General features: G+C 64.4%; 98 protein-coding genes, 3 pseudogenes and 1 riboswitch (2 of these 102 running past the window's edge). Of the genes and pseudogenes, 43 read left to right on the forward strand and 58 right to left on the reverse strand.

Annotation, left to right across the window (positions count from 1 at the left end; translation table 11 throughout):
- Positions 1–338: the 5' end (the start) of a porin gene (locus P5W98_RS28690; RefSeq protein ID WP_421027183.1), read on the reverse strand. 805 nt of this gene lie to the left of the window's left edge; the window shows 338 of its 1,143 coding nt (coding positions 1–338); its start codon is at positions 336–338; its stop codon lies off the left edge, out of view.
- Positions 339–577: 239 nt separating this feature from the next.
- On the opposite strand from P5W98_RS28690, the gene betI reads away from it, so the two are divergent.
- Genes betI through betA form a run of 3 tightly spaced genes read left to right on the forward strand, consistent with a single transcriptional unit; the run spans position 578 to position 4,477 of the window.
- Positions 578–1,189 (forward strand): transcriptional regulator BetI, encoded by a 612-nt coding sequence (gene betI, locus P5W98_RS28695; RefSeq protein WP_421027184.1) that lies wholly within the window; start codon positions 578–580, stop codon positions 1,187–1,189.
- Positions 1,190–1,224: 35 nt separating this feature from the next.
- Positions 1,225–2,694 carry a betaine-aldehyde dehydrogenase gene (gene betB / locus P5W98_RS28700; protein WP_421027185.1) on the forward strand — a complete coding sequence of 490 codons (1,470 nt, stop codon included), beginning with the start codon at positions 1,225–1,227 and terminating at the stop codon, positions 2,692–2,694.
- Positions 2,695–2,725: 31 nt separating this feature from the next.
- Positions 2,726–4,477 carry a choline dehydrogenase gene (gene betA / locus P5W98_RS28705; protein ID WP_421027186.1) on the forward strand — a complete coding sequence of 584 codons (1,752 nt, stop codon included), beginning with the start codon at positions 2,726–2,728 and terminating at the stop codon, positions 4,475–4,477.
- Between the two features lie 90 nt (positions 4,478–4,567).
- Here the strand turns inward: betA and P5W98_RS28710 are convergent, their stop codons facing one another.
- The 4 genes from P5W98_RS28710 to P5W98_RS28725 form a co-directional block, all read right to left on the reverse strand.
- On the reverse strand, positions 4,568–5,122 hold the full coding sequence (locus P5W98_RS28710) for a type II toxin-antitoxin system RelE/ParE family toxin (protein ID WP_421027187.1): 555 nt from the start codon (positions 5,120–5,122) through the stop codon (positions 4,568–4,570).
- 231 nt (positions 5,123–5,353) lie between these two features.
- On the reverse strand, positions 5,354–7,000 hold the full coding sequence (locus tag P5W98_RS28715; RefSeq protein WP_421027188.1) for an APC family permease: 1,647 nt from the start codon (positions 6,998–7,000) through the stop codon (positions 5,354–5,356).
- Positions 7,001–7,164: 164 nt separating this feature from the next.
- Positions 7,165–8,115, reverse strand: a complete 951-nt coding sequence (locus P5W98_RS28720) for a choline ABC transporter substrate-binding protein (protein ID WP_421027189.1) — start codon at positions 8,113–8,115, stop codon at positions 7,165–7,167.
- A 524-nt stretch (positions 8,116–8,639) separates the two neighbouring features.
- Positions 8,640–9,080 (reverse strand): Lrp/AsnC family transcriptional regulator, encoded by a 441-nt coding sequence (locus tag P5W98_RS28725; protein WP_213306635.1) that lies wholly within the window; start codon positions 9,078–9,080, stop codon positions 8,640–8,642.
- Between the two features lie 307 nt (positions 9,081–9,387).
- Between P5W98_RS28725 and P5W98_RS28730 the strand changes: the two genes are divergently transcribed.
- The 7 genes from P5W98_RS28730 (at position 9,388) to P5W98_RS28760 (ending at position 17,683) form a co-directional block, all read left to right on the forward strand.
- Complete coding sequence (locus tag P5W98_RS28730; RefSeq protein ID WP_421027190.1) at positions 9,388–12,435, forward strand: aminotransferase class III-fold pyridoxal phosphate-dependent enzyme; 3,048 nt, start codon at positions 9,388–9,390, stop codon at positions 12,433–12,435.
- Positions 12,436–12,616: 181 nt separating this feature from the next.
- Positions 12,617–13,405 carry an ABC transporter substrate-binding protein gene (locus P5W98_RS28735; protein WP_421027191.1) on the forward strand — a complete coding sequence of 263 codons (789 nt, stop codon included), beginning with the start codon at positions 12,617–12,619 and terminating at the stop codon, positions 13,403–13,405.
- Positions 13,406–13,448: 43 nt separating this feature from the next.
- On the forward strand, positions 13,449–14,102 hold the full coding sequence (locus tag P5W98_RS28740; RefSeq protein ID WP_421027192.1) for an amino acid ABC transporter permease: 654 nt from the start codon (positions 13,449–13,451) through the stop codon (positions 14,100–14,102).
- Positions 14,103–14,112: 10 nt separating this feature from the next.
- Positions 14,113–14,772 carry an amino acid ABC transporter permease gene (locus P5W98_RS28745; protein ID WP_421027193.1) on the forward strand — a complete coding sequence of 220 codons (660 nt, stop codon included), beginning with the start codon at positions 14,113–14,115 and terminating at the stop codon, positions 14,770–14,772.
- Between the two features lie 14 nt (positions 14,773–14,786).
- Positions 14,787–15,545, forward strand: coding sequence for an amino acid ABC transporter ATP-binding protein (locus P5W98_RS28750; RefSeq protein ID WP_421027999.1), 759 nt, complete (start codon positions 14,787–14,789; stop codon positions 15,543–15,545).
- 559 nt (positions 15,546–16,104) lie between these two features.
- Positions 16,105–17,337, forward strand: a complete 1,233-nt coding sequence (locus P5W98_RS28755) for a molybdopterin-dependent oxidoreductase (RefSeq protein ID WP_421027194.1) — start codon at positions 16,105–16,107, stop codon at positions 17,335–17,337.
- Between the two features lie 10 nt (positions 17,338–17,347).
- Positions 17,348–17,683: a c-type cytochrome gene (locus tag P5W98_RS28760; protein ID WP_421027195.1), complete on the forward strand. Its 336-nt coding sequence runs from the start codon at positions 17,348–17,350 to the stop codon at positions 17,681–17,683.
- A gap of 172 nt (positions 17,684–17,855) precedes the next feature.
- Here P5W98_RS28760 and P5W98_RS28765 read toward each other — a convergent pair whose 3' ends face one another.
- The 10 genes from P5W98_RS28765 to P5W98_RS28810 form a co-directional block, all read right to left on the reverse strand.
- A complete protein-coding gene (locus P5W98_RS28765) occupies positions 17,856–18,809 on the reverse strand; it encodes a dimethyl sulfoxide reductase anchor subunit family protein (RefSeq protein WP_421027196.1) in 954 nt (317 codons plus the stop codon).
- A 21-nt stretch (positions 18,810–18,830) separates the two neighbouring features.
- Positions 18,831–19,577 carry a 4Fe-4S dicluster domain-containing protein gene (locus P5W98_RS28770; protein ID WP_421027197.1) on the reverse strand — a complete coding sequence of 249 codons (747 nt, stop codon included), beginning with the start codon at positions 19,575–19,577 and terminating at the stop codon, positions 18,831–18,833.
- 15 nt (positions 19,578–19,592) lie between these two features.
- Positions 19,593–22,538: a molybdopterin oxidoreductase family protein gene (locus P5W98_RS28775; RefSeq protein WP_421027198.1), complete on the reverse strand. Its 2,946-nt coding sequence runs from the start codon at positions 22,536–22,538 to the stop codon at positions 19,593–19,595.
- A gap of 174 nt (positions 22,539–22,712) precedes the next feature.
- The gene (locus P5W98_RS28780; protein WP_421027199.1) at positions 22,713–23,156 is read right to left on the reverse strand and encodes a BON domain-containing protein; all 444 of its coding nucleotides are present in this window, start codon (positions 23,154–23,156) and stop codon (positions 22,713–22,715) included.
- 30 nt (positions 23,157–23,186) lie between these two features.
- Complete coding sequence (locus P5W98_RS28785; RefSeq protein WP_421027200.1) at positions 23,187–24,311, reverse strand: porin; 1,125 nt, start codon at positions 24,309–24,311, stop codon at positions 23,187–23,189.
- Positions 24,312–24,457: 146 nt separating this feature from the next.
- Complete coding sequence (locus tag P5W98_RS28790; protein ID WP_421027201.1) at positions 24,458–25,747, reverse strand: MFS transporter; 1,290 nt, start codon at positions 25,745–25,747, stop codon at positions 24,458–24,460.
- A 181-nt stretch (positions 25,748–25,928) separates the two neighbouring features.
- A complete protein-coding gene (locus P5W98_RS28795) occupies positions 25,929–26,519 on the reverse strand; it encodes an RBBP9/YdeN family alpha/beta hydrolase (RefSeq protein ID WP_421027202.1) in 591 nt (196 codons plus the stop codon).
- Between the two features lie 2 nt (positions 26,520–26,521).
- Positions 26,522–27,577, reverse strand: a complete 1,056-nt coding sequence (locus P5W98_RS28800) for a 3-keto-5-aminohexanoate cleavage protein (protein ID WP_421027203.1) — start codon at positions 27,575–27,577, stop codon at positions 26,522–26,524.
- A gap of 53 nt (positions 27,578–27,630) precedes the next feature.
- Complete coding sequence (locus tag P5W98_RS28805; protein WP_421027204.1) at positions 27,631–28,479, reverse strand: TauD/TfdA dioxygenase family protein; 849 nt, start codon at positions 28,477–28,479, stop codon at positions 27,631–27,633.
- 11 nt (positions 28,480–28,490) lie between these two features.
- Entirely contained in the window at positions 28,491–29,471 is a 981-nt protein-coding gene (locus P5W98_RS28810) for a quinone oxidoreductase family protein (protein WP_421027205.1), read from the reverse strand.
- Between the two features lie 316 nt (positions 29,472–29,787).
- Between P5W98_RS28810 and P5W98_RS28815 the strand changes: the two genes are divergently transcribed.
- The gene (locus P5W98_RS28815) at positions 29,788–32,523 is read left to right on the forward strand and encodes a helix-turn-helix transcriptional regulator (RefSeq protein WP_421027206.1); all 2,736 of its coding nucleotides are present in this window, start codon (positions 29,788–29,790) and stop codon (positions 32,521–32,523) included.
- Between the two features lie 201 nt (positions 32,524–32,724).
- Positions 32,725–33,771, forward strand: a complete 1,047-nt coding sequence (locus tag P5W98_RS28820) for an AraC family transcriptional regulator (RefSeq protein ID WP_421027207.1) — start codon at positions 32,725–32,727, stop codon at positions 33,769–33,771.
- A gap of 37 nt (positions 33,772–33,808) precedes the next feature.
- Here the strand turns inward: P5W98_RS28820 and P5W98_RS28825 are convergent, their stop codons facing one another.
- The 4 genes from P5W98_RS28825 to P5W98_RS28840 are packed head-to-tail and all read right to left on the reverse strand — an operon-like array spanning position 33,809 to position 37,066.
- A complete protein-coding gene (locus tag P5W98_RS28825; protein WP_421027208.1) occupies positions 33,809–34,123 on the reverse strand; it encodes a Rieske (2Fe-2S) protein in 315 nt (104 codons plus the stop codon).
- Complete coding sequence (locus tag P5W98_RS28830; RefSeq protein WP_421027209.1) at positions 34,113–34,796, reverse strand: DsbA family oxidoreductase; 684 nt, start codon at positions 34,794–34,796, stop codon at positions 34,113–34,115. The genes P5W98_RS28825 and P5W98_RS28830 overlap by 11 nt, the downstream gene beginning before the upstream one ends.
- 22 nt (positions 34,797–34,818) lie before the next feature.
- Positions 34,819–36,156: an MFS transporter gene (locus P5W98_RS28835; protein ID WP_421027210.1), complete on the reverse strand. Its 1,338-nt coding sequence runs from the start codon at positions 36,154–36,156 to the stop codon at positions 34,819–34,821.
- Positions 36,157–36,196: 40 nt separating this feature from the next.
- Positions 36,197–37,066 carry a universal stress protein gene (locus P5W98_RS28840; protein WP_421027211.1) on the reverse strand — a complete coding sequence of 290 codons (870 nt, stop codon included), beginning with the start codon at positions 37,064–37,066 and terminating at the stop codon, positions 36,197–36,199.
- Between the two features lie 287 nt (positions 37,067–37,353).
- On the opposite strand from P5W98_RS28840, the gene P5W98_RS28845 reads away from it, so the two are divergent.
- The 5 genes from P5W98_RS28845 to P5W98_RS28865 all read left to right on the forward strand — a co-directional run bounded on the left by P5W98_RS28845 (position 37,354) and on the right by P5W98_RS28865 (position 43,212).
- Entirely contained in the window at positions 37,354–40,098 is a 2,745-nt protein-coding gene (locus P5W98_RS28845; RefSeq protein WP_421027212.1) for a LuxR C-terminal-related transcriptional regulator, read from the forward strand.
- 75 nt (positions 40,099–40,173) lie between these two features.
- Complete coding sequence (locus tag P5W98_RS28850) at positions 40,174–40,572, forward strand: DUF2946 domain-containing protein (RefSeq protein WP_421027213.1); 399 nt, start codon at positions 40,174–40,176, stop codon at positions 40,570–40,572.
- A 152-nt stretch (positions 40,573–40,724) separates the two neighbouring features.
- Positions 40,725–41,102 carry a copper resistance protein CopC gene (locus tag P5W98_RS28855; protein ID WP_421027214.1) on the forward strand — a complete coding sequence of 126 codons (378 nt, stop codon included), beginning with the start codon at positions 40,725–40,727 and terminating at the stop codon, positions 41,100–41,102.
- A 139-nt stretch (positions 41,103–41,241) separates the two neighbouring features.
- On the forward strand, positions 41,242–41,625 hold the full coding sequence (locus tag P5W98_RS28860) for a DUF1801 domain-containing protein (RefSeq protein ID WP_421027215.1): 384 nt from the start codon (positions 41,242–41,244) through the stop codon (positions 41,623–41,625).
- Positions 41,626–41,691: 66 nt separating this feature from the next.
- Positions 41,692–43,212, forward strand: a complete 1,521-nt coding sequence (locus P5W98_RS28865) for a peptide MFS transporter (RefSeq protein WP_421027216.1) — start codon at positions 41,692–41,694, stop codon at positions 43,210–43,212.
- Here the strand turns inward: P5W98_RS28865 and P5W98_RS28870 are convergent.
- The 4 genes from P5W98_RS28870 to P5W98_RS28885 form a co-directional block, all read right to left on the reverse strand.
- Entirely contained in the window at positions 43,140–44,408 is a 1,269-nt protein-coding gene (locus tag P5W98_RS28870; RefSeq protein ID WP_421027217.1) for an aromatic ring-hydroxylating oxygenase subunit alpha, read from the reverse strand. The genes P5W98_RS28865 and P5W98_RS28870 overlap by 73 nt on opposite strands.
- A gap of 16 nt (positions 44,409–44,424) precedes the next feature.
- Positions 44,425–45,429 carry a LysR substrate-binding domain-containing protein gene (locus P5W98_RS28875; protein ID WP_421027218.1) on the reverse strand — a complete coding sequence of 335 codons (1,005 nt, stop codon included), beginning with the start codon at positions 45,427–45,429 and terminating at the stop codon, positions 44,425–44,427.
- Between the two features lie 79 nt (positions 45,430–45,508).
- Positions 45,509–46,654 carry a porin gene (locus P5W98_RS28880; protein WP_421027219.1) on the reverse strand — a complete coding sequence of 382 codons (1,146 nt, stop codon included), beginning with the start codon at positions 46,652–46,654 and terminating at the stop codon, positions 45,509–45,511.
- Positions 46,655–46,694: 40 nt separating this feature from the next.
- A complete protein-coding gene (locus tag P5W98_RS28885; RefSeq protein ID WP_421027220.1) occupies positions 46,695–48,143 on the reverse strand; it encodes a purine-cytosine permease family protein in 1,449 nt (482 codons plus the stop codon).
- A 398-nt stretch (positions 48,144–48,541) separates the two neighbouring features.
- On the opposite strand from P5W98_RS28885, the gene P5W98_RS28890 reads away from it, so the two are divergent.
- The 4 genes from P5W98_RS28890 (at position 48,542) to P5W98_RS28905 (ending at position 53,657) form a co-directional block, all read left to right on the forward strand.
- Positions 48,542–49,690, forward strand: coding sequence for an aromatic ring-hydroxylating oxygenase subunit alpha (locus P5W98_RS28890; protein ID WP_421027221.1), 1,149 nt, complete (start codon positions 48,542–48,544; stop codon positions 49,688–49,690).
- A gap of 1 nt (position 49,691) precedes the next feature.
- Entirely contained in the window at positions 49,692–51,152 is a 1,461-nt protein-coding gene (locus P5W98_RS28895; protein ID WP_421027222.1) for an NAD-dependent succinate-semialdehyde dehydrogenase, read from the forward strand.
- 171 nt (positions 51,153–51,323) lie between these two features.
- Positions 51,324–52,292, forward strand: a complete 969-nt coding sequence (locus P5W98_RS28900; protein ID WP_421027223.1) for a PDR/VanB family oxidoreductase — start codon at positions 51,324–51,326, stop codon at positions 52,290–52,292.
- A 291-nt stretch (positions 52,293–52,583) separates the two neighbouring features.
- Positions 52,584–53,657 (forward strand): PAS domain-containing protein, encoded by a 1,074-nt coding sequence (locus P5W98_RS28905; protein WP_421027224.1) that lies wholly within the window; start codon positions 52,584–52,586, stop codon positions 53,655–53,657.
- 209 nt (positions 53,658–53,866) lie between these two features.
- Here P5W98_RS28905 and P5W98_RS28910 read toward each other — a convergent pair whose 3' ends face one another.
- The 5 genes from P5W98_RS28910 to P5W98_RS28930 all read right to left on the reverse strand — a co-directional run bounded on the left by P5W98_RS28910 (position 53,867) and on the right by P5W98_RS28930 (position 57,034).
- Complete coding sequence (locus P5W98_RS28910; RefSeq protein WP_421027225.1) at positions 53,867–54,946, reverse strand: tartrate dehydrogenase; 1,080 nt, start codon at positions 54,944–54,946, stop codon at positions 53,867–53,869.
- A gap of 62 nt (positions 54,947–55,008) precedes the next feature.
- Positions 55,009–55,230: a hypothetical protein gene (locus P5W98_RS28915; protein WP_421073388.1), complete on the reverse strand. Its 222-nt coding sequence runs from the start codon at positions 55,228–55,230 to the stop codon at positions 55,009–55,011.
- Complete coding sequence (locus tag P5W98_RS28920) at positions 55,227–55,901, reverse strand: HAD family hydrolase (protein WP_421028000.1); 675 nt, start codon at positions 55,899–55,901, stop codon at positions 55,227–55,229. Before P5W98_RS28920 ends, P5W98_RS28915 begins: the two co-directional genes overlap by 4 nt.
- Positions 55,902–56,300: 399 nt before the next feature.
- Positions 56,301–56,660: a hypothetical protein gene (locus tag P5W98_RS28925; RefSeq protein ID WP_421027226.1), complete on the reverse strand. Its 360-nt coding sequence runs from the start codon at positions 56,658–56,660 to the stop codon at positions 56,301–56,303.
- A gap of 203 nt (positions 56,661–56,863) precedes the next feature.
- Positions 56,864–57,034, reverse strand: coding sequence for a hypothetical protein (locus tag P5W98_RS28930; protein WP_434718539.1), 171 nt, complete (start codon positions 57,032–57,034; stop codon positions 56,864–56,866).
- Between the two features lie 428 nt (positions 57,035–57,462).
- Here P5W98_RS28930 and ubiM point away from each other — a divergent pair, with 428 nt between their 5' ends.
- From ubiM to P5W98_RS28945, 3 genes are all read left to right on the forward strand, one after another.
- On the forward strand, positions 57,463–58,665 hold the full coding sequence (gene ubiM / locus P5W98_RS28935) for a 5-demethoxyubiquinol-8 5-hydroxylase UbiM (RefSeq protein ID WP_421027228.1): 1,203 nt from the start codon (positions 57,463–57,465) through the stop codon (positions 58,663–58,665).
- A 3-nt stretch (positions 58,666–58,668) separates the two neighbouring features.
- Positions 58,669–59,703 carry a ribonucleotide-diphosphate reductase subunit beta gene (locus tag P5W98_RS28940; protein WP_421027229.1) on the forward strand — a complete coding sequence of 345 codons (1,035 nt, stop codon included), beginning with the start codon at positions 58,669–58,671 and terminating at the stop codon, positions 59,701–59,703.
- 96 nt (positions 59,704–59,799) lie between these two features.
- A riboswitch (cobalamin riboswitch) is annotated at positions 59,800–59,994 on the forward strand.
- A gap of 309 nt (positions 59,995–60,303) precedes the next feature.
- On the forward strand, positions 60,304–62,205 hold the full coding sequence (locus P5W98_RS28945; RefSeq protein WP_421028001.1) for a TonB-dependent receptor domain-containing protein: 1,902 nt from the start codon (positions 60,304–60,306) through the stop codon (positions 62,203–62,205).
- 257 nt (positions 62,206–62,462) lie between these two features.
- On the opposite strand, the gene P5W98_RS28950 is transcribed toward P5W98_RS28945, so the two are convergent.
- From P5W98_RS28950 to P5W98_RS28975, 6 genes and pseudogenes are all read right to left on the reverse strand, one after another.
- Positions 62,463–63,041, reverse strand: a complete 579-nt coding sequence (locus tag P5W98_RS28950) for an H-NS histone family protein (protein WP_421027230.1) — start codon at positions 63,039–63,041, stop codon at positions 62,463–62,465.
- 726 nt (positions 63,042–63,767) lie between these two features.
- Positions 63,768–64,511 (reverse strand): acetoacetyl-CoA reductase, encoded by a 744-nt coding sequence (gene phbB, locus P5W98_RS28955; RefSeq protein ID WP_421027231.1) that lies wholly within the window; start codon positions 64,509–64,511, stop codon positions 63,768–63,770.
- Positions 64,512–64,782: 271 nt separating this feature from the next.
- Entirely contained in the window at positions 64,783–65,964 is a 1,182-nt protein-coding gene (locus P5W98_RS28960; protein WP_421024050.1) for an acetyl-CoA C-acetyltransferase, read from the reverse strand.
- Positions 65,965–66,217: 253 nt separating this feature from the next.
- Positions 66,218–66,778, reverse strand: a complete 561-nt coding sequence (phaP, locus tag P5W98_RS28965) for a TIGR01841 family phasin (protein ID WP_421027232.1) — start codon at positions 66,776–66,778, stop codon at positions 66,218–66,220.
- Positions 66,779–67,374: 596 nt separating this feature from the next.
- Entirely contained in the window at positions 67,375–68,613 is a 1,239-nt protein-coding gene (locus tag P5W98_RS28970; protein WP_421028002.1) for a c-type cytochrome, read from the reverse strand.
- Positions 68,602–68,961: pseudogene (locus tag P5W98_RS28975) on the reverse strand (c-type cytochrome); the annotation flags it as partial. The pseudogene P5W98_RS28975 and the gene P5W98_RS28970, both read right to left, overlap by 12 nt.
- Between P5W98_RS28975 and P5W98_RS28980 the strand changes: the two are divergent.
- From P5W98_RS28980 to P5W98_RS28990, 3 genes are all read left to right on the forward strand, one after another.
- On the forward strand, positions 68,951–69,139 hold the full coding sequence (locus P5W98_RS28980) for a hypothetical protein (protein WP_421027233.1): 189 nt from the start codon (positions 68,951–68,953) through the stop codon (positions 69,137–69,139). The pseudogene P5W98_RS28975 and the gene P5W98_RS28980 overlap by 11 nt on opposite strands.
- A gap of 327 nt (positions 69,140–69,466) precedes the next feature.
- Entirely contained in the window at positions 69,467–71,131 is a 1,665-nt protein-coding gene (locus P5W98_RS28985) for an alkaline phosphatase family protein (protein ID WP_421027234.1), read from the forward strand.
- A 117-nt stretch (positions 71,132–71,248) separates the two neighbouring features.
- Entirely contained in the window at positions 71,249–73,651 is a 2,403-nt protein-coding gene (locus P5W98_RS28990; protein ID WP_421027235.1) for a DNA polymerase II, read from the forward strand.
- 40 nt (positions 73,652–73,691) lie between these two features.
- Here P5W98_RS28990 and P5W98_RS28995 read toward each other — a convergent pair whose 3' ends face one another.
- From P5W98_RS28995 to P5W98_RS29040, 10 genes are all read right to left on the reverse strand, one after another.
- Positions 73,692–74,123, reverse strand: a complete 432-nt coding sequence (locus P5W98_RS28995; RefSeq protein ID WP_421027236.1) for a MarR family winged helix-turn-helix transcriptional regulator — start codon at positions 74,121–74,123, stop codon at positions 73,692–73,694.
- A 19-nt stretch (positions 74,124–74,142) separates the two neighbouring features.
- Positions 74,143–76,038, reverse strand: a complete 1,896-nt coding sequence (locus tag P5W98_RS29000) for an FAD-binding monooxygenase (RefSeq protein WP_421027237.1) — start codon at positions 76,036–76,038, stop codon at positions 74,143–74,145.
- A 111-nt stretch (positions 76,039–76,149) separates the two neighbouring features.
- Positions 76,150–77,181: an MBL fold metallo-hydrolase gene (locus P5W98_RS29005; protein WP_421027238.1), complete on the reverse strand. Its 1,032-nt coding sequence runs from the start codon at positions 77,179–77,181 to the stop codon at positions 76,150–76,152.
- A gap of 69 nt (positions 77,182–77,250) precedes the next feature.
- Positions 77,251–78,342 carry a porin gene (locus P5W98_RS29010; RefSeq protein ID WP_421027239.1) on the reverse strand — a complete coding sequence of 364 codons (1,092 nt, stop codon included), beginning with the start codon at positions 78,340–78,342 and terminating at the stop codon, positions 77,251–77,253.
- 79 nt (positions 78,343–78,421) lie between these two features.
- Positions 78,422–79,450, reverse strand: coding sequence for a 4-hydroxy-2-oxovalerate aldolase (gene dmpG / locus P5W98_RS29015; RefSeq protein ID WP_421027240.1), 1,029 nt, complete (start codon positions 79,448–79,450; stop codon positions 78,422–78,424).
- 4 nt (positions 79,451–79,454) lie between these two features.
- Positions 79,455–80,405 (reverse strand): acetaldehyde dehydrogenase (acetylating), encoded by a 951-nt coding sequence (locus P5W98_RS29020; protein WP_421027241.1) that lies wholly within the window; start codon positions 80,403–80,405, stop codon positions 79,455–79,457.
- A gap of 15 nt (positions 80,406–80,420) precedes the next feature.
- Positions 80,421–81,209, reverse strand: a complete 789-nt coding sequence (gene mhpD / locus P5W98_RS29025) for a 2-keto-4-pentenoate hydratase (protein ID WP_421027242.1) — start codon at positions 81,207–81,209, stop codon at positions 80,421–80,423.
- Positions 81,199–82,773, reverse strand: coding sequence for a bifunctional 3-(3-hydroxy-phenyl)propionate/3-hydroxycinnamic acid hydroxylase (locus P5W98_RS29030; protein ID WP_421027243.1), 1,575 nt, complete (start codon positions 82,771–82,773; stop codon positions 81,199–81,201). Before P5W98_RS29030 ends, mhpD begins: the two co-directional genes overlap by 11 nt.
- Before the next feature lie 31 nt (positions 82,774–82,804).
- Positions 82,805–83,659 (reverse strand): 2-hydroxy-6-oxo-6-phenylhexa-2,4-dienoate hydrolase, encoded by an 855-nt coding sequence (bphD, locus tag P5W98_RS29035; RefSeq protein WP_421027244.1) that lies wholly within the window; start codon positions 83,657–83,659, stop codon positions 82,805–82,807.
- Positions 83,660–83,744: 85 nt separating this feature from the next.
- Complete coding sequence (locus P5W98_RS29040) at positions 83,745–84,668, reverse strand: VOC family protein (protein WP_421027245.1); 924 nt, start codon at positions 84,666–84,668, stop codon at positions 83,745–83,747.
- Positions 84,669–84,983: 315 nt separating this feature from the next.
- On the opposite strand from P5W98_RS29040, the gene P5W98_RS29045 reads away from it, so the two are divergent.
- A complete protein-coding gene (locus P5W98_RS29045) occupies positions 84,984–85,988 on the forward strand; it encodes a LysR family transcriptional regulator (protein WP_421027246.1) in 1,005 nt (334 codons plus the stop codon).
- Positions 85,989–86,231: 243 nt separating this feature from the next.
- Positions 86,232–87,641 (forward strand): sensor domain-containing diguanylate cyclase, encoded by a 1,410-nt coding sequence (locus tag P5W98_RS29050; protein ID WP_421027247.1) that lies wholly within the window; start codon positions 86,232–86,234, stop codon positions 87,639–87,641.
- A gap of 46 nt (positions 87,642–87,687) precedes the next feature.
- Here P5W98_RS29050 and P5W98_RS29055 read toward each other — a convergent pair whose 3' ends face one another.
- Both P5W98_RS29055 and P5W98_RS29060 read right to left on the reverse strand, forming a co-directional pair.
- Positions 87,688–88,452, reverse strand: coding sequence for a peptidoglycan DD-metalloendopeptidase family protein (locus P5W98_RS29055; RefSeq protein WP_421027248.1), 765 nt, complete (start codon positions 88,450–88,452; stop codon positions 87,688–87,690).
- A 164-nt stretch (positions 88,453–88,616) separates the two neighbouring features.
- Entirely contained in the window at positions 88,617–89,108 is a 492-nt protein-coding gene (locus P5W98_RS29060; RefSeq protein WP_421027249.1) for a flavodoxin family protein, read from the reverse strand.
- A gap of 107 nt (positions 89,109–89,215) precedes the next feature.
- Between P5W98_RS29060 and P5W98_RS29065 the strand changes: the two genes are divergently transcribed.
- Together P5W98_RS29065 and P5W98_RS29070 are read left to right on the forward strand one after the other, a co-directional pair.
- A complete protein-coding gene (locus tag P5W98_RS29065) occupies positions 89,216–89,728 on the forward strand; it encodes a DUF1697 domain-containing protein (RefSeq protein WP_421027250.1) in 513 nt (170 codons plus the stop codon).
- Positions 89,729–89,800: 72 nt separating this feature from the next.
- Entirely contained in the window at positions 89,801–90,466 is a 666-nt protein-coding gene (locus P5W98_RS29070; RefSeq protein WP_421027251.1) for a DUF2278 family protein, read from the forward strand.
- A gap of 179 nt (positions 90,467–90,645) precedes the next feature.
- Here P5W98_RS29070 and P5W98_RS29075 read toward each other — a convergent pair.
- Positions 90,646–91,797 (reverse strand): annotated as a pseudogene (locus P5W98_RS29075) (cysteine desulfurase family protein); the annotation flags it as partial.
- 517 nt (positions 91,798–92,314) lie between these two features.
- Here P5W98_RS29075 and P5W98_RS29080 point away from each other — a divergent pair.
- Positions 92,315–93,370, forward strand: a complete 1,056-nt coding sequence (locus tag P5W98_RS29080; RefSeq protein ID WP_421027252.1) for a glycosyltransferase family 2 protein — start codon at positions 92,315–92,317, stop codon at positions 93,368–93,370.
- A 57-nt stretch (positions 93,371–93,427) separates the two neighbouring features.
- On the opposite strand, the gene P5W98_RS29085 is transcribed toward P5W98_RS29080, so the two are convergent.
- Genes P5W98_RS29085 through P5W98_RS29110 form a run of 6 tightly spaced genes read right to left on the reverse strand, consistent with a single transcriptional unit; the run spans position 93,428 to position 100,573 of the window.
- A complete protein-coding gene (locus tag P5W98_RS29085) occupies positions 93,428–93,736 on the reverse strand; it encodes a putative quinol monooxygenase (RefSeq protein WP_421027253.1) in 309 nt (102 codons plus the stop codon).
- A complete protein-coding gene (locus P5W98_RS29090) occupies positions 93,729–94,337 on the reverse strand; it encodes a glycerol-3-phosphate responsive antiterminator (protein WP_421027254.1) in 609 nt (202 codons plus the stop codon). The genes P5W98_RS29085 and P5W98_RS29090 overlap by 8 nt, the downstream gene beginning before the upstream one ends.
- A gap of 8 nt (positions 94,338–94,345) precedes the next feature.
- Positions 94,346–95,896, reverse strand: a complete 1,551-nt coding sequence (locus P5W98_RS29095; protein ID WP_421027255.1) for an FAD-binding oxidoreductase — start codon at positions 95,894–95,896, stop codon at positions 94,346–94,348.
- Positions 95,893–97,572: a glycerol-3-phosphate dehydrogenase/oxidase gene (locus tag P5W98_RS29100; protein ID WP_421027256.1), complete on the reverse strand. Its 1,680-nt coding sequence runs from the start codon at positions 97,570–97,572 to the stop codon at positions 95,893–95,895. Before P5W98_RS29100 ends, P5W98_RS29095 begins: the two co-directional genes overlap by 4 nt.
- A 17-nt stretch (positions 97,573–97,589) precedes the next feature.
- Entirely contained in the window at positions 97,590–99,113 is a 1,524-nt protein-coding gene (locus tag P5W98_RS29105; protein WP_421027257.1) for an FGGY family carbohydrate kinase, read from the reverse strand.
- A complete protein-coding gene (locus P5W98_RS29110; RefSeq protein ID WP_421027258.1) occupies positions 99,110–100,573 on the reverse strand; it encodes an MFS transporter in 1,464 nt (487 codons plus the stop codon). Before P5W98_RS29110 ends, P5W98_RS29105 begins: the two co-directional genes overlap by 4 nt.
- Before the next feature lie 316 nt (positions 100,574–100,889).
- On the opposite strand from P5W98_RS29110, the gene P5W98_RS29115 reads away from it, so the two are divergent.
- Complete coding sequence (locus P5W98_RS29115) at positions 100,890–101,315, forward strand: PRC-barrel domain-containing protein (protein WP_421028003.1); 426 nt, start codon at positions 100,890–100,892, stop codon at positions 101,313–101,315.
- Between the two features lie 62 nt (positions 101,316–101,377).
- On the opposite strand, the gene P5W98_RS29120 is transcribed toward P5W98_RS29115, so the two are convergent.
- On the reverse strand, positions 101,378–102,325 hold the full coding sequence (locus P5W98_RS29120; RefSeq protein WP_421028004.1) for a LysR substrate-binding domain-containing protein: 948 nt from the start codon (positions 102,323–102,325) through the stop codon (positions 101,378–101,380).
- A gap of 490 nt (positions 102,326–102,815) precedes the next feature.
- Here P5W98_RS29120 and P5W98_RS29125 point away from each other — a divergent pair, with 490 nt between their 5' ends.
- The 3 genes from P5W98_RS29125 (at position 102,816) to P5W98_RS29135 (ending at position 106,717) form a co-directional block, all read left to right on the forward strand.
- Complete coding sequence (locus P5W98_RS29125) at positions 102,816–103,976, forward strand: acyl-CoA dehydrogenase family protein (protein WP_421027259.1); 1,161 nt, start codon at positions 102,816–102,818, stop codon at positions 103,974–103,976.
- A gap of 29 nt (positions 103,977–104,005) precedes the next feature.
- On the forward strand, positions 104,006–105,184 hold the full coding sequence (locus P5W98_RS29130) for a CaiB/BaiF CoA transferase family protein (RefSeq protein WP_421027260.1): 1,179 nt from the start codon (positions 104,006–104,008) through the stop codon (positions 105,182–105,184).
- Between the two features lie 132 nt (positions 105,185–105,316).
- Entirely contained in the window at positions 105,317–106,717 is a 1,401-nt protein-coding gene (locus tag P5W98_RS29135; RefSeq protein ID WP_421027261.1) for an MFS transporter, read from the forward strand.
- 73 nt (positions 106,718–106,790) lie between these two features.
- Here P5W98_RS29135 and P5W98_RS29140 read toward each other — a convergent pair whose 3' ends face one another.
- Both P5W98_RS29140 and P5W98_RS29145 read right to left on the reverse strand, forming a co-directional pair.
- Complete coding sequence (locus P5W98_RS29140) at positions 106,791–107,432, reverse strand: DUF1109 domain-containing protein (protein WP_421027262.1); 642 nt, start codon at positions 107,430–107,432, stop codon at positions 106,791–106,793.
- Positions 107,429–107,974: a sigma-70 family RNA polymerase sigma factor gene (locus P5W98_RS29145; RefSeq protein WP_035533777.1), complete on the reverse strand. Its 546-nt coding sequence runs from the start codon at positions 107,972–107,974 to the stop codon at positions 107,429–107,431. Before P5W98_RS29145 ends, P5W98_RS29140 begins: the two co-directional genes overlap by 4 nt.
- 515 nt (positions 107,975–108,489) lie before the next feature.
- On the opposite strand from P5W98_RS29145, the pseudogene P5W98_RS29150 reads away from it, so the two are divergent.
- Both P5W98_RS29150 and P5W98_RS29155 read left to right on the forward strand, forming a co-directional pair.
- Positions 108,490–109,203 (forward strand): annotated as a pseudogene (locus P5W98_RS29150) (GNAT family N-acetyltransferase); the annotation flags it as partial.
- Between the two features lie 192 nt (positions 109,204–109,395).
- Entirely contained in the window at positions 109,396–109,707 is a 312-nt protein-coding gene (locus P5W98_RS29155) for a high-potential iron-sulfur protein (RefSeq protein WP_421027263.1), read from the forward strand.
- 153 nt (positions 109,708–109,860) lie between these two features.
- Here P5W98_RS29155 and P5W98_RS29160 read toward each other — a convergent pair whose 3' ends face one another.
- Positions 109,861–110,118 carry a hypothetical protein gene (locus P5W98_RS29160; protein ID WP_421027264.1) on the reverse strand — a complete coding sequence of 86 codons (258 nt, stop codon included), beginning with the start codon at positions 110,116–110,118 and terminating at the stop codon, positions 109,861–109,863.
- A gap of 186 nt (positions 110,119–110,304) precedes the next feature.
- Here P5W98_RS29160 and P5W98_RS29165 point away from each other — a divergent pair, with 186 nt between their 5' ends.
- Positions 110,305–111,159: an alpha/beta fold hydrolase gene (locus tag P5W98_RS29165; protein ID WP_421027265.1), complete on the forward strand. Its 855-nt coding sequence runs from the start codon at positions 110,305–110,307 to the stop codon at positions 111,157–111,159.
- A gap of 29 nt (positions 111,160–111,188) precedes the next feature.
- Here the strand turns inward: P5W98_RS29165 and P5W98_RS29170 are convergent, their stop codons facing one another.
- Positions 111,189–111,614, reverse strand: a complete 426-nt coding sequence (locus P5W98_RS29170) for a VOC family protein (RefSeq protein ID WP_035533721.1) — start codon at positions 111,612–111,614, stop codon at positions 111,189–111,191.
- Positions 111,615–111,731: 117 nt separating this feature from the next.
- Here P5W98_RS29170 and P5W98_RS29175 point away from each other — a divergent pair, with 117 nt between their 5' ends.
- The 4 genes from P5W98_RS29175 to P5W98_RS29190 all read left to right on the forward strand — a co-directional run.
- Positions 111,732–112,607, forward strand: a complete 876-nt coding sequence (locus P5W98_RS29175; RefSeq protein WP_421027266.1) for a LysR family transcriptional regulator — start codon at positions 111,732–111,734, stop codon at positions 112,605–112,607.
- 120 nt (positions 112,608–112,727) lie between these two features.
- Positions 112,728–113,411 carry a 6-hydroxyaminopurine reductase gene (yiiM, locus tag P5W98_RS29180; protein ID WP_421027267.1) on the forward strand — a complete coding sequence of 228 codons (684 nt, stop codon included), beginning with the start codon at positions 112,728–112,730 and terminating at the stop codon, positions 113,409–113,411.
- A 322-nt stretch (positions 113,412–113,733) separates the two neighbouring features.
- Entirely contained in the window at positions 113,734–114,822 is a 1,089-nt protein-coding gene (zapE, locus tag P5W98_RS29185; protein ID WP_421027268.1) for a cell division protein ZapE, read from the forward strand.
- A gap of 97 nt (positions 114,823–114,919) precedes the next feature.
- Positions 114,920–115,343, forward strand: partial view of a flavin reductase family protein gene (locus P5W98_RS29190; protein WP_421027269.1) — the 5' portion only. Its footprint extends 167 nt past the window's final position; only the first 424 of its 591 coding nucleotides appear in the window; the start codon lies at positions 114,920–114,922; its stop codon lies beyond the right edge, outside the window.

Raw genomic sequence — 115,343 nt, forward strand, 5'->3', positions numbered from 1 at the left:
GTGCCCCAATCGCTTTGCAGACCTACGTAGGCCTGGCGCCCGAACAGCGAGCCGCCGTTGGTGAGTTGGCCATTGCCCACGTGAAAGGCACTTTCCAGCGTGAAGATGGCTTTGAGGCCGCCACCCAGGTCTTCGGTACCCTTGATGCCCCAGCGATTCGCATACGAAATGCCGTCGTCGAACTTCACCTGGTGCGAGCCGCCCGCGTTGCTCACATAAGTCACGCCAGCATCGATGATCCCGTACATCGTCACGCTGCTCTGCGCATTGCTCTCGGTGGAGAGCGAGGCCACCGCGAGTGCGATGCCAGTCAATGCCGCCGCTTTTACTTTCTTCATGGTGTAGGTCTCTCTTGCCTTGCGATACGGTTGAAAGGCCGCACAAAGAAACGTGTCCAATGGCACGCCTTATGCGGATTGAGAGAACGTACAAATCCAAATCTCGCGCGACTTTCGTAGACACGACGCGTACTTGGGGAAATGCGCCGCCCCGCTATGAAGCCGTTTTTATTGATTGATCGTTCAATAAAAAACGACTAGAGTGAGAATCTTCCCAGGACCCGCCCTGAAGAATCGCCATGCCCAAGATCGGAATGCGCGACGTGCGTCGCGCGCAACTCATTGATGCGACCCTGCAATCGATCGACCAGTCCGGACTGTCGGGCACGACGCTTGCCACGGTCGCGCAGCACGCGAATATTTCCACCGGGATCGTCAGTCACTATTTCGGCGGCAAGGACGGCCTGCTCGAGGCCACCATGCGCCATATCCTGCGCGATCTCTGGGAAGCCACCATGCGGCGCCGCACGGCGGCGAAAGACGAGCCGCGCGCGCGTTTGCGCGCCATCGTCGCCGCCAATTTCGACGTCTCGCAGGTGAACACACCGGTCATGAAGACCTGGCTCGCATTCTGGGCCGAGAGCATGCACCAGCCCGCGCTGCGCCGCCTGCAGCGCGTGAACACGCGGCGGCTCTATTCAAACCTGTGTGCAGAGTTCGAGAGGGTTCTGCCACGCGCGGCGTCGCGGCGCGCGGCCACCGGTCTGGCCGCCATGATCGACGGCCTGTGGCTGCGCGGCACCCTCACCGGCGAGCCGTTCGATACCAGGGCCGCCCTGCGGGTCGCCAACGAATACATCGATTTGATGCTCGAAAAGCGCGCCAAGGCGCGCTCGGGCAAGTCCGCCTGATCGCGCAAGCACTGGAAGTCACGGAGTTATCCATCATGTCTGTTTATCCGCTCGAACGCCTCTTCATCGACGGCGCATTCACCGACGCCACCAGTGGCGAGACCTTCGAAACGCGCGACCCCGCCACCGGCGAAACGCTCGCGACGGTGCAGCAAGCCAGCCCCGCCGATATCGACCGCGCCGTACAATCGGCGCGCGCCGGTCAGCGCGTTTGGGCCGCCATGACGGCCATGGAGCGCTCGCGCATCCTGCGCCGCGCGGTCGAGCTGCTGCGGGCGCGCAACAACGAACTCGCCGCGCTGGAAACGCGCGACACGGGCAAGCCAATCGCCGAAACGAGCGCCGTGGACATCGTCACGGGCGCCGATGTGATCGAGTATTATGCCGGGCTTGCCACCGCCATCGAAGGCCAGCAGATTCCGCTGCGCACCGATTCCTTCGTCTACACGCGCCGCGAGCCGCTGGGCGTCACAGCCGGCATTGGCGCATGGAATTACCCGATTCAGATCGCGTGCTGGAAGTCGGCCCCCGCGCTGGCCGCCGGCAATGCGATGATCTTCAAGCCGAGCGAAGTCACGCCGCTGTCTGCCTCGAAGCTCGCCGAAATCTATCTCGAAGCGGGCGTGCCGCCGGGCGTATTCAACGTCGTGCAAGGCGACTCGCGCGTGGGCGCGATGCTCAGCACGCATCCCGACATCGAGAAAATCTCGTTCACGGGTGGCGTGGAAACGGGCAAGAAAGTCATGGCAGCGGCGGGCGGATCGTCACTCAAGGAAGTGACGATGGAGCTCGGCGGCAAGTCGCCGTTGATCGTGTTCGAAGACGCCGATATCGATCGCGCCGCCGATATCGCGGTCACCGCCAACTTCTTCAGCTCAGGCCAGGTCTGCACCAATGGCACGCGCGTGTTCGTACATGCGTCCGTGCTGCCCGAATTCGAAAAGCGCGTGCTGGAGCGCGTGGCGCGCATTCGCGTGGGCCACCCCGGCGACCCCGCCACCAACTTCGGCCCGCTCGCGAGCGCCGGGCAGCTCGACAAGGTGCTCGGCTTTATCGAAAGCGGCAAGCGCGAAGGCGCACGGCTGCTCGCAGGCGGCGCGCGCCTCGTGGAAGGCGAATTCGCACGCGGCCAGTATGTGCAGCCGACCGTGTTCTCCGCCTGCCGCGACGACATGAAGATCGTGCGCGAGGAAATCTTCGGCCCGGTCATGAGCATTCTCTCGTTCACTGAGGAATCCGAAGTCATCGCACGCGCGAACGACACGATTTACGGTCTCGCCGCCGGTGTGGTCACCGAAAATCTGTCGCGCGCGCATCGCGTGATTCACCGCCTCGAAGCGGGCATCTGCTGGATCAACACCTGGGGCGAATCGCCCGCCGAAATGCCGGTGGGCGGCTACAAGCAATCGGGCGTGGGACGCGAGAACGGCATCACGACACTCGAACACTACACGCGCATCAAATCCGTTCAAGTCGAGCTGGGAACGTATCGTCCCGCTTTCTGAGCGAATTCGAGGGAATTGGAGGAGGCACGGCATGGCAGCGCAAGAGTACGACTACATCATCATCGGCGCGGGATCGGCGGGCAACGTACTCGCCACCCGCCTTACCGAGGACCGCGACGTCACGGTCCTGCTGCTGGAGGCGGGCGGCCCGGACTACCGCTTCGACTTCCGCACGCAGATGCCGGCCGCGCTCGCGTATCCGTTGCAGGGCCGCCGCTACAACTGGGCCTACGAGACCGACCCGGAGCCGTTCATGGATAACCGGCGCATGGAATGCGGGCGCGGCAAGGGGCTCGGTGGATCGTCGCTCATCAACGGCATGTGCTACATCCGCGGCAACGCGCTCGATTACGACGGCTGGGCCGAGCGCAAAGGGCTGGAAAACTGGAGCTATCTGGATTGCCTGCCCTACTTCCGCAAGGCGGAAACGCGCGACGTGGGCGCGAACGACTACCACGGCGGTGAAGGCCCCGTGCATGTGACGACCAGCAAGCCGGGCGTGAACCCGCTGTTCGAGGCGATGGTGGAAGCCGGCGTGCAGGCCGGCTACCCGCGCACCGACGACCTCAACGGCTACCGCCAGGAAGGCTTCGGGCCGATGGACCGCACCGTGACCGCCAAGGGCCGGCGCGCGAGCACCGCGCGCGGCTACCTGGACCAGGCCAAGCAGCGGCCCAACATCGACATCGTCACGCACGCGATCACCGACCGGATCCTGTTCAGCGGCAAGCGCGCGAACGGTGTGGTGTTTCTCGACGGCGGCGCACAAGTGACGCGCTACGCGCGCCGCGAGGTGCTGGTGTGCTCGGGCGCGATCGGCTCGCCGCAACTCTTGCAGCGCTCGGGGGTGGGCCCCGGCGCATGGCTGCGCGAACTCGGCATTCCCATCGTGCTCGATCTGCCCGGCGTGGGACAGAATCTTCAGGATCACCTGGAAATGTACATGCAGTACGAGTGCAAGGAGCCCGTCTCGCTCTACCCCGCACTGCTCAAGCGCAATCAGCCCGCTATCGGGCTCGAATGGCTGCTGCGCGGCACCGGCATGGGCGCGAGCAACCATTTCGAGGCAGGCGGCTTCATCCGCACGCGCGACGACGACCCGTGGCCCAACATCCAGTATCACTTCCTGCCCGTTGCGATCAATTACAACGGCAGCAATGCGATCAAGATGCACGGCTTTCAGGCGCACGTCGGCTCGATGCGCTCGCCGAGCCGTGGCCGCGTGAAACTGCGCTCGCGCGACCCGAACGAGCATCCGTCGATTCTCTTTAACTACATGTCCGAAGCGCTCGACTGGCGCGAGTTCCGCGACGCGATTCGCATCACGCGCGAGATCATCGCGCAGCCCGCGCTCGATCGCTACCGTGGCCGCGAGTTGAACCCCGGCGCGGAGCTCAAGACCGACGCGCAGATCGACGCCTTCGTGCGCAACCGCGCCGAGACGGCGTTTCACCCGTCGTGCTCGTGCGCGATGGGCTATGACGACATGGCGGTGGTCGATGCGGAAGGCCGCGTGCACGGCATCGATGGGCTGCGCGTGGTGGATGCGTCAATCATGCCGCGCATTACCACCGGCAATTTGAACGCTCCGACGATCATGCTTGCCGAAAAGATTGCTGATCGGATTCGCGGTCGTAATCCGCTGGCGCGGTCGACGGCACCGTATTACGTGGCCAATGGCGCGCCGGCACGCGGCGGGGATTTGCCGCTGCGTCCGGCGGGCGGAACGGGAATGAAAACGGCGCCGGGCGGGAACAAGCGGAAGACGCACGCGGTATCGTAAGTTGTTCAGTCCATCGGATACCTGAATAACCAGGTATGCGTTGCGGGCCGGAATCGAAGCGCGAAGCGCGGAGATTCTGGCCCGCTAGCTTTATACGAGTGAGATCCGCAGGATCTTTCCGCATGCCGCTGCGTACTTGCGCAGCGTCGCCAGCGACGGCGAATGCTTTTCGCTCGCGAGGGACGACTCGAGACGGGATACCGCCGATGTCGTCGTACCCATGCGCTCGGCAACCTGCGCCTGCATAAGACCCGCCTCCTTGCGGGCCGTGAGCAGCGCGTCAAGCGCCGTGAATTCTTTTGCCAATGCCTCGTACGCAGCCTTGAACCCGGGGTCGCGCATCATCCGGTCAGTGTCGGCTTTTGTGTGCGGTACAGGGTTGTATTTATCTTCGAGTTCGCGCTGCACCCTCGCCTTAGCCAATTCAGCAGCGGGTGTTTCCTGTGTCTTCTTGACGAATGAATGCAGGATGACGATGCACTCGCCCACTTGTGTGCAATAGAAAACGCGCCCGATGCCTTCATGACCGCGTGGACGAAGTTCAAACAGTCCACTTCCCATGGCACGTGCATGCGGCATCCGCAGGTCGGCGCCAAATTTCTCCATGACGCCGAGCAGCCGCACGTAGCCAGCGCGAATACACATGCCGGTGCCCGGGTATTAGCAAATTTGTGAAATTAGAGCAAATTTGCCCGAAGCCAGCATTCGGGGCCATGAGGACGCGCAAGAGAACGGTAGATGCCAGATCGCAGGAGAAGGGTTAGCCACCTGATGGTTGCGGCAGCACACAAAAACAAAACAGCGCCACGCGGCACCGAAACTCCCGATGCCCACGTGACGCCGCAAAACCAGCCACTGGAGATTAAAACCGCCCTGCTAAACCTTCGACGCGAAATAATGTGAAACCGCAATCGTCAACGCTGCGCCAATCAACGCGGCATAAGGCAACATATCGCGCCACTTGCTGCGTGCCGGAATCTGCACCTCCATATCGAGCGCGCTGCCCACCGGAAAATGGCCGCGATCCTGCCAGTAATGGCGATACGCAAACACCGGCACGATCAGCAGCATCGCAATCAAGCCATCGCGCAGGGTATTCTCGCCTTGCAGATTCGCACCCGCGCCAACGAACACGAGATTCGCGTAGCCGCAAAGCGCGCCCAGCGCCAAGAGCCACGTCGGGCAGCGGAACGGACGGTCCCATGCTGGACGATCCATGCGATGAATCCAGCCCGATTGCAGGTTAAGAAACACAAACAGCATGTAGCAGACGTTCGAGATGGACAGTACCGTCATGTAGTCGGACATCGCCAGCAGCACGAGGTTGAAGCCCAGATCCGTCCACATCGCAGCAGTCGGCGCGCCGTGCTCGTTCACGCGCGAGAGGTAGCGCGGCAGCCAGCCGTCCACCGATGCCTGATAAAGCGTGCGCGAGGATCCCATCATCGAAGTCATCACGATCAGCAGGATCGAGAGCATCAGCATCACGACCACCGCGTTGCCGACCCATGCGCCGCCGCCCACGATGGACGCCATCGCCATGCCCACGCCGGTGCCGTCACCAATGCGCGGATCGAGCATGGCCTGCATGCCCAGCGAGCCCTGAAAAGCGAGCGGCACGAGCGTCATCACCACGAGGCACAGTGCGCCCGACCAGAAAATCGCACGCGCGGTGTCGCGGCGCGGATCGCGGAATTCACGCGTGTAGCACACGGCGGTCTCGAAGCCGTACGAGGCCCAGCCGGCCATGAACATGGCGCCCAGCGCCATCACCACGCCCTGGCCATTCCATGCGCCAAACACCGAGGCGGTCAGATTGCCGTGCGCGTCGTGGCCGAGCGGCAGCAGCGGAAAGAGATGCGTGGCGGGCACGTCGCCGGTCACGAACGGCACGAGGCCCACGATCAGCAGCGGTGTAAGTGAGGCAATGCCCAGAATCTTCTGCGTTTTTGCGGCTTTCGACGCGCCGCTATGCTGAAGCCGGAACGTGATGAGCAGGAACGCCGCCGCAATCAGAAAAGTCGCGTTGATGCGCAGCGTGAGGCCGGGCTTGATGAAGTCCAGGTTCGCGAGCGTCCAGCGCCATTGCAGAATGGCCGCGTCGGGAGCGAACAGCGTGGATAGCGCGTAATTCGCGGCGAGGCCGCAGCCGAGTGCGAGCATGGGCGACCAGGCGAGCCAGTTGCACCACACCGAAACCGGCGCAATCATCTTGCTGTAGCGTACCCAGCCAATCGCGCCGTACACCGACGCGCCGCCCGATTTATGCGGGAACAGGCCGGAAATCTCGGCATACGTGGCGCTTTGCACGAGGCCCATCGTGATCGATGCGATCCAGATGGCCCAGGCCGGCTGGCCTATCGTCGCGCATACGCCGCCGATCGTGAAAAGCACTCCGGCCGGTACGCCGCTCGTGACCCAAAATGCGTCTTTCCAGGTGAGGCCGCGCTGCAACGCGTGGCTGTGTTCGCTCCGTGCGCCAACTTCGTCGGCACTCCGCGCACGTATTCCCGCTTGCTCCATCCAATTCCTCCTGAGGTCTTACGCTAACTAAACAAAATTGCCGCGCCAATTGGGGCGTTCAGGGATCGTCAAAGGCGCGCAATTGCACCGCGCGCCCTTGACGCCCTGCGTCCCGGCCGTCCGCAAGCGGGTGCGAACGGCGGCGGCGTGCCTGAAAAGGCAGGTCAGTGCGCGCCCAGATACGCGCGCACCGCGGGCAGGCCCGGCTTGCCGTCGAGGGTCGTCACCCCGGCGAGCCACTTGTCGAGCATCTGCGGATTGGTCTTGAGCCAGTCGGCAGCGGCCTTGTTCGGGTCTTCCTTGGCCGCAATAGGCACCATCAGGTGGTTCTCGATGGCGGTCGTGAACTGCAGGTTGGAGACGAACTTCGCGACGTTCGGGCAGCGCGTGCTGTAATCGGGCGGTTCCGCGGTCAGGACCTTAGCCTCGCCGTAATTAGGCCCGAAGACGTCGTCGCCGCCCGAGAGGTAATCGATCTTCATCTGCACGTTCATCGGATGCGGCTCCCAGCCGAGGAACACCACCCATTGCTTGTCGCGCACGGCCCGGTTCACCTGCACCAGCATGCCCGCCTCGCTCGACTCCACGAGCTTGAACTTGCCGAGGCCGTACTGGTTCGAGGTGATCATTTTCTGGATCAACTGGTTGCCGTCGTTGCCCGGCTCGATGCCGTATATCCGGCCCTGCAATTTATCGGCGAACTTCGCGATGTCCTGGAACGAATGCAGGCCGCCCTGATACACATAGTCGGGCACGGCGAGCGTGTATTTGGCGCCGGTGAGGTTCGGCGTCGGCAGCACCTTGATCGAGCCCGCTTTCGTGAACGGCGCGATCATCGGGTCCATGGTCGGCGACCAGTAACCGAGGAACACGTCGATCTGCTTGCTCTTCAGACCCGCGAACGTGATAGGCACCGACGCGATGGTCTTGGTGGGCTCATAGCCGAGCCCGGCCAGTATGGTGGACGCGACACCGGTGGTCGCCGCGATGTCGGTCCAGCCGACGTCGGCGAAGCGCACCGCCTTGCATTCGGCGGGATCCGCCGCATAGGTGCTGGAACAGGCAGCCGCGGCAAACAACAGCGCGCAGGCCTGCAGGGTCTGGAATCGGCTCATCTTCGTCTCCTCGAGATTGGCACAGCGTCGATCGGTTCCGCATGGAAGGGATGGCGGCAAGCTCGCGGACGGACTGCGTGTGGCCCGGCGCAAGCTGCGTGCCCGCCCCGCTTCCCCGGTCCGTCACTCGCTGTGGTGGGGCTTACGGGAAGAAAGCAAGCGAAGGCGTGCATCCCACGGTCAATAGTCGTTTGGCAAAAAGCGGACAAACGTAGCAATTACGACGAGGTCTTGCGCAGATGCGACAAAACGGGGCTGCAAGCACCGCAGGATGGGGCTTTAAGTTGATTGAACGATCAATCGAAATACGGCGGAGGGCGATTGATCCGGAATGCATGAGCGAAATCTCCGGGTTGCTTTCAGCATCACTTCATTTTCATGACGGGATATTTCGGCTGCTTTCGATTTATTTACATTGCAGGCGAATAACCGGCTGCGGGGCTGGAAACGCTCCCATTCATGGCCGGCGCGGCACGGTTTATTTATTCAGGATTCCGATTGATACGCCGATGGATCGCATGAGATCAGCGCATCTCCCGATCGATATCGCGCCGCAAGACAATCGACGTCGTCAGGTCATCAACCGTCTCGTAGTTCGCGACCCAGTCGCGGACACGATTGAGGCCATCGATATTGCCTGCCTCGATCTCAACGATCAGATCCAGTTCCCCGCTGACCGATGAAACGCGCCGCACTTCGGGCTGCTCCGCCAGCAAGTCGAGCAGTTGATTCGCGGGCGTGCGCTTGAGGCTCACCATCAGGATCGCGCGAATCACATTGGGGTTGATCTCGCCGATGTCCGCGCGATAGCCCCGTATCACGCCGCTCCTCTCGAGATTGGCAACGCGCTCGCTCGTCGCGCTGCGCGACAACCCGATGCGGGCCGCCAGGGCCTTCAACGCAATGCGGGCGTCCTTGGAGAGGACAGTCAGAATTTCACGGTCAGTTGCATCAAGCTCTCGCATCAGTCACCTTTCCTGTCCACCGAATACATGCCGGTCCATTCCGACATTTTGCCGGGCAATCCGGCAACATACATGATGTCGTAAATCCCATCGCATGCCAACATATGGTCAGGATGCGCATTCAACGAAACGCCGGTCCGGCTAAGGACTTTCCCGGCAAGCCGCGGGCCCTGGCCCGACTCACCGTTTGGTCCGGATTGCTCTGCGTCTTCTCACGATTTTCGAGTCCACGCATGGCCGTCAATATGGATTCCTTATCGTCAACGCTTTGAGCAGGCCTTTAGTCAATCCACGCTGGAAGCACGAAATGACCGATCTCTCCCGTCCCGCACCTCACTACACTGTCGCCGATGCCGAAAAACTCGGTGAAGAGACTTTTGGCGTGACAGCCACGGCCTCCTTGCTCGAAGGCGAGCGGGACCGGAACTTCCGTCTGAAAACGCAGACCGGTGCGGACTGGATTCTGAAGATCGTGAACGCCAGCGAACCCAGGGTCGAGAGCGAACTCCAGACGGCGCTGCTGCACCACCTCAACGAAGCCGGCTCGGGCATGCCCGTCCCGTATCTGAAGCCGAGCCTGTCCGGCGAACTGCTGGCGTCGACGGTATCGTCTACCGGAGAGGAGCACGCCGTGCGGCTCGCGAAATGGATTCCGGGCACGCCGCTCGCCACGGTCGAGCGCAGCTTCGATTTGCTGCGCAATCTTGGCCGCGCGATGGGCGATCTCGATCGCGCCTTGCAAGGGTTCATGCATCCCGGCGCGTTGCGCAATCTGGATTGGGACGTCCGGCACGCGGCCCGCGCCCGCACCCGCTTGCATTTCGTGCGCGACGAAGACAGGCGATCGATGCTCGAACGCTTTATCGCGCGCTTCGAGAATCACGTCGCGCCGAAGCTGCCGCGCCTGCGCGCCCAGGTCGTCCATAACGACGCCAACGACTGGAACGTGCTGGTCGACGAAGCCGATCACAGCCGCATCGCGGGATTGATCGACTTCGGCGACGCCGTCCATACGGTGCTGATCGCGGACGTTGCGATCGCGTGCGCCTATTCGATCCTCGACACCGAAGATCCGATCGGCGCTGCGGGCGCGCTGGTCGCCGGCTTTCACGACCAGTACCCGCTCCTGCCGGAAGAGCTCGACGTGCTGTTCAATCTCATCGCCATGCGCCTCGTCATCAGCGTGACTTTCTCGGCTTCGCGCCACGACCGCACGCGAGACAACCCCTATCTCTCGATCAGCGAGGCACCCGCGTGGCGGCTGCTGCATCGGCTCGACGCGATGAATCCGCGCTTTGCCACGGCCATTCTGCGCAAGGCTTGCGGATTCGATGCGGTGGAAGGCGCGGGCGCGACGCGCCGCTGGATTGCCGCCAACACGAAACACTTCGCCCCGATCGTGCGGCCGCATCCGGCCACCTTGACGAAGGCCCTCGTGCCCTATGGCGACGCCTCGCATGAGATGACGATCGACTCGGCCGCGCAGCGTCCCGACAAATCCACCGCGTGGTGGAACGACTTCTGCGAACGCCATCATATTCAGCTCGGCGTGGGGCCGTGGGGCGAGCAGCGCACGGTCTACAGCAATGCCGCGTTCGAATCGCGATTCATCAGCGGCCAGCATCGCATTCATCATCTCGGCGTCGATCTGTTCATGCCGGCCGGCACCGCGGTCTACACGCCGCTCGATGCCACGGTCCGCAGCGTCCAGATCGAGCCCGAGCCACAGGACTACGGCGGGCTGATCACGCTCTTGCACGAGCCACAAGGCTGCCCACCGTTCGTGACGCTCTGGGGGCACATGGGACACGAAGCGCTCGCGCGCCTGAAGCCGGGGCAGAAGCTGGCCGCAGGCGACCTCGTCGGGTATATGGGCCGCAGCGGCGAGAACGGCGGCTGGACCCCGCACCTGCATTTCCAGGTGTCGACGGACGTGAGCTTGTCGGCAACCGAAATACTGGGCGTGGGCGAGACCGCTTACCTCGACGTATGGGCCGATCTGTTTCCGGACGTCGCGGCGCTCGCCGGCATTCCGCCCGAGGCATTCAAGCAGACCGGACGCACGCGCGCCGAACTCGTCGAGCGCCGCAAGGCCGTCCTGCTGCCCAATCTGTCGATTTCCTATGCGGAGCCGATCAAGTTCGTGCGCGGCGACGGCGTCTGGCTGATCGACCATCGCGGCCGCGCCTACCTCGACTGCTTCAACAATGTCTGCCATCTCGGCCATGCGCATCCCGACGTGGTGGAAGCGATCACGCGGCAAGCCGCGATCCTCAATACCAACACGCGCTATCTGCACGACACTATCGTCACGTACGCCGAGCGCCTGACCGCCACGTTGCCCGCAGGGCTATCGGTGGCCTCGTTCGCGTGCTCGGGCAGTGAGGCGAATAGCCTGATGCTGCGCATGGCGCGCAACCACACCGGCAACCGCGACGCGCTGGTGCTCGACTGGGCCTATCACGGCAACACCCATGAGCTGATCGATCTCAGCCCCTACAAATACAAGAGCAAGGGCGGCAAGGGCAAACCGGACCACGTATTCCAGGCCGATATTCCCGACAGCTACCGCGCGCCAGCGGACTGGCCGCTCGAAGAGCATGGCAAGCGTTTCGCGCAGAGCGTCGCCGAGCAGATCGATGCCATGAGCAAGCTGGGCCGCAAGCCCGCGCTGTTCCTGGCCGAATCCATTCCCAGCGTGGCGGGGCAGATCTTCTTGCCCGAGGGCTATCTGCAAGCGGTCTACGCGATGGTGCGCGCAGCCGGTGGCCTGTGCGTAGCCGACGAAGTGCAGGTGGGCTTCGGCCGGGTCGGAAGCCACTGGTGGGCGTTCGAAATGCAGGGCGTGGTGCCCGATATCGTCACCATGGGCAAGCCTATCGGCAACGGTCATCCGATGGCCGCGCTGGTGACCACACGCGAGGTGGCCGACAGCTTCAACAACGGCATGGAATACTTCAACACCTTCGCCGGCAACCCGGTGTCGTGCGCCGCGGGTCTCGCCGTGCTCGACGTGATTGAACGCGACGGCCTGCAGCGCAACGCGCTCGAAGTCGGCCACTACCTGCTCGATGGTTTCCGCGCGATGCAAAAGCGCTACGAGGTCATCGGCGACGTGCGCGGGCGAGGCTTGTTCCTCGGCATCGAACTGGTACTGGAGCGCAAGAGCCGCGAGCCCGCCACGGCCCTCGCGAAGAAGATCTGCGACGGCGCACGCGAGCGCGGCGTGCTGATGGGCACGGAAGGCCCCTTCGACAACGTGCTGAAAATGCGTCCGTCGATGATCTTCAGCCGCGCCAATGCGGATCATTTGCTCAGCGTGCTCGGCGACAGCATCGAGGCCGCGCTGCGCTAACGAATGCGATGTGCGGTTGCCGCCGGGCGGCAACCCAACCGGCAAAATGCCGGTCAATTCCGACGCAAATTCCGATTCGCGGACACATTGCCGGGTGTCCGCCCACTGGAACTATGTCAAGATTTTCACGACGCATCGTCTTGGCATAGACATACGATCAAAATAGCAGGAGACAACTTCCATGATTCTCAATCTGAAGCGCCTGATCTCGATGGCCACCGCTGCTATCGCGCTGTCGCTTATCGTTCACTCCGCCGCCACGGCCGACGAACTTCAGACGCTGCAGAGCAGCGGCGAGCTTCGCATCGCGATGAGCGGCCAATACCCACCCTTCAGCTTCGCCAACGACAAGAACCAGATCGTCGGCTTCGACGCCTCGATCGGTTCAGAGTTAGCCAGGCGATTGAAGCTCAAGCCCGTGATTGTGACGGCGCCTTTCGACGGCATCATCGGCGGCCTGCTGGCGAAGAAATACGACATCGTCGTCGCCTCGATGACGATCACGCCGGCGCGCGAAAAAGCCGTGGACTTCGTCGGCCCGTATTACCACGTCGAACGGGTTGCCGTGGTCTCGGCGAATTCTCCGATTCAGAAAATCGATCAACTCAAGGGCAAGACCGTCGGCGTGGTCCTCGGCGACACCAACGACAAGTGGGCGCAAGCCCAGGACGGCTGGAACGTGCGCACCTACAAGGGGCTGCCCGAGATGCTGCTGGAGCTTCAAAGCGGCCGCATCGACGCAATCATCATGGATAGCGTGCCGGTCATGGTCGCGGTGAAGGAAACGGGCCAGAAGGTCCGGATGCTCACGATCACGAATGCGCAAGCGGCGCCGGATAGCATCGGCATCGCGGTCCGCAAGGGCAATCCGGAACTGAAGGTGGCGTTGCAAAAGGCGCTCGACGACATGAAGGCCGACGGCACCTACGAGAAAATCTCCAAACAGTGGATCGGCAGCGATATTCGCTGAACGTCCCGCATGACCGGCCCGGTCTCGCGCCCCTGGAGATTTCATGGATCTTGCAATGACCTTGATGCTACGAACCCTGCCGTTTTTTCTGGAGGCGGCATGGGTGACCGTGCAGATTTCGACGCTTGCCCTGCTAATCGGACTGGTCGTCGCCGTCGTCCTGGTGGCCGGACGGCTTTCCGATAACCGCGTCCTGCGTACGCTCTGCACGGCATACGTCAGCCTCTTTCGCGGCACGCCCAATCTGGTTCAGCTATTCCTTCTCTACTTCGGCGGCTCGCAGATCGGGCTGAACCTCGATCCCTTCACCGCCGGATACATCGCGCTGGGGTTGAACATTGCCGCTTACATGTCGGAGTCCATTCGCGGCGCGATCGTGAATGTCGAGCGCGGGCACATCGAAGCCGCGCGTTCGGTCGGGCTTTCACGCGCACAGACGATGCGGCTCATCGTCTTGCCTCAGGCGGCGCGGCTGATGATACGTCCGCTCGGCGTGAACACGATCGGGCTCGTCAAGGGATCGGCACTGGTTTCGACCGTGTCCGTGGTCGAGCTGACCTATACCGCGCAACGCTATATCGGCTCCACCTACAAGCCATTCGAAATCTTCGCGATCGCGGCCGTCCTATACATGATCATCATTTACGTCGTCGCGAAGGCCGTCGATCTGCTGGACAGGCGCTTCGCGCCCCGCTGAGGAAGCACGGATGTCACCACTCGATTTCAGCATCGTTTTTCCCTACACCGGACTGCTGCTCAAAGGCCTGCTGTGGACGGTGATTCTCACGGTCACGGCATCGTTCCTGAGCCTGGTGTTCGGCATCGTGTTCGCGCTTGCCGTGCTCTACGCGCCCAGGTTCGTCTGCTATCCGGTGCGCCTTTTCATCTGGCTGTTCATGGGCACGCCACTGCTGTTGCAGCTCTTTCTGATTTACTTCGGGCTCGCGCAAATCGGCATCGACATACCCGCTTTCGGCGCCGGCATCATCGGTCTCAGCCTGCATTTTGCCGCGTACAACGCGGACGTCATTCGCGCGGGCATCGTGTCGGTCGACCATGGCCAGACGGAGGCGGCGCGCTCCATCGGTTTTGGCCGTTGGCGGACGCTGCTCCATATCGTGATTCCGCAGGCGGTGAGGAAAACCATACCGCCCATCGGCAACAACATGATTGTCCTGTTGAAGGACTCGTCTCTGGTGTCGGTGCTCGGCATTGCGGAACTCGTCAATAGCGCGCAGCACGCCATCAGCGACACGTTCAGTCCGTTTGAATTTTATTTATGCGTGGCCGTGCTTTATTACGTGTGCAATCTGGCAATGGAATCGGGCTTGCGGCGTGTCGAAAAAAATATCGAGGTGACGCGATGAGCGCATTGCAACCCATGGTTGAAGTGAAGGACGCCCGCAAAGCTTATGGCGCGGTGGAGGTCCTGAAGGGCATCGATCTGTCCGTTTCGCGTGGCCAGATCGTTGCGATCATCGGGCCGAGCGGGTCGGGAAAAAGCACGCTGCTTCGCTCGATCAACCATCTGGAGACCCTGAATCAGGGCGAGGTGTGGCTCGACGGCATGCAGGTGAATCAGCCGCTGAAGGGGCGCGCGTTCGAGAAGCACATCAACGCCGTGCGGCAGCAGATGGGCATGGTGTTTCAGCACTTCAATCTGTTTCCGCATTTGACCGTGCTGGAAAATATCATTCTGGGTCCGGTCAAACTCAAGGGCATGAACAAGGATGCCGCTCGCGAACTCGCGCTGAAGTTGCTCTCGAAGGTGGGGCTCGCCAACAAAATCGATGCTTACCCGTCGCAATTGTCGGGCGGGCAGAAGCAGCGCGTCGCTATTACGCGATCGTTGGCCATGCAGCCCAAGGTCATGCTGTTCGACGAAGCCACATCGGCACTGGATCCGGAACTGGTCGACGAGGTGAATGCGGTTATGAAGCAATTGGCCGCCGAAAACATGACCATGCTGATCGTCACCCACGAAATGCGCTTTGCCGGCGAGGTGTCCGACAAGATCGTGTTCATGGACCGCGGGGTGGTGGTCGAAGAAGGACCGCCGGATCAGCTGCTTTGCGATCCGCAGCAGGACCGCACACGTGCGTTCTTGAAGAATCATCTTTCGGCTTCGGCGCGGCGATGAGGCGATGAGGTTCGGCTCGCCGATACAAGATCCACTGGGCGAGCAGCATGCCATGGTTACGCCCGCGTATCTCCCATGCGACTATCTTGACGCAAGTCAATTACCAAATTCGGCTGCAACCTAGGCTGGTTTCAACCGTTTGCAACCGCTGTTAGCCGTTTTCAAACGTTAGCCAGCGCCGCAGGCCTTGCAAGAGGCTAGTTCCCGCGTTGCACAACTGCAGCGCCATGACGGCGCCAGCCGTTTCCGTGCGTTACCCCGCCTGTAGAGCAGGCTCCAAAAACGTAAAGCTCTACTTTGGGTCGTAGAACGAGTGATCGCGTGACCCCTCCCTTCTCATGGAGCAGGGGCTGCCATACGAGGAGCAACCGGCTGCTCGATGAGATGCCGGGTCATTCGCAAACCCGTTTTCGACGCATATCGAGTGGAACGAGCCGATAAACCTCTCGGGTAACTCCGCGTAGAGTCCCGCTTTCGAAGTGCATATATTCATTCGGATACAGGCTGAATCTCCCGGCGCGACCAAAGCGCCAACCTGTTCGCAGACTCGGAGAAAGCGATGATCGACGGATACAACATCAGGCGTCGTCAGTTGCTGCAGTCCTTCATGGCAGCCGGCGCTGGTTGCCTTACGTGGGGGCTGTCGGACGTTGCGAGAGCAGCAAATGCAATCACCCTGCCCTTTGAAAACGGGCTGCGGGAATTGACTACGGCGTTTCCACAAAAAGGCGAAATGCTGTTGGTCCGCAGCCGTCCGCCGCTGCTGGAGACACCATTCTCTGTTTTCGATCAGGGTGTTTTCACACCCAACGATCAGTTCTTTGTGCGCTGGCACCTGGCCGGCATACCGACGAGCATCGACGCACGCAGCTTCCGGGTCAAGGTTCATGGCGCAGTGCGGCGCGAAGTCGTGCTCGGACTTGCAGAGCTGTCCAGGGAGTTCGAGCGAGTCGAGGTCACCGCCGTCAACCAGTGCGCGGGGAACTCGCGAGGCTTCTTCAAGCCGCGCGTTGCGGGCGGAGAGTGGGGCAATGGCGCGATGGGTAACGCGCGCTGGACCGGCGTGCGCCTCAAGGACATTCTGGACCGCGCGGGCGTGAAGGCGGGCGCGGTTCAGGTGCGCTTCAATGGCGCCGATGCGGGCGCGATTCCGGCTACGCCCGACTTCGTCAAGGCGCTGAGCGTCGATCACGCCCGCGATGGCGAAGTGATGGTGGCATTCGCAATGAACGGCAAGCCGCTGCCCTTTCTGAACGGGTTTCCGCTGCGGTTGGTCGTCCCCGGGTGGTATTCGACTTACTGGGTGAAGATGCTCGATGACATCGAGGTCATCGACACGCCGGATACCAACTTCTGGATGGCCAAGGCCTATCAGATTCCGGACACGCCTCATGCGGACGTGTCACCGGGTCAGAGCGGAATCAAGACCGTCCCGATCACCCGGATGGTGCCACGCTCATTCATCACGAACCTGAGCGACGGCGCTGTCGTGGATGTCGGCAGGTCGCAGCCGGTACGCGGTATTGCGTTCGGGGGCGATGCCGGCGTCCGGGAGGTCCATTTCTCGGCCGACAACGGGATGACATGGACGCCCGCAAAGCTTGGGCCGGACCACGGAAAATATAGCTTTCGTCGCTGGGAAGCGTCGTTCCTTCCGCGGCATGCGGGCCAATTCGCGCTAAAGGTGAAGGCTGTCAACAATGACGGTGTCCAGCAGCCGGACAAGCCAAACTGGAATCCAGGCGGCTACATGCGTAATGTGATTGAGTCGATGACCGTCGTTGCGGCTTGAGGAGCGAATCATGAGGGCTTGGGTTGCATGGGTCACCATCTGTTTCGCAGGCACCGTCGCAACGGGTGTAGCCGCCGCCAAATCACCGGGCAGCGTGGCGGAGAACACCGCGCAGGTTACGCTGCCCACAGGCGACCCTTTCCCGCAGGGAGCGGGATCGGATCTCGCAAACGCGCATTGCCTGATATGTCACTCCGCGGGTATGGTGATGCGGCAACCACCGCTGACGTTTGACGACTGGAAAGCCGAAGTGACCAAGATGCGTGCAGTCTACGGCGCGCCGCTTCCACCCGAAAGTATCGAAGAGATCGCCCGGTATCTGGTGACGATCAACGGGAAGCCCTGACCCGCAATTGCGGCAGGGTTCAAGGCGAACGCGTTCTGGTCTGCGAAGGCAGGTCGGTCGCACGAACGGCGACGCGCTTACTCGGGCACCTGTGGCACGGCTACACGTGACTCGTCGATTTTCAACGCGCACGGTCGCGCCGACTCAGGTGCCCCACTCCGAAGCCGGCAAATCAGGCCTGCCGATAATAAACATTCTGCGGATGCCGCGCTTCCGCGAAGAAGAACCACCGCTCGGCCACGAGCCCCGCATACTGAATCACCACAGCGGCGCACAGCAGCGTCAATGAAGCGCCCACCGGCCGCACGTTCGCGCCGAATGCGACGAGCACGAACGGCACGGCAAACGCGGCCACGAGGAAGGTCCATTTGATCCGCTTGAGCGTGGCCGGCGTCTTGCCGTGGAAGAACTCGCGCAGGTTGAACGCGCCCGCCGTGAAGCCGCGCGACTTCTGCTCGACGCGTGCGCTGCGGATGCCGGTCGCGCTCTGTACCGTCGATTTGGGCCGCAGCCGCGCATTGCGCACGAGCGAGGCGACGCGCGAAGCACAGCCGCCGAGCGTCAGCACGCAGGCCAGCACCGCGAGCGGCCCGACCAGCGCGGGTGCGAGCCACGCCGCGCATGCCGTTGCCAGCGTGAAGCCCGAGGCGCAGCCGAGCAGCGCGAAGTTGACGAGCGTGAGCGGCGTCGCCCATTCCTGGAGGAAGCGCAGGCACGCGTAGATCATGCCCGTGCAGACGAACAGCAACCCGCTCGTCAGCACGGCAACTGCGCCAATTGCGAGCGCATGCGGCCAGCCGAATACATGCGCCATGCCATAGGCGAAGGAGCAGGCGAGAAACAGCGGCAGGCACAGGCATTCGCGCGAGAGCCACGAGGTGCGCCACATCGCGATGGCGCGCCACGCGCGCTCGGGATGCCCGAGGTGGAAGAACGACGCCAGCAGCCCCGCCGCGCCGAGCACGCACGACAGCGCCGCGCCCACCACATAGAAGAGTTGCGGCACGGCCGCTCCATCGACGAGGCCAAGCTGCCCCGCTGCCTCCACGCCCACGAGCGCAATCACGAGCCCCTGCGCCGCGCCGATCAAGGTGGTAAGAAACACCACGGAAAATGCCGGATTCATATTGGTTCCTTTCTGGCGTAATTAATGCGCCGGCGAGCGGGTCGCGATCGACGCGAGATTCAGCGCCCCGCGTTCGACCTGCGATTCGATCGAGGCCGGTACGCTATCGGCGGCTTCGCCCTTGCACGAGCACGATCCGCTGCCGCACGACGACATCGTCTGGCGCGGCAAATAGTGATTGGCGGGCCGCGTGCCCCACTCGGGCATCAGCTGATAGCCGCCGCGCTCGCGAATCGCCTTCGACACCACGGAATCCGGGTCGTGGATGTCGCCGAACAAACGCGCCGAGGTCGGGCATGCGAGCACGCAGGCAGGCTTGCGGTCGCGCTCGGGCAGCGCCTCGTTATGGATGCGGTCCGAGCACAGCGTGCACTTGGTCATCTCCTTGCGCTCTTCGTCCAGCTCGCGCGCGCCATACGGGCAGGCCCATGAGCAGTACTTGCAGCCGATGCAGCGGTCGTAGTCGACCAGCACGAGGCCGTCTTCCTTGCGCTTGTAGCTGGCGCCGGTCGGACAGACCGGCACGCAGGGCGGATCTTCGCAGTGCAGGCACGACTTCGGGAAATGAATCGTGTCGGCCAACGGGAATGTGCCGGCCTCGAAGGTCTGCACGCGATTGAAGAACGTGCCGGAAGGATCGGCGTCGTAGGGGCGGCTATCCGATAGACTGCCCGCCTCCCCCGAGGTGTTCCACTCCTTGCAGCTCGTCACGCATGCGTGGCAGCCCACGCACACGTTCAGGTCGATTACGAGCGCCATCTGTGTCATAGCCGTTTCCTCGGTTCAATGGTCTTGCGGGGCTTTGCGCAGCCGCCGGGCGAATTCGCCGCGTCCCGCGAAATAGGTCTGCACGACGCGCTTGAGCACGCCTCCCGGTCCCGTGCCGGTCACGCCTGGCAGCGCCTGCATCGGCGCGAACTGCGGCAGCGTGTGATCGGCGTCGGGCTCGGCGGGATAGATGCGCACGCGCACGTCGTACCACGCCGCCTGCCCCGTGATGGGATCGGAGTTGGAGACGCGCCCCGGGCGCTGGGCCGGTTGTGACGCATCAGGAATTTCGTCCGAGATCAGGTGATTGAGCAGGAAGCCGCGCTGCGATTCGTTCGCGTCCGGGCCCAGATTCCATGCGCCCGCCGCCTTGCCGATCGCATTCCACGTCCACACCGTGCCGGGCTCCACCGCTTCGCTATAGCGCGCCATGCAGCGCACCTTGCCCCACTGCGATTCCACGTAGATCCACCCGCCGTCCGCGATGCCCTGCGCGGCGGCCGTGCCCGGATTCATGTACAGATAGTTCTCTCCATGAATCTGGCGCAGCCACGCGTTTTGCGAATCCCACGAGTGATACATCGCCATCGGCCGCTGCGTGAGCGCCGCGAGCGGATACTTCGCGTGATCGGTGGAGGCGTGCTCAAGCGGCGCGTAATACGACGGCAGCGGATCAAAATACTGCGCCACGCGTGCGCGCAGATGATCGGGCGGCTGGCGTCCTTTGGTCTTGCCCTGGGCCGCGAGGCGAAACTTCTGCATCACGTCCGAATAAAGCGCAATGACAATAGGCTCGTTGAATTTGCGGAAGCCCTTTTCGACCGCGAAGTCCAGATACGGCCCATTGCAGTTGCGCATGTACTGAATCGACTCGGGCAGCGTGTAGTGATAGACGCAATTGTTCTTGGCGTATTCCTCCCACTGGCGCGGATTGGGCTCGCCCACCAGGGCGTCCTTGCCATCCTTGCCGCGCCAGCCGATCAGGAATCCCACGCCCGAACCCGGCGCCGTCTGGTGATTGACGATGAAGTCGGGATAGTCGCGATACTTGCGCGTGCCTTCCGGCGTCATGAAAGCGGGCAGCTTCAGACGGCTCGCGAGCTCGACCAGCACTTCCTGGAACGGCTTGCATTCGCCCGTGGGCGGCACCACCGGCACGCGCACGGAATCCACGGGACCGTCGAACTCCGAGATCGGGCGGTCGAGCATCGACATCGCGTCATGGCGTTCGAGGTAAGTCGTGTCGGGCAGGATCAGGTCGGCAAACGCTGTCATCTCCGACTGGAACGCGTCGCATACGACGAGGAACGGAATCTTGTACTCGCCGTTTTCGTGCTTGTCCGCGAGCATCTTGCGCACTTCCACGGTATTCATCGACGAATTCCACGCCATGTTCGCCATGAAGATCAGCAGCGTGTCGATGGGGTACGGGTCGCCGCGCCAGGCGTTCGTGATCACGCTGTGCATCAGGCCGTGCACGGCGAGCGGATACTCCCACGAGAACGCCTTGTCGATACGCACCGGGCCGCCGTGCTCGTCGATGAACAGGTCCTCGGGCGCGGCGGGCCAGCCGAGCGGGCCGTTGGCGAGCGGCGTGTTCGGCTTGACGTCCTCGGGCTTGTTAGGCGGTTTCGCCGAGGGCGGCACCGCGCGCGGATACGGCGACTTGTGGCGGAAGCCGCCCGGCCGGTCGATCGTGCCCATCAGCGACATCAGCACCGCCAGCCCGCGGATCGACTGAAAACCGTTCGAATGCGCCGCGAGGCCGCGCATCGCGTGAAACGCGATCGGCACACCGGTCACGGTTTCGTGCGTTTCGCCCCAAGCGTCGGTCCAGCGGATCGGCAGCGTGATCTTGTGGTCGCGCGCCACCTCGGCCATTTCGCGCGCGAGCCGGCGGATCGTTTCGGCGGGAATACCGGTGATTTCTGCGGCCCATTCGGGTGTGCACTCGGCCATGCGCTCGCGCAGCAACCCGAACGACGGCGCGACGGGCGTGCCGTCTTCGAGCGTATAGCGGCCTTCCAGCGCGGGCCGCGCGCCGGGCGTGTGATGCGGCACGGCGCGCTGCGTGTTCAGGTCCCACCACATGTGGTTTTGCGGAAACAGCGCGTTGCGCTCTTCTACTGCGGGGTCGCGCACGAACAGGCCGAACGTGTCGCTTTCCGTGCGCATGTCGAGCAGTTCCGCGCCGTTCGTGTAGCGCTCGACGAACTCGTGATCGTAAGCACCGCTCTCGATCAGCTCGTGCATCAGCGCCATGAAGAGCGCGCCGTCCGTGCCGGGGCGAATCGGCACCCATTCGTCGGCAATCGCTGCGTAGCCCGTGCGCACCGGATTGATGGCGATAAAGCGGCCGCCCGCGCGCTTGAACTTCGAGAGCGCAATCTTCAGCGGATTCGAGTGATGGTCCTCGGCGGTGCCGATCATGAAGAACAGCTTCGCGTTGTCGAGGTCGGGACCGCCGAACTCCCAGAACGAGCCGCCCATCGTATAGATCATGCCGGCCGCCATGTTCGCCGAGCAGAAGCCGCCGTGCGCCGCGTAGTTAGGCGTGCCGAACTGTTTGGCGAACAGGCCGGTGAGCGCCTGCATCTGGTCGCGGCCCGTGAAGAGCGCGAATTGCTTGGGGTCGGTGGCGCGCAGGTGGGCGAGGCGCTTTTCGAGCATGTCGAACGCCACGTCCCACGAGACCGGCTCGAACTGCGCTGTGCCGCGCTCGGCGCCGCGCTTGCGCACGAGCGGCTGCGTGAGCCGCGCGGGCGAATACTGCTTCATGATGCCGGACGAGCCTTTCGCGCAGATCACGCCCTGGTTGAGCGGGTGCTCGGGGTTGCCGTCGATATAGCGCACCTCGCCGTCGCGCAAATGAACGCGGATGCCGCAACGGCAAGCGCACATGTAGCAGGTCGTCGTTTTCACTTCGAGCTGCTCGTTCTGGGTGCGGGCCTTGTGCTCCATCGTTCCTCCGGGTCCTGTGGGGCGGCTTTTGTGTGAATGCCCTCTTATCGTATAAACCCGGCGAACATAATAAAAGTCGCGATTGGCGATCTGTTCTATCGGCTAGTCTTATGGTTGTCGCGCAGGCGGGCAGAATGAGGGCCCCATTGGCCCAACTTTGCCCGCCCCTGACGCTTACTGCCCGAGAGGCCGCTGCACCGTGAGCTTGTTGGTCACCGACTTCACGCCCGGCACGGCCTTCGCCACAGCTGCCACGGTGTCGATCTGCGACTGTTCCTCGACCGTGCCATTGAGCGTCACAGCGCCGTCACGCGCCACGATGCTGATATTCCCCGCATCGATTTCCTTGTGCTTGCCAAGCGCGGCGTACACCTTGCGGCTGAGCGCACGGTTGGCCTTCCGCACCTCTCGGGCTGTGGAGGCAGCCGGCGCGGCTGTCGCCCCCTGAGCCCCCTGAGCCCCCTGAGCCCCCTGAGCCCCCTGAGCCCCCTGAGCCGCCGATGAAGCCGATGCCCCCGCCGTCTCGCCGCCCTGTGCGCGCACACCCACCGCCCCGCCCGCCAGCAAGGCCGCCATCGAGGCGGCCACACTCATGCGCAGGATTCCTTTTTTATTCATGGCAACGCTCCCGTTAGCCGAACTGCGAAATCAGAAAGTGTGGCGAATGCCGAGCATCGCCGCCGTGGTCGAGACGCCAGGCGCAACCGGCGCGCCATAGGTGATCGCCTGGTTCATCGTTCCATGGTTGTCCACGTAGCCCACCTGCGCGTAGAGCAGGGTGCGCTTGGACACGCCGTATTCGGCGCCGACTGCATATTCGCTCGAATGGTTTGCCGAGACGTTGCGGTCCTTCAGATAATAGAACCCCGACGTGACCTTGAAGTACGGCGTGAACTGGTAGCCAAGGCCGCCTGAAATCATTTCATAGTCGCCGTGCTGCGTGTTCGCCGGATTCTTGCCGATGCCGTACGAAGCCGACACCGAAAGCGCGTGGAACGTGTACTTGGCGCCCAGGTAGTAGAGCCGGTTGTTGTTGAGCCCGGTGGCCGGGGCGTTGGCCGGCAGGTTCGTATCGTGGCCGTTGTAATAGACGGCGGCCAGATTCAGGCCGTAGTTCGAATACTTGAGCACGGCCGACTCGCGCGTGCCGCCCTGGATTTGCCCCGGCACGCCGCCCGGCGCATATTCGAGCGCCGCTGAAACACCGTAGAACTTCGGCGATTGATAGACGATGGCGTTGCTGTCGTACAGCGCGCCATACGGCACGTTGGTGCTCGTGCCGGGCCACCCCGACGCCTGGCTCAGCCCAAGCCAGGCGCTCAGGATACTGCCGAAGTACTGCGCGTTGCGCACATCGGTGTCCGCCATCGCGTAGATCATCGGGGTGTATTGCCGCCCCGCGTCGATCGAGCCGAACGGCCCTGAAATGCCAATGGTCGTCTGCTGATTGAACATGGCCGTGGCGCCCGCGGTGTCCGCGAGGCCGAGCTTGCCCGTGGAGCTGTTGAACACGCCTTGCAGCCGGAAATTGACCTTGTAGCCGCCGCCGAGGTCCTCGGTCCCCTTGATGCCCCAGAAGCTGGCATAGATGCCCGCGTCCTTCAACGCGAACACGTGGCCCAGATTCTTCGCGTTCGGCGCGAACGAGGCCGCCGAAGTGCTCTGATACAGCAACCCCGTATCGATGGCGCCGAACAGCGTCACCGACGATTGCGCGTGTGCCGCGCCGGCCGTGACCGCGAGTACGGCCAAGACGCTCAACTTCCGTTTCATGCTCTCTCCTCCAAACTATTGTCAAGGCCGTGCGGTGCTGCCCTTTGCGTGCGGCCCGCTGTCTTCCTCTTTGTCAACGGCTGTTCTTCTTGTTGTCCTGCTGCTTTGCTGACTACCTGCCGTGGCTTGTCCAGCCACGGCATTATTCATACCTCGCGCTGCCGCGCGAGATCACCCGCGTAGCGGCGCTTGCCGAGCACGAACAGCAGCGCCGACACGAGCGCCGCGAACGGAATCCATTGCAACGCCATGTGCAGGCCCATGCGATCGGCGATCAGGCCCACGATGACCGGGCCGGCGGCCAGGCCGAGCAGGTTGTTGGCGAGCGACCAGAGCGCCATGGCCGTGGCGTGAATCGAAGGCGCCGTGAGTTCGGCCACCAGTGCGCCGGTCGGCCCGCACACGCCCGAGGCCATAAACATGCCGACGCCGATCAGCACGAGTTGCAGCGGCCCCGGCGGCACGTGAAATGCGCTCGCGAACGCCGCAAACACCAGCACGCAATACGTGATGGCCATGGTCCATTTGCGTGTCCCGTTGAGACGGCTGACGCGGTCGGTCAGCACCCCGCACACGATCATGCCGATGCCTGAGATCAGCACGAAGCCGGCGGCCAGCACGCTCGCGCGGTCGAGCCGCATCGCATAGGTGCGCACGAGATAGCTCGGCAGCCACGCGAACATCGCGCCCGGCAGGATCAGCTGGACGCCGCAGGCCACATACGCAAAGCCGACCGATTTCGAGGTGAACAGCGCCTGCGCGAGACCGCGCGGCGTGAAGCGGGGCCGCGCCGCGCTGGCAGCAACGCGTGCGCGCTCGGGCGCGAGCCGCCGTTCGGTCACGACGATGCGATAGATCACCGAGAGCACGAGGCCGACCACCGCCATAGTCGCGAACGACCAGCGCCAGCCGAAATGCGCGGCCACGATGCCGCTCAACGCCATCCCGAGCATGGAGCCGAATGCGCCGCCCGCGAGAAACGAACCCGAGAGCGTGGCGCGCAGATGCGCCGGAAACACGCTGAGCACGACCGCGAGGCCGACGCTGCCGTAGGCCGCCTCGCCCACGCCCACGAAGAAGCGCGCCGCGAACATCTGCCCGTAGCTGGCCGATACGGCGCAGCCAAGCGTGGCGATGCTCCACAGCACGGCCATCAGAATCAGGCTGCGCACGCGTCCCCAGCGGTCCGCGAGCAGCGAGAACGGAAAGGTCAGCAGACCCACCATCACCGAGACGATGCTGCTCAGCGATCCTAACTGCGTGTCGGTGAGCATCCACTCGGCTTTGAGCAGCGGAAAAACGGCGTTGAGGACCTGGCGCGACATGTAATCGGCGAGCAGCAGGCCGAAAGTCAGCGCGAAAACACTCCAGGCATAGGCCCGGGATACGGTTGGTGCGCCCGCAGGGGCGTCTCCCAGTGCGGCAGTCGCTTGCATTCCCACTTTTGTCTCCATGAATCATTATCACGGTGTCCGGGCGCGGAAACGCGCCTCGGATATACCCATCTGGCGTGTTTTTTTATTTGGTGCTGCAGCGAGAGCGGTGTCGGCCCGCCTTGTATCGCTTTGACCGCGCGCGCCTTACAGCGTAGCGCGCGTGAGCCCATCGATGAATCGGTTACGACACGGGTACGGCACGCCGCGCGAGCGCGGCGATCAGGTCGTCCGCGCCGGGCCATTCGCCAAACCCGCTGGCTGGGTTCAGGTGACCGACGTTGCCGAGATCGACCACCTCGCTGCGCCACGCGCGCGCAAGTTCGAGCACGCGTTCGTAGCGGGCGAGCGGGTCGTCGTGGCTCGCCGCCACGATGGACGGGAACGGCAGCGGCGCGCGCGGCACCGGCAGCCATCCGCTCGCGTCGAGCGCTTCGAGCGTCGGATAGCCTTCGGGCATCGGCGCCTCGAAGTCGGGCGGCGCCGCCAGCAGCGCCCCTGCGATCGCACGCGGATAGCGCCTCGCCCAATGCGCGACCATCACGCAGCCGCCGCTATGCGCAACGATGATCACGGGCGCGTCGATGCCCGCGACCACGGCTTCGATGGCCTCGACGCGCGCGGCGCAATCGAGGTCGTCGCGGCCCATCGGCGGCACGGCGGCCACCGGGCGGTTCTGCGCGCGCAGGCGCGCTTCGAGCAGGGTCTGCCAGTGCTGCGCGACGTGGTCGCGCAACCCCGGGACGATGACGATGACAGGTTCGGGGCGCGCCATGATCAAGCCGCCGATTTCACGAGGCCCAGACCCGCGGGCTTGTGGTTCGGCAGATAGCCGTTGGCGGCCAGCGTCTCATCGGCGTCCTTGTAGAAGGTGCCGATGCGGTAGATCTCGCGCGCTTCCTTGCCCGACGCGATCTCGCGGCCCAGTTCGTGCGCCACGCGCACGCACTGCTCGATCTGCTCGACCGAGGTCATGCGCTGGCCATGCTGGCCGATGATCGTATCCTCGATGCCGCAGCGCGGGTGCAGGCCCATCGCCATCGCCATCATGTTGAACGGCAGCACGTTCTTGAGCAGCGACTCCGCCGTGAACGTGCAGCCCTGCGGGGCGCGGTGCACGAAGTTGAAGAAGTTGAACGGGTTCGGGCCGTCGAAGCCGCCGCCGATGCCGATCCACGTCAGGTTAACCGGCCCGAGATAGGCGCCCTTGCGGATCAGGCGTTCGAGCGTTTCCAGCGCATGGATGCCGGTCAGCTGGAAATGCGCCTGGATGCCCGACGCATGCAGGCGGCGCAGATGCTCCTCGAGCCACTGCGGGCCGGCCGGCACCGTCATTTCGCTATACGCCGCCTGGAGCGCCGGATTCGCCAGCGAGGTGCCCGCCAGATACTCGGGGTAGAGCAGCTCCATGATGTTCATCTGCGTGGTGTTGATCGCCACGGTCACCTGGTCGGGCTTCGGCTCGAGTTCCGCGAGCATGTGGCGCGTGTCGTCCGAGAGCCACTTCGCGGCCTGGCCGTCGTCTTCCGGCGCGAACGAGATCGAGCCGCCCACCTGGATGATCATGTCCGGCACCGCCGCGCGCACGCCGGCAATCAGCTCGTTGAACTTGGACAGGCGCTTGGAGCCCTTGCCGTCCAGTTCGCGCACGTGCAGGTGCAGCACCGTTGCGCCTGCGTTGTAGCAATCCACGGCCTTCTGGATCTGCTCTTCCATGGTGACGGGAATGTCCTCGGGAAAGTCTTCGGGCATCCATTCGGGGCCATACGGCGCAACCGTGATGACGACCTTGTCCATGTTCTCGGGGTGCAGCGAATTGTCGAGAAATTGCATGTCTTCCTCCAGTATTGTGTTTTGCTGTCGTGCGCAGGTCAGGCAGTGGCCAATCAGTACGGCACGTCGCCGATGATCCCCGCGCGCTCCATCTTGCGGTGGCAAGGCGGGTAGTCCATGACCGCGTAATGCTGCGTGCTGCGGTTGTCCCAGATCGCCACGCTGCCCGGCTGCCAGCGCCAGCGCACCTGGTACTCGGGGATATACGCCTGGCTGATGAGGTACTGGAGCAGGTGTCCTGCGCCCGGGTTGCCGTCCTGGCCGTAGCGCACGCGCGCGGGCGTGTGGTAGTTCACGAAGTGCGTGGTGAAGGCGTTCACGAACAGCACCTTCTCGCCCGTTTCCGGGTGCGTGCGCACGACCGGATGTTCGGCGTCCGGATACTGCGCCTTCAGCGCGAGGCGCTTTTCGATCGGCATCGCCGCGCCGAAGCTTGCCTGGATGCTGTGGCTTGCGCGCAGGTCCGCGATTTGTTCCTTGACGTGCTGCGGCAGGTTCTCGTAGGCGAGCACCATGTTGGCCCACATGGTGTCGCCGCCCACCGGCGGGCATTCCACGCAGTGCAGCACCGCGCCCATCGGCGGCGCGGCGCGCCAGGTGGCGTCGGTGTGCCACGAGTTTTCGTAGCGGTCGTTGGGCTGGTCAGGCGTCTTGTAGATCTGCACGAGACCCGGATGATCGGGGTGGCTGCCCGCCACCGGATGACCCTCGAGCTCTCCGAATCGTCTGGCGAAATCCACATGGTCGGCGCGCGTGAGTTGCTGGTCGCGCAGGAACAGTACCTTGTGCCTGAGCAGCGCCGCCTTGATTTCCCCGAACAGCGCGTCGTCGCGCACCGCATCGCCCAGACGCACGCCCACCAGTTCCGCGCCGATCGCGCAGGTCAGTTGCTCGATTCTCATGATGGGCGGCCTCAGATCGTGAAGACGGAAGAACCCGTCGTCTTGCGGGCTTCGATATCGCGGTGCGCCTGCACGGCGTCCTGCAATGCGTAGCGCTGGTTGATCTCGATCTTGATGCGCCCCGCCGCGACGTGGCCGAAGATTTCATCGGCCAGCGCGGTCTTCTCGGCGGGGTCGGCGATGTAGTCGGCCAGCGCGGGGCGCGTGACGTAGAGCGAGCCCTTCATCGCGAGCACCTGCGGTTCGAACGCGGGCGCCTTGCCCGAGGCCGTGCCCACGCAGACCAGCAAGCCACGGCGCTTGAGCGAGTCGAGTGACGCCGCGAAGGTGTCCTGGCCGACGCTGTCGTAGACCACGGAAACGCCCACGCCATCGGTCAGCTCGCGCACGCGCTTCGCAACGTCTTCGCTGCGATAGAGGATCACGTGATCGCAGCCGTGCGCGCGGGCCACCGCGGCCTTCTCCTCGTTCGACACCGTGCCGATCACCGTCAGCCCCAGCAGCTTCGCCCACTGGCACAGGATCAGGCCCACGCCGCCCGCCGCCGCGTGCACGAGAATCGTCTCGCCCGCTTGCAGCGGCCAGATGCGGCGCATGAGGTACGCCGACGTGAGGCCGCGCATGGTCATGGCCGCCGCCGTTTCGCAGGCGATGGCGTCGGGCAGCTTGATGAGCGGCGCGGCCGGAATCAGCCGTTCCGTGCTGTATGCGCCCAGCGTGTTGATAAAGCCGGTGTAGGTGACGCGGTCGCCGGGCGCGACGTTGGTCACGCCCGCGCCCACCGCCTCCACCACGCCCGCGGCTTCCACGCCCATGCCCGCCGGCAGCGGGACGGGATAGAGGCCGCTGCGGAAATACGTATCCGCGAAATTCAGGCCGACCGCTTCGTGCCGCAGCCGCACTTCGCCCGGACCGGGCGCGCCCACGTCGACTTCTTCCCAGCGCATCACTTCCGGTGCGCCGGTCTCGTGGAACCTGATCGCATGTGCCATCTTCTGTCTCCTGGTTGTTCCTGCTTGCTGCTCGTTCCGATCGATAGGCCGCCGCGGCGCTCGTGGTGCAGGCGCACGCACGCGGCTATCGTGACTGAATCCATCGTAGGACGCCGTGGTGCGCCGCGCGCCCTCCTTCCAGGAGGGGGAGCCCGCCTACCCCTGCGAATTTCGCCCGTTTACCGGGTTATCACTGAGGAAATCGCCAGGCGCTCGACGCGCTGTTGTCAAATTGTCAGCCAGGGCGCCGCCGTGCATATAATCCTCCGATCGATTCCCGGCATTGCGCGCCGCGCGGCCTATTCCGATTCACCCGATGACCTTTGCGAACCGCGGCGCACCGCCCCCGTTTTCCGAACTCACGCTCAAGACCACGCCGCCGCGCGCGCCGCGCCACCTGCTCGCGCGCGAGCGGCTGAACCTCGACAGCGAGCCCTTGCGCAATCAGCCCGCGATCGTCGTGCAGGCGCCTCCCGGCTTCGGCAAAACGCTGTTGCTCGCGCAATGGCGACGCGAGCATCTCGCGCGCGGCGCCGCCGTCGCGTGGGTGTCCGCCGATGCGCACGACGACCCGCAGCGCTTTTTGCATAGCCTCGTGCTCGCCGTGCGCGTGGGCGGCGCGCAGCCCGAGTTCGGGCACACGCTGCTCGACAGCCCCTTTGCCACGCCCGACGCCAACGAGGGCTTGACCGCCTGGCTCGCCGAAGTCGCGCAGGCCGCGCTCGATCTGGTGCTGATCGTCGATGAAGCGGAGCGGCTCTCGCCGGTCGGCAGCGCGGCGCTGCTTTATCTGCTGCACAACGCGCCCGCGAATTTGCGCATCGTCGTGGCCGCGCGCAGCGGCTTCGAAACCGCCGTCGACGACTTGCGCGCCTATGGGCAATGCGTCTGCCTCGGCCCCGAGGCGCTGCGCTTTCGCCTCGACGAAACGCTCGCGCTCGTGCGCCGGCGCTTTGGCGAGCGCGTGGACACCGACAGCTGCGCACGCCTGCACGAGATCACCGACGGCTGGCCGCTCGGCCTGCAGCTCGCGCTCGCCGCGATGGAAAAGAGCGGCGACCCGCGCGGCGTCATCGACGCCATGCAGGGGCAGCCCGGCGTCGAAGGCGAGCATCTGGTGAGCAGCCTGCTCGCGCGGCTCGCCCCCGAGGACCTCGCGTTCCTCACGCGGCTCGCGCTCGTCGACATGCTGCATCCCGACCTGTGCCGCGCGCTGCTCGACAGCCCCGACGCCCCGGCGCAATTCGCACGGCTCATGCGCGATACGCCAATCTTCATGGCCAGCGACGGCAACGACTGGTGCCGCCTGCACACGCTCGCGCGCGCGGCGCTTGGCGCGCGTCTGGCCGAACTGCCGCCCGACGAGCGCGCCGGCCTGCACCGGCGCGCGATGCAGTGGCTCGCTGAGCACGGCATCCACGAAGAAGCGGCTCGCCACGCGCATGCCGCCGGCGAGCGCGAAGTGGCCTACGAACTCGCGGGGCGCTCGCTCTACGGCGCGGTCATGCAGGGGCGCCTCGCCGCCGCGCTCGACTGGCTCGAACTGCTGCCCGCCGACGAGCTCGACCGCCAGCCCGACCTGCGCCTCGCGGCGGCCTGGGCGCTCGCGCTCAGCGAGCGCCACGCCGAGGCGAGGCAACTCGTGGCGCCGATGGCCGAAGCGCACGATTGCACGCCCGAGCGGCGCTACGAATGCGCGCTCATCCTGAGCATCGCGGCCTATTACGCCGACGAGCCCGACCGCTTCCTCGCGCTGCTTGCACCGTGGCGCGAGCCGCCGCCGCTCGCCGAGCCGCGCCGGCTCCAGACGCACGCGAACCGCCTCGCGCTGGCGGAGCTGCTGCAGGGCGAACCCGCCAACGCGCGCCGCCATCTGCAACTCGCGCCGCGCGGCGACTTCGGCAAGGCGCACCGCTACGCCGCCTACTGGGGCGAGTTCATGTGCGGCCTGAGCTATCTGAACGAAGGCCAGGCCGTGCTCGCCGAAACGGTGCTGCGCCGCGCGCTCACGAGCTCCGAAACCGAACTGGGCCGCCGCCATCCGCTGCCGTGCATGCTCGCGGCGGTGCTCGCGGCTGCGCTCTTCGAGCGCGACTTCGTGGACGAAGCCGATGCGCTGCTCGCGAACCGGCTCGACGTGCTCGAACGCTCCGGCACCGCCGAGACCTCGCTGATCGCCTATGTCTGCGCGGCGCGCGTGGCGCAGGCCCAGGGCGTGGAGCGGCGCGCGCTCGACCTGCTCGATGCGATGCACGCCGCCGGCACCGCTCGCGGGTTGCCGCGTCTGTCCATCGCGAGCCTCGCGGAGCGCGTGCGGATCTACGCCGGACGTATCCACGCCGGACGTGGAAACGCCGAAACCTGCCGCGCGTTGAGCGCCCAGCTCGACGCGCTCGTCGAACAATCGCAAACCGCCGAACCCACGTGGCGCGGCCCGGTCTGGCGCCGCGACGTGGCCCGACGCCAGGCCATGGCGCATGCATACACGGCGCTGGCCCAGCAGGACTGGCCGCGCGCGCTCGAGTGTCTGGGCCGCGCGCAAACGCTCGCCGACGCGATGAAGCTCGGGCGCGAGCGAATCGAGATCATGGGGCTGCGCGCACTCGCGACCCGGGGCAACGGCGAAGACGGCTTGCCGCTGCTGCACGAGGCGATCGGCCTGACCGGCACCTATGGCCTCGTGCGCGTGCTCGCCCAGGCACATCCGGCGCTGGCCGACTGGATCCACGAAGTCGCAACGCAAGGCAGCGGCGAGCCCGTCACGCTCGCCGCGACGACGCTCGCGCCCACGACCCAGCCCGGCGGCGCGCCCCGCCGCGCGCAAGCCGCGCCGCGCGCAATGCCGAGCACGGTGCTCACGCCCAAGGAGCGCGAGGTGCTCGAACTGCTCGCGCGCAATCTCTCCAACAAGGAGATCGCGCAGGCAATCGGCGTGGGCGAAGTCACCGCCAAGTGGCATGTAAAGAACCTGTTCGGCAAGCTGAGCGCGAGTTCGCGCAAGCATGCGGTGCTGCGCGCCCAACTGCTGGGGTTGCTGGAAAGCGGCGAGTGAAACGATCGAGGCGAACCCGTCATAGCGCCGGCCTGGAACCCCATTGTGTGAATTGCACCGCGCGCGTGCTTGATCCTGCACGCCACGGCCTGACGCGCGACGACATGCGCACGCTCATGGTTATTCCGCACAGACGAAGCGCATGTGCGCCGCTACGCTCGGCAAGTTCCGCCGTGTTGCGTCCGTTTTTCTTGTGATCCCATGCCCATCCTGGTTCGCAGCGCCTCCCTCACCAAGTATTCGGAAATTGCCCATCACGCGGGCATCGATCCGGTGCGTGCGCTGCGCGAAGCGGGGCTCGATCTGTCGTGCCTCACGACGCCGGACCTGCGCATTCCCGAGGCCAGCCTCGCACGCGTGTTCGAAGTCTCGCTCGCGGGCTGCGCCGGGCGCGCCGAGTCCCGCACGCTTGGCGCGCGCATTGGCGAAGCGTGGCGGCTCTCCGACTTCGGCTCGCTCAGTCTCTTGCTGCAGCATCAGCCCACGCTGCGCGAGGCGCTCGCGCGCGTCGAGCCCTACCGGCATCTGCTGAGCGATTCGGTATCGGTTCAGCTGGAGGAAATCGACGACACCGCGGTGCTGCACGTTGCGCTCGTGACCGCGCGCCCCGATCCGGGGCCGGAGATCGTCGAATTGACCGTAGGCGCGGTGCTGAGTCTCGTGCGCGCCATGCTCGGCGCGCAGTATGCGCCACGTGCCGTGCATTTCTCGCACGCCGCTCCCACGCGGCTCGAAGTGCACCGGCGTTTCTTCGGATCGCGAATCGAATTCGACAGCGAGTTCGACGGCATCGTGCTGGCCCGCCAGGATCTCGACCGTGCGAGGCCGCTCGCCGACGCCTCGCTCGCGCGATATGCACAGGAGCTGCTCGATTTGCAGCCCCGCTATGGCGAGGCATCGCTCGCCGACAACGTGCGCCGCGCAATCCATCTGCTGCTGCCGCGCGGCGCCGGCACGATCGAGCCCGTGAGCGAGCGCCTCGGCCTCTCGCCGCGCACGCTGCAGCGCCAGCTCGAACAGCGTGGCGAGCGGTTCTCGTCGCTCGTGAACGAAGTGCGCGCGTCGCTGGCGGCGCGATATCTGGCGCAGCCGCGCCATTCGGTATCCGATATCAGCGACCGGCTGGGGTTTTCCGAACCCAGCGCATTTTCGCGCTGGTTTAGTGCGGAATTCGGGCAGCCGCCGAGCCGCTGGCGCGCGGCGAATTTCGGCGCGCGCCAGGAAAAGCCGCAAGGCGACCGGCACTGAGCGCTCCGGGCCGCCGCGCGCCAGCGGCGCATTTCGCTCAGGCCTGCTCGACCTCGACCATCAGCTTCCCGTCAACCGTCCTCACCGGCAGCACGCCCAGACACAATCCCCCCGCCCCCGGCATGCAACCCGTGCGCAGATCAAAGCGCAATCCGTGCGCGGGGCAGGTGATCAGGCTGCCTTCGAGATGCCCGCTGGCCATCGACGCACCGTTGTGCGGGCAACTATTCTCGATAGCATGCAGACTGCCTTCCACATTGAAGACCACCACGCTGCGCCCATCGATGAAAGCGAGCTTGCGCTGCCCGGGCGCCAGGCTATCCGCCGCGCCGATGTCGACTTCACGCTTCATGATCGTGCGCCTGAGTCAGATCCGCCGCGTGCAGCATCGCCTCGATCAACACTTGTGGCGGCTGCGCGCCGCTGAGCGTATAGCGCCCGTCGAACACGAAATAAGGCACGCCATCGACGCGGTTCGTCGCGCCGTGCGCACGCGGCTGCGATGCCGATGCCGCATCGTCCACCCCGCATTCGCGTGCGATGCGCGAGAGCGTGGCCGCATCGCCGATGTCCTCGCCCTCGATGAAATACGCGGTAAAGAGACGCTCGATGAGCTCAGCGTGGGTGCCGCGATAGCGTCCCCCGTCTAATTCAGTTGTGTGCGCAACCAGTGCATGAGCCGCCGCCGTGTTCGGCAACACCCGAATGCGCTCGAACGCGAGCTCGACGCCCGCAGCGCGCGCGGCCTGGCGCACCTGTGCGCGCCGCTGCGCGACGGCCTGCGCGCTGCCGAGACGTGCCAGATAGAACGCCTCGTAAGGCAGGCCGCCCACCGGTGTATGCGGCAGCAGCTCGACCGAGTGCCACGCGACCTGCACGCTCACATGCGGCCAGCGCGCCTCGAGCGCCGCGATCGCGGCTTCGAGATTGCGCTTGCCGATCAGGCACCACGGACAAACGAAGTCGAAATAAAAGTCGATGTGCAGCACCCGGTTGGGCGCCGCGGGAGAAAGCGGTTGAGTCATCGATACAGGCTCCACGGCAGGATCATTGAGGTGCGCGCGCCGGATGGCGGCTGCGCACGGCTTGCAGCCCCGCGCCATAGCGGCGCTTGCCGAGCACGAACGCGAAGGCCGCCACCAGCGCCACGAGCGGCGCGACCTGCAAGGCGCCGAGCAGGCCGATGCGGTCCGCGATAAAGCCGACGACGAGCGGCCCTGGCGCAAGCCCGACCAGGTTGTTCACGAGCGTGAGCGTGGCGAACGCGGGCGAATGGATCGACTCGTGCGTGAGATTGGCGACCATCGCGCCAGCCGGCCCCGAGGTGCCGGCCACGACGAAGATGCCCGCGCCGAGCAGGACCAGTTGCAGCGGGCCCGGGCTCAGATGAAAGCCGCCGCCTAGCAGCGCGAACGACAGCAGCGAAAACGCGATCGCCATCGTCCACTTGCGCTCGGGCGCGTGCCGGCTCACGCGATCGGTGACCACGCCGCACACGATCATGCCCGTCCCGCCGAGCAGCACGAACACGGCAGCAGCCATCGCCGCGCGGTCGGGCGGCAGGCCGTAATAACGGTTCAGGAAGCTCGGCAGCCAGGCTATCACGGCACCCATGATGAAAAGCTGCAGGGCGCTGCCGAGATAGGCGCAATTCACCGAGACCGTGGAGAAGAGTCCCGCCAGCACGCTGCGCAGGCTGGGCCGCCGGGCTTCCCCGGCTTCGCGCGCCGCGCCCTGAACGGGGATCTGCGCGCCGCGGTTGCGCGCGATGCGCGCTTCGGTGACGACGAGGCGAAACGCGAGCACGAGCGCGAAGCCGAGGCCCGCCATCATGCCGAACGCGGCGCGCCAGCCCAGATGCACCGCGAGCACGCCGCCCGCCGCCATGCCCAGCACCGAGCCGAACGCGCCGCCGGCCATGAACGCGCCGGTGAGCGTCGAGCGCAGGCGCGCCGGAAAGATGCTGATGATCAGCGCAACGCCGACGCTCCCATACGCCGCCTCGCCCACCCCGACGAAGGCGCGCGCCAGCAGCATCTGCCCATAGCTGGCCGCGGCGGCGCAGCCGAGCGTGGCGAAGCTCCAGAGCCCCGCCATCAGCACGATGCTGCGCACGCGGCCCCAGCGGTCGGCGACCACGGAAAGCGGAAACGTCAGGACGCCGACCATCAGCGCGACGATGCTGCTCAACGAGCCCAGACGCGTATCGGAGAGCCCCCATGTGGCCTTGAGGAGCGGAAAGACCGCATTGAGCACCTGGCGCGACATGTAGTCGGACAGCAGCAGCGCGAAGGTCAGCGCGAACACGACCCACGCATAGACGCGCGGGGATGAATCGGCGGCGCCTTGCGCGGGCGCGCCGGCCTCGATGGGATGCGTATGCAACTTTGTCTCCTGCAATATTCGTTTTTTCTGTCGCGGCGGTTTATGACGTGGCGCTGGCGACGTCGATGCTGCCGATAGCGAAAGCCGCCTCCAGATCGCGCCAGTCGTCTTCGCGCAGATAACGCTGCGCGGCCGGCACGATCACGCCTTCCTTGCGGCCGAAGTATTCCCAGACGAACTGGGCATAACCGCGCAGGGCCGCTTCGACGTTCGCGGCCCCGGCGGCGACGGCGCGCTCGAGCTCCGCGAACAGGGTCGCGCCGCGCTGGTGCTGCCGCTCGAGTTCGCCAAGCTCGGCGTCGACCACGCTCGTACGGCCGCTCAGCAGCGATGAAAGCCGGCACGCATCGCCGGTGCCGAGACGCGGGATCCGCAGGGCATCGAGCCCGCGAAGATCCAGCCCGGGATGGGCCAGCCCGGGATGGGCCAGCCGCTCGCACAACGCGCCGGCGGTGGCGCGATGGAGGCGATAGAGCGCCGCCACCACGCGCACCGCCGCCGGAGCGCGCCGCACGACGCAATGGAGCACCGGCACCTCCGACGCGGCGGTGGCCTGCGACGCCACGCAAATGAGATCGCAGCCCCGCGCGCTCGCGGTGCTCGCAAGCTGCGCCGCAGGGCTGGCCCATTTCGGGCCGGCGACGCGCATCGACTCGCAGGGCACGCCCAGCGCGCGCGCGGCCGCCTCGGCCTTCACGATGAGCATCTCCCTCACGCAGTCGTCGAAGCGACGCCCGGCCGCCAGGCGCTCGCCGTCCTGCTGCGCTGGCGCCGGCGAATCTGCCCGATAAGCGAGCGGGTAAGCGAACGTGATGCGCGCGCCGACCGAACGCGCCAACGCAACCGCTTGAGCCACCGTGTCGATGCCGGCATCGGAATCATCCACGGGAACGAGAAAATGACGATACATGGGTTCCCACTCACACAAATCCGGAGGGCGCGGCAGGCGGGCCTCATTCGAGCCGCACCGCTTCCTTCATGAAAACGATGATAGTGGCGCGGCGCGCAAACGCCCCCCTCGGCACGGAGGGGCTGGCAGATGCGAGCGGGCTCGAAGCGGTGGGCTAAATGCACGACGGCACAAGAGGGGCTTGACGCAGCCCGCCTGTCCAGCCGATGCTTTCGTGTCTCACCTATGTCGCACCCCGCGCCGGCCAGCCCGCAAAAGCTGCCAGGCCGATTCGACCCCGCCTCCAGATGCCTTCCTCAGTGTCCCCTTCCGCGCCGTCTTCCGTGTCCTCCCCAGCTTCGAGCACTCCGGACGCCGGGCGCGCCGCCAGCGAGTTCGTCCTGAAGACCGTCGCGCCGCGCGAGCCCGCGCACCTGTTCACGCGCGCGCGGCTGAGCGCAGCGAACGCGGGCTTGCGCGCGTGCCAGGCGGTGCTCGTGCAGGCGCCCGCGGGGTTCGGCAAGACCTCGCTGCTGGCGCTCTGGCGGCGCGAATACCTCTCCCAGGGCACCGCCGTCGCGTGGTTTTCCGCCGATGAGCGCGACGAGGCGCAGCGTCTCGTGCCCGGGCTCGTGCAGGCGGTGCGCACGGCCTGCGCGCGCCCGGCGTTCGCGCGCCATCTGACCGATGGCGCAGCGGGCGCCGCTCACGAACTGGAAAGCGTGACGGCCTGGCTCGCGGAAGTGGCGCAGCTCGCGTTCGAGCTGGTGCTGATCGTCGACGAAGCGGAACGGCTGCCCGCCTCCGGCGTGCGCGCGCTCGTCTATATCCTGCACAACGCGCCGCCGAATCTGCGCACTGCGGTGGCGGCACGGCACGGCCTGGACGCGCCGCTCGCCGATCTGCTCGCCTACGGCCAGTGCGCGCGCGTGGACGCCGACGCGCTGCGTCTGCGCATCGACGAAACCATCGCGCTCGCGGCCGCGCGCTTCGGCGAGCGCATGGACGCCGACGCCGGCGCGCGGCTCTTCGAGCTCTGCGAGGGCTGGCCGCTGGGCCTGCAACTGGCGCTGGCCGCGATGGAGCGCGCGAGCGACCCGCGCCAGATCGTCGAGCCGCTGGAGGGTGCGTCCGGCGAGTTGCGCGAGCGTCTGCTGCAGGCGCTGATCGCCCGGCTCGCGCCCGCCGACGTCGACTTTCTCACGCGCATCAGCGTGGTCGACACGCTCCATCCCGCGCTCTGCGTCGCGCTGACCGGCGAGCCGGAGGCGGCCGGGCAACTCGCGCGGCTCGCGCGCGATACGCCGATGTTCACGGCCGCAGACGGCAATGAATGGCTCCAGCTCCATGCGCTCGTGCGCGACGTGCTGCGCGCGCGGCTTGCGCAATGGCCGACGCCGCAGCAAACGGAATTGCACGCGCGCGCCGCCACGTGGCTCGCGGCACAAGGCATGGCAGAGCCGGCCGCGCGCCACGCGCATGCGGCGGGACAGCACCGGCTGGCGTTCGAGCTGGCCGAGCGCAGCCTGCTGGACGCGGTGCGCCAGGGCCATCTGCCCGCCATGCTGAAGTGGCTCGAACTGCTGCCCGAGGCGGAGCTCGAAGCGCGCCCGCGCCTGCGTCTTGCGGCAGCCTGGGCGCTCGCGCTCGGCGAGCGCCATCCCGAGGCCGCGCGGCAGATCGAACGCGTGCTCGCGGGGCCGGACGCCGCCAACGACGCCGAACTGCGCTACGAATGCGCGCTGATCCTGAGCGCCGCCGCCGTGTTCGCCGACGACATCGACCGCTGTGTCGCCCTGTTCGATCCGTGGGTGAACGCCGCGCCCAGCACGCATCCGTGGCTCGCGCAGATGCACGCGAACCGGCTGGGCGCGCGCGCGCTCGCGCTGGGCGAGCCCGCCCAGGCGCGGCAGTTCCAGCAGCGCGTGCCGGTGCCGGCGCAAAATTCCGCGCAGACGAGCTACGTCGGGCGTTGGGGCGCGTTCGTGGTCGGCTTCAGCTACTTTCACGAAGGCCAGCTTCAACTGGCGGAAACCGTGCTGATGCCGGCGCTCGCCAGCGCCGACGCGGATCTCGGCCGCCGCCATCCGCTCAGTTGCATGCTGGCCGCGCTCTGCGCGACGCTCGCCTACGAAGCCGACCGGATCGACGAAGCCGCCGCGCTGCTGGCCAACCGGCTCGATGTGCTGGAGCGCAGCGGCACGCCGGACACCGTGATGCTCGCCTGGCGCACCGCGGCGCGCGTGGCGGTGGCGCGCGGCGCCGAGCACCGTGCGCTCGACCTGCTCGAATCGCTGCATGCGCTCGGCGTGACGCGACGGCTGCCGCGCCTGTCGATGGCGAGCCTCGCCGAGCAGGTGCGCATGCACGCGAACTGCTACCGCGTGCAGACCTGCGAAGCGCTCGTGCAGCGCATCGATGAACTCGCGCTCGAAAACGCCACAGCGCAACGGCCGCTATGGCGTCGTCACGTCCTGCTGATGCAGGCGCACGCCCACGCGAGCGCCGCCATCGCCGCGCGCCGCTGGCAGCAGGCGCTCGACGCGCTCGGCGAAGCCGCGCAGCTTGCGGACGCCATGAAGCGCCGCTGCGAAAGCATCGAAATCATGGCGCTGCGCGCCTACGTGCTGGAGCAAACCGGCGCGGACGGCCGCGCGCTGCTGCTCGAAGCCGTGGACCTCGCACAGACGTTCCATCTGTCCCGCACACTTTCCGATCTGCACCCGGCTGTGGCCGACTGGGCACGGCGCACGCTCGAAACATCGCCGGGCGCGCCCGCGCACAACCCCAACCCGATCGCGGCACCGCGCGTGATCCGCGCTGCACCGCAAACGCGTGCCGTGTCGGGCGTCATCCTCACCCCCAAGGAGCGCGAAATCCTCGAACTGCTCGCCCGCGCGCTCTCGAACAAGGAAATCGCGCTCGCACTGGGCGTGGGCGAAGTCACCGTGAAGTGGCATCTAAAAAATCTGTTCGGCAAGCTCGACGCGAGCTCGCGCAAGCACGCCGTGCGCCGCGCGCTCATGCTCGGGCTGCTCGAAGCGGCGGAATAGCGGAGGCGTGCAAGTTGCGCATGGCATAATCACGCGGTTTTCCACCGCTGTTTCCCCGCTGTTTCCTGTTACGCCGTGCGCCGTTTCCACCTCAAGCTGGTCAGTTTATTAGGGACGCTTGCAATCCTGATGACCACGCTCGCGCCGGCGATTTCGCATCTGCTCGCGGCGCACGCAAGCCAGTCGACGCATACCGCACGGATGTCCACGACGAATGGGCATTGCGACATGCCGTCGATGCGCGCCGCGCAGAGCGGGCACGGCGATGCTATCCACGCGCATGTCGCCCCCGGCGATCTGCACGATTGCGGCTATTGCAACCTGTTCGCTCATTTGCCGGCAGCGCCCGGCGTGCCTGTGTCGTTCGTGCTCGCCACGCGCCTCGTGCATGCGCGCGTTGCCGCGCGCTTCGAGGGCCTCGCACGCGCCGAGCCGCTCACCCTCGCGCTCGCGCGCGCCCCGCCTTCCGCCTGAGCCGATCGCAGCCGCCTTCGCGGCTTCAGGCAGCAACATGCACAGCAACTTGCCGGCGGTGTCGCCGCGCGCATCGAACGCCTTGCGCGCAGCGACCCACAGCATCGGCATACTGCTCTATCTGTACCCGCAGTTATTCTCAGGACTCCATCATGCTGAAACTCAGCACGCATTCCCGTTCCTTGCGCCTCGCAATGGGTGCGCTCGCACTCGCCGGCGCACAACTGGCCTGGGCGCACGCGCATCCGACCCATCAACAGCCGCTCGCCGGCTCGACCGTGACGACGGCGCAAAACACCGTCGCGATCGACTTCGACGATGCGCTCGAACCGGCCTTCAGCTCGATCGACGTCACCGATGCAGCGGGCAAGTCGGTCGTCCACGGCAAGTCCGCCGTCGATCCGGCCAACGGCAAGCGCATGTCGGTGGCGCTCGACGCGCTCGCCGCAGGCAAGTACACGGTCAAGTGGGTCGCCGTGGCCGCCGACGGCCATCGCACCACCGGCCACTACGGCTTCACCGCGAAGTAAGACACGGACGTGAGGCGCTGAAGCAGCGCCCAGAATGCGGGCATTCGCGCCACGCCGGATAATGGCGCGACCACCCGCTGCCGCAGCCCCGGACGGCACTTCGGGTTCCTTAAGTCTGACCGTGCCACAGGGAGCGACCATGACCCCATCCGAACAAATCGACGCATTGATCGCCAGCATCACCGACTGGCGCGGTGCGACCTTCACCGCCGTGCGCCGCGCCATTCTCGAAGCGGACAAGGAAATCGTCGAGGAATGGAAGTGGATGGGCAGCCCGGTGTGGTACCTCGACGGCATCATCGCGGTCGCCAATGCGCATAAGGGCAAGGTGAAGCTCACGTTCCAGTACGGCGCGAGCCTGCCCGATCCCGACAAGCTGTTCAACGCGGGGCTCGATGGCAACGCGCGGCGCGCGATCGACTTCTTCGAAGGCGACAAGGTCGATGCGCGCGCATTGAAAGCGCTTATTCGCGCGGCAATCGAATTTAATCAAATCAAGAAGACGAAGAAGAAGACCGGCTAGGGCTTTTTCAAGGTAAACCAGACGTGTCTTCGCCATCTTCGCAACTGCAACAAAACTGAGGTCACAATGAATTCACCGATTTCCAGGACGAAATCGTTTTCGACAGTGTTTCTGATCGAAATGTGGGAGCGCTTCGGCTACTACGGCATGGCCGCGCTGCTCGTTCTTTTCATGGTCCAGCGAGTCGGCTTCACCGAAGAGCATGCAACCCTCACCTGGGGCGCCTTCACCGCGCTCGTGTATGCCTCGCCCGCAATCGGCGGCTGGATCGGCGACCGCGTGCTGGGCGCGCGGCGCTCGATGGTGCTCGGCGCCATCATCCTGCTCGCGGGCTATTTCATGCTGGCGATGCCCGACGACCGGCTCACGCACCTGTACGCCTCGCTCGGCGTAATCGTGGTGGGCAACGGCCTCTTCAAGTCGAACGCCGCCAACCTCGTGCGCCGCATTTACGAAGGCGACGAATCGGGCATCGACGCCGCGTTCACGATCTATTACATGGCGGTCAATATCGGCTCGACGTTCTCGATGCTGCTCACGCCGTGGATCAAGGACCATTGGGGCTGGCATGCCGCGTTCGCCGTCTGCTGCGGCGGCATGGCGCTCGGCATCCTCAACTTCCTCCTGATGCAGCGCACGCTCGCGAAGATCGGCTCCGCGCCCGACAACGAGCCCGTGCAATGGAAACGCCTCGCCTGCGTGATCGCCGGCGGCATCGCGCTGGGCGCGGCCACGCTCGTCGTGCTCAAGGACAAGCAGCTTGCGGTGGCGTGCGTTTATACGGCGGCGGCAGCCATCCTCGCGATCTTCGCGTGGATGCTCGTTCGCTGCGAGCGCCACGAGCGCGCGGGCCTTGCCGCCGCGCTGATCCTCACGCTGCAGGTGATTCTGTTCTTCATCTTCTATCAGCAGATGTCGACCTCGCTCACGCTGTTCGCCGTGCACAACGTCGACCCCGCGTTCAACCTGTTCGGCACCGCGCTCTTTAGCTGGAGCGCCGCGCAATTCCAGGCGCTCAACCCAATCTGGATCATGGTGCTGAGCCCGATTCTCGCGGCAATCTACTCGGGCCTCGCGCGCCGCGGCGGCGACGTGCCGGTCGCGGCCAAGTATGCGCTCGGCTTTGTCGTGGTGGCGGCAGGCTTCTTCGTGTTCGCGGCGAGCGGGCGCTATGCGGTGGACGGCCGTGTTTCGTCGTGGTTCATGGTGGCGGGGTACGGTCTTTACTCGCTGGGCGAATTGCTCGTGAGCGGCCTGGGTCTTGCGATGATCGCGCGCTATGTGCCCGCGCGCATGAGCGGCTTCATGATGGGCGCGTATTTCGTGGCCACGGGCGTGTCGCAGTATCTCGGCAGTGTGGTCGCGACTTACGCGAAGATGCCTGAAGGCATGCTCTCGCCGATTGAATCGTTGCCGCTTTATCAGAAGCTTTTCAATGGGCTTGGCTGGGTCGCTGCGGGTGGGGCGTTGCTGGCTATCTTGCTGTTGCCGCTGATGGGCAGGCTCTCGCGTGCTCACCAGGTGGGGAGCGAGCAGGCTGAGGCGCAGTTGGCGGCCACCGAATCAGCCCGCAGCCCATCGACATAGGCTGCCAGCTTCCCCGCATACCAGTCGGTGAAGTGGTTGAGCATGAACTCCGAAGGCGCATAAGGCCCCGGCCGATACCCCTTCGAATTCACGCCGCGCTGATTGTGCGCCACCAGCGTGGCATCCTGAACGTTCGTCGCGCGCCACACCTGCGTGAGCGTCTCGATGTCGTAATCCACACCTTCCACGGCATCCTCGTGCACGAGCCAGGTCGTCTTGAGCGCTGTTTGCGTGGCCGAGAGCGGCAGCACCCGGAAGTGGATGATGTGGTCCGAGAGAAAGTGGTTCCAGTTGTTCGGAACCCTGAACATACGCACGGAGCCGATATCGGGCTCGGTCATATCGCCGAGCAGCTTCTTGCACGCAGGCCGTCCATCCCACGTAAACGACACCGCGCCGCGATGAAACGGCAAGCGGATGCAGCGGAATTCCGTGCCGCCGTCCGCGGGCAGATGCGGCAAGCCGAGGCGATCCCAGAGCGCCGTCTTCTCCTGCATCAGCAACTGGAAATCGCGGTTGGCGCGCGGGTCGTCGGGCAGCGCGAATTCGATCAGTGTGGCCAGCAGTTCCGGATGATTGCCCACGCAGTGATAGCACTCGCGGTTATTTTCGATCACGAGCTTCCAGTTCGCGTCCTCCACGATCGTCTCCGAATACGCGACCTTGGTACGATCGGGACGGTGCGGAGCGATATACGGCGTGACCGCTGCCTTGAAGCGCGCAATATCGGGCGGGGTGTCGGCGATGCAGATATAGACCATCCCGCAGATCACTTCCACATGGACCGGGCGCAAGCCGTGTTCGCGGCGGTCGAAATCGGCGGGCATCTGCCGCGCGCTCAGCAAGCTGCCGTCGAGTTCATAGACCCACTGGTGATACGGGCAGACGAGCCGCTTCGCGTGTCCCTGCGCTTCGATACAGATGACCGAGCCGCGATGGCGGCAGGTATTGAAGAACGCGTTGACACCGCCGTCCTTGTCGCGCACCACCACCACCGAGGTCTTGCCGATCTCGAGCGTGACGTAATCGCCCGCGTGCGGGATTTCGGCCACGTTGCAGGCGAACAGCCATTCGTTCGAGAAGACCGCTTCGATGTCGAGTTCATGCATCGCGGGGGCCGTATAGAAGTCCCCTGCGAGGCTGCAGCCTGAGCGCCGGGCCTCCAGCAACGCACGAACATGGGCAAAATCAATCAAGGATAGCTCCTCCTTTTCATTCGGATTCGAGGTCGCGCTCCCTTGCATCCGAGCCCTCAGCCGTGCGTCCACCCGTATCGCGCACCATGGCATCGACATCGCCTGTCGGCATTGGCAACCCGGCCTGCGCAAACGCTTCGGCGAGAAAATCCACGCACACCTTCACCTTCGCCGATTGCGCGAGGCGCTCCGGAAACACCGCCCATACATTGGCCGGTTGCGTCACGTCGGGCAGCACGCGCTGCAGCTTCCCTTCGTCGAGCAGGGGCTGCACGTCCCAGATCGAACGCAACACGATTCCGCGCCCGGCCAGCGCCCATTGCACCGCCGCCTCGCCGTGGTTCGTCGAGAGCGGCCCGGTTACTTTGACTGCCACCGTCTCGCCGCCTGCGTCAAGACGCCAGACGCCGAACGGATGGTCGCGCTCCTTGATCGCGAGACACGCGTGGGACTCCAGATCCGCGACGCTCTGCGGCGCGCCATGTGCCTCGATATACGCCGGCGCCGCGCAGAGCACCCGGTAGTTCGTCGCGAGGCGTCTTGCGATCAGATGGCCCGCGATTTCATCGCCGATGCGCACGTCAAGATCGAAGCCCTCGCCCGCCACGTCGACCACGCGATCGAACAGATCGAGCCGCACGTTCAGTTGCGCATAGCGGTCCGACAAATCCGCCAGCGCGGGCGCGACGAACTTTCGGCCGAAACCGAAGCTGCTCGACACGCGCAGCGTGCCGCGCGGCATGCGCCGCGTGCTGGAGACGTCCTCGACGAGCTGATCCACGTCGTCGAGGATTTTCTCCGCCCACGCGAACACGCGCTCGCCCGCCGCCGTCATCGCCACGCGGCGCGTCGAGCGGTGCAGCAGGCGCGTGCCCAGGCTCGCCTCGAGCACGCCCACGCGCTTGCTCACATAGGCAGCCGACGCACTGAGCGCCTCAGCCGCCGCGCTGAAGCTGGACTTGCGCGCAACCATGCAGAACACCCGCAGGTCGTCGAGTTCGGGGGAGCCGGGAAGTTTCATGGCGGGGATTCCGGGAAATGCGCAGGCCGCAAGTGCGAAGCGGGCGCGGCTCGATGGCCGCGCCCGCTTCGTCATGGCATCAGAACGAATGACGCATGCCGATGCGCACGTCAGCCTGCGTGGTCGTGGTGGATGGCGTGAAACTATAGCCGATCACCGCGTCCACGCCTTGCGACGCCTTCAACCAGTCGCCCGAGATGTAGACATCCGTGCTCTTCGAAAGCAGGTAGTGCAGGCCGGCCGAAAGCATGTTCCAGTGGTGCCCGTCGAAGTGCGTGTACTGGTAGCCGCCGATGAGGCTCGCCGCCGGCGTGATCTGCCAGCTCGCGCCGCCTTCACCCACCTGCATGTGCTCGCTCTGCCCAAATGCCTTGAGCTGAGTGTAGGTGAAGTCGCCCATCAGCGTGACGGGACCGACCACGTAGCTCGCGCCTACGCCGAACGCACCCTGCTTGTCCACCGGGAACGGCGTGCTCGCGTAGAGGTCCGTGATCGCACCCGAGGCAGGGTCGACGCTCACGGTGGGCTTGCCGAAGAACGTGTGCGTGCCGATCATCGCGTAGGGATCGAACGCGTAGATGCCCGACGGGTTGTTCAGCTGCGTGTACGCGGTGCCCATCGAGAATGCGCCATGCTTATATTGCGCGCCCACGCTCCACGCGCTGCCCGTATGGAAGTCGCCCGCCTTGTTGCTGAACGAGTACATGCCGCCGAACTGGAAGCCGCCATACGTGTTCGACATGTACTTCACGGCATTCGGCAGATGGTCCCCATTCATGCGGTCGAAGTCGCCCTGGTTGATGGCGTAGCCGCTCGCCCATGCCGACACGTTGTAGGTATAGACCATCTCCTGCGTCATGTCGATCTGGTTGCCGAAGGTGAGCGTCCCCCAGTCGCTTTGCAGGCCTACATATGCCTGACGCCCGAAAAGCGAGCCGCCGTTCGAGATCTGCCCATTGCCCAGGTGAAAGCCGCTTTCCAGCCTGAACACGGCCTTCAGCCCGCCGCCCAGGTCTTCCGTGCCCTTGACGCCCCAGCGGTTCCCGTACGAGACGCCGTCGTCGAACTTCACCTGATGCGAACCACCGGCGTTGGAGACGTAGGTGACGCCACCGTCGATGATCCCGTACAACGTGACGCTGCTTTGCGCATGCGCAGCCGAAGGAAGCGCAGCCAGCGTGAGCGCCGCCGCTTGCCATGCCGTAAGGAGTGCGACGGTCCGCATGTTGTTGGTCGATTTCATGATGTTGTAGTAATAAGCGGGATCAGTTCAGGCCGCGGTCGGCCTCGCGCACGAGCTGGCGTTCCTTTTCGATGTCGAGCGAGCGGCAAGTCCACAGGTAGACCAGTGCTGCCACGGGCAGGCCCACGAGCATCGCCACGTCCGTGCCGCCCAGTGCGCGGGCAACCGGTCCGCTGTACATCTCCGTCTTGAAGAACGGAACCATCGCGACGAAACCCACCGCGTAGGCCGTCAGGCCACGCCAGTTCCAGCGCCCATAGATGCCGCGCGGATTGAAGATCTCACGCACCGAGTAATGCGAGTGGCGCACGATGAAGAAGTCGACGAGGTTGATCGCGGTCCACGGCGTGAACAGATAGCCCAGGATGCCGAGGAAGTCGCCAAACTTGCCCATGAAGTTGTCCGACGCCGAGAACGCGAGCGAAGTCGCCACCACCGCCACGATGATCAGGCTCGCGATGCGCTTGGTCGCGCTCGACTTGAGCGGCTTGAACGAGTCGGTGATGCTCAGGAGCGTGAGCGAGGCGCCGTAGAAGTTCAGGCCCGTGATGGCGAGCAGCCCCAGCAGCGAAAGCAGCAGCGTGACCGTGCCGAAGCCCGGGAAGATCATGTCGCCCGCACGCTGAACGGCGTCCGAGATTTCAATCTGCGCGTTGAGCGCCGCCGCCGCCGTGCCCACCAGCATCATCCAGATGCCGCCGATGAGCGCGCCGAGGAAGGTCCACCAGAAAGTGGCCCGCACGCCGGTATTGGGCGGCAGATACCGCGAGTAGTCCGAAACGTAGATCGACCACGAGAGCTGATAGGCCGCCGCAGAAAAGAGTTGCACGAGGAACGGCGTAGTCTTGAAGCCGGCGAGGCTCAACTGGCCTGCGGGGAACTGCACCTTCACGCACATGCCGATGCTGAAGACCGTGAGCGCGGCGAGCAGTGCAAACGCCAGCCAGCGCTGCGCCTTGTGGATCAGGTCATAGCCGAACACGGCGAGCGCGACCGAAGCCAGCGTGAAGACGACGTAGCTCAAATGCGGCTCGGTGCCGAGCAGGTGATGCGCGGTCTGTCCCGCCATGAGCTGGTTGAACGAGTTGTAGCCGATATAGGTGACGAGTGCGACCACCCACACGAGCAGCGCGCCCATGTAGCCGAACTGCGGGCGCGACTGAATCATCTGCGGCAGCCCGAGCTGCGGCCCCTGGCTCGAATGGAACGCCATGAAGAAGGTGCCCAGCACGTTGCCGAGCACGATGGCGATCGCGCTCCACAACAGGTTGCCGCCCATGCTGATGCCGATTGCGCCCGCCGCGATGGTCGCGAGGTTCGCATCGCCCGTAAACCACACGGGCCATAGGTGCCAGGCCTTGCCCTTGCGCTCGGCAAGCGGCACGTAATCGATCGAACGCGATTCGATTCGCGATTTGGCGCGCGACGGCTCGCCGGCCAGCGCGTCGGCTATTGCGTCTTGTGACGACATGTCTCCTCCAGTGGTGGGGTGGCTCGAGCGGGGCCGCACGACGCGGCTCCGACTCCCACGCCTGTTCCGATACCAGAGGTTCCAGTTTCCGGACACGGCGTAGTTACCTTTCAGTTAACATAAAACTACTGATTAACAATGGTACGCAGCCTGGAGGGTTTCGTCTCATTATCGGATTCTCCTATTGACGCCCACAGAAAAATGCATTTGCAATGTCGTGAATCAAACTTCTTGAATTTCAAACAGTAAGGATAGGTGGTTTGCATCAGTCCAGCACCTTTTTGATGCAAGCATGAGGGATAACCCTGATCCACCGACGATGAGATTTCTCCTATAGTTTGGTTAACTGTTAGTTTTATTGTAACCTTCAGTTAATCATTTCCGGTGCGACGTACCCCATGACCTACCTCCCGATCGAATTCCACAAGAAACCTGAACTGCCGAAGTTGCCGGCCGACTTCTGCGCCAACCCGGAACTCGCCTGGACCATCCCGGCTAGCTACTACACTTCCGAAGCGGTCTACAAGGCGGAAGAAAAGAAGATCTTCGAGAACACGTGGATCTGCGTCGCGCACCGCAGCGAGCTGGCCGAGGCGAACGCCTACGTGACCCGCGAAGTCGTGGGCGAAAGCATCCTGCTCGTGCGCGGCAAGGACAAGGTCCTGCGCGCCTTCTATAACGTGTGCCCGCACCGCGGCCACCAGCTGCTCGAAGGCAGCGGCAAGGCGAAGAACGTCATCACCTGCCCGTACCACGCCTGGGCGTTCAAGCTCGACGGCGCGCTCGCGCACGCCAACAACTGCGACCACGTGGAATCGTTCGACAAGGACAATTCGACGCTCGTGCCGGTGCGCGTGGAGGAATACGCGGGCTTCGTGTTCATCAACCTGAACCCGGACGCGCAAGGCGTGGAATCGCAGCTGCCCGGCCTCGAAGCGAGCCTGCGCGGCGCCTGCCCGGTGATCGACGACCTGAAGCTGGCCGCGCGCTTCGTGACCGAGACGCCCGCCAACTGGAAGTCGATCGTCGACAACTACCTCGAGTGCTACCACTGCGGCCCGGCGCACCCCGGCTTCTCGGACTCCGTGAAGATCGACCAGTACTCGCACACGCTGCACGGCAACTGGACGGTCCAGTTCGGTCACGCACAGTCGTCGGAGCGCTCGTTCAAGCTCGATCCGTCCGTGACCAACCCGAGCTTCAACGGCTACTGGGCGTGGCCGTGCACGATGTTCAACGTGCCGCCGGGCGGCGACTTCATGACGGTCATCTATGAATTCCCGATGAGCGCCGAAGTCACGCTCCAGCACTACGACATCTACTTCCTGAACGACGAGCCGACCGAAGAGCAGCAAAAACTGATCGAGTGGTATCGCACCGTGTTCCGTCCGGAAGACCTGCGCCTCGTGGAAAGCGTGCAAAAGGGCCTGAAGTCGCGCGGCTACCGCGGTCAGGGCCGCATCATGGTCGACAAGGCGCGCAGCGGCATCAGCGAGCACGGCATCGCCCACTTCCATAACCTGCTCGCCCAACAGTATCAGGACTGACATGAACTCACTGCAGAACCCCGGCCTGTTCCGCCAGCAGGCCTATATCGACGGCCAGTGGCGCGACGCCAACGACGGCGCCACGCTCGACGTCACCAACCCCTCCACGGGCGAGCGCATCGCGAGCGTGCCGAACATGGGCGCGCCCGAAGCACGCGCGGCCATCGAGGCCGCGAGCCGCGCCTTCCCCGCATGGCGCGCCACCACCGCCAAGGAGCGCGCGCGCCTGTTGCGCAACTGGTTCGAGCTCATCATGGCGAACCAGCAAGCGCTGGCCGAGCTGATGACGCGCGAGCAAGGCAAGCCGCTCGCCGAAGCACGTGGCGAGATCGCCTACGCGGCCTCGTTCATCGAGTGGTTCGGCGAGCAGGCCAAGCGCATCGACGGCGACGTGATCCCGAGCCCGAACCCCGACCAGCGCCTCGTCGTGACGAAGGAGCCGGTGGGCGTCGTCGCCGCCATCACGCCGTGGAATTTCCCGGCCGCGATGATCACGCGCAAGGCCGCACCGGCGCTGGCCGCCGGCTGCACCATCGTCATCAAGCCCGCCAACGAGACGCCGTTTTCCGCGTTCGCGCTCGCCGCGCTCGCAGAACAGGCCGGCATTCCGGCTGGCGTGATCAACATCGTCACGGGCAAGTCGCGCGAGATCGGCCTCGAACTGACGTCGAGCCCGCTCGTCAAGAAGCTCACTTTCACGGGCTCGACCGAAGTGGGCCGCCTGCTGATGCGCCAGTGCTCGGACACGGTCAAGAAGGTCTCGCTGGAGCTGGGCGGCAATGCACCGTTCATCGTGTTTGACGACGCGGACATGGACGCCGCCATCGAAGGCGCCCTGCTCTCGAAGTACCGCAACGCGGGCCAGACCTGCGTCTGCGCAAACCGCTTCTACGTGCACGACTCGGTCTATGACGAGTTCTGCCGCCGCTTTGCCGAGCGCGTGTCCGCGTTCAAGGTGGACGACGGTTTCGCCGAGGGCGTGAACATCGGCCCGCTCATCACGGAAGCGGCGCGCGACAAGGTCGACGGCCTCGTGCGCGATGCCGTGGCGCAAGGCGCACGCGTGGTCACGGGCGGCGCGCCGCACGCACGCGGCGGCAACTTCTACGCGCCCACCGTGCTCGCCGACGCGAAGCCAGGCATGGCCGTGCTGTCCGAAGAGATCTTCGGGCCAGTCGCGCCCATCGTGCGCTTTTCGAGCGACGCCGAAGTCGTGCAGCTCGCGAACGATTCGATCTACGGGCTCGCAGCGTATTTCTACAGCCGCGACATCGGCCGGATCTGGCGCGTGGCCGAGCAGCTCGAGTACGGCATCGTCGGCATCAACACGGGCCTGATCTCCAACGAAGTCGCGCCGTTCGGCGGCGTGAAGCAGTCGGGCATCGGCCGCGAAGGCTCGAAGTACGGCATCGAAGACTTTCTGTCGATCAAGTACCTCTGCATGGCGGGCGTGGCGCGCTAACACTCGCTGGCACGCCCTGAGCTCCGGGCGGGTGCGGTCCGCGCCGCATCCGCTCCTTTTTCCAGATTCAGAATCGACCGCCCGGGCAATCCCACCGGGCAATAACGAAGCAACCTCAGGCCGGCGTCCACGCTCTTCGGAGCAGCCTGGCCCGGGGCAAAGGAAGGCATCATGAACGCCCGCGAATCGATCACTGTCGACGTTGTCGCCGTCGAGCAACTCACCCCGCTCATCAAGCGCTTCACGCTTGCGCTGCCCGATGGCGCACCGCTGCCGTCGTTCAACGGCGGCGCCCACGTGCTCGTCTCCATGCAGGACGGCGAGGCGTGGCACCACAACGCGTACTCGCTGCTGAGCTCGCCGCACGACACGCGCCAGTATCAGATTGCCGTGCGCCGCGAAGAGGCGTCGCGCGGCGGTTCGGCGTTCATGCACGACAAGGTGTCGGCCGGCACGCGTCTCGCCATCGGCTCGCCCGCCAATCTCTTCGAGCTCGCACCGGGTGCGAAGCGCCATGTGTTCATTGCGGGCGGCATCGGCATCACGCCGTTTCTCGCGCAGCTCGCCGAATACCGCCCTGACGATGGTCAACTCGAGCTCGAACTCCATTACGCATACCGCAGCCCCGAGCACAGCGCCTTCGTCGATGAGCTGAAAGCCGGCCCGCACGCGGCCAACGTGCACTGCTATGTGGACAGCGAAGGCCAGCGCCTCGACCTGCTCAAGCTTTTCAAGAGCCTGCCCGCCGACGCGCATGTCTACGTGTGCGGCCCGCAGGGCCTGAACGATGCCGTCTACGCGAACGCCGCGCTGCTCGGCTGGCCGAAGGCGCAACTGCACTCGGAGCAGTTCGCCGCCACCGACATCGCCGGCAAAGCCTTTACGGTGGTGCTCGCGAAGTCGGGCATCGAGCTCGAAGTCGGCGAGGACGAGACCATCCTCAAGGCCATCGAGCGCGCGGGCTTGACGGTGGAGTCGCTGTGCCGCGAAGGCGTGTGCGGCACCTGCGAAGTGGCGATCCTCGAAGGCGAGGCCGACCATCGCGACCAGTATCTCGACGACGACGAAAAGGCCGCGCAGAAGACCATCCTGCTGTGCGTGTCGCGCTCGCGCACGCCGCGCCTCGTGATCGATCTGTAAAAACCGCGTACCGCACGACGGCTTTGCGCCTGGCCGCGAGGCCGCTATACTGCCCCGAGACGTTGGCCCAGGCGCCAATCCGTTAAACTAGCGGGCGATTTGCGGCTGGAAGCACGACATTCGGGCCGCGCGCCCGGGCGTCCACTGGCGCATCACCGGCGGCATATGCCCCGCCCGATCGGCGGACCGAGGCGTATGCCGCCCTTTTCATTTGATCCGCTCGTTTGATCCGTTCGTTTGATCCATTGATTCGATCCGTTTGACCGCGCGATTCGTCATAGAGGGAAATGGATGTCCGAGGATACGTTCGCGTTCCGTCTCAAGGTGCTGCTCGAGCACAAGAAGCTGAGTTTGCAGCAAGTGGCCGACGCCGTCGGCATTTCACGCCCCGCCGTGCATAAGTGGACACGCGGCGGCGAAATCGACTATTCGAACCTGCGCCGCCTCGCGGCGTTTCTCGACGTGAACTGGGTCTGGCTGCGCTATGGCGACAACGCAGTGAAGGACCTCGGCATCGCGGGCACAACCGAGCTGCCCATGACCGACCTGCGCCGCCGCTACACGGCCGAGATCATGTCGAACGAAGCGCGCATGAAGCAGGCCCAGGAGTTGGCGGGCATCGTCACGTGGGAATGGAATCTGGTCGCCGACGAGCTCATCTATTCGAGCAACTGCGCGCAAATCTACGGCCGCGAGATCCATAGCAACGAAGAGTTCTGGGAAATCCTCCATCCCGAAGACTCGATCTGGCTGAACGATGAAGCGATGAAAGAGCTGGTCGCCAGCAAGACGCCGCGCGTGTGGGACTTCCGCATCATCCTGCCCGATGGGCAGATCCGCTGGATCGAATCGCGCGTGGCCACGCTGCTCGACGACGCGGGACGGCCCGTGCGCGTGGTGGGCACGACCATCGACGTCAGCGCGCGCAAGCAAGCGGAGTTCGTCATGCAGCGGAACCTGCAATTGCTCAACGACGCCGCGCGCATCGCGGGCATCGGCGCGTGGCGCTGGCTGCGCGCGCCAGACGAACTGATCGTTTCGGACGAGTGGTGCCGACTGTTCGGCGTCGATCCTGCAAAGGCGCCGCGTCATTATGTGGAGCTCTCGCAGCACATTCATCCGGACGACCGCGCGGCGCGCGAATCGGCTGTGAACGATGCGCTCACGCATCGGGCTGACTATCGCGTGCTGTATCGCGCTTCGCTGCCGGACGATACGTGGCGCCTCGTGGTGGAGCAAGGCCATGCGCGCGTGGCGCCGCATGGTGAGGATGTATGGCTTACGGCGTTGTGTCGCGCGGCCCAGCCTGCGGATATGGCGCAGAGCGCGACGGCAGCGGCTGTGCAACCGCCTGGCGAGGCGTGAGGGTTTCGGTCGGCGGCCTGGCCAAAATCACGATTGGGGTCCCCTTGGCGCGCGCCAATGCGCACGCCAAGGGCGAGGGTATTCAATCGAGGGTTTTTCCCGGGTAAGCCGCTGGTCACAAAAAAGCGCCCGGGTTCCGCACTGGAACACCGGGCGCATCTAAAGCCATTACGTTCTCTACAAAGCCCAGACCAGGGCTCGACTCAAGCTCAAATCAGGGCGGCCACGGCCTTGCCCACGTCGGCCGTCTTCGCCGCGCCGCCCATGTCCGGCGTGCGCGGGCCTTCCACCAGCACCTTTTCGATCGCCTGCATGATCGCGTCATGTGCGGCCTTGAACTGCGCGTCGCCGTTGCCGAGGAACTCGAGCATCATCGCACCCGACCAGATCATCGCGATGGGGTTGGCGATCTCCTTGCCGAAGATGTCCGGCGCCGAGCCATGCACCGGCTCGAACAGCGACGGGAACGTGCGCTCCGGGTTCAGATTCGCCGATGCCGCAAGACCGATCGTGCCCGTGCATGCGGGGCCAAGGTCGGAAAGAATGTCGCCGAACAGGTTGGACGCCACCACCACGTCGAAGCGGTCCGGCTGCAGCACGAAGCGCGCGCACAGGATGTCGATGTGCTGCTTGTCCCACTTCACGTCCGGGTAGGCTTGCGCCATCGCGGCCACGCGCTCGTCCCAGTACGGCATGCTGATCGAGATGCCGTTGGACTTGGTGGCCGCCGTGAGCTTCTTGCGGCCGCGCTGGTTCGCGAGCTCGAACGCGTACTTGAGAATGCGGTCCACGCCGTGACGCGTGAACACCGACTCCTGCAGCGCGAACTCGCGATCGGTGCCCTCGAACATCTTGCCGCCCACCGAACTGTATTCGCCTTCGGTGTTCTCGCGCACCACGAAGAAGTCGATGTCGCCGGGCTTGCGGTTGGCGAGCGGGCACGGCACGCCGGGCAAAAGGCGCACCGGGCGCAGGTTCACGTACTGGTCGAATTCGCGGCGGAACTTCAGCAACGAGCCCCACAGCGAGATGTGATCGGGCACCTTGTCGGGCCAGCCCACCGCGCCGAAATAAATAGCGTCGAAACTTTTGAGCGTCGTGAACCAGTCATCCGGCATCATCTTGCCGTGTTCAAGGTAGTAGTCGCAACTCGCCCAGTCGAAATGCGTGAATTCGATCGACAGACCGAACTTCGCCGCCGCTGCCTGCACCACGCGCACGCCTTCGGGCATCACTTCCAGGCCAATGCCATCGCCGGGAATCGCCGCGATCTTGAAGGTCTTGCTCATGTCTCGTTCTCCGTTGCCTCGCACGCCTGGATTGACGCGCTCTCGATGACTGCAAGGATGCCTCAAAGGGCGCCGGAAATAAGCCCCCGGCCCGTGGAGACATTGAACACGATTCGTGAATAATCAGCAGCGGGGGAATCGAGGCCGGCATGTTCCCGCAACGCGTGGCACTGCGGATACGACCTGTAGATAGGGGGCGATGAAACCCCGGCAAACAAGCAGAACAGTTTGGCGAAGGTATCGATGTTGTTCGTCAGGCCCGGCTTGCCGGCTGACGCCTTCACGCAGGAAGCGCTTCTATGCCGAACCACGCAGAAACGCGCTCGACCGCCTGATCCAGGCTCTCGAGTATCGTCAAGCTAACCTCCATGACCTCGGCCGACGGCTGCTTTAGATCTGGCACCGTCACAACTCGTATCCCTGCTCGATGTGCGGCAAGCACACCGTTCTCGCTATCCTCGAACGCCAGGCAATCGCCCGGCGACTTGCGCAGACGAGAAGCCGCGAGCTCATACACGGCCGGATCCGGCTTGCCACGGGCGACTTCATCCCCTCCTGCAATCGCACCAAAAAAATCGAGCACGCCGACCCGTGCAAGCCGGGATCGAATCTCCTGGCCACTCGATGACGAGGCTACGGCACATGGGACGCCTGCATTGGCCAATGCGGTGAGCAGGCGGTGGACGCCCGGCTTCAGGGGAAACACCGGCGGGGTCGTCGGAGATTGCAAACGTTGCCGAGCTTGCGCAAGTGCTGCCTGAAAGAGCGGCTCTGCGCCGAACATTCCGGCTAGCATCCTGTGGCACTCAGGCAGCGTCCTCCCGATGATCTCGACATAGTCGACAGGGCGGATGTGAACCCCAAGTTCGTGTCCGACGGCTATCCACGTGTTCATGATCGTTCGTTCCGAATCGATCAACAACCCGTCCATGTCGAAAATTGCTCCAGAGAACATATGCAAGAATCTCGAGTGCTTGAAGGTGTATGCCACTATAACCGTGTGCCGGAATGCCATGTGGTTGATACCGACGAAAATCTGCCGAGTTCCGTCAAGCTCGAATTGCCGGTTGAACAACGACACACTCTTGATGGTCAGCGATCGAGGGGTTAACGAATATCCCCGGCGGCGTCTGCCGGAAAGTCGTAGCCAGATCGATCCGCCGCGAGCGGGAAGCCCGCTGCTTCATGCAGTTCTGGCTTGGGAGCGATTGGTTACCGGTCGTATAAGCCCGCCCCCGAGCGCGTGCAGCCCGCACCCACTACCTGAGCGCCTGGCCGGAAACCCCGCAGGACCAGTGGCAAACCGATATTTGCGTTCCGCCCGCGTGAGAGGCCGAGCAGTCGTGCAAGCGAGCTAATGGACGCGCGCCACTCCACGCACGCGGATCATCGCATCGACTGCGGCGGCCAGTTCCGAATCGAGCTGGGGCCAGCGGTCCACGGGAATCGTGGGCGCCCGGCGCGAGCGGTCGCGCATCGCGCCCGGCAGGCAACCGGCTGGCTGCGCGGTCCCGCCGTAGCGAAACACGCGCGCACGGCCAGGCGCGACCTCCTCGACCACATGCACGATTCCCGCGTCAAGCCACATGCGCAAAACGGCCCGTACGCTGCGCGCGTCGATCCTCACGCGCGCCGCCAGTTCCGTTGCCGTACCGCAGACGCCCTCTTGCATCACATCGATCAGCCGAGCTGCTACCTCCCCTCTTTCCCGCATGCTGGTCTCCTCTCAGGAAAGCCTGCCCAGTAGCCGGGATGCAGGCATTGTCGACTAGGTCCCCGGCCAGCGCCGGCAATCGCATTTCAAGCAGGCGCTCGTAGGGCAACGCTAACCCGATTGGCCGCACAGTCATCTCAAAATGGGATGCGTGCACGTGCCGGCATGGCGGGCGGGCAATCCTGCAAATAATTTGGAATCCTTTATTTATGGTGCCGACATCGTTGCAGACTGATTTTCGCGGTTGTTGCGCGGTTGTTGCGCGGTTGTTGCGCGGTTGTTGCGCGGTTTTTTCGTGGTTTTTTGGTGGTTTTTGCGCGTTTTTTTTTCATGGTTGCTGCCCGCCATCGCAGCGATCTTGAGGTCTTGCTCATGTTTCGCTCTCCGCTGCCTCGCGCCCGGATTGGCGCACTCGATAACCGCAAGGATGTCTCAAACATCGCCAGCGCAGGGCAATCCGTCGCTATCGGCCATGCCGCTATCCGGGATAGATTGCCGGTCGCCCGTGCGGGGATCGGCGCGCTCCGCATTTAACCGAATGCGCCCTGCAACCGGAATACGCAAGACGGACTAGTCCGAAAGAAGCAAGCGCGCACCCGCACCCCATCCTCACGCAGGATGGACAGCGGCGCCGGCGCTCTCTAAGGTCTGCGAGCCCGCGTTCGCACCCGCAGCGACCACTGCAAGCGGATTCGCACCGGACTCGCACCAGGGCATGGCGACGTTCGCAGCCCGCCGCACGGCGTTCGTGCATGGCGGAGCACGCAGCGTTGGTGATTTGAATATCGATGGGAGGATCCCGGTGAAAGCCGATATCGTCGTTGTGGGGGCTGGCCCGGCGGGTCTGTGCTTCGCCCGTTCGCTCGCTGGAACAGGCCTGAAAATCGTGATCGTCGATCAGCAGAGTGAGGATGAACTTCGCAATCCAGACTTTGACGGACGTGAAATCGCGCTCACGCATAAATCAGTGGGCATGCTGAAACAGCTTGGACTATGGGAGCGCATCGAGAGCCAGTCGAAGTCGCGTCTGCTCGACGCACGCGTTTTCAACGGCAAGTCTTCGTACGCACTCGAGATCGGGCGCGACCTGAGCCCGCACGACGAACTCGGCTGGCTGGTCGCCAATCACCAGATTCGCAAGGCCGCCTTCGAAGCGGTGCAATGCGCGAAGGAAGACGGCGCGGACATCGACGTCCGCACGTCCCAACGCGTGGTCGGCGTCAAGTCCGACGACCACTGCGCCACCGTGCAGCTCGAGGGCGGGGCATCGATCGAAACGCGCCTGATCGTGGCGGCGGACAGCCGGTTTTCGTCCACGAGGCGGATGATGGGCATCTCCGCGCGGATGCGCGACTTCGGCAAGACGATGCTGGTGTGTGGCATGACGCACGAAAAGCCGCATCATCATGCCGCGTGGGAATGGTTCGGGTATGGCCAGACGCTCGCGTTGCTGCCCATGAATCCGCACCCGGCGTCCGGCGCGTTCCAGTCTTCCGTGGTGCTCACGCTCACGGGCCGCGAAATCGAGCGGCTCAAACACGCGGACGCGCGCACCTTCGCCGACGAAATCGAGCGCCGCTTCGACCACCGCCTCGGCAAGATGGAACTGGTCACGACGCGACACGCGTATCCGCTGGTCGCGGTTTATCCGGAGCATTTCGTGGCGCGACGCTTCGCGGCGGTGGGCGATGCAGCGGTGGGCATGCATCCGGTCACGGCGCACGGCTTCAACCTTGGCTTGTCGGGCGTCGGCACGCTCGCCGGCTCGATTCGCGAAGCCTGCCTCGCCGGGCGCGACTACGCGTCCGATGCGCTGTTGCGGCGCTACGAGCACAAGCATCGTCTGGCAACGCGCCCACTCTATCTGATCACCGGCATGATCGCGTCGATCTACACGCGGGATCATCTGCCTGCACGCCTGGCGCGCGATGTCCTGTTGCGCGCGGGCGATCATCTGCGTCCCTTCAAGCGAGGCGTGGCCGCTTACCTGGCGGGGGGGCTCTGAGCCATGACCAGCAACGGCAAAACCCATGCGCAGCAGCAAGCCACGCGCGCCGAAGACAAGCGCGTCGTCAACGGCCGCGGAGATATCAATCAGCTCGCGCCGTTTCGCTATCCGTGGGCGTGGGAGTGCTTTCTGAGCGCGAACCGCAATCACTGGACGCCGCTCGAAATTTCCATGAGCGACGACGTGCACGATTACCAGCAGCGCCTGACCGAAACGGAACGACACGTTTTCGAAAACGTGCTCGCCTACCTCACCACGTCGGACATTCTGGCGATGCGCAATATCGGGCTCGCGGTAATGGAAAAGATGACCGCGCCCGAATTGCAAATCTATCAGGCTCGCCAGGTCTACGAAGAAGCGTTGCATACCTGGACTTACCAGCACTGCATCGAAACGCTCGGGCTTGACCAACAGGAAATCTATAACCGCTATCGCGTCGTGCCCGAAATTCACGCCAAGATCGCGCTCGCGAACCAGCGGCTCGAACGCATTCTGGCGCCCGGCCTCGACCTCTCGAACCGCGACACGCTGCACGAATTCGCGCTCGCCTACCTGTTTTTCGCGGCCGTGTTCGAGGGCTGCTGGTTCTACAACGGCTTTACGCCGGTATTCGCGCTCCAGCGGCGCGGGTTGATGAAGGCGACCGCGCAGCAGTTCCAGTACATCATGCGCGACGAGGTGCTGCATTGCGGCTTTGGCATCCGCGTCATCCGGCAGCTACTGGAAGAGGAGAACCTGCAACTCGATCCGCGCGCCGTGCAACGGATCTGGGAAGAAGCCGATGCGGCGGAAACGGCTTATGCGGGCTATATCCTGCGCGAGCCGATTCTGGGTTACTCGGCCGATTTGCATTGCGCACAGTTCCGCTACATCGCGAACCGTCGCGCGGGTCAGTTGGGGATGCCCGCGCCGTTTCCCGGTGCCGAAAACGTGCTGCCCTGGCTCGACGAGCAGGCCAATTTGCGCAAGGAGAAGAATTTCTTCGAAACTCGCGTGACCGAGTATCAGACGGGCGGCGCGCTGGACTGGAATTAGGCCTCGGGGCTGAATCGCCGTGCCCTTGGGCCCGCGCCCAAGGGCGTTTTCACAACGCCCGATGCATATCGGGTTGACGCCCGCCACGCGCGGCCATTACCCTTGCGCCCTGATGGTTCCCGGCGACGGGATCAAAAGGGAACGCAGTGGGGCCGCCCGACCCCGAGTCTGCGGCTGCCCCCGCAACTGTGAGCGGCAAGTCCATGCCAAACGCGCCACTGGGAAACCGGGAAGGCCGGCAAGGGGCGTCGACCCGCGAGCCAGGAGACCTGCCATCGACCGAGGTCCAAGCAGCCGCACGGGGCGGGGTGTCCCGATGCGCAAGCACCGCCCGTGCGCGGTCGCCCGTTGCAAGGACAGCCCGACCTCAGGATCAGTTGCATGTCCACCACGATTGAAACGGCTTCCGCCCAGGAAGCCCGTTGCCGCTGCATTGACGAACGCTTTGGCCAGCGCACAAGCTACATTCCGCCGGCTCCCGGCGGCTCCGGACAAGACCGCCGGCCGAAACTCCGCCATCTCGCCGCCGCGTGCGCCATGAGCGTTTATGCATGGCACAGCGCTGCCGCTGCCGCGCCCGTGACGCCCGTACCGCCCACGATGCCCGCGACGCAGCCGCCGGCCGCCGCCGCATCCGCCGAATCCGCCGAATCCGCCGAATCCGCCGCCTCGGACAACGACACCACGCTGTCGACCATCCTCGTGGTCGGCGACACCCAGCATCTGCCGCAATCGTTCGACCAGCGCTACGCGAGCACGCAGGTGCTCACGCGCGAAGACCTCGACCGCCTCTCGCCCGCCGACCCGAGCATCACGCAGGCGCTCGCCACGCTGCCGGGCGTGACCGTGTCGCAAAGCGGCGGGCCGGGCTCGCTGGCTTCGGTGAGCATTCGCGGCTCGTCGCCCGAGCAGGTGGCCGTGTTCATCGACGGGATCCGCATTGGCTCCGTGACCACGGGCATGCCCGAATGGGCCGACCTGCCGACCGATGCGTTCGACCGCGTCGAGGTGATCTCGGGCCCCGCTGCCGCCTCGTTCGGCGCGGACGCCGTGGGCGGCGTCGTGCAACTCTTCACGCGCCACGCGTCGAATCAGCCGAACCGGACCACGGTGTCGTTCGGCGGCGGGTCCAACAAGACCTTCGACACGATGCTGAGCACCTCGGGCACCGTGCCCTCGAGCGGACCGCTCGCGGCGCTCGAAGGCCTCACGTATTCACTGGGGCTGCACGACTACAACACCGCGGGCATCGACGCGACCCGGCCCTGGGCCTACGGTCACGAGGACGGCCGCAATCCGTATCACGCCCAGGACGTGAATGGGCGGCTTGGCTATGCGCACGACAACTGGTCGATTTCCACATTTGCGCTGTATCACCAGTCCGATCTGTCCTATGACAACGCGGGCGGCAACGACCGGCAGCGCGACCATCAACTCACGACCGGCGCGGCGTTTCACCTCGACATCACGCCGTTCACGCAATTCGACCAGTCGGTGGGCTACGCGACCGATCGCCAGTTCATCTACTCGAACGATCCCGCGATACCGACCGATCAATTCGACTCGACGCGCTTCTCCACGTCGACTTCGATCACGCATCAGGAGCGTGGGCACACGCTGTTCGGGCAGCCGCTTTCAGGCGAAACCAAGCTCGCCTACGACTTCTCGCGCGAACTGGCGTACTTGCCCGTCGAGGTGCCCAGCGGCTTGCCGGCGCGCAACGACTCCGCAGTCTCTTTGCACCAGTCGGCAACGCTCGGCGACGTGACGCTGTTCCTCGCCGGACGCCACGAGATCGTCCAGGGGCAGGCCGTCAATACGGGCAACGCCGCGCTCTCGTGGGCGATCACGCCGGTCTACACAGCGCGCGTTTCCTATGGCAATGCGTTCCGGCTGCCGACCTTCAACGATCTGTACTATCCGGGCTACGCGAACCCCAACCTCCAGCCAGAACGCAGCGACACGATCGAAGCGGCGCTCGATGCCAACACGTCGTACGGCACCTTCACGGCCGCCGTGTACGACACGCGCGTGCACGACCTCATCACCTACGATTCGCAGACCTTTCTGCCCGTAAACGTCGGGCGTGCGCACATTCAGGGGCTCGACCTCTCGTACAAGGGCACGCTCGGGGCGTCCACACCCGTGAGTCTGGCGATCGGCATTCTGAATCCGCAGGACGTGACCGACCAGACCTGGCTCAATCGCCGCCCGCGCCAAACCGTGAGCCTGAGCGTCGACCATACGTGGGACGAATTCAACCTCCACGCGCTCAGCACCGGCGTGTCATTGCTTTACGGCGGCTCGACCTTCGACGATCAGTTCAATACGCTGTATTTGCCGTCGTACACGACGGTGAGCCTGCGTGCTTCGTATAAGGTGAATGCGCACCTGTTGCTGTCCGCGTCGATCTCGAATCTGTTCAACCGGCAGTACATGACCACGTACGGCTATAACAGCCTCGGCCGGACCGCGTTCGGCAAACTCACCTATACATTCTGATTGCGCGCTGCACCGATTACACCTTCCTTTCAGAAATTGCCGCGCGCAAATGGTAATGACGCAAATGATGGCCGAAATAATCGGGCCCAGCATTGCGGAAATTGTTAATTGAGGATGATGGAAAAAAGATGCCGCCAGTCGATCTGCGGCGACACCGGTAGCCTGTGTTGCGCTGTCCCGTTCGGGAATGGCGCGACACCGGCTACGGTCAGGTGAGTTATCGAACAGCTTGATCCAGCCGTTCGATCAGAGAAGGATCAGGCTGCAGTTGCGGGCGCTGCGGCGGCCGGCGCGGATGCGCGTGTCTTTCTTGCAGGCATCTTGCGCGTTGCTGCAGCTTTCTTTGCGGGAGCAGCTTTCTTGCGCCCAGGCCTGCCAGCCGCTGCTTTTTTAACGGCGGTGGTTTTTGCGCCAGCCTTTTTTGCTGCCGCACGTTTCACCACGGCCTTCTTCGCGCCAGCGGCTTTGGCCGATGCCGCCCTGGGCGCCGCGCCCGCCGTGATCAGGAATTTCGAGCGGTCCTTGGCATCGCGAATCCAGGCGGGTGCACGCCCGCGTCCGCTCCAGGTTGCGCCGGTTTTCGGATCGGCGTATTTCGCCGCGACCGGATGTGCGTTGGGATGCAGCGCTTTCGCTGCGCCATTCGCAGCCTTGACGCCGGGCCTGCGGCCGCGTCTTTTGCCAACGAAGCGCTCGATATCGGCAACGCTCAAACCGTGCTTTTGCATCAGATCGCGAATTCTCGCGAGACCGATGGACGATTGCTTTTCGGCAATCGCTACCGCCTGTTTCTCAAGCTTTGCAATCTTCAGCTTGATTGCGTCCAACGTAACCATACTCATTCTCCCTGTCAGGAATCCCACCCCCAAGCAGCTGTTTGAACTTCGTTTGCATGTCGAAGTTTGGCTTGGCCCATATAGGCAATGCCATCATGGCATACCCAATTATGACGGCAAAGCGGCAATACATGCAAATTGACTGCTATTGGCCCAACGATTCGCAGACTCAATCCATGGCAATTTCGATATCGAATTCTTCCAAATCCTTTCACTCGACGATATCTACTTGCACGATAGTCGCAAGCCGGTCCGCACACAACTGATTTGGGCCGCACGATGTGGATTTCGAGAAAATTCGAGTTTGTCGCGAAACGCTGTGGACTTGCGAAATGACAGGCGGCGCTTTTAGCCCGTTTCAAGTGCGGATGATCGCCTTCGCGCAATGACGATTACACGTTATTTCAGCAAATGCGGGGCAGCCAGCTAGAGGTATTGGTATTGGTATTGGGTTTCGCGGCTCTTGTTGACGAGAATGTTGGACCTCACCACTGCCATGCGCGTGCAGTAGTCGGCGCCGAACGCCGCGCCATTGACGATCGCGTTCTGGTGATTCCGCGGCGGCTTGCCGAAGATGTCGAAGTGGGGGAGGTGCTACGGATTGGATCGGCCTCGAACGCAGGACTGCGCGGCCTTCGCGCGGCAGTCGCCCACGCGGAACACGCCGCAAACTACGCCGGCCAGGACGGCCGGCGCGGCTTGCGGCGAAATGAGACGAGTACAGCGTTACTGCATGTGCTGGCCGCCGTTGATGGGGATATTCGCGCCGGTCACGAAGCTGGCGTCGTCCGAGCAGAGGAACAGCACGAGCGCGGCAACTTCATTCGGGCTGCCGAGACGGCCCATCGGGATCTGCGGGATGATCTTCGTATCGAGAATCTCCTGCGGAATGGCGGTTACCATCTTCGTTGCAAGATAGCCCGGCGAAATCGTGTTCACCGTCACGCCCTTGCGAGCGACTTCGAGTGCGAGCGATTTCGTGAAGCCGTGCATGCCGGCCTTCGCCGCTGCATAGTTCGTCTGGCCCACGGCGCCCTTGGAGCCGTTCACCGACGAAATATTGATGATGCGGCCCCAGCCGTGCTCAACCATGCTGTCGCACAGCGGCTTCGAGATATTGAAGATGGAGTCCAGATTGGTGCGCAGGACCATATCCCAGTTGACCTTGTCCATCTTCTTGAAGGTCATGTCGCGCGTGATGCCCGCATTGTTGATCAGAATGTCGACGGGGCCGACTTCGTTCTTGATCTTCTGCGCGCCGCGCTGGCACGAATCGTAGTCGGCAACGTCGATGGAATACGCGTGGAAATCGCGGCCCGTCTCCTTCATTCTGGCCAGCCAGTCTTTGACACCAGCATTGTCCGGCGAGTGCGTGACGACGACCGTATAGCCCGCGTCATGCAAACGGACGCTAATCGCCTCACCGAGACCGCCCATGCCACCTGTTACCAATGCAATACGCTTAGTCATCCTTTCTATCCGCGAGAGAAAATTTCAATGATCCACATGGCGTACCGTTGTTGAAACGCCACTTCTTGCATGCCCGGCATCCTCGCATGCGAGGCGAAGACCACTCGGGCAAGATCGCGCGGCTTATTGTGTCCGTCTAATGTTGCGCGAATCTTGTCCGGTTTGCCCGCCAGGGCACATCTCGTGCCGCGCGGGCAAACCGTTTGACTTCAATGCGGCCCGATCAGCGGATCAGGCGCGCGTTGCCCGGTTCAATCGTGTTCAATCGAGCTCAAGCGCGCTCGAGCGCAAGCGCCACGCCCATGCCGCCACCGATGCACAGCGAGGCCAGACCGCGCTTTGCATCACGGCGCTGCATCTCGTGCAGCAGCGTCACCAGAATCCGGCAGCCCGATGCGCCGATCGGGTGACCAATCGCAATCGCGCCACCGTTCACGTTGATCTTCGACGTGTCCCAGCCCATCTGCTTGTTCACGGCCAGCGCCTGCGCCGCGAACGCCTCGTTGATCTCCATGAGATCGAGGTCGCTAGCCGACCAGCCCGCGCGCTCCAGCGCTCGCTTCGATGCCGGCACCGGGCCCATGCCCATCACCTTCGGATCCACGCCGCCCGCCGCATACGCCTTGATGCGCGCAAGCGGCGTGAGGCCCAGCGCCTCGGCCTTCTTCGCCGACATCACCACCACCGCCGCCGCGCCGTCGTTCAGCCCCGACGCGTTGGCCGCCGTCACCGTGCCTTCCTTCGAGAACGCCGGCTTCAGGCCCGCGAGCGACTCCGCCGTCACGCCGTGACGCACGAATTCGTCGGTCTTGAACACCAGCGGATCGCCCTTGCGCTGCGGAATTTCCACCGGCACGATTTCCGCGTCGAAGCGGCCCGCCTTCTGCGCGGCTTCCGCCTTGTTCTGCGACAGCGCCGCGAATGCGTCCTGCTCTTCGCGCGTGATGCCGTATTCCTTCGCGACGTTTTCCGCAGTCACGCCCATGTGGTACTGGTTGTAAACGTCCCACAGACCATCGACGATCATGGTGTCGACGAGCTTCGCGTCACCCATGCGGAAGCCGTCGCGCGAGCCCGGCAGCACGTGTGGCGCCGCGCTCATGTTCTCCTGGCCGCCGGCCACGACGATCTCCGAATCGCCCGCGATAATCGCGTTGGCCGCGAGCATCACCGCCTTCAGGCCCGAGCCGCACACCTTGTTGATCGTCATGGCGGGCACCGCTGCGGGCAGCCCGGCCTTGAGCGACGCCTGGCGCGCAACGTTCTGGCCCGAACCCGCGGTCAGCACCTGACCCATGATCACGTCGCTCACCTGCTCGGGCTTCACGCCCGCGCGTTCCAGCGCCGCCTTGATGACCAGCGCGCCCAGATCGGGCGCGGCAATCTTTGCCAGCGAACCGCCGAATTTGCCCACCGCGGTACGCGCGGCCGAAACGATCACGATGTCAGTCAATTTCCACTCCTGCGTTAAAAATATTCATGGTGCCTGCGCCATACGGCGCCGCAGCAAACGAAGCGGCGCCACAGCTACTTCTCAAGAAGCGTAGCTGCGTCTTGTCACACAAATATGACAAATCAGAGAATGCGCGCATTAAATATGCGCGACGTATTGGTATGGATTAAAAGCGTGGAGGGGAGCGGATGGCGCGGCGCAATCGTATCGATTTGCAGCCGCGCCGCGCCGTGAGGGATCAGCGCCGTAGCGATCAGTTCGCAGCCGGCCCCGTTTGCGTCGCGCGCTGCGTAGCGGCGGCGACCTTGTCGAATTTGCCCTGCGCGGCCTCGATAGCCTTGCGGGTCATCGTGCGCACAGAATCGGCAGCGTTGCCATAAGCGGCAAACGTCGAGTTCATGGCAGCCACAAACGGCTCCGCACCAGCGGGCGCGCCTTGCGAGAAGCGTTCGGCCAGCGCCTTGACGCACTGCTCCTGGCGCTCGGATTGCGCCTGCACGACCTGGGTCCATTCGGCATGCGCATGGGCCGCGATATCGAAAACCTTGCGCCCATACGAGATCGCCTTCGAAGCAGCCTGCTGCGAAGCATTCAGTTGCTGCGTGAAAAGCTCCACGGGATTGCCGCTTTGTAGCGCGCTCTTCAGCGCGGCCTCGTTATCGGCAATGGCCGTGCGAACCGTCTGCAGATTGAGCGCGACAGTTGCCTCAAAGCTTTCGAACGCCGGGCGAGCCAGTGCAAAAAATACCGCGACGCCAGACTCATAATGGGCGCGGAGACGATCGGGTGCGGAAAAGGTCACGGACTCGGTCATCGGCAATGCCTCATGATTAGTGATGCTAAATGGATGAATTGCGGGCCGCCATCCAACACGACCCTAAAACACTACGATCAGCGCGGCGCGAAGAATTTCCCCTCCACGGCTGCACCGAAATTAGAGGGTTCATTCTAAGCGGAGAATTTAACAATTTTGTGGAAGAGTACTTAGGTATAAACCCTTATATTCATGCATCCTGGGTCATTCCGTGCATTTTGTAAGCGGAATGCATCATCGAAGGGCATGCCAGGCATGGAACACCTGGCGCTCACATCGAATTCTAAATAGGGCGCGCGCGCAAAGTGGCGCAATGCGTTGATTTCGGGGATTTCCGAAATATGAAATGCCATGTGTTGGTGAAAAATGGTCCGCATGGCGTCAGTGCATCGGCCAGGCAAATGGAGGACCTGCGCCGTTATCCCCGCAAAGCCGGGACCAAAATCGCCTATGAATTGGGCTTTAATAGCGCATCAGATTTCAATCGCGCATTCCGGCACGCCGATGAAACGTCGCCGCCCGATTTCCGGCAATTCAGACTTTGAGCCGGAGGCGGGCCAGAACGGCCCGCCTCCAGATCGCTAAAAGGACTGCACTCAAGGACTGCCAAGCAGATGGCCATTCACCACCGTGCCATACAGCGAGTTCGGCGTGTCGTGATACTTCGCGCGCGTTTGCGCGACCGAACCCTTGAAGCGTGGATCCTGCGGCCGCTCGTGGCTGTCCATGAACGTCGCCACGTCCCAGGCTTCCTGATCCGTTAGCGTGCCGCCGAGACCCAGCGGCATGTTCGCCTTGATGAAGCCGGCGGCGTTTTGTGTCTCGTGCATGCCCGCGCCCCAGTTGAACGAACGCGCGCCCCATAGCGGCGGGAACACCGTGTGGTCATTGCTCGTTCTGCCCTGCCCATCCGCGCCGTGGCATGCCGCGCAATGCTGCTCATAGACCTTGGTGCCGCGTGCGTAGTCCGCTTTCTGTGCGGGCGCGGGCAGCTTCGGATAGCCCCTGCCAGCCACCTTGCCGCCCACAGGCGCGCCCGTGGCCAGCCAGTACGAGTAGCTTTCCAGCGCGACCAGCACCGGATCGCCCAGCGGCGGCGCCTTGCCGTTCATGCTGTAGTTGAAGCAGCCTTGCAGCCGTTCGGCGAACGTGTTCACGTGCCCGTTCTTGGCGCGATACGCCGGGTACGAAACGAAGGCGGCCCAGAGCGGACTCGAATTGGCCTTCCGGCCTGCATCGAGGTGGCAGTTCGCGCAGCTCAGCGAATTGCCCACGAACTTGCCCGCGTATTGGCCGGTGTTGCGGAAGATTTGCTCGCCGAGCTTCACCGATTTGCCGAAGTCGCCTGCGGGCATGGCGCTTTCGGGCGGCGGCTGGAATGGCGTGGCGTGCTCGCCGGTATTCGCCTGAGGTTGTGAAGCTGGTTGTGAAGGCGGTTGTGCAGCGGCTTGTCCCGATGCCTGTGAAGCCGCAGCCGCTGCGCCCGCTTCGGGCGAAGGCTGTTGCGCGTAGTACAGCGCGACGGCGTGCATGTCGGCGTCGCTCAGCTTGCTCGCGACGGCCGGCATTAGCGCGAGCGTGCCGGGTGGCCGCTTGCCGTTCTTCCAGGCGTTGAGCTGTGCTTCGATATACGCCGCGGGCTGTCCCGCCAGCGGCGGGAACGCGGCGCCGACGCCCGCGCCGCCTGGCCCATGGCATTGCACGCACGCGGGCAGGCCTTCCTGCCAGCGGCCTCGCGTGGCGAGCCATGCACCGCTATCGGATGGCGCGACCTCGGACGGATCTTGCGTGCGTATACCCTTCGGCGCGGGCAGGCTGCTGAAATACTGCGCCACGGCGGTGCGCTCGCTGGCAGACATGCTCTTCGCGAACGGTTGCATCACGGCGTTCTCGCGGCTGCCGTCGGCGAATGCTGCAAGTTGCGCTTCGAAATAGTCCGCGCCCACGCCGGCGAGCCGCGGGAATCCCGCTGCCGCGTTGCCTTCGCCACTCGCACCATGGCAGCTAATGCATGCCGGGACGCCGTTGGCGGTGCCTTGCATGGCAATCGTACGGCCCGGGGATGCCGGCTCCTTTTGCGTTTGCTTAGGCTGCTGCGTTGACTGGGCATACGCTGCCGCTGTGCTCAATACCGGCAGCGCGATGGTCACTGCAAGCGCCACCACAAGTCTCTTGAAGTTCATTATCTTTCCCGATATCGTTTTTGTCTCCGCGCCTATTTTCACTCAATCGGCATTAGAACGCTCGGCCGCCGGGCCACATGTTCTGGCATGGCGCACCGTCGACGACCGCGATGAAACACATGCGGTCACTGTGCTCGCCGGTTTCGTCGCTGCGGTGGTGGCGGGTCCGCTGTACTGAATTCTGATCGGACTCCTCAGAGCACCCACGCGTGCCGTCGCCGTTCTTCTTGTCGGTCGTGCGGTGCTCGGAGAGGCTGAGAGCTTCGCTCGGGGCCCCTATCGGGTCCAGCCTGCATCTGTGGGTGACCCGCTTGCCAGCTTCGGTTAATGGGAATGTGAATTCGGCGAGCAGTTGCGCCTTCTCTCGCACCACCCTCTTGCCGCGCGCCGCATGTAACAGAATGTAATTGAAAGTTGTCGTTCATCGCCTCGACGCATAGGCCCGGCACATTGCCACTTCTGTTTCGCGTGATTCCCCCCACAAACACGAACAAAGAGGTGAGCGATGAAAACGGCAAGGAGATGGTCGGCAGGTCTGGTGGCGCTCAGCGCGATGGCGCTCGCCGTGGGTAGCGCACACGCATCACCGTCGACGCAGGCGAGCGGGGCGAGCGGCATCAAGCACGTCCTGCTCATTAGCTTCGACGGTTTGCACGAGCAGGACGTCGCGCGCTGCGTCGGCGGCAACACCTGCCCGAATCTCGCGCTGCTCGCCAAGTCGGGCGTCACCTATACGAACGCTTATACGCCTGGGCTGTCCGATTCGTTTCCGGGTCTCGCCGCGCTCGTGACCGGCGGCTCGCCCAAAACCGCCGGCCTCTTCTATGACGTTTCGTACGACCGCACGCTTTACGCGCCCAACGACACGGGCTGCGTGGGCAAGCAAGGCTGGAACGTCGTGTTCGACGAAACCACCGGCATAGACGCGCAAAACGGCGGCGCGCTCGTGCACCTCGACGGCGGCGGCGACTTCAATCCGCAAGCCATTCCGCGCGCGCGCAAGGGTGCCAAATGCGTGCCCGTGTATCCGCACGACTACGTGAAGACCAACACGGTCTTCGAAGTCGTGAAGGAAAACCTGCCTGGCTCGCACACCGCGTGGGCCGATAAGCACGCATGGGGCTACGACTGGCTCAATGGCCCCTCGGGCCGCGGCGTGGACGACCTCGCGCGCACCGAGATCAACTCGATCGACCCGGCCACGCAGACCGACTACACCGATACCTACACGCACACCGAGAAGTTCGACGACTACCACGTGCAAGCGCTGATCAACCAGATCGGCGGCAAGGACTCCACGGGCACGCGCAACGAGCCCGTGCCCACGCTGTTCGGCACCAACTTCCAGACGCTGAGCGTAGCGCAAAAAGCCACCGTGGCCAACGGCGGCGGCTATCTCGACGCCAGCTTCACGCCGGGGCCAAACGTGTCGGGCGCGATCACGTATCTCGACAATTCGCTCGGCCGCATCGTTGCCGCGCTCAAGCAGCAGAACCTCTATGCGTCGACGCTCATCATCGTCACGGCCAAACACGGCCAGTCGCCCTCCGATCACACGAAGCTCGTGAAGAACGGCGACACGCTCACGCAACTGCTCGAGGCGACCAACTATCTCGATCCTAACGGCAATTTTGGCCAGAACAACACCGGGAGCGGCAACCCGAACGACGGCACGGGTCTCGTCGGCACGGGCTTCGTGCAGACCGACGACGTGGGCCTCATCTGGCTGCGCGATCAATCGCAGCGCGACGCCGTGGTCGCCACGCTCAAGCAGAACCTCTCGTGCAACGCGCCCGGCATCTGCGCGGACGGTCCGCAAGCGTACATTCTCAGCGGCAACGCGCTGGCCGCGCGCTTCGGTGATCCGGCTGCCGGCCGCACGCCCGATATCGTCGTGCAGCCGAATCCGGGCGTGATCTACACGTCGAGCAAGAAGAAGGACGAGGAGCACGGCGGCAATGCGCCGGATGATAGCCATCTCGGCCTCGTCGTCTCGTATGCGGGCCTGCATGGCGGCGGCCGCGAGATCCCGGCGCGCGTGCAGACCACGCAGGTCGCACCGACGATCCTGCGCGCGCTCGATCTCGATCCGCACCTGCTGCACGCCGTTGCCGCCGAAGGCACGCACTCGCTGCCAGGGCTCGGCCTCGGTCGCGGTTCGGACGAGTAACGCCTATTACCCGCCGCATCGGGGCCGGCGTTTCGCACGAAGCGCCGGCCCTCCCCTGGGCCGCCGCCCGGCGGCGTTACAATTCCCGCAGACAACACAGGCCTGCGGGTACGCACAGTGACCGAGCTTCAACCCGGCTTCGAGCCGGGCTTCATTCTGACGCGACATTGGCGCGACACACCCCACCATACCGAAGTCGACTTCTGGCTCGCGACGCCCGCTGGCCCACGGCAACTGCGCCTGCGCCCGCAAACGTCCGTCGCTTTCGTGCCTGCCGCGCAGCGCGAGGCGGCGCTCGGCGCGCTTGATAGCAACCAGATCGGCAACCAACGCGGCAACAAGGGCGCCGAGCTGCGCCCGCTCGATCTCAAGGACTTCCGGCAGCGGCCCGTGCTCGGCCTCTATGCGCCGCAATACCGCCAGTTGACCGGCACCGCGAAGCGCCTGACGAAAGCGGGCGTCGACGTCTACGAAGCCGATATCCAGCCGCCCGAGCGCTACATGATGGAGCGCTTCATCACCGCGCCCGTGCTGTTTCGCGGCACGCCCGATGCCTCGGGCCTGCTGCACGATGGCGAACTGAAGCCGGCCACCGGCTATCGCCCGGCGCTCAGGCTCGTTTCGCTCGATATCGAAACGAGCGCGCAGGGCGAGCTTTACTCGATCGCGCTCGAAGGATGCGGCCAGCGTCAGGTCTTCATGCTCTCCCCCGCAAACGGCGACGCGAGCGGACTCGATTTCGACTTCGAGTACTGCGAGAGCCGCGCGCAGATGCTCGTGCGCCTGAACGAGTGGATGGCGCAGCACGATCCCGACGCGATCATCGGCTGGAATCTCGTGCAGTTCGATCTGCGCGTGCTGCACGCGCATTCGCAGCAGTACGGCGTGCCGCTGCGCCTCGGACGCGGCGGCGCCGTGATGGAATGGCGCGAGCACAGCGTCAACCAGAACCACTACTTCGCGGGCGCGGCGGGCCGGCTCATCATCGATGGCATCGAGGCGCTACGCTCGGCCACCTGGAGCTTTACGTCGTTCAGCCTCGAGTTCGTCGCGCAAACGCTGCTGGGCGAAGGCAAGTCCGTCGACAACCCGTATCAGCGCATGGACGAAATCCAGCGCCGCTTCGACGAAGACAAGCCCGCGCTCGCGCGCTATAACCTCAAGGATTGCGAACTTGTCACGCGCATCTTCGAGAAAACCGAGCTGATCGCGTTCCTGCTCGAGCGCGCCTCGGTCACCGGATTGCCCGCCGACCGCAGCGGCGGCTCGGTCGCGGCGTTCACGCATCTGTATCTGCCGCGCATGCACCGGCTCGGTTACGTTGCGCCGAATCTCGGCGACGTAGTGGGCGAAAACAGTCCCGGCGGCTTCGTGATGGATTCGCGGCCGGGGCTCTACGACTCGGTGCTGGTGCTCGACTACAAGAGCCTCTATCCCTCGATCATCCGCACGTTTCTGATCGATCCCGTGGGGCTGATCGAAGGCCTGCGCAACCCCCGCGACGACCAGTCCGTGCCGGGCTTCCTCGGCGCGCATTTCTCGCGCACGATGCATTGCTTGCCCGAGATCGTGCGCCAGGTCTGGGAAGGTCGAGAGAACGCCAAGCGCAACAAGAATGCGCCCCTTTCGCAGGCGCTGAAGATCATCATGAATGCGTTTTATGGCGTGCTTGGCTCCACGGGCTGCCGGTTTTTCGACCCGCGCCTTGCATCATCGATCACCATGCGCGGCCACGAGATCATGCGCAAGACGCGCGAATTGATCGAGTCACAAGGCTATGACGTCATCTACGGCGACACCGACTCCACCTTCGTGTGGCTCAAGCGCGCGCATACGGAAGCAGATGCGACGCGCACCGGCCGCGCGCTGGTCGAGCACGTCAACCGGTGGTGGCAGGCTGAGTTGCGCGAACGCTTCGGTGTCCAGAGCGCTCTGGAACTGCAATTCGAGCGGCATTATTCGCGCTTTCTCATGCCCACCGTGCGCGGTGCGGAAGAAGGCAGCAAGAAGCGCTACGCGGGCCTCGCGCGCGCGAAGGACGGCAGCGAGGAAATGGTGTTCAAGGGACTGGAGACCGTTCGCACCGACTGGACGCCGCTCGCCCAGCAATTTCAGCGCGAGCTGTACCGGCGCGTCTTCAAGCGCGAGCCCTATGCCGATTACGTGCGCGATTATGTGCGGCGCACGTTGAGCGGAGAATTCGACGAGCAACTCGTATTCCGAAAGCGGCTGCGCCGGCCGCTTGGCGACTATCAGCGCAATGTGCCGCCGCATGTGCGCGCGGCGCGCGTCGCCGACGAATTCAACCGTGCCAAAGGCCGCCCGCTGCAATATCAGAACGGCGGCTGGATCAGCTACGTCATGACGACCGCAGGCCCCGAGCCGCTAGAGACGCTCAGCTCGCCACTCGATTACGAGTTCTATTTGAGCAGACAGTTGCAGCCCGTGGCCGACGCCATTTTGCCGTTTCTGCGCGAGGAATTCGAAACGCTGGTGTCGGGGCAAGCGAGTTTGTTCTAAGAACGGCTCACACCGTGAGCGCCCTCCCCAACGGGCATTCTCATGGCAACAATGCGGCAAGCAGGCGCCTCAACTCCAGACCTTCCTTCTGGCTCAATCGGGCCGTGAGGATGCGCTCCACTTGCTCCACACGCGGCCGCAAGATCGTATGCTGCTTCTTGCCGGCCGCAGTGAGGAATAGCACGTAACTGCGCTTGTCGGCAGGATCGTCGGAACGCTCGACCAGGCCATTGCGCACCATGCGGGCAACCAGATCCGCAATGGTTGAACGGTCCACGTCGAGCGCATTGCCGAGCTGCCGCTGATTGAGCCCGGGCATTTCCCGCAAGATTTCGAGCGCCGCGTACTGCACGCTCGTAATTTCGGCGGACACTTCGCTAAGCCACACTGCCGCGTGGCGTTGCTGCGCACGGCGCACGAGGCTGCCCGTGAATTGCGAAAGCGAATCGGGATGGTCGGGTAGCGTCGGCAATTTCCAGTGTCGTCCTGAATCAGGGCATAAGGAGTATCGGCCCAAAGAAGGCATTCAATTCCGCGTAAGCATTCAGCGGAAGCACGTGGGCGACATATTGATCCGGCCGAACCACGACTATCGCGCCGCGCTCGCGGTCGATGCCACGCGCCTCGAAGATATCAGCGGCGGCGTCGCACGTAAATGCCTTTTCGTAATCGACGAGGCCGTAACGCCCTTTGCGCGGCCGCAGGAGCGCGGGAAGGTCCTCGAAGCGGACCTCGCGATGCGGCTGCTGCAACACCGCGCGCACATCGAAAATCGCGTCGATGTCAGCATGCTCCGGCGTGGCACGCCGCAACACGGAGTCGGGCGCGCAGGCAAGGTAATCGCATAACGCCCGCAGCGCATCGCCGCCAGCGTCCGCGAAGGCATAGAGACGCCAGCGACCATCGGCGCGCGCGGCATGGCCCAGATGCATGGGTTTCGCATCCGCCACGCGCACGACCGGCGCCGAATGAAATCGCATGCCGATTGGAAAGCCCGTGGCAAACGCCTGATGCGTCGCTTCGCCGGTCAACGTGCCCGGTCGATAGCGTGTAGCGACACCCGCCGTGTAGCGGCCCGCGCGAACGAAGTACGCCTGAAGTTCCGCGGGGTCGACGCCGCCTGCCTCCGGGCGGGCGGGATCCTTCGGAGGGGCGGCCATCATGGCCGACCACTGCTTGTCGAAATCGATCAGCTCCTGCGCAACGGGTTGGCGCTCATCGGAGTACGTGCGCAGCAGCATGGCATCGCTTCGCCCTTGCAGCACCGCGCCCAGCTTCCAGCCGAGATTGAACCCGTCCTGCATCGAGACGTTCATGCCCTGGCCAGCCTTCGCGCTATGCGTGTGGCAGGCATCTCCCGCGATGAAGATCCGGGGCTCGCGAACCGTGCCGTCGGGCGTGATTGCGTCGTCGAAGCGGTCGGTCAGACGCTGGCCCACTTCATATACCGAGAACCACACCACTTCCTTCACGTCCAGCGAATACGGGTGCAGGATGCCCTGCGCCGTCTCGATGATGCGCTCGACGGTGGTCTGCTTGATGTCGTCGCGGTTTGCCGGCGTGACTTCGCCAAGATCGACATAGAAGCGGACCAGATAGCCGCCTTCCCGGGGAATGATGAGCAGATTCCCTTTGTTCGCCGACTGAATCGCCGCTTTAAGCCGGATGTCCGGAAAGTCGGTGACGGCCAGCGCGTCCATCACGCCCCACGCGTGATTGGCGGCGTCGCCGCGTAGTTGCTGTCCGATGGCTGTCCGCACGCGGCTGCGCGCACCATCGCAACCCACGACGTAACGTGCGCGTATCGTGACCGTTTCCTGAGGTCCGCTTGCACCGGTGCGTTGCAGTGTGACGAGTACGGGGTAGTCGTGGCTGTCGTCGCGTTGCACGTCGACCACTTCGAGGCCGTAATCGGGTTCGAAACGCTGCGCGGTCCGGCGCATGACATCGAGCAGATACTCCTGAATGCGCGCCTGATTCACGATGACGTGCGGAAATTCAGAAAGCCCTGTTTCGGTATCCTGCACACGTCCGGTACGCTTGATCGCGCTTCGATCCTGCGCGTCGGGCCGCCAGAATACCGTTTCGTTGACCCACCAGGCTTCGCGCAACAGGCGATCGCTGAGCCCGAACGCTTCGAACATCTCTACGGTCCGGCACGCGACACCGTCTGCTTGCCCCATCAGCAGCGGGCCGCCGCGACGCTCGACGATGCGCGTCCGGATTGTCGGGAATTGCGACAACTGTGCCGCGAGCACGAGCCCCGCGGGCCCACTTCCCGCAATGAGCACGTCAACCGTATCGGGCAGCGCGGAATGCGGCGCACCATCGGCCGGTGAATCGGTCATCGGGTCGCCGGTACGGAATCCGTTGAGATAAAACTGCATGACGCCTCCTCAATTCTCTGCTTGGTTCGTGTACCAACCAATATACTCCGTATGCCAACCATTCGAAAACATTTTGTGGCGACACCGATGTTTACCCCGATGGCTCGCGGGTCACACGACCATGAGATCGTATCCGACCAGAATCTCGCCCTTGAAGTGCTTCGCGGCTTCGCTGCGCCAGGTGGCGTCGGGCGTCACGGGCATCACGGGCGTCAGATGCGAGAGAACCAGGGTCTTGACGCCCGCCTTCTGCGCGATACGTCCGACTTCCTCGACCGGGGAATGATCCGCCATCATGTGCTTCATGATCTGGTCATAGTTCGTCTTCGGGTTATTGCGGGCAAGAACATGCACCATCTTCTTTGTGGCCTCGATGTTCATGGCCTCGTGCACGAGGATGTCGGCCCCCTTCGCCATTTCCCCCACGGCGTCGAGCGGAACCGTGTCGCCCGAAAACGCGATCGAGCGATCGGGAAAGTCGAAGCGGTAGCCAAACGCGGGGTTGACGGGCGGATGCTCCACGCGCATGGCCGTCACGCGGACAATCTCATCGGACATGACGAGGCCCGAATCCGAAACCTCCTTGACGGGCACTGTCGTCAACGGCGCCGTCTGCAAATCTTCCGACCAGAACTGCAGCGTGGCTTGCTGCGAGCGCAGATAATCCCTCGTCATTTGTGCGAGCGGCGGCGGCCCGTACATTTGCACGTCGGGACTCATGCCGTAGATCCAGCCCAGAAGAATGAACGGACCGTATTCGATGTTGTGGTCCGGATGATGGTGTGTCAGGAACCCCGCCTTCACCTGGTTGAACTGCAGGCCCGTGCGCGCGAACTCATTGGAAACGCCCAGCCCGAAATCGAGGACATAGGCCGATCCATTGTGCACCATGACGTGACTGGTCTGATGCCGCGGCATGCCGACCATCGGTCCCGCGCCGGTGCCGAGCATGACTAGCTTCGTCCCTTTGGCGTCACGAAGCGCTGCCTTTGCGAGGTCGGCGCGCTGGTCAAGCGGCAGTGCCGCCTCGTCCTGAACGACGGGTCGAGCTCTTGCCGTGGGCAACATCGCAACGCCGGCTGCTGCAGCAAGGCTGCCAAGCAGCGCACGGCGGGTGGAGTCAGGTGTCTTTGCCAATTCCATCGTTAACAGCTCCTTCATTTGCAATCGGGATCGTGCATTCTTTCCGGTCATCATTCGCGGATTCGTGGTTCAGAATACGGTTCGCAGCCCAACGCGGGCAATCGCCTGGGAGGCGCTGCTCGACGAGCCCAAAGGGCTGAGGATTCCATTGATGGCGGCGTGCGCGCCGGAATTCGCGCGCTGCCAGGCCCCTTCCGCATAGACCATCGTGCGCGTGGAAAGCGAGTAGCCGAGTATCGCGTTCAACTGGTTGGCGTGATTGCCGTACAGGACTTCGTTGCCCTTCATGTACATGTAACTCAAGCCGAGTGAAAGCGCGGGCGTCAATTGCCAGTTGCTCGCAAGCTGCCCGGCATACGCATACGCGCCCGTCAATTCATTGCGAACGGTAACAAAGCTTGCGGAGGTCAACGTGGAACCCAGGGCGTAGTGAGCGCCGACACCCCAGTTTCGAATCGGAACCTGCGGGGCGCCTTTGAGGGAGCCGGGATACTTCTGTTCGGTATAAGCGGCGCCGAGCCCGAATGGACCGTGATCGTAGTTCACGCCGAAACTCATGCCCGAGTTCGAGCCGAACGATCCGGCCACGCCACCGAAGGAATACAGTGCGCCGGCGGAAAACCCGCCGATCTGGGGAGCCTGGTACTTGACCGCGTTGTTGATCGGTATTCCGTTGGTCCGCGCCCAGCCGAACCAGCCAGTCGGGTTTTGGGGAATGCCGAGATTCTGGAACGGCCCCGCCGCAAAGCTATAAAGGCCGCCGGAGATCAAAGCCGGCGTGTTTTTGCCCTCTGTCAACGAGGTAAACATGAACTCGTAGACGTTCCCCAACGTCAATTTTCCCAGCCGTGGATCGTCGATTCCCAAATACGCATTGCGTCCGAAAATGCCCGGCTGCACGGCCGCTCCCGAGCCGAGCAGAAACTGATTTTCGAGCTTGAAGATGGTTTTCGTTCCGCCTCCCAAATCTTCCGCGCCCTGAATGCCGAACAAATTTGGGGAAAAGATTCCGTCGTCGAACTTCGTGACGGAATGACCGCCCTGATTGGATATGTACGATACCCCGCCGTCGATCATGCCGTACATCGTGACATGGCTTTGTGCAACTGCGCTCGCGACTGGCAGGACTGCCAATAATGCCATTACATAGATACGTTTCATCGAAGTCTCCAAACCTTATTTTTATATACTGCAAATCCATCGCGATGTTTTCGTATCGTTCACATCGCGACCGCCTGCACTATTGCCCTGGACCGACGTCCAGCTGCCTGGCAAGATCGAGCGCCACGTCCACGATCATGTCCTCCTGACCACCCACCATGCGGCGACGGCCCAGTTCAATGAGAATGTCCGCCGTCTTCAGGCCGTACTTCTGCGCCGCCACTTCCGAATGGCGCAGGAAACTCGAATACACACCCGCGTAGCCGAGTGCGAGCGTCTCGCGATCCACGCGCACCGGACGGTCCTGCAACGGGCGCACGATGTCGTCGGCGGCATCCATCAGCGTGCAGAGACCGGTGCCGTGGTTCCAGCCCATGCGCTCCGCCGCCGCGATGAACACCTCCAGCGGCGCGTTGCCGGCGCCCGCGCCCATGCCTGCCAGCGAGGCATCGATGCGGTCGCAACCTTCTTCCACCGCCACGATCGAATTCGCCACGCCAAGCGACAGGTTGTGGTGCGCATGCATGCCCGTCTGCGTTTCGGGCTTGAGCACGGCTTTCACCGCGCGAAAGCGCTCGCGCACGTCGTTCATCGTCAGCGCGCCGCCCGAGTCGACCACGTAGATGCAGGTCGCGCCGTAGCTTTCCATCTTCTTTGCTTCGGCGGCGAGGTTTTCCGGCGTGGTCATGTGGCTCATCATCAGGAAGCCCACGGTGTCCATGCCCAGCTCGCGCGCGTACTCGATGTGCTGCTTCGAGATGTCGGCTTCCGTGCAGTGCGTGGCGATGCGCACCACGCGCGCGCCCGCGTTGTACGCAGCCTTCAGGTCATGAATCGTGCCGATGCCGGGCAGCAGCAGCGTCGCGATCTTCGCGTGCTCGACCACGTCGGCGACGGCCTCGATCCATTCGAGGTCGCTGTGCGCGCCGAAGCCATAATTGAAGCTCGAGCCCTGCAGGCCGTCGCCGTGAGCGACTTCGATGCTGTCCACCTTCGCGCGGTCCAATGCGCGGGCGATGTCCTGCACGTTCTGGATCGAGTACTGGTGGCGAACGGCGTGGCTGCCGTCGCGCAGCGTCACGTCGGAGATATAGAGTTTCTTGCTCATGGGCTCAGGCTCCCTGCACGTTCAAAAGCGCCTGCGCCATGCGCTCGGCAGTGGCGAGCGCGGCGGAAGTCATGATGTCGAGGTTGCCCGCGTAGGCAGGCAGATAGTGCGCGGCGCCTTCCGCTTCGAGGAACACCGAGGTCTTCAGGCCACTGAAGCGCCCAAGGCCCGGGACGTTCAGCGGTGCGCTCGCGGGAATTTCATCGAACTGGACCTTCTGCTTGAGGCAATAGCCCGGCACATACGCGTGCACCTTCGCGACCGTTTCCTCGATCGATCGCTCGATCTTTTCGCGGTCGGCGAGATCCGAAAGCGTATAGACCGTATCGCGCATCATCATCGGCGGCTCGGCCGGGTTCAGCACGATGATCGCCTTGCCCTTCGCTGCGCCCCCCACCGCTTCGATGGCTTTCGAAGTAGTCTCAGTGAACTCGTCGATGTTGGCGCGCGTGCCGGGCCCCGCCGATTTGCTGCTGATCGACGCGACAATCTCCGCGTAATGCACCTTCGCCACGCGCGACACCGCGGCAACGATGGGGATCGTGGCCTGGCCGCCGCAGGTGACCATATTGACGTTGAGCGCGTCGATATGCGCGTCGAGGTTCACGACCGGCACGCAGTAAGGGCCGATCGCGGCGGGCGTGAGGTCGATCATGCGGATGCCCGGCTTGCGCGCGCGCAGCAGCGCGTCGTTCTTCACATGCGCACCAGCCGAGGTCGCATCGAACACGAAGTCTATGTCCTTGAAGACGTCCAGCCGCGTCAGCCCTTCGACGCCTTCATGCGTGGTCGCCACGCCGAGGCGAGCGGCACGTGCGAGGCCGTCCGAGTTCGGATCGATGCCCACCATCGCGGCCATCTCCAGATTCCGGCTGTTGCGCAGGATCTTGATCATCAGATCCGTGCCGATGTTGCCCGAGCCGATGATCGCGGCCTTGAGTTGTTCCGAAGCCATGTAAAGTCCCCTGAATCAGGCGATAAAAGTCGCGCGAACGCTGCCGAGCCCTTCGATCTGTGCGGTATAGGTGCCTGGCTCCTTGACGGCGACCATCGGCCCGAGTGCGCCCGTGAGCACGACGTCGCCGGCGCGCAGCGGCGTGCCGAGTTGCACCATCCGGTCCGCCAGCCACACGGCCGCATTCAGCGGGTTGCCGAGGCACGCCGCGCCGTTGCCGCGCGAGAGCACCTCCCCGTCGCGCGCGAGTTCCATCGCGCATGCGGCGAGGTCGATCTGCGAAAGCGGCACCGGGCGGCTGCCCACCACGAAGCGCGCGCTGGACGCGTTGTCCGCGACCGTGTCGACGAAGCGGATGTCCCAGTTCTCGATGCGGCTGTCCACCACTTCGATCGCTGCGAGTGCATACGCACTGGCGCGCAGGACATCGACGAAAGTGTGTTTCTCGTGCGTGAGATCGTGCTCGAGCACGAGCGCGATCTCCGCTTCCACTTTCGGCTGGATCAGTTGCGAAAGGGGAATCGGTTCGCCGTCGCCATGCGCCATCGAAGCGAACAGCGCGCCGAAGTCGGGCTGATCGACGCCCAGTTGCTTCTGCACTGCGAGCGAGGTGAGGCCGATCTTGCGACCCACGATGCGCTCAGCGTTCGCCACGCGCCGGTCGACGTTGGCCTGCTGGATGGCGTAGGCGGTCGCCATATCGGTCGCGGCGATCTCGCCGCGCACGGGCGCGATCACCGCGCGCGTGCGTTCGGCATCGCGCAACCGCGCGGCCAGGGTAGTGACCACCGTGTTATCGGGCATCGGCGTGCACCTCCTCCGTTCGAGCGGTGCTTGCCGGCACCGAAAGCCCGCTCACGTCGGCTGCAGCCACGAAGCGGTCGGGCCGCAAGGCGACGGCGCGCGCGCCGTATTTGCGCAGCCACGGGCGCAATACGCCATCCAGATCGATCAGTTCGCCGGGCCCCTGAGTGCGCTGGTCCTGCTGACGCAAGGCGATGTAGCGCGCACCTAGCTTGTCCCACGCCGCTTTCTCCGCGGACGTCAGCAAGGTCGCGGGATCGACGTCGTCGCCGAGCAGCACGAAGCCGTCGCCCAGCAGGTCGTCGAGACGCGCCATCACCCCGCGCGTGTCGCCGACGACGGGTTGCGGCACCATGCGGCCGACGATGCTATCCGCGGCAAGCGGCCCGCGCAGCCATCCGCCAGTGAGCACCGGCGGCGCGATCAGCGGCGGCTCCGGCGCATCGGCCGGCGGCGGCGCGCTGAGCGCGGCCTGCTCCTCTTCCGAGAGCTCCTGCTTGATGACGCGGCCGAGCTGCACGGCAAGCTGCGTGTAGAACTCCGCGTTGGGACGGCGCTCCGTTTCATAGGAATCGAGAAAGTGCTCGGGCAAGGTTCCGTTGATCACGCCCGCGAGCTTCCAGCCCAGATCGAACGCATCGCGCATGCCGGTCTGCATGCCGGCGCCGGCCCAAGGCGGCATCAGATGCGCGGCATCGCCGGCGAGGAACACGCGCCCGACACGCCACTTGTCCGCCATCCGGGTGTGGTGGCGGTAGAACGCGTGCTGATGAATTTCGACGTCGTCTGCGCGTACGCCCAGCGCCTCGAGCAGCGGCCACACCTGCTCGTTCGTCGAGAAGTCCGCTTCGGTCTCGCCCGGCTTGAGCGGCAGCTCCCAGCGGTGATTGCCGCCCGAAAGCGCGATGTCCACGACCGGCCGCTCCTTGTCGGACCAGAAGGTCAGCAGATTGCGGTCCGGCCACCAGCGCTTCACCCGGCAGTCGATGACGATCCACAGCACTTCCAGCGTATCGCCGAGCAGCTTCACGCCGAGCGCGCCGCGAGTCGCGCTGCTCCCGCCGTCACAGCCGATCGCATAGCGCACGCGCACGCTGGTCTTCGCGTCCGTCGCGACGTCTTTCGCCGTCAACGTGACGCCCGTTTCGTCCTGATCCAGCGACACCACGTCCAAGCCATAGCGCACGTCGATCTGCGCATGCCGGGTTGCGCATTCGCGCAAAGTCGCTTCCATCGTCGGCTGGTAGATGTTGAAAAAGCGCGTCCGGGTGCCCAGCGTCGAAGGCGGATGCTCGATGCGCATGATCTCCGTGCCGTCGTAGCGTATCCAGCGCAGCGCGCGCTGCGGATCGATGCACTTCAGAACGGCTTCGTCGACCCCGAGGCTCTGGAAGATGCGCATCGTCCAGTCGTTGACGGTCACGGCGCGGGCGCGCGGATAGATGTCGCGGTGACGTTCGAAAACGACCGTGGAAATGCCGTATTTCGCAAGGGTCAGGGCGGCAATGATGCCGCTCGGACCATAGCCGACGATCGCAACGTCGGCGTCAAAACGTTCTTTCATGGGATGCGTCCACTCGATGATGTGCGGTGTTTCAGTGCTTCAGAAAATCGATGACGAGGCGGTTGAACTCGTCGGCATGCTCCCATTGGGCCCAATGACCGCACTTCGGCAGGATGTGGAGCCGCGCATCCTGCAGGGTGTTGATCATGCGCAGGCCATGATCGAGGGGCACGAAACGGTCGTCGCGCCCCCACGTCACCAGTGTTCTGTGCGCGATCTCCGGAAAGCGGGCGCTCAAGTCCCACTTCGTGACAGGGCAGAGATTCGAACTTTCGACAAAGTTCTTCAGGTGATTGAGGTTCGACTCGATGTTGCTCCACCGGCCCTGACGCAACTCCTCGGTGATCGCCTTGGGGTCGTAGACGAATACCTCGAGCATCGCCTCGAAGTTCTCGTAGGTAGGCTGCATGTACAGCTTGAACATGCGCTTGATACCCTCGCCCGGCTGCGGCTGAATGATGCTCGGGCCTTGCGCGCCCGGCCCCATGAGCACGAGACGATCCATGCGTTCGGGGTACTCCAGCGCGAAACTCAAGGCCGAGGCGCCGCCCATCGAGTTGCCGACCAGATGGGCCTTGTCGATGCCGAGTGCGTCCAGCACGCCCTTGGTCGCGCGCGCGTTCAGCAGATTGCGCGGCACGTCGCTGACAATCTCGCCCGACTTGTTGAAGCCAGGGCTGTCGATCAAGAGCACGCGAAAACCCGCGCTCACGAGTGCATCGACGTTGCGGTAGTAGTTGCTCCAGCCGCTTGCGCCGGGACCGCCGCCGTGCAGCATCACGACGGTCTGGCCGCTGCCGGCATCGTTGAAGTGGATAGAGAAATTCTCGAGTGCAGGCTCGTTGATGGTGACGAACTTGCTGGTACTGGCTTCGGTCAAGGACATTTTTCTGGTTCCAATGGCTTGCGGCGTTTCGATGGCTTTCGCGCGATGCACGCGTGGTGGACGGGTAAGGCGGTAAGGCGAACGCTCAATGGGCGTTCGGGGCCGGTGCGCCCGGCGGCGGATTGAGCCTATGGCCCCAGTCGCTGAGTTCGGAATAGCGTCTGGTTTCCCACGTGTCGTCGTTCACGACGATGCCGCCCGCGCCGAATTCGATCGCGAAACCCGACGGCGAGATCAGGTAGAACGAGAACATCCCGTCGTTGGGGTGGTGACCGAGCTCCATCAGAATCGGCACGCCCGCGGCCTTGCAGCGGTCGTAGGCGAGGCCGACGTCGTTGGGGTCGCTGCACTCGATCATCATGTGGTGAATGCGCTTTCGGACCGGAAACGGCACCTCGGCGACGGCCAGCGAATGGTGACGGCCCGTGCGCGCATGGAAGAAGGTCACGTCGATCGTCATGCCCGGCGCGGCATCGCCCTGAATGGTGTCGCTGAGCTTCAGGCCGAGAATGTCCTCGCAGAACGCCTTCGCGCGCGCGCTTTGCTTCGGCACGGTCACGAAGTGGCCCGCGCCGAGGCGCCCGGTGCTGAACCCTCCGCGCAGCACTGGCGAGCGGAACGTGTCACGGGTGTTGGCCCGATAAGCGGTGCTGTAGAACTCGTGGCGGATACCGTCGTGGTCCACGCAGACGAAGAGCCGGGCGACGCGGCGCTGGTCGGCGACCGCCTTGTCCTCCTCGGCGACTTCGACTCCGCGCGCGCGCGCCTGGGCGACGAACGCATCGAGCTGTGCATCCGTTTCGAACTCCCAGCCGGCGGCGAGGAAGTCGTCGATCTCGTTTTTGAGCAGCAAGATGCGCTGTTCGTAGTCGTCCATCCGCAGGCCCAGCGACTCGCCAGCCACGCGTTTCCCGGGCTGCAGGCCCAGCACGTTGACGGCGAACCCTTCCCAGGCCGCGAGGTCGCTGACCCCGAGAACCATGTATCCGAGCGTCGAGACGCTATGCATGACCTCTCCTTGTTCGTACTGCTATTTAAATGCCGTGAATTTCCGGATGAAGTGACCGGCGGGCGATGGCCTGGAGCGCCGCGACTCCGGCGTCAGGTCAAGCGCGTTTGATGTGGAACAAAGTATAGAGACGGGGGTAGCGCGGGAGGAAACCGCCGTTTTCCATAGGAGGTATTGGCGAAGCCGCGTAGGTAAAAACGCCAGGAAAGATGGCGGGCATTTCCCGATTGTGCGCGGGCGAGCGCCAGTAGACGATTTTCGGTCCCGGAGGCGAAAATTTCCGCCACCGAACAGCATCCGACGACGAATCCAGTCATGAGTCAATCGAACCAGCTACGCAACGTCAATCTCAATCTGCTGCCGATCCTCTACACGTTGCTGAAGCATCGAAACGTGACGATTGCCGCAAAGGAATTGCATCTGACGCAATCGACGGTCAGCGGCAGCCTGAAACGCCTGCGCGAAGTGTTCGACAACGAACTGCTGGTGTTCAACGGGCGAGAGCTGCTTTTGACGGAGAAGGCGAAGGCGCTGCTGCCGCTACTGGAACGATTCCAGCTCGCGGGCGAATCGCTGCTCGGCACGCTCGAATTCGATCCCGGCGAAATTACCCACCGCTTCCGGATCGCCTCGGCCGACTGGCTGAGCTTCCTGCTGGTGCCGCCCCTGCACCAGCGGCTGAGCAACCACGCTCCGAAATCCGGCGTGCAGTTCGTCCATGGCGACCGGAATTCGGGCGAGGGTATGCGGCAGGGCATGATCGACATGGTGATAGCCCCGGAGCAGGTATCCGACTGGTCGGGTCTCAATCTGTTCAATGACGACTCCGATTACCAGTACGAGCATCTGTTCATCGACCGGATGGTTTGCATTGAATCGACAAGGCACGCGCCATCGCCGGCCAGGCTCGACGTGGACGCTTACCTGCGCCACACGCATATCAGCTTCAATCTGGGGTTTCGAATTAACGCGAGCATCGAACGCGATACGCTTGCGGCAGCGGGCCTCACGCAGCATGACCAGTTTCTGGTGCCCGAATTCACGACGCTGCCGCACATGGTGGCCGCGACCGACTGCATCGCGACGTTGCCGCTGTCGCTCGCGCGACATTTCGAGTCGGTGCTGCCGATCCAGATCTTTGAGCCGCCGGTAGCGTTCCCGCCGCTGAAGGTCATCATGGCCTGGACCAAAGCGAGTGATCGCGACGCGACGCATTGCTGGTTCCGCCAGCAGGTTCGCGAGAGCATCAGGGAGCGCACCGCCGGATTGAGCGCAAATGAAGGGGAATCCGCAAACGATGCATCGACATCCGCTCGGTAGCGCATGAATCTCGTGGCCGCCTACGCCAGCGCGATCTTCTGCGCGCTCGCCATCCAGGCGGTGTCCCGGTACCGGCTGCGCATGCCGGCCACGCTGCCCGCCGAGTGATCCCTGAGCAGCGGGGCCGCCCGCTAATTCGCGCCCCATCGGCAGGCGAATCGGCGCAAAATAGCTGCGCAACCGGCGGCGCGCACGGCGCCTCCCCGGAGTTGCGAACACACACGCTCGACGCCACGGGGCTCCATGTACGGCTTGTTGATAGGACCCGCTACGCGCAGGCAGGCAATCTTCGCCAGCCTCTGCGCGCTCGCGATCATGCTCACACTCGCGCTGACGGCGCCGCGCGCCCGCGACGCCCTGCCCGCCATCGGCCCATTCATGCCGATGTGCGCGCTGACCGTGTTCACCACGTCGGGCATTGCGGCGTTCATGCTCGGCGCGCGCTTCGCAGTCACGCGTTTGCCGATGCTCGGCGCGCTCGGGGGCGCCTATGCTTTCACCGCCATTACCGTTGCATTGCAGTTGCTGATGTTTCCTGGCGTTTTCACGCGCACGGGATTGCTGGGTGCGGGCCCGTATAGCGCGGCGTGGATGTGGGTCTTCTGGCACGCGGGCTTCCCCGCGCTCGTGATCGTGGCCGAACTGGTGCGCAGCCGCGCGCCGGACGACCCGTCCCAGCGCGCGTGCCTGGGCCTGGATGCCCGCTCCTGGCTCCTGATCGCCGGCCCCGCGATGCTCGCCGCGGCGCTCGGGGTGTTCGTGGTTCGCGTCGATCTGGCCGAGCCGTGGCATGCGTCCACGGCAGCGTCGGCCGCCACGCGGATTGCGCCAGCAGAGCTGGCCGCCGGTTCCATGGGGCTCGTCATCTGCGCGCTCAACCTTGTGGCCATCGCCGTCGTCCTGTTGAAGGGTCGGCTGCGGCTCGTGCTCGACTGGTGGATCGTGGTGGCGCTGCTCGCCTCGCTCGTCGACGCCGCGCTCAATACGCTGAGCATCGAGCGCTTCACGCTGGGCTGGTACGTGGCCCGCATCTTCAGCATGTTCGCGCCGGGCGTGCTGGTGTGCGTGCTGGTCTGGGAAGTCACTGCGCTCTACCGGCAGTTATCGGAAGAGCATGCCTCGCTGATCCAGACATCGGCGCATGACGCGCTCACGCACGTGTACAACCGCAGCTATTTCGACGAGCAGTTCCGCCGTTTGTTCGAGCGTGCGGCGCGCGGTGCGCAACCGCTTTCGCTCGTGATGGTCGACGTCGATCACTTCAAGCTCTACAACGATGCCCACGGCCACCTGCACGGCGATGCGTGCCTCAGCGCCGTGGCCGGGGCGCTCGCGCTCACGCTGCGCCCCGGCGACTTCGTCGCGCGCTACGGCGGCGAAGAGTTCGCGCTGGTGCTGCCCGGCGCCAACGCTGACGAAGCCTGCACCGTCGCAGAACGCGCACGCGCGGCAGTCGCGCAGCTCGCCATGCCCTCGCCTGCGCCGGCGGGCCGGGTCACCGTGAGCGCCGGCTGCGCCACGAGCAGCCCGGGCGGCGCGCCCAACCCGGCTGCAAGCGCGGTGCCCCATGCGCTGATCGCCGCCGCCGACGCAGCGCTCTATGCCGCCAAGCGCGCCGGCCGCAACCGCGTCGCGAGCGCCGCACAGGGCTAGTGCAGGCGACGGCGGCGCGCGATACAAAGAGCTCGGGCCGCAAGGCTCACTCCGCGACCGGCCCCGAGTCCGCCGGCAGATGCGCCAATGGATCCACCGCGTGGCTGCCTTCGCGCATCTCGAACTGAAGCAGCGCCGCGCCGTCGCCTTGCACGCCCATTTCGGCAATGGCTGCGCCCTGCTGCACCGCATCGCCTTCCCGAACGAGCAGACGGCGATTATTGCCATAGGCCGTCACGAAGCCATTGTCGTGCTTGAGGATGACCATGAGGCCGTAGGTCTTGATGCCGTCGCCCGCATAGACGACGCGTCCCGCGGCGGCGGCCTTGATCGGGCTGCCCGCGCTACCGGCAATCTCGATGCCGCGCGAGCCGCCTTCGCCGAACTCGCGCACGACCATGCCGTTGACCGGCCAGACGAATTGCGGCGATGCAGCCGCGGGCGTAGCGCCTGACGTTTCCGCAGCCTGGTCGGCGCCCGCAGGCGCGGGATTCGCCTGCGCCGGCCCGGCATCCTGCGGCGCCACCCGCAGCACCTGGCCCACGCGCAGCGGGGCGCCGGCCGCCAGATCATTCCAGCTCGCGATGTCTTGTGGCGTGCGTCCGAATCCCAGCGCGATCCTGGCGAGCGTATCGCCCGGCTGCACGCAGTAGTACCCCGAGCTCACCTGCCGGCAATGCATCGCGAAAACCGGGGACTTCCGCTCCATATCGAGCGCGCACCCCGACAGCATGCCGCCGGCGCCAATCAGGACACTCAGCAGGACGCCCCAAACAACGCCGTGCCGCCGCACTTTCAAACTCGATCTCATTAATTCGTCATCCTGTATTTAATCGGTGAGATGAGCATTATGAAAGGCGGGCGCGGCACCTCATCTCAGTTTTGCAGGCGTAACGATGCCGTGTTCGAAGCCGGGCAATGCGCGGAATAATGGATGAAAAAGCGGAATAAAAAGCGCACGAGAAAACGCGCGCTTCAAAAGACACCGAGCGCGAGTCCGGCGGCCAGCCCCGCGCCCAGTTCCGCACAGCGTTCGAGATCGTCGGCACCGATGGTCTTGGGCGCGAGAATGCGTTCAGGCGTCTGCGCATGGGTGCAAACGATCACGCCCGGCGCCACCGTCTTTAGCCGCCAGCCCGTGGCGATGCGATCGATCTGGCGCAGCGCGTTCTGGCCGTCGCTGCCCGCGCAGATCATGACCGCGTAGGGGCGGCCGTTCACGCGGTCGAGCGCCGCGTAGTAACTGCGGTCGAAGAAGTCCTTCATCAGCCCGGACATGGCCGCGAGATTCTCTGGCGTCGCGAACAGATAGCCGTCCGCGGCGAGCACGTCTTCGGGTTGCGTGGCATCCGCGCGCTGCAGCTTCACCGCGACGCCCGCTTGCTCGCGCGCGGCCGCCGCCGCTGCTTCGGCCATTTGCTGCGTGCCTCCGGTCATCGTGTGATAGACGATCAGCAACGTCTTCATGCGTATTCACTCTTCGCTTCGCCGACGCGCCGGAATGGCGCGCCCCATCGTTTCGATGATACCGCCACGCACGCCGCGCTTCGCGCGAACCGCTGTATCATGCGCGCATGCCTACCTTTATCGCCCTGCTGCGCGCCGTGAACGTCGGCGGCACCGGCAAGCTCCCAATGACCGAGCTGCGCGCGATGTGCGAGGCGCTCGGCTTTGCAGGCGTGCGCACCTATATCGCGAGCGGCAACGTCGTTTTCCAGAGCCGGCTAGCGGCCGCGAGCGTGAAGAAACAACTCGAACGCAGCCTCGAAGATTACGCGGGCAAGCCGGTTGGCGTGCTGCTGCGCACCGCTGACGAAATGGCCGCTGTGCTCGCGGCAAACCCCTTCCCGAGCGCACCTCCCGAGCGCACGCTCGCAATCTTTCTTGACACCGCCGCAAGCGCCGACGCGCTGGAGAAGGCGAGCGGCCAGGGCTCGGAACTCATGGCCCTCGGCACGCGCGAGATCTACGTGTACTACCAGGACGGCATCGCGCGCTCGAAGCTCAAGATTCCCGCCGCGAAAAACGGCACCGCGCGCAACATGAACACGGTGGCCACACTCGCGCAGTGGGCCGCTCAGAGTTGAGGCAACGCGCGCCGTCCCCCTGTCACGCAGCGGCGCGATGATGGGCGGCCCCACTTCGAGGAGATGCAAGCAATGGCACTTCCCTACGGCTATGCGAAAGGCAAGATCGTGACCACGCCGAAACTCAAACCCACGCAGCGGCCTCATGAAGTGCAGTACCACCTGCATTTCGGGCTCTCGGTCGCGGGCGCGCAATGGGACATCGCGGTGAACGTCGGCACCACCGACGCCGACGATCTGCTCAAGTACAAGCTGCCGTTCGACTTCAGCCACCCCGTGCTCGCGACGCTCCAGAGCGCCGCATCCGGCTCGCACGATCTCACCGGGCAGGACGCGCTGCCCGCGCTCGATTTCCAGCGCAGCGACTTTCTCGCCAACACCGGCAACTGGCGCGACAGCGACGTCATGGACGGCTCGAACGCAGTCGAGCCCGTCGGCACGCTGGAGCGCCTGCTGGTGCGCGCGATGCAGTCGGGCTTCGACGTCTACGTGTTCGGCCGCTTCTATAGCGAAGGCAACGGCGTGCACGACGTGCACATGAACCAGGGGTCGAAGGGCGAATTCATTCATCGCCCCGGCGACGACAGCAACGACCACAACGACATCTGGCAGGACGGCGCGTTGCTTGTCGATCTGGGCGCGCCGCAGTGGGCGCTCTATGTGGCGGCGTTCGATCAGCAATGGCTGCCGACCGACGACCTGGGCAATCCGACGCCGGATTCGAAGCCGCTTTCGTAAGCGCGCTCACGCGCTCGATTCAGGCGATTGAAGGTCAGCCAATCGATGCAAGGGTCTGCTTGAACGCCTGCACGAGGCGTTGCGAGGTGCAAGCGGGACGCGCCGGGAAAAAGAATCGGCCTACGCCCCCTTGCCAGTCACCGGTCATCGATCACGGTTCACGCGGCGCGCGCACAGGGCGCCGCGTTCGTCGCGGATTGTGCCACCACGGCGCGAATGCACGCGATCGCATGATCGACGTCTTCCTGCGTCGTATAGCGGCCGATGCTGAAGCGCAGCGTGCGGCTGGCCGCCTCGGCGTCGAGCCCCAGCGCGCTCAGCACGTGCGAAGGCGCGCCCGAGGCGGAGTTGCACGCCGAAGTGGACGACACGGCAAGATCGGCGGACAACATGAACGGGAAAAAGCCAGGCAGGTCGATGGTGAGGCTCAGCGTATGCGCGATCCGGCGCGCCGCGCGCGCGTTTTGCGTCACGCCTTCGAGGCCACGCACGCCGTCGAGCAGGCGTGCGGCCAGGCCCGCGATGCGCTGCGTGTCGGCCTCCATCTGTGCAGCGGCCAGCGCGCAGGCCGTGCCCATGCCCACGATCTGGTGCGTGGCCAGCGTGCCTGAGCGCAGCCCGCGCTCGTGGCCGCCGCCGTGCATCTGCGGCGCGATGCGCGCGGCCACCTCGCGGCGCACATAGAGCGCCCCAATGCCCTTGGGCCCATAGACCTTGTGCGCCGACATCGACAGCAAGTCGATGCCCATCGCCTTCACGTCGATGGGCGTCTTGCCGAGCGCCTGCGCCGCATCCACGTGCAGCAGCGCGCCCGCTTCGTGCACGATCGGCGCGATCGCGGCGATGTCCGTGAGCGTGCCGATCTCGTTGTTCACGAGCATGAGCGAAACGAGACCAGTGTCGCTGCGCAGCGCCGCCTTCACGGCCTCCACGCCGATGGTGCCGTCGGCATCGGGGCGCACATAGGTGAGCGCCATGCCGCGCTGCTCGAGATTCGCCATGGTGTCGAGAATCGCCTTGTGCTCGAGGCAGCTCGTGATCAGATGGCGCGCGCCCGTGGCCGCATCGGCATAGCCCTTCAGCGCGAGATTGTTCGATTCGGTGGCGCCCGAGGTCCAGACGATTTCGTCGGGTGCCGCGCCGATCAGCGCCGCCACCTGTGCGCGCGCCGCTTCCACGAGACCGCGCGCCTTCGTGCCCGCCGCGTGCGAACTGGAGGCCGGATTGCCGAATGCACCCTCGATGCCAAGGCATTCGCCCATCGCGGCGATCACGCGCGGGTCGGCCGGCGTCGTGGCCGCGTAATCGAAATAGTGCAGTTTGTCGCCCATGATCCGTTGTTCTGTCGCTGATTGAATGGACGATCATGCTACGCGGCAGACTGTAGAAAGTGTTTTCATAATTCCGGCCGCCGCCGGCCAGCCGCAGAATTATTTTCTCTGTTCGACTGTTAATAGGCGCCGCTCTTAAAGGAAATAATCCGGTGGCGCCAACCCCACGGCGCCAGGCGCGATGCATGCCCCTTCCATACGGCTTTTTCGAGCCTCTTCCGGCGCCGTGCAGACCTATGCGAATTTAGGGCAAGAAGCCCGCCGGGCGCGGCTTTGCCGGCGGCCGCTCGAGCCTGCGGGCCGCGCGGCACGGCGCTTGCTGCCGGCTTTCGATTTTCTTTTCAAATTCTCGTACCATTCGCGCGTAATTCCCGCCAGATGCGTGTTTTCCCGCATGACTCCGGCTTACGATTTATTTTTCATTTCTTTCTAGTTTTGTTGGCTTACCGTCATGCCAGCCGAATGGCGTTCGCAATGCGAACCTCTTCATCGTCCCGAAGGAACAAGGGGTAGGCCCATGACGATAACAACCAAAGTCTCGATTTGTCTGCCCACGTACAAGCGGCCGGATCTGTTGATCGACTGCATCGAATCGTGCTTTGCGCAGACGCACAAGAATATCGAAATCGTGATCGGCGACGACTCGCCCGATGACCAGGCCGAACGCATGATCGCCGAACGGTACGGCAACGACGCGCGCATCGCGTATCGGCGCAACACGCCCGCGCTCGGTCAGGCGCGCAACGTCGCGAGCCTGTTTGCGCGCGCAACCGGCGACAAGATCCTGCTGATCCACGACGACGACTACCTCGCCGAGCGCTGCATCGAGCGCCTGCTCGCGCAATGGGAGCGCTATCCCGGGATTCAGGCCGCGTTCGGCAATCAATACGAAGTCGACCACGACGGCAGCGTGGACCACGCCTCGAGCGAGCACATGAATCACGCGTATCACCGCACGAGCGCGGCGGCTGGGCTGCAAGCCCTGCCGGGGCGCACCGGCATCGTGCAGATGTTCCCGAATAACGGCTGGCTCGCCGACGCCGCGCTCGTCAAGCAAATCAGCTACGACGAGCAGCATGCCGTGTGCTGCGATTACGTTTTCGGCGTGCGCCTGTGCCTCGCGGCGCGGGGCGTGTGCTACATCGACGAACATGTCTCGTACTACCGGAAAACCGATGTCTCGGTTTCGCAGTCCACGCGCAATACCACCAGCGCTTCGTCGCTCGCGGCCTGGCGCTTCCTCCACGGACTGACGCTGCCGCCCGAGCTCGAGCCCGCGCGCAAGCTCGCCATGCGCCGGTTCGTGCCGATCGTGGTTTCGCTCTACGCGCGCAACAGCCAGGCGCGCGAAGGCCTGAGCCTCGCGCTAGGCAACCTCCACGCGTACCGGTACGGATTGAGCGCGCGGCTCTACTACCACCTGCTGATGATCGGGAAGGGCTTGCGGCGCGCAAAAGGCCGGCCGCAGGCGATGGCGTTCGACGCCGACGAGATGGGCGTGGATGCGGCGCCGGTTGCGCCAGTCGCACCGGTGGCGCCGATGGTCGACGTCACGCGCACGCGCGTGCCCTGATCGCGATTTCACGACGCGAGCCGCCTTCACGCAGGCCCGGGTCGTGCGCCCGCACGATCATGCGGCGCTCTCCTCCACCATATAGCTGCTCACCTCGCGCCGCTCCAGCAGCGGAATGATCTCCCCCACGCCGATGCGCTGGAAATGCGGCGTCTCGCGATGCTCGGCGAGACCATCGGCATCGCTGTACTGCTCGAGAATCACGAAGTGCACGGGCCGCTCCGGCGAGCGGAAGTACTCGTAATAGCGGTTCTTCGGCTCGGTGCGCGTGGCCACCGCCAGTTCGGCGAGCCGCGCCGCCACCGTATCGCCATTGCCCGCCTTTGCGTAGTAATGCGCGATCACCTGCAAATAACGCTTAGCCATTCATTGCTCCTGCAATGCCAAGAGTGCGACCTTCGAGGTCGAGATTCCAGAGTTCGGTGTCGCTGGTCGACACCGCCACGGCGCCGCCGCCGAGAATGCCAAGCACGTCCGCTTCGTTGCACACGAAGCCCGACGCGACAATGGGAGGCAACGCCTTGCGGTCCTGTGCCGAAAGCCGCGCGAGCATGGGCGCGGGCATCAGCTGCACGAGGTTCGGGTCGCTCTGCTCGAGCGCCTTCACGCTGCGCGGCCAGGTCGAGCGGTCCGTCACGAAGACCTTCTGCATCGTGACGAGACCGGCCCGGTTGCCGCGCTGGATCGTGGCCACGCGGGTGGAAACAAGGCTCGTCACGCCAATGTCCGCCAGATATTCCACGCCGCCCTTGTCCTGCGAAAGGCCGTCGCAACTGTCGATATTGACGATGACGTACTTGTCCGCCTTCGCGAGCGCCGCCACGACCCGGTGCAGCTTGCGCAGATCGACGTTCGCAACGATGGCGACTTCCGCCGCGCTTTGCACAAAACAGTCGATCTCGTCGGCGCCGTAGAGCGTCGCAATGACCGGATGGCGCGTGAGGCGCCCGCCAAGTGACCTGTCCATGGGTATCGTTACTGGGTTTCGTGGAGCAACTCGTCAGTCAAGCCGAGCTTTCCGGGGTTGAGGATGTTCTGCGGGTCGAGCGTGCGCTTGATGGCCTGCAGCACGGGAAATGCCGAGCCCAGCGAATCGCTCATGTACGGCGAGCGCAACAGGCCAACGCCGTGATGATGGCTCAGCGTGGCATTGTGCCGGATGATCACCGCATTCGCTGCATCCCATGCCGCGCAATACCACTGCGCGCGCGAGGCCACGTCCACCTCGCCGCGCAGCGAGAAATAGAGACACGCGCCGTCCACATAGGCATGCGACTGGTGCGCCGACCCCGCGAGCGTGCCCGGCACCGCGTTGATGGCCGCCACCACGTCGCGATAGATGGCCGCGAGATCTTTCCACGGCCCGATCATTTCGAGCGTATCGGCCACGAAGCCAGGGCTGCGCTTGAAGCCTTCGGCGCTCTTGCCCGTGAGGTAGCGCGTATCGAGCCAGCGCTCGAAGATGGCCTCGTGATCGAGCCGCTCGCCGAGCGCCGCGCACACGCGCTCGCTGATCTTCAGCACTGCATCCACCATCTCGCGCGGCCCTTCGTCGGCCACCAGCAGCACGTTTGTATTGGGCAGGCCGAATTGCACGCCGCTTTCGAGTTCGTCGTAGAGCCGCAGCGCCGCCGGGTTCGCGCCGCGCTGCAGGATCTCGCGGCATGCGTCGAGCCCGGTGGCGAACGACTCGAAGCCGTATGCAATCGCGCGCCCATAGTCGGGCAGGCGATGCAGCTTCAGGCGCACGCGCACGATCACGCCGAGCGTGCCTTCCGAGCCGATGAAAAGCTGCTGCAGATCGGAGCCCACGGCCGCGCGCGAGTATCCGCCCACGTTGACGAGCCGGCCATCGGCCAATACCACGTCCATGCCGAACACCATGTCCTCGATCTTGCCGTAGCGCGTGGAAAGCTGCCCCGCGCCGCGGCACGCCACCCAGCCGCCCACCGTGCTGATCGCATACGACGATGGCCAGTGCCCCATCGTCATGCCGTATTCGCGCTGGATGGTCTCCTCGAAGATGTCGCCGAACATGCCCGCTTCGACCTCGACGATCTGGCTCTCGCGATCGAAGCCGATGAAGCGGTTCAGCCCGCAGACGTCGAGCACGATGCCGCCGCGCAACGGCAGCGCCGCGCCTGTGACGTTGCTGCGGCCCGCCGACGGCGTCACCGGTATCGCACCGGCGTGCGCGATGCGCAACACGGCCTGCACCTGCTCCACCGTCGAGACGCGCACGATGACCGCATGCGGCGTGGCGGGCTTGCCCGCCGTCTCGGTGACCATCGAGCGCGCCCACCAGTCGCGCGTGAACGCGACCACCTCGGCGTTCTGCGTGAGCACTTCGTCGGCGGCCGCGCGCAGCGCGTCGAGCTGCTCCCGCGTGAGCGCCACCGGGTCGCGCTGCAGGCCCGCCTCGGTGCCGGGCTTGTCGATGCCTGCCGCCCAGGGTGGCGGCGTGTGCGCACCCACGATGTAATTGCCGCGGTTATAGCCTCGCTTGATGGCTTCCTTGCTGATCATGCGGTATCTCCCATAAGGACGGATTTATCGTGCTCGACAGCGGCGACGTAGTCGCTCACCTGACTTGCAACGGTGGCAGGCGGCAGGCCCAGCTCGGCCTGCAGAATGTCGCCCACGCGCGCGGCGGCGCGCGCTGAGGCATCGCGCGCCATCAGGCGCGCGCGCATGCGCCGCGACAGCACGTCGTCGACGGTGCAGGCGAGTTCGTGGCGTGCGGCGTAGAGGACTTCGGCTTCGGTATAGGGCAGGCCGTCGACAATGGGCCGCAAAAGCTGCGGATCGGCCTGCGCCAGATCCGTGACGAAGCGCGCTTCCGTGCCGTAACGTTCGCCGAAATGCGCGCCCAGTCCGCCCGAAGCGACGATCGCCTGAGCGTCATAGCCCGCCGCGCCCAGCAGATACGCCGACTTCGTCGTGCAGCGGGTGCGCTTGCCGATAACTTTTTGGGCGGCGTCGATGGTCTGCTCCGCCATGTGCCGCGAGGTGGTCAGCTTGCCGCCGACGATCGTGACGAGCCCATCGGGTGCGACGTGAATCTCGTGATTGCGCTTCATTTCCAGCGTCTTTCCACCGGGCGGCCCGACCAGTGGACGGCAGCCGGCGATGCTGCCCACCACATCCTCGGCGCGCAAGTCGGTTTTCAGCGCCGAGCATGCGCCCTCAAGCAGAAAATCGAGCTCCTTGCGCGTGCAACAAACGTCGTCGAGATCGCCGCGATAGTCTTCGTCGGTTGTGCCCAGATAGGAGACGTTGCCCCAGCGCGTGATGGTCGCGCGCCGGCTGCGGCCCGGCACGGGAATCGTCACCGTGCAGTCGTTGCGGATCTTCAGCCACGGAATGGCCACGTGCACCCCTTTCGCCGGGCGAATCTGCAGAGCGGGCTGATCGCCCTTCCTGCGGCCGCTCCAGTCGCGCAGCCAAACTCCCGTCGCCATGATGACCACGCCCGCCCTCACGCGCAGCTCGCGGGCATCCGCGTGCACGATCAAGCCATCCACGCGCCCTTGCTCGTTGCGCGTGACTTCCATCGCCTGCGCGTGATTGACCACGGCCGCGCCGTGAAAGGCCGCCGTGCGCGCGATATTGAGCGTGAGCCGCGCGTCGTCCACACGCGCGTCGAAGTACATGAAGCCGCCGGTCAAATGCGTTTCGTTGAAGGTGGGGCAATGCGAGAGCACCTCGGCCTTGGTGAGCTTCTGGTGGAGGATGCCTTCGCGCCAGCCGCCCGCGAGGTCGTAGGTCCACAGCAGGCTTTCGAAGGCCTTGGCGAGGCGCTTGTCGAACACGCCGTCGCGCTCCATCACCGGGAACAGAAACGGCAAGCGCTGCACGAGATGGCGCGCGTTGCGGCGCAGGCGCTGGCGCTCGAGCAGCGAATGCCGCACGAGGCCGAGATTGCCTTGCTCGATGTAGCGCAGGCCCCCGTGCACCATCTTCGACGACTTCGACGAGGTGCCCGCGGCGAAGTCGCTTTTCTCCACCAGCGCGACGCGATAGCCGCGCAAGCTCGCGTCGAGCGCCGCATAGGCGCCGGTCACGCCGCCGCCCACGATGGCGATATCGAACGTCTCGCTCGCGAGCCGGTCGAGCTGCTCGGCCCGCACGAGACGCAGCGGCTCCGTTCCCGTCATGCTCGCCCGCTCGCGATTGGCCTTTCTCGATGGAATCCACACCATGTAGTTCGTTCTCCTGCTCAGCCTTGTTCGAATGCATTCGCGTGGGCAAGCTCATGCTCCACGCGCGTGCGCCATGAGGCGCGGCGCTGCTCTCGGGCGTCCGCCGACGCGCGCGGCTCGAACACCGCGTCGATCGCAAGCGTTGCGCGTGCGGCGTCCAGCGACTCCCACAGCAGGCCCGACGCGCCCGCCAGGAAAGCCGCGCCGCGCAGGCTCGCGCGATCGCTCCCGCGCATGCGCCGCACGGGCACGCCGCTCAAGTCGGCCTGAACCTGCAACAGCGTGTCGCTCGCGCACAAGCCGCCGCCCACGATCAGCTCTGCGGCGTTCACCTTGGCCACCGCTGCGTTCGCGTCGTTGCACAGCGCCACCGACTGGGCGATGCCTTCGAGAATCGCGTAGGCCACCTCGGCCCTGGTGGTGGCGATCGACAGGCCCGCGAGCGAAGCGCGCGCCCCTGGCTGCAATTGCGGCACGCGCATGCCGGTCAGCGCGGGCAGGAACGCCACGCCGCGCGAGCCCTGCACGGTGGCCGCAAGCGCGCTGATCTGCTTCGGCTCGTCGAACCATTGAAGCTTTTCGCAGATCCAGTTCAGCGCGGAACCCGTGGTCGGCACGAAGGTCTCGAGCGAGAAATGCGAAACCTTGTCGTGGCGGCGCGCCGTCATGGTCAAGGTGCCTTCGTGGCCGCCCGCGTCGTGCGGCAAATCAGTGCCGATCAACAAGTCGACGAAGCTGCCGGTGCCGTGCACGCACAGCGACTGGCCGCGGTCGAGGCAGCCGAGCCCCACCGCACCCGCGAGCTGGTCGCCGGCACAGGCGAGAATGGGCACGTCGATGCCAAGCACGTCGGCGCGCGTGTGACCGAACATGTCGGCGTCCTCGCGCAATTGCGGCAGCAGCGCATGAGGAAAGCCCAGCGCATCGAGCCAGTCCGCGCAATAGCGGTGCTCGGCAAGCACATAGGCACTCGCGGAGGTCGCATTGGTGGGCGTGGTCACACAAACGCCTGCGTTCGACAGATGCCACAGCAGCCAGCTGTCGACAGTGCCGAAAGCGAGCCGTCCTGCGCGCTGCGCTTCGATCACGGCAGGCGTTTCGCGCAGATGATGGACGGCCCACAGATACGGCGAGCGCACGCCCACGGGACGCCCCACGCGCTCGAGCAGCGTGCGGTCCCAGCGCTCTGCCAGCTCCGCGAGCTCGCCGGCGTAGCGCGTGTCCTGCCAGACCATCGCCGGCACGAGCGCACGTCCGCTTTGCGTGTCCCAAAGCACCGCCGTGGCGCGCTGCGTGGCAATGGCCAGCGCCACCACCTCCAGGCCCTCGGCTGCGGCGCATGCGAGCGTCGCCCGGCAGACCTCGATGGTCTTCGCGAGCGTGACGTTCGCGTCCTGCTCCACGACGCCTGCCCGCGGGCTTTGCACCTGCAGCGGACGATACTCGAGACAGGACACGTGGCCGCGCGCATCCACCACGGCGGCGCGCGTGCCCGACGTTCCTTCGTCGATGGCGAGAATGACTTGCTGGGTTCGGGTCATCGCTGGGACTTCTCCATCGCAGGATTCATGAAGGTGCTCTCGCGCGCCGCGTCGCCGCCAAACTGCGGCGCGCCGGACTCGTTATCGGGCGTGATGGTCGTGCGCGTGGGATCCCAGCGAATCACGAAGCAGATCACGCTGGCGACGAGCGGCACGACGGCGAGAATGAGAAAGGTATGTTCGAGCCCGTAGCGCGCGCGAAACAGCGGAAAAACAAACAAGCCGAGCGCAGCGCCAATCGAGCCGAGCGCGCCCACGACGCCATTGGCGCCCGCGCGCAACTCGCTGCGAAACGACAGCGAAGAAAGGGTTTTGCCGTTCGCACCCGGCCCGGACGAATGAAACAGGATGAACAGCGATGGCACGATGGCGGCAAGCCACAACGGCATCTTCGCGCTATAAAGGCCGAGTATCAGCAACATCGCGAAGACCGCCGCGAAGCCGAACGCGGAAGCGCGGCGCAAGCCGATGACCTTGCCCACGACCGGCGACATGAACCCGCCCACAATGCCGAAGAGATTGAAGAGCAGCGCGCCGAGCGTCGCATAGACGAAGTCCTTGCCGAACAGCGACGCGCTGATGAGCGGCAGATACCAGCCAATCGCGAAGTACTGGATGGACTGCGCGATCTGCACCGTGGCCGCCAGGATCGTGCGCGGCAGATAAACGCCGCGAAAGATCAGCGCAATGTTGGCGAAGCCGCGCTGCGCCTGATTGAGCACAGGAATGCGCTCCCCCAACGGCGCGGCCACGAATGCCCGCGCATAGATGCGGCTCAACGCATCGGCGGCTTCGTCGAGACGCGCTTTGCGCGCGAGCCACATCGGGCTTTCGACGAGGTACAGCAATTGCAGCACCAGAATCGCCACGCCGAATATCGCGGTGGCCGCAATCGAATAACGCCAGATCGAATCGCCCACGTGCCACGAATGAAATAGCAGCGCGAGCACGAGATTCAGGCAGACGGCCGTGTACCACATGCCTTGCCATGCATTGAGCCGGCTTTTCAGGCGCGCGGGCGTGAGCTCCGCGAGCATCGCCATCGCAATCGCGAAGTCGATGCCGTAGGCCATGCCCACGAAGAAGCGCCCCGCGAGAATGACCGCGTAGCCCGGTGCGAACATCACGAGCACGGCGCCGGTCACGGCCAGGCATTTCGCCAGCACGAGCGGACGCACGCGGCCCCAGCGGTCGGCCATCCAGCCGCCAATGGGATTGAACGCAATAGCGACCCATGAAGCGAACGACGTCATCAGCGCGACCTGCGCCGCGTCCAGATGAAGATCGCGAGCCATGGGCCCGAGGCCTGCGCTCAATGCGGAATTGGAGAATGCGTCGAGAAACAGTCCGCCTAGTGCGAGCCACCACACAACGCCGGCTCGACCGGGAATGCCACGACAGGAATCGATGAAGGAAATGACGTCGTCGACGCCACGAATCTTGATCGCGACCGATTGCACAATCTGCCTCCAGTATGTGTACTGTAAGAGGCCAATGCAATTGCGACGCGCATAAGAGACCACCTTACAGATAGTCTCTTATCTAGATCTGCGCCCACACCTTAAGACGCGAAATTCAAGGTGTCAAGTGGGGACTGCGCGTGGATGGCGCGTTACTTGTGCTTCCTTTCAACGCGTCAAGCCAGCGTGCACCTTGCCCACGCCGCTTCTTCAATCCCGCTAGTATTACGGCTCGATTGTTGTTCCGCGCAGCCCCCGCCGCGCATTCACCTTGAAGCAGAACCTTGAATCAGGAGTACGGTAAATGTCTTTCCGCATGACGATGTTGACGGTTGCGGTTGTGGCCGCAAGCGTGGCCAGCGCAGGTGCGCAAGCCCAGGTAGCCGGCACACAGCCGCTTTCCGTGACGGTCGAGCAATCGCAGGCGCTGCTCGAAGGCTGGAGCGTGAAGAAAAGCGTGCTCGGCAAGGCCGTCTATAACGACGACAACGCCAAGATCGGAACGGTGCGCGATCTCATCGTCGCGCCGGACGGCACGGTGTCGGCCGCCATCGTCGCAGCGGGCGGTTTCCTCGGCGTCGCCGCGCATGACGTGGCCGTGCCTATCGCCTCGCTCGACGTGCGCAACGGCAACCTGTATCTGCCGGGCGCAACCAAGGAGGCGCTCAAGGCCACCCCGGCATTCCAGTACGCCAAGATCGACTCGCCGCCCAAGCCCAAGCGCGTCGATAACAAGCACTAATCGCGCGCGAGGCCAGTCTCACCGGGCTGGCCTCCGAACCCCAAGCGGTCTCGCGCCGCGCCTCAGCCCGCCGCCCCCATCCCTGCCTCCCGCAGTTCGATCCCCGTCCACACACCGCTCGCACGAAGCTCCTCGATCAACTCGCAGAGCGTGCGCCGCACGGCAAGCGAAGCCGAACTCACCGGCAACGCATTCGGCCAGCAGATGCTCGCCGGTCGCCTGATCACCGGATCGACGATGCGCCGCATCTTCGGCCGCTCGGCCGGTGCGCGCAGCGCCAGCGCCGATGCGGGCAGTATCGTGCATGCCGCGCCCGACTGCGCGACCGAGAGCAGCATAGGCAGCGAGTCCACATCCGCGACGATATTCAACGGCACTTGCTCGCGTGCGAAGATTCGTTCGAGCAGCAGGCGCAGTCCGTTGGCCACGCCCGGTGCCACCAGCGGCACGTCGGCGAGCGCCGCGAGCGCACACGTGCGAGCCCTGGCGGGCAGCCCAGGCTCGCCGAGCACGTAAAGCTCTTCATCGAGCACCGGCAACGCGGAGATGCCCGGTGTGGCCGTGTCGCGAAACAGAATGGCCAGGTCGAGACGGCCGTTCGCGAGCAGTTCGTTCAGATAGCCACTCATGCTCTCGAAGAACTGCAGGCGAATGCCGGGGTAGCGCTCGCGCACGCGCTCGAAGACCGGCATCGCCAGCACCGAGGCCATGGTCGTGGGCAAGCCGATGGCGACCGTGCCCGATTCCGCCCCCACGCCCTCGCGCACTTCCTGGCGCAGTTGCTCCATCTGATGCAGCACGAGGCGCGCGTGACGGTACAGCGCCTGGCCCGCGGCGGTGGGCTTCACGCCCTGCGGGCTGCGCACGAGCAGCGGCACGCCCAGATCGTCTTCCAGTTTCGCGATCTGCTGGCTGAGCGACGGCTGCGCCACGTAGAGCTTTTCCGCAGCTTTGCCGAGACTGCCGTAATCGACGATGTGCACGAAGTAACGAAGCTGGCGAACGTCCATGAGCCCGGGCCCTTCCTGCTCTTGCGATGCGAGAGCCATAGGATACGCTTATGACCGGCACATTCAATCCGTATTTCCGCGTCGCGGAACATTCGCCTACAGTCGACTCATCTTTTCTATAGCAATGCGTTGGCCTAACCAGCGCTGGAGACGGCGATGAATCACCCCTGCCGGCATCGCTCATACAGCCGTTTCAGACGATCACCGACCTCATCCCTCCGACCCGCGCCGCCGCGCTGGCCGCCACGCTCGACAACGGCTGCACGCCGGAAACTGGCGACGCGCGTCCGCCCATCTGGCACTGGCTCCATTTCTGGTCCGCTGCGCCGCAAGCTGAGCTGGGCCCGGACGGCATCCGCACATGGGCGGCTTCCTTCCCGATCCCGGCTTGCCACGGCGCGTCGCCACGCTGCTGCTCGACACAGGACGCGCTTCGCGCGCCATGCTCGCCTGAACGCAACCCATCCGAATAAACGCAGGAATCCGTGCAATGAACGAAGCAACCGATCAATATCAGGACATCCGCGAAGCCGTGCGCGATTTGTGCGGCGAGTTTCCGGCCGAGTATTTCCGCAAGATCGACGAGGAGCGCGGCTATCCTGAAGCCTTCGTCGATGCGCTCACGAAAGCGGGCTGGCTCGCCGCGCTGATTCCGCAGGAATATGGCGGCTCGGGCCTCGGCCTTACCGAGGCCTCGGTCATCATGGAGGAGATCAATCGCAGCGGCGGCAATTCCGGCGCTTGCCACGGCCAGATGTACAACATGGGCACGCTGCTGCGCCACGGCTCGGACGAGCAAAAGCGCAAGTATCTGCCCAAGATCGCGAGCGGCGAGCTACGCCTGCAATCGATGGGTGTGACCGAGCCCACCACCGGCACCGACACCACGAAGATCAAGACCACGGCCGTTCGCAAGGGCGACCGTTACGTGATCAACGGCCAGAAGGTGTGGATCTCGCGCGTGCAGCACTCCGACCTCATGATCCTGCTTGCGCGCACCACGCCGCTCTCGGACGTGAAGAAGAAGAGCGAAGGCATGTCGATCTTCATGGTCGATCTACACGAAGCGATCGGTAAAGGGCTGACCGTGCAGGCGATCCTGAACATGGTCAATCACGAAACCAACGAGCTCTTTTTCGACAACCTCGAAATCCCCGCGGAAAACCTGATCGGCGAGGAAGGCAAGGGCTTCAAGTACATCCTCGATGGGTTGAATGCCGAGCGCACGCTGATTGCCGCCGAATGCATCGGCGACGGCTACTGGTTCATCGACAAGGTCTCGCAATATGTGAAGGACCGCCAGGTATTCGGCCGCCCGATCGGTCAGAACCAGGGCGTGCAGTTTCCCATTGCGCGCGCGTTCGTGAACGTGGAAGCCGCCAACCTGATGCGTTTCGAGGCGGCGCGCCGCTTCGATGCGCATGAGCCTTGCGGGGCGCAGGCGAACATGGCCAAGCTGCTCGCGGCGGATGCCTCGTGGGAAGCCGCGAACGCCTGCCTGCAATTCCACGGCGGTTTCGGCTTCGCCTGCGAATACGATGTGGAGCGCAAGTTCCGCGAGACTCGCCTCTATCAGGTTGCGCCGATCTCGACGAACCTGATTCTCTCGTACGTGGCCGAGCACATTCTCGGCCTGCCGCGTTCGTTCTGATCGCTTGTGACTGCACCAGGGAGACTCTCATGCGCCCTCTCGAAGGCATCAAGGTCATCACGTTCGAGCACGCGATCGCCGCGCCCTTCTGCACCCGCCAGCTCGCGGATCTGGGCGCGCGCGTCATCAAGGTCGAGCGCCCCGGCGCGGGCGACTTCGCGCGCGGCTACGACGAACGCGTGCACGGCCTCGCTTCGCATTTCGTCTGGACCAATCGCTCGAAAGAAAGCCTCACGCTAGACGTGAAGCGCGCCGAGGCGCTCGCCATCGTGCACGCGCTGCTCGCCGACGCCGACGTGTTCGTGCAGAATCTCGCGCCCGGCGCCACGCAGCGTCTCGGGCTCGACTACGAGGCGCTGCGCGAGCGCTACCCGCGCCTGATCGTCTGCGATATCTCCGGCTACGGCAGCGACGGCCCTTATCGCGACAAGAAGGCCTATGACCTGCTGATCCAGAGCGAATCCGGCTTTCTCAGCATTACCGGCTCGCCCGACGAACCGGCCAAGGCCGGCTGCTCGATCGCCGATATCTCGGCGGGCATGCATGCGTATTCGAGCATCCTTGCGGCGCTCATCGAACGCGGCAAGACCGGGCGCGGCCGGCGCATCGACGTGTCGATGCTGGAAAGCATGGTCGAATGGATGAGCTACCCGCTCTACTACGCGATCGACGGCCAGACGCCGCCGCAGCGCAACGGCGCGGCGCACGCAACGATCTATCCCTACGGACCGTTCAAGGCCGGCGACGGCAAATCCGTCATGCTCGGCCTGCAAAACGAACGGGAATGGAAGAGCTTCTGCGAGACGGTCCTGCGCCAACCGGCGCTGGCCGGGGACGAGCGCTTCTGCTCGAACAGCCGCCGCGTGACGCATCGCGCGGAACTGGGCAAGCTCATCGAAACGGCGTTCGGCGCGCTCACGGCCGGCGACGTGATCGAACGGCTGGAAAAAGCGAAGATCGCGAACGCGCATATCAACGACATGCACGCGGTTTGGGCGCACGCGCAGCTCGCCGCGCGCGAGCGCTGGACGCGCGTGGGCACGCCGGCAGGCGAGATTCCCGCGCTGCTGCCGCCGGGCGCGACGCTCGCCGATAACCCGCGCATGGACCCCGTGCCCGCGCTCGGCGAGCACACCGATGCGATCCTGCGAGAACTCGGTTACGACGAAGCGCGCATCCGCACGCTGCGGGAGAGCGGTACGGTTTGATCTCGCAACGCGGCTCCATCGACACTGATCGGCCACAAATCACTTAATACCGTAGTAGTCCAGAATTTATTGGACGGTACGCAAGCCGCCAAAAAGCCAACTTCGCGGCAAATCCATTCAGGAGACGACACCATGCAACACGCGGTCAACGCCGCCGGGCGTTTGGACAGGCTACCCATTTCCCGCTTCCACTGGAAAATTCTCGGCCTCATCGCCGGCGGCGCATTCCTCGACGCCTTCGACATCTATCTCGCCAATGGCTCGGTCGCGGCGATGGTCAAGGAGGGTTTCACCGACCTTCACCACGGCGCGATGTTCGTGTCGTCCACGTTCGTCGGCATGATGCTCGGCGCGTTCGTTGCGGGCTGGCTCGGCGACCGGCTCGGCCGGCGCTATTCGTATCAGCTCAATCTTGCCGTGTTCGGGCTCGCGTCCATCGCCGCGTGCTTTGCGCCCAACATCGAATGGCTCATCGGGCTGCGCTTCGTCATGGGTCTCGGTTTGGGCGCCGAGCTCGTCGTCGCGGCAGGCACGCTCGCGGAATTCGTGCCGCCCGCCACGCGCGGCAAGTGGGTATCGCTGCTTGCCATCATCACCAATAGCGGCCTGTTCGCCGCGCTCGCGGCGGGCTACTGGGTCATTCCGCATCTCGGCTGGCGCTATATGTTCGCGCTCGCCGGCGTGGGCGCGCTCGTCGTCTGGTTCCTGCGGCACCGCATGCCGGAGTCGCCGCGCTGGCTCGAATCGGTCGGCCGGCTCGACGAGGCGCAAGCCACGCTCGCGGCAATCGAGCGCGAGGTGAGCGACCAGGTGGGCGAGTTGCCGCCCGTGCAGCGCGCCGTCGATCTGAACAAGGGCAAGGTGCCGCTCGGCGTACTGTTCGCGAAGGACATGCGCAGCCGCACGGTCGTGGCGGCGCTCACGGCCGTTGGCGTGAATGTGGGCTTGTACGGATTTATCGCATGGCTGCCGACGTTTTTCGTTGCTCAAGGGCTCTCGGTCGTCAAGTCGCTCGGCTTCGTGTTCGTGATGTCGGTGGGCTCGCCGGTGGGCGGCCTGATCGGCTATCTGATCGCCGATCGCGTGGGCCGCGCACGTGGCATCCTGATCTCTTCGGTCGTGAGCGTCGCGCTCGGCTGGGTCTATGTGACACTGCGCGACCCCGCCGCCATCATGCTCGCGGGCTTCTGCCTCGTGAGCGCGATCTACACGATCTGCACGCTGGGCCTGTTCGGCTACATTCCCGAGCTGTTCCCCACCGAAGTGCGGCTGCGCGGCACGGGCGTAGCCGGAACGGTCGGGCGTGCTTCGTCGATCATCACGCCGTGGCTCGCGTTGCTGCTGTACGAGCGATTCGGCGTGTCGGGCGTGATCGCGATGGTAAGCGGCGTTCTTGCGGTGCTGTGCGCGGCCATTCTGGTGCTGCGCGTGGAAACGAGCCGCGCCGCGCTCGAAGACATCAAGCCTGAAACCGGCGATGCGCGAGAACTGGAGAGCAACGCCGCAGTCTCGTGCGGTACCGAGGGGCGCTGAGCATGTCCGGCGGGGCGCTTTGCTTGCTTCGGGTTAGGCCACGCGAGCGCCGGCCTGCCAGCACGCGGCCAACTTACCAGCGCAGCAGCCGCGGTCCGAGCCACGCACCCAACGCAGCAGGCAACAGCATGCCGATCGCGTACCAGATGCTCCAGAACGCCGGGCTCATTTCCGGGCAGTGCACGCAATAGGCGATGGTGGCCAGCCCGCTCGCAAAGAGGCCCGCAGCGGCGCCCGCAAGGCGCGGGCGCGTCGGCGCGAGGCCTCGCGCGGCCCAGAACACCGCCACGAAGGTCGGCACCGAAAGCAGCAGGATGTTGAACGGACAGGTGCGCCACGACATGCCGAGCACGAGCGGCACGCGCTCGGCGGGCGCGGCGGCGCCCAGCGTGAGCCACCCTGCCAGCCACACGCTAACGAAGGGCACGGCCGCCAGCGCCCACGCATAGCCGGCGCGCACGCCCGGGCGTCCCAGCCGGCTCACGACCAGTGAGGCGGTGAGCGCCACGGCAAGCGGGAAGGCGAGCTTGGCCCAGAAGATCGGCGTTTGCGCCACGCTCATGAGGTCGGGCCGCACGCCGAACACCATCATGACGATCGCGAGCGATCCGGCCAGCCCGAGCGGCAGCGCGCGCGCGAAGCGGCGCAGGACCGCCTTGTGATCCACACGCACGACACCCGTGGAAAGCAGGTTGATGAGATCGTCGGTTTTCATTGCGCCCCCCGGATACGCGCGGCGAGCGCCTTCAGGCCACGGTGGATGCCCACCTTCACGGCCGACTCCGACAGCCCCGTGAGCTGCGCGGCCTCCACGACCGAACGTCCTTCGAGCTTCACATGAACGATGGGCAGGCGCTGCTTGTCGGGCAACTGGTCGAGCAGCTTGCCGATGTCGCGGCGCGCTTGCGCCGGCTCGTCGTCGGCGGTGGCGAACAGGTCGGTGTGATCATCGAGAGGGTCGTTCAGCGATTCGCGGCGCGAGCGCGAGCGGAAAAAATCCATCAGTTTGTAGCGGGCGATGGCGTGCACCCAGGCGGTCAGCGGTTCATCGGAACGCCAGGTGTGGCGCGCGTTGTGCACCGCGAGCAGAATCTCCTGCACGAGGTCTTCCACGTCCTCGTGCAGTTGCGGGATGCGGCGGCGCAAAAAGCCGCGCAAATGCCGCGTGAGTTCCTGGAGGAAAAGGCGGTAGGCGTCGGCGTCGCCTTCGAGACCGTCGACGAACAGCGCTTTGAGACGGATTTCCGCGGGATGCAAAGGGCGTCCTGTGTGCTCCGGCCGAAGGGATGGCGCCCCAGCGCCAAGCTCCGCACCCGCAGTGAAGCTTGCGGCAGGCTTGCACGCGGCGGCGCCGGGATTGCCGCCGTCCAGCGCGGGCGCGGTCGACAGAGCGTAGCCCATGCCGTCCACCGCCGCAATAGCGCGGGCGGCGCGGCCCGCGCCACGCGTCCGCCGCGTGCCTCGCATGTCGTGCTCATCGGCCTGCATCCATCCCGCCGCTGTGTCCGCCCAGCTCACGCTTTCGTTCTCCGCCAATGAACCTGCACGCGCACGCCTTGCGCCACCCACCACCCGCTTGCGGGTCCGTTCAAGCTAATTCGTCGCCAACGCTCAACGGGTTACATCCCGCGCGAATTTTCATGCGGCATGCGCACTGCAGCCATGTGGCCCCAACGAAGGCACGCTCCGTGGATCTTTGCAAGGGGCCACGCGCGCGGTACTTTAGTGCTGATTCCCGATCAATGGTGTCGCGCAAACGGAGCATGTCAGGCATGGCAACGAGAACGAACGAGTACGAACAACCCATCGGCGTTGCCCTATCCGGCTGGACGGCGCGTGAGCGGCCCGCGCGCGTGAGCATTGAGGGCGCGCGCTGCCGCCTCGAGCCCATCGACGTCGAACGGCACGCCGCCGACCTTTTCCATGCGTACAGCCAGGCCACCGACGGCCGCGACTGGACCTACCTGACGATCGGCCCGTTCACGGATCTCGTGTCGTATCGCGCGTACCTCACGGGCGCGGCGGCCTCTGCCGATCCACTGCATTACGCCATCGTCGACCGGGCGAGCGGCAAGGCCGTGGGCACGCTCTCGCTCATGCGCATCGATCCGTCGAACGGTGTGATCGAAGTCGGCAACGTCACGTTCTCCCCGCTGCTCAAGCGCACAGCGCTCTCCACCGAGGCACAGTATCTGCTCATGCGTTACGCATTCGACGAACTGGGCTACCGCCGCTACGAGTGGAAATGCGACAGCCTCAATGCGCCCTCGCGCCGGACCGCGCTGCGACTCGGGTTCCAGTTCGAAGGTATTTTCAGGCAGGCCATTGTTTACAAGGGGCGCAGCCGCGACACCGCGTGGTACGCCATCATCGACAAACACTGGCCCGCTGTGAAACGCGGGTTCGAAGCGTGGCTCGACGCAGGCAACTTCGACGCCGAAGGCAATCAGCGCGAATCGCTTGCGCGCTTGCGAGAGGCGCAAGCCCACGGGTGACCCGGCGCTCACACACGGCGTGCATGTTCATGTCACGCCGTGATACATTGGTTTCTGCACGTGTTGTCGAAGTCGATGCACGACGGGAGACACTCGACGTACGCGGACCCAGAGCCATGCTTGACATGCGCATGGTGTTCCGCCGGCTCCCGTTGGATCCCCCCCCATACAGGAGTCCATGTCATGCCAGTCTCTCGCCGACGCTTCATGATCATTGCCGCCTCTGTCGCGTCGACCACGGTGCTTTCCACCGAGTCGCGCGCCGACGCCCCGCTGCTCTCCGAAAGCGATCCCACGGCCCAGGCTCTCGGTTACAAGGAGGACGCCACCAAGGTCGACAAAGCAAAGTTCCCCCGCTATCAGGTCGGGCAGACCTGCGCCTCTTGTCAGCTGTATCAGGGCAAACCCGGCGGAGCGACCGGACCCTGCCTCGCCTACGGCGGCAAGCTGGTGTATGCAAAGGGGTGGTGCAACTCGTACGTCAAGAAAGCCTGATTTTCAGACCTGACGCTCGCCGGATACGTGATGGATCATGAAGGAGGTCCATCGCGCCGCCTCTCTTCTGAAAGGTGCAAATACAACGGCGTCCTAAGTAACTATCAGAAGCTTGCGTGTTTGAGAAACCGGCCCTGCGGGGCCGTTCGCCGTTTACTTGGTCGCTCCGGTGGAGCAGTACTGCGCGAAGTTCGCCTCGGATGCGGCAAAGCCTTTCTGCTTCGCGAGTTCCCAGGGGCGTTCGCAGCGTTGCGTATGTTCGCACCACGAATAGCCTGCGGATCCGATGCACCCGTGTGCGTCGCGATCTGCGCCGACCGCATTCGACGAGGGTGTGGAACTCGCAGCACTGCAAGCACCGAGCAAACACATGGCCGCGCCAAGACAGGCGCGAAGCAGGTTTCGAGGCATGAATGAACTCCGGTAAATAGGTACTGAATGCCGGCGGAGTCTACCAACGCCACACCGCGGCCGGCATAAGCGGTTCCTTTCAGTTTATTTTCAATCAGAAAATCTGATTGCGACGTTCAATTTATTGCGTTTCCCTTAAGCGTTGCCATGCGGCAAAGTGTCATCTCCGCGACTGGAGTGATCTCCGTGAATCAACGCATTGACCCGTCCCTACTTGCCCCGCCCGATCTGTCGTTCGCGACGCTGGATTCGGGCGTCGTTCTGCCCTACCTCGAACGGGGCGCGGGCGAGCCGCTGCTGTTCGTGCATGGTTCGCTGTGCGACTACCGCTACTGGGCGCCGCAACTGGACGGGCTCGCGAACGATTTCCGCTGCATCGCGCCAAGCCTCAGCCATTACTGGCCGGCCGCCGACGCCTGCATCCAGGGCGAGTTCGGCTGGGAAAGCCATCTGCACGAACTGGCCGATTTCATTGTCGCGATGGGACTCGAGTCGGTGCATCTGGTCGGTCATTCGCGCGGCGGATCGATTGCGTATCACCTTGCGCGCCGCTATCCGCGTCTGGTGCGCACGCTCGTGCTCGCGGACCCGGGCGGCCCGCTGCGCCGCGTCGAAGACGACGCCGACGTGCTCCCGCCCGCCACCAATGCGCTGCGTACACGCGCGGCCGACCTCATCGAGCGCGGCGATCTGGAAGAAGGGCTTGAATTGTTCGTGGATTCGGTGAGCATGCCCGGCGCCTGGCGCAAGAGCCCACATGCTTTCCGCGAAATGGCCATCGCCAACGCCACGACGCTGCCCAAGCAGTTGCTCGACCCGCTGCCCGCCTATATGCGCAGCCCCGCAGCCGACGTCAAGTGCCGCACGCTGCTGATCGACGGCCAGCGCAGCCCGCTCATGTTCCGCAACAACGCGCAAGCGCTCGAAGAGTGGATCGACTTCGCGCAGCGCATCACGATGAAAGGCGCGTCGCACGGCATGAACGCCACGCACGCCGACCTGTTCAATACGCACGTGCGCAACTTCATCACGCAAGGTTGATGCACGGCTGCCCCCGGCGACGCCGGGGTTCATTTGGCAAATAGCTGCCCGATGTCCTTGAACGCCTTGAATTCGAGCGCGTTGCCGCACGGGTCGAACAGAAACATGGTGGCCTGCTCGCCCACCTGCCCCTGAAAGCGGATATACGGCTCGATCACGAATTGCGTGCCGAACTCGCGCAGTCGCTGCGCGAGCGCTTCCCACTGCCCCCATTCCAGCACCACGCCGAAATGCGGCACCGGCACGTCATGCCCGTCCACCGCATTCGTATGCGCGTTCTCCTGCGAAACGGTTTTCGGATGCTCGTGAATCACGAGCTGATGGCCGAAAAAATCGAAATCGACCCACTGATCGCTCGAACGGCCCTCTTCGAGGCCGAACACGCGGCCATAGAAATCACGCGCAGCGGCAAGATCATAGACAGGAATAGCCAGGTGAAACGGGGAAAGGCTCATGCTTGACTCCATGCTCGGCATGCAACAGGTTTTAGCGTTTGATCGGGCCATCATAGGCGACGCCGTTTAAAAATAAAATCAATATATAATTTCGTCATCCACAAACGGAATTTGTGAATGATCCGCGAGTTGAAGACGTTGATCGCCGTTGCCCGCGAGGGTACGTTCGCTGCCGCCGGCAACCGGATCGGTCTCACGCAGGCCGCCGTGAGCGCACAGATGCAACGCCTCGAAGCCGAACTGGGTTTCGCGCTGTTCGACCGCGAAGGACGCACCGCGCGCCTGAATGCGCGCGGCCAGCAGATTCTCGTGCAGGCGCAGGAAGTGATCCGGCTCTATGGCAACCTGAGCGCCGTGACCGTGGACCCGGCCGTGGCCGTGCGAGTCAATATTGGCGCAATCGCCTCGGTGCAGCGCGCGTTGCTGCCCGACGCCCTGGCGGCATTCCGCAAACAGTGCCCCGGCGCGAGCACGCGCGTGATTCCGGGTGTATCGATGGAACTGCTCAACCTCGTCGATGCGGGTGAAATCGAACTGGCCGCCCTCATCCGTCCACCGTTCGCACTCCAGAGCGATATGCGCTGGACGCCGCTTGCGCAAGAGCCGTACCGGCTCATCGTGCCGCGCCGCATGAAGGGCAGCGACTGGATGGAGCTGATCGCCACGCAGCCTTATATCCGCTACGACCGCGCTTCGTTCGGCGGCAGGCAGGTCGACCGTTTTTTGCGGCGCATGCAGTTGCCCGTGCAGGACGCGTGCGAGCTCGACGAGTTGGAAGCCATCGTCAAGCTGGTAGAGAACGGCGTCGGCGTGGCGCTCGTCCCGCAGACTGCCACGTATACGCGCTGGCCAGCCAGGGTGCGCGCGCTTGACCTCGGGCATCACACGTTTCACCGCGACGTGGGCATCGTGCATCGCGACGCGAGCCAGATGAGCGAGGCGGCCAGGGTGCTGCTTAATTTGCTGGAGAGGGAGGCGAAGGGAGCGCGTTAGTGCGGCTGCGCGTTCGATTGCGCGCGGCCGAACGTCGCCTAATGCCTGCCCCTCGCCATTTCGAATTGCGCGGCAAAGCCAAAACGCGGAGCATGTGGGCTCACGCAGATGGAGTCGCACATGAACTATCCCGCAGCCGTCTTTGCCGGCCCGATTCGCGATTACCCCGGCAGCCGCCCGAGCGCAATCGCCAAGCGCGCAGTGAACGGCACGCTGATGTTGACCGAGCAGGGCCTTGAAGGGGACGAGCATGCGGAGCCCGGGATTCACGGCGGCCCCGACCGCGCGCTGTGCCACTATCCACGCGAGCACTACGCTCACTGGGCGTATGAGTTTCCCGCGCAGGCCGGGCAATTTTCCGCGCCGGCCTTCGGGGAAAACCTCTCTACCGTCGGGCTGACCGAAGAAAACGTCTTTATCGGCGATATTTTTGGCTGGGGCGAAGCGCTGATTCAGGTCACGCAGCCGCGCTCGCCTTGCTTCAAAGTGAATTTTCACTTCGACATCGAAGACCTCTCGCAGCACATGCAGAACGCGGCGCGCGTGGGCTGGCTCTACCGCGTAATTGCTGCCGGTCGCGTCAGCCCCGATGCACCGCTGGAACTGGCTTCTCGCGTCAGCAACGTTTCCTTGCGCGACGCCGCCGCCATCGCCTGGCATTCGCCGTTTAACGACGAACAGTGTCTGCGGCTGCTGAGCGCAGCAGGACTATCGGCGAGCTGGACTCGCACCCTGCAGAGGCGGCGCGTCAGCGGCAAGATCGAAGACTTCTCACGGCGCCTTTGGGGTGGCGCGCGACGTTAATGCGCGGACCATTTCAGAAGATCCACGGCACCTGCCTCCGGCTATCGTCGACAGCGCCGGCGCGCCGCATGGAAATTGATCCGACAGGTCGTGAGGAGACGTCCATGAAGAACGCGTGATCTAAGTGCGCGATATAGCCGCAGATCGTTAAGTTTTGCGATTAGTACACCGATATATTCGAAGCCAGCTTCCTACTCGTTCCATATGCATTCGAGTCCACCAGGTCGCTGAGACGGTCCACAGGTGCCCTGTTAAACTACGCTGTCGCACGCGCCGTCTCGCACGCCTTCGGCCTGCTCATTCCCTGAGTCCTCGTCACCGCATGATCGCCCCGTCCTCCATTGCCAGTGTGCTCGCCCAAAAAGGTGTCGTCGCGGACGAGAGCCAGCAACGGGCGATCGACGCACTATGCGTGTTGCTCGACGATGAACGCGCACATGCTGACGAGGTGCAGTATCGTGGCGTCTACTGTCACGGTCTGCCTGGTCGCGGCAAGAGCCTGATCGTCGATACCCTCTATGCGCTTGCCACGTGCACGAAGCGGCGGCTCCATTTTCATCAGTTCATTCGCGATGTGAACCGTCTGCTCGTGCAGGCGCCCAAAAGCGACGACCGGCTCGGCGACGTCTCGCGAGCATGGCTGAAGGACATCGAACTGCTCTATTTCGACGAATTCCATGTGCACGACATCGCCGATGCGTTCCTGATGGGCCGCTTTCTGGAGACGGCGCTCGCATGCGGCACGCGCATCGTGCTGACGTCGAACTACAGCCCGCGCAGTCTGCTGCCAGACCCCGAGTTTCACGAACGCTTCGAACCCACGATCGAACGAATCGAACAGCATTTCAAAATCGTCACGTTCGATGGTGAGCGTGACTATCGCGAGCAAAGCGATGCCAGCGGCGCGGCAACCATCGAGCGGCGTTTTTTCGCGCCACTAGAAGGCACACGCGAACCGCTGTGGGAAATTTTTGGCGAATACGAAGCGCAAGCAGCCGTTCATCCGACTACCATGGAAGTGGCTGGACGATTGCTGCCCGTCACGGCGGCGGGCAAGCAACTGGTGTGGGTCGACTTCGATGCGCTGTGCGGCGCGCGCCGCTCGCATCTCGACTATCTTGCGCTTGCCGAGCGCTGGCGCGGCGTCATCGTCGATCGTCTGGAGACGGAGATGCTCAAGCGCCGCGATGTACTGCAGCGCTTCGTGTGGCTCGTCGATATTTTTTACGACCGCAAGCATGCGCTATTCATCGCCTCTGATCAGCCGATTCGCGCGGCGCTCACTGGACTCGACGGCGCGCACGATGTTTCTCGCACCACGAGTCGTCTAGCCGAAATGCAATCGCGTGGCTATGCGAGCAGCCTCGTGCGCAAGCATCTCGCCGCGCCTTCACGTGAGGCTCTCGACTAGCGGTGCGGTTTCACGCGAACTGCAAGCGCGGTCCGCAGACTATTTCCACCTGGTGTACAGTCCGTCGGACTTCGACACGACACGGACACACTGCACAATGGACGCCCTCTCCCGCTTCAAGCCCGTTGCGCTCGAACATGCGAGCCGCCTCATCAATCACGGCCCCACGGTGCTCGTCACAAGCGCGGATGGCGCGCGTCGCAACGTAATGGCCGCCGCGTGGTCGATGCCGGTGGAGTTCACACCGCCACGTATCGCGATCGTGATCGACAAGAAAACCTTCACGCGCGAACTGATTCAGGCGAGCGGAACCTTCGGCATCTGCGTGCCGGGCGCGGCTGCTATGGATTTGACCTACGCGGTCGGAAGCGTCAGCGGACGTGATGCCGACAAATTCCGGCGTTTCGATATCGAAGCCGTTCGTGGGCCGGTGCTCGGCGTGCCGCTGCTCGAAGCGGGCTGCGCCGCGTGGCTGGAATGCCGGCTCATTCCCGAGCGACACACCGAAGACGCCTATGACA

Origin of the sequence: Paraburkholderia sp. A1BS-2L, from assembly GCF_051125205.1 — a bacterium.
Taxonomy (GTDB): Bacteria; Pseudomonadota; Gammaproteobacteria; order Burkholderiales; family Burkholderiaceae; genus Paraburkholderia.

What these genes read in the sequence shown, in the direction of transcription:
- P5W98_RS28810 (WP_421027205.1), bottom strand. Translation starts at nt 29,471, where the DNA reads ATGGCACATGCGATCAGGTTCCACGAGACCGGCGCACCGGAAGTGATG.
- P5W98_RS28920 (WP_421028000.1), bottom strand. Translation starts at nt 55,901, where the DNA reads ATGTTCTCTGGAGCAATTTTCGACATGGACGGGTTGTTGATCGATTCG.
- P5W98_RS28775 (WP_421027198.1), bottom strand. Translation starts at nt 22,538, where the DNA reads ATGGAGCACAAGGCCCGCACCCAGAACGAGCAGCTCGAAGTGAAAACG.
- P5W98_RS28900 (WP_421027223.1), top strand. Translation starts at nt 51,324, where the DNA reads ATGAACGCCCGCGAATCGATCACTGTCGACGTTGTCGCCGTCGAGCAA.
- P5W98_RS28905 (WP_421027224.1), top strand. Translation starts at nt 52,584, where the DNA reads ATGTCCGAGGATACGTTCGCGTTCCGTCTCAAGGTGCTGCTCGAGCAC.
- P5W98_RS29175 (WP_421027266.1), top strand. Translation starts at nt 111,732, where the DNA reads ATGATCCGCGAGTTGAAGACGTTGATCGCCGTTGCCCGCGAGGGTACG.
- P5W98_RS28940 (WP_421027229.1), top strand. Translation starts at nt 58,669, where the DNA reads ATGACCAGCAACGGCAAAACCCATGCGCAGCAGCAAGCCACGCGCGCC.
- P5W98_RS29095 (WP_421027255.1), bottom strand. Translation starts at nt 95,896, where the DNA reads ATGATCAGCAAGGAAGCCATCAAGCGAGGCTATAACCGCGGCAATTAC.
- P5W98_RS28730 (WP_421027190.1), top strand. Translation starts at nt 9,388, where the DNA reads ATGACCGATCTCTCCCGTCCCGCACCTCACTACACTGTCGCCGATGCC.
- P5W98_RS29020 (WP_421027241.1), bottom strand. Translation starts at nt 80,405, where the DNA reads ATGGCTTCGGAACAACTCAAGGCCGCGATCATCGGCTCGGGCAACATC.
- bphD (WP_421027244.1), bottom strand. Translation starts at nt 83,659, where the DNA reads ATGTCCTTGACCGAAGCCAGTACCAGCAAGTTCGTCACCATCAACGAG.
- P5W98_RS28770 (WP_421027197.1), bottom strand. Translation starts at nt 19,577, where the DNA reads ATGACACAGATGGCGCTCGTAATCGACCTGAACGTGTGCGTGGGCTGC.
- P5W98_RS28790 (WP_421027201.1), bottom strand. Translation starts at nt 25,747, where the DNA reads ATGCAAGCGACTGCCGCACTGGGAGACGCCCCTGCGGGCGCACCAACC.
- P5W98_RS29055 (WP_421027248.1), bottom strand. Translation starts at nt 88,452, where the DNA reads ATGAGATCGAGTTTGAAAGTGCGGCGGCACGGCGTTGTTTGGGGCGTC.
- P5W98_RS28895 (WP_421027222.1), top strand. Translation starts at nt 49,692, where the DNA reads ATGAACTCACTGCAGAACCCCGGCCTGTTCCGCCAGCAGGCCTATATC.
- P5W98_RS28875 (WP_421027218.1), bottom strand. Translation starts at nt 45,429, where the DNA reads ATGAAACTTCCCGGCTCCCCCGAACTCGACGACCTGCGGGTGTTCTGC.
- P5W98_RS28925 (WP_421027226.1), bottom strand. Translation starts at nt 56,660, where the DNA reads ATGCGGGAAAGAGGGGAGGTAGCAGCTCGGCTGATCGATGTGATGCAA.
- P5W98_RS29085 (WP_421027253.1), bottom strand. Translation starts at nt 93,736, where the DNA reads ATGGCTAAGCGTTATTTGCAGGTGATCGCGCATTACTACGCAAAGGCG.
- P5W98_RS28880 (WP_421027219.1), bottom strand. Translation starts at nt 46,654, where the DNA reads ATGCGGACCGTCGCACTCCTTACGGCATGGCAAGCGGCGGCGCTCACG.
- dmpG (WP_421027240.1), bottom strand. Translation starts at nt 79,450, where the DNA reads ATGAGCAAGAAACTCTATATCTCCGACGTGACGCTGCGCGACGGCAGC.
- P5W98_RS28735 (WP_421027191.1), top strand. Translation starts at nt 12,617, where the DNA reads ATGATTCTCAATCTGAAGCGCCTGATCTCGATGGCCACCGCTGCTATC.
- P5W98_RS28720 (WP_421027189.1), bottom strand. Translation starts at nt 8,115, where the DNA reads ATGAGCCGATTCCAGACCCTGCAGGCCTGCGCGCTGTTGTTTGCCGCG.
- P5W98_RS28845 (WP_421027212.1), top strand. Translation starts at nt 37,354, where the DNA reads ATGCCTTCCTCAGTGTCCCCTTCCGCGCCGTCTTCCGTGTCCTCCCCA.
- P5W98_RS28840 (WP_421027211.1), bottom strand. Translation starts at nt 37,066, where the DNA reads ATGTATCGTCATTTTCTCGTTCCCGTGGATGATTCCGATGCCGGCATC.
- P5W98_RS28725 (WP_213306635.1), bottom strand. Translation starts at nt 9,080, where the DNA reads ATGCGAGAGCTTGATGCAACTGACCGTGAAATTCTGACTGTCCTCTCC.
- P5W98_RS28745 (WP_421027193.1), top strand. Translation starts at nt 14,113, where the DNA reads ATGTCACCACTCGATTTCAGCATCGTTTTTCCCTACACCGGACTGCTG.
- P5W98_RS28780 (WP_421027199.1), bottom strand. Translation starts at nt 23,156, where the DNA reads ATGAATAAAAAAGGAATCCTGCGCATGAGTGTGGCCGCCTCGATGGCG.
- phbB (WP_421027231.1), bottom strand. Translation starts at nt 64,511, where the DNA reads ATGACTAAGCGTATTGCATTGGTAACAGGTGGCATGGGCGGTCTCGGT.
- P5W98_RS29170 (WP_035533721.1), bottom strand. Translation starts at nt 111,614, where the DNA reads ATGAGCCTTTCCCCGTTTCACCTGGCTATTCCTGTCTATGATCTTGCC.
- yiiM (WP_421027267.1), top strand. Translation starts at nt 112,728, where the DNA reads ATGAACTATCCCGCAGCCGTCTTTGCCGGCCCGATTCGCGATTACCCC.
- P5W98_RS29030 (WP_421027243.1), bottom strand. Translation starts at nt 82,773, where the DNA reads ATGAAAGAACGTTTTGACGCCGACGTTGCGATCGTCGGCTATGGTCCG.
- P5W98_RS28740 (WP_421027192.1), top strand. Translation starts at nt 13,449, where the DNA reads ATGGATCTTGCAATGACCTTGATGCTACGAACCCTGCCGTTTTTTCTG.
- P5W98_RS29105 (WP_421027257.1), bottom strand. Translation starts at nt 99,113, where the DNA reads ATGACCCGAACCCAGCAAGTCATTCTCGCCATCGACGAAGGAACGTCG.
- P5W98_RS29050 (WP_421027247.1), top strand. Translation starts at nt 86,232, where the DNA reads ATGTACGGCTTGTTGATAGGACCCGCTACGCGCAGGCAGGCAATCTTC.
- P5W98_RS28865 (WP_421027216.1), top strand. Translation starts at nt 41,692, where the DNA reads ATGAATTCACCGATTTCCAGGACGAAATCGTTTTCGACAGTGTTTCTG.
- P5W98_RS28825 (WP_421027208.1), bottom strand. Translation starts at nt 34,123, where the DNA reads ATGAAGCGTGAAGTCGACATCGGCGCGGCGGATAGCCTGGCGCCCGGG.
- P5W98_RS28795 (WP_421027202.1), bottom strand. Translation starts at nt 26,519, where the DNA reads ATGGCGCGCCCCGAACCTGTCATCGTCATCGTCCCGGGGTTGCGCGAC.
- P5W98_RS28760 (WP_421027195.1), top strand. Translation starts at nt 17,348, where the DNA reads ATGAGGGCTTGGGTTGCATGGGTCACCATCTGTTTCGCAGGCACCGTC.
- P5W98_RS29140 (WP_421027262.1), bottom strand. Translation starts at nt 107,432, where the DNA reads ATGAAAACCGACGATCTCATCAACCTGCTTTCCACGGGTGTCGTGCGT.
- P5W98_RS28985 (WP_421027234.1), top strand. Translation starts at nt 69,467, where the DNA reads ATGAAAACGGCAAGGAGATGGTCGGCAGGTCTGGTGGCGCTCAGCGCG.
- P5W98_RS29040 (WP_421027245.1), bottom strand. Translation starts at nt 84,668, where the DNA reads ATGCATAGCGTCTCGACGCTCGGATACATGGTTCTCGGGGTCAGCGAC.
- P5W98_RS29155 (WP_421027263.1), top strand. Translation starts at nt 109,396, where the DNA reads ATGCCAGTCTCTCGCCGACGCTTCATGATCATTGCCGCCTCTGTCGCG.
- P5W98_RS28945 (WP_421028001.1), top strand. Translation starts at nt 60,304, where the DNA reads ATGCCCGCGACGCAGCCGCCGGCCGCCGCCGCATCCGCCGAATCCGCC.
- betA (WP_421027186.1), top strand. Translation starts at nt 2,726, where the DNA reads ATGGCAGCGCAAGAGTACGACTACATCATCATCGGCGCGGGATCGGCG.
- P5W98_RS29005 (WP_421027238.1), bottom strand. Translation starts at nt 77,181, where the DNA reads ATGGAATTGGCAAAGACACCTGACTCCACCCGCCGTGCGCTGCTTGGC.
- P5W98_RS29100 (WP_421027256.1), bottom strand. Translation starts at nt 97,572, where the DNA reads ATGGTGTGGATTCCATCGAGAAAGGCCAATCGCGAGCGGGCGAGCATG.
- P5W98_RS28855 (WP_421027214.1), top strand. Translation starts at nt 40,725, where the DNA reads ATGCTGAAACTCAGCACGCATTCCCGTTCCTTGCGCCTCGCAATGGGT.
- P5W98_RS28930 (WP_434718539.1), bottom strand. Translation starts at nt 57,034, where the DNA reads ATGAGCAAGACCTCAAGATCGCTGCGATGGCGGGCAGCAACCATGAAA.
- P5W98_RS28785 (WP_421027200.1), bottom strand. Translation starts at nt 24,311, where the DNA reads ATGAAACGGAAGTTGAGCGTCTTGGCCGTACTCGCGGTCACGGCCGGC.
- P5W98_RS28710 (WP_421027187.1), bottom strand. Translation starts at nt 5,122, where the DNA reads ATGTGTATTCGCGCTGGCTACGTGCGGCTGCTCGGCGTCATGGAGAAA.
- P5W98_RS28815 (WP_421027206.1), top strand. Translation starts at nt 29,788, where the DNA reads ATGACCTTTGCGAACCGCGGCGCACCGCCCCCGTTTTCCGAACTCACG.
- phaP (WP_421027232.1), bottom strand. Translation starts at nt 66,778, where the DNA reads ATGACCGAGTCCGTGACCTTTTCCGCACCCGATCGTCTCCGCGCCCAT.
- P5W98_RS29045 (WP_421027246.1), top strand. Translation starts at nt 84,984, where the DNA reads ATGAGTCAATCGAACCAGCTACGCAACGTCAATCTCAATCTGCTGCCG.
- P5W98_RS29000 (WP_421027237.1), bottom strand. Translation starts at nt 76,038, where the DNA reads ATGCAGTTTTATCTCAACGGATTCCGTACCGGCGACCCGATGACCGAT.
- betB (WP_421027185.1), top strand. Translation starts at nt 1,225, where the DNA reads ATGTCTGTTTATCCGCTCGAACGCCTCTTCATCGACGGCGCATTCACC.
- P5W98_RS29115 (WP_421028003.1), top strand. Translation starts at nt 100,890, where the DNA reads ATGACGATGTTGACGGTTGCGGTTGTGGCCGCAAGCGTGGCCAGCGCA.
- mhpD (WP_421027242.1), bottom strand. Translation starts at nt 81,209, where the DNA reads ATGCCCGATAACACGGTGGTCACTACCCTGGCCGCGCGGTTGCGCGAT.
- P5W98_RS29120 (WP_421028004.1), bottom strand. Translation starts at nt 102,325, where the DNA reads ATGGACGTTCGCCAGCTTCGTTACTTCGTGCACATCGTCGATTACGGC.
- betI (WP_421027184.1), top strand. Translation starts at nt 578, where the DNA reads ATGCCCAAGATCGGAATGCGCGACGTGCGTCGCGCGCAACTCATTGAT.
- P5W98_RS28765 (WP_421027196.1), bottom strand. Translation starts at nt 18,809, where the DNA reads ATGAATCCGGCATTTTCCGTGGTGTTTCTTACCACCTTGATCGGCGCG.
- P5W98_RS28715 (WP_421027188.1), bottom strand. Translation starts at nt 7,000, where the DNA reads ATGGAGCAAGCGGGAATACGTGCGCGGAGTGCCGACGAAGTTGGCGCA.
- P5W98_RS29070 (WP_421027251.1), top strand. Translation starts at nt 89,801, where the DNA reads ATGGCACTTCCCTACGGCTATGCGAAAGGCAAGATCGTGACCACGCCG.
- P5W98_RS28800 (WP_421027203.1), bottom strand. Translation starts at nt 27,577, where the DNA reads ATGCAATTTCTCGACAATTCGCTGCACCCCGAGAACATGGACAAGGTC.
- P5W98_RS28750 (WP_421027999.1), top strand. Translation starts at nt 14,787, where the DNA reads ATGGTTGAAGTGAAGGACGCCCGCAAAGCTTATGGCGCGGTGGAGGTC.
- P5W98_RS29065 (WP_421027250.1), top strand. Translation starts at nt 89,216, where the DNA reads ATGCCTACCTTTATCGCCCTGCTGCGCGCCGTGAACGTCGGCGGCACC.
- P5W98_RS28805 (WP_421027204.1), bottom strand. Translation starts at nt 28,479, where the DNA reads ATGAGAATCGAGCAACTGACCTGCGCGATCGGCGCGGAACTGGTGGGC.
- P5W98_RS28885 (WP_421027220.1), bottom strand. Translation starts at nt 48,143, where the DNA reads ATGTCGTCACAAGACGCAATAGCCGACGCGCTGGCCGGCGAGCCGTCG.
- P5W98_RS28830 (WP_421027209.1), bottom strand. Translation starts at nt 34,796, where the DNA reads ATGACTCAACCGCTTTCTCCCGCGGCGCCCAACCGGGTGCTGCACATC.
- P5W98_RS29010 (WP_421027239.1), bottom strand. Translation starts at nt 78,342, where the DNA reads ATGAAACGTATCTATGTAATGGCATTATTGGCAGTCCTGCCAGTCGCG.
- P5W98_RS29160 (WP_421027264.1), bottom strand. Translation starts at nt 110,118, where the DNA reads ATGCCTCGAAACCTGCTTCGCGCCTGTCTTGGCGCGGCCATGTGTTTG.
- P5W98_RS29125 (WP_421027259.1), top strand. Translation starts at nt 102,816, where the DNA reads ATGAACGAAGCAACCGATCAATATCAGGACATCCGCGAAGCCGTGCGC.
- P5W98_RS28950 (WP_421027230.1), bottom strand. Translation starts at nt 63,041, where the DNA reads ATGGTTACGTTGGACGCAATCAAGCTGAAGATTGCAAAGCTTGAGAAA.
- P5W98_RS29060 (WP_421027249.1), bottom strand. Translation starts at nt 89,108, where the DNA reads ATGAAGACGTTGCTGATCGTCTATCACACGATGACCGGAGGCACGCAG.
- P5W98_RS29090 (WP_421027254.1), bottom strand. Translation starts at nt 94,337, where the DNA reads ATGGACAGGTCACTTGGCGGGCGCCTCACGCGCCATCCGGTCATTGCG.
- P5W98_RS28820 (WP_421027207.1), top strand. Translation starts at nt 32,725, where the DNA reads ATGCCCATCCTGGTTCGCAGCGCCTCCCTCACCAAGTATTCGGAAATT.
- P5W98_RS28890 (WP_421027221.1), top strand. Translation starts at nt 48,542, where the DNA reads ATGACCTACCTCCCGATCGAATTCCACAAGAAACCTGAACTGCCGAAG.
- P5W98_RS28910 (WP_421027225.1), bottom strand. Translation starts at nt 54,946, where the DNA reads ATGAGCAAGACCTTCAAGATCGCGGCGATTCCCGGCGATGGCATTGGC.
- P5W98_RS29135 (WP_421027261.1), top strand. Translation starts at nt 105,317, where the DNA reads ATGCAACACGCGGTCAACGCCGCCGGGCGTTTGGACAGGCTACCCATT.
- P5W98_RS28755 (WP_421027194.1), top strand. Translation starts at nt 16,105, where the DNA reads ATGATCGACGGATACAACATCAGGCGTCGTCAGTTGCTGCAGTCCTTC.
- P5W98_RS28860 (WP_421027215.1), top strand. Translation starts at nt 41,242, where the DNA reads ATGACCCCATCCGAACAAATCGACGCATTGATCGCCAGCATCACCGAC.
- P5W98_RS29080 (WP_421027252.1), top strand. Translation starts at nt 92,315, where the DNA reads ATGACGATAACAACCAAAGTCTCGATTTGTCTGCCCACGTACAAGCGG.
- zapE (WP_421027268.1), top strand. Translation starts at nt 113,734, where the DNA reads ATGATCGCCCCGTCCTCCATTGCCAGTGTGCTCGCCCAAAAAGGTGTC.
- P5W98_RS29130 (WP_421027260.1), top strand. Translation starts at nt 104,006, where the DNA reads ATGCGCCCTCTCGAAGGCATCAAGGTCATCACGTTCGAGCACGCGATC.